This window comes from Methylocystis sp. (genome assembly GCF_046349115.1).
Lineage (GTDB): Bacteria > Pseudomonadota > Alphaproteobacteria > Rhizobiales > Beijerinckiaceae > Methylocystis.
Window position 1 is genome coordinate 1 of record NZ_JAXMCX010000006.1, and the last position, 111,475, is coordinate 111,475.

At 63.8% G+C, this 111,475-nt stretch carries 116 protein-coding genes and 2 tRNA genes (1 of these 118 cut by a window edge); 43 read left to right on the forward strand and 75 right to left on the reverse strand.

The genetic code is table 11. The annotated features are described in order from the left end of the window. The 6 genes from U1E20_RS14305 to U1E20_RS14330 all read left to right on the forward strand — a co-directional run. On the forward strand, positions 1-695 hold a 695-nt coding region (locus U1E20_RS14305), incomplete at its 5' end, for a beta-galactosidase trimerization domain-containing protein (protein WP_409981300.1). 429 nt (positions 696-1,124) lie between these two features. Next, positions 1,125-2,948: a cytochrome C gene (locus U1E20_RS14310; protein WP_409981301.1), complete on the forward strand. Its 1,824-nt coding sequence runs from the start codon at positions 1,125-1,127 to the stop codon at positions 2,946-2,948. A 308-nt stretch (positions 2,949-3,256) separates the two neighbouring features. After that, complete coding sequence (locus U1E20_RS14315) at positions 3,257-3,604, forward strand: GyrI-like domain-containing protein (protein WP_409981442.1); 348 nt, start codon at positions 3,257-3,259, stop codon at positions 3,602-3,604. 289 nt (positions 3,605-3,893) lie between these two features. After that, on the forward strand, positions 3,894-4,703 hold the full coding sequence (locus tag U1E20_RS14320; protein ID WP_409981302.1) for a hypothetical protein: 810 nt from the start codon (positions 3,894-3,896) through the stop codon (positions 4,701-4,703). Further along, positions 4,630-6,159, forward strand: a complete 1,530-nt coding sequence (locus U1E20_RS14325; protein ID WP_409981443.1) for a Y-family DNA polymerase — start codon at positions 4,630-4,632, stop codon at positions 6,157-6,159. The genes U1E20_RS14320 and U1E20_RS14325 overlap by 74 nt, the downstream gene beginning before the upstream one ends. Beyond that, positions 6,156-9,452, forward strand: a complete 3,297-nt coding sequence (locus tag U1E20_RS14330) for an error-prone DNA polymerase (protein ID WP_409981303.1) — start codon at positions 6,156-6,158, stop codon at positions 9,450-9,452. The genes U1E20_RS14325 and U1E20_RS14330 overlap by 4 nt, the downstream gene beginning before the upstream one ends. A gap of 126 nt (positions 9,453-9,578) precedes the next feature. Here U1E20_RS14330 and U1E20_RS14335 read toward each other — a convergent pair whose 3' ends face one another. The 36 genes from U1E20_RS14335 to rpsL all read right to left on the reverse strand — a co-directional run bounded on the left by U1E20_RS14335 (position 9,579) and on the right by rpsL (position 32,549). Beyond that, positions 9,579-9,920: a LapA family protein gene (locus U1E20_RS14335; RefSeq protein ID WP_409981304.1), complete on the reverse strand. Its 342-nt coding sequence runs from the start codon at positions 9,918-9,920 to the stop codon at positions 9,579-9,581. Between the two features lie 115 nt (positions 9,921-10,035). Then, on the reverse strand, positions 10,036-10,326 hold the full coding sequence (gene ihfB, locus U1E20_RS14340) for an integration host factor subunit beta (RefSeq protein WP_409981305.1): 291 nt from the start codon (positions 10,324-10,326) through the stop codon (positions 10,036-10,038). Between the two features lie 53 nt (positions 10,327-10,379). Continuing rightward, a complete protein-coding gene (sppA, locus tag U1E20_RS14345; protein WP_409981306.1) occupies positions 10,380-11,351 on the reverse strand; it encodes a signal peptide peptidase SppA in 972 nt (323 codons plus the stop codon). Between the two features lie 77 nt (positions 11,352-11,428). After that, positions 11,429-11,746, reverse strand: coding sequence for a divalent-cation tolerance protein CutA (cutA, locus tag U1E20_RS14350; protein ID WP_409981307.1), 318 nt, complete (start codon positions 11,744-11,746; stop codon positions 11,429-11,431). A 6-nt stretch (positions 11,747-11,752) separates the two neighbouring features. Beyond that, positions 11,753-13,180, reverse strand: coding sequence for a DegQ family serine endoprotease (locus tag U1E20_RS14355; protein ID WP_409981308.1), 1,428 nt, complete (start codon positions 13,178-13,180; stop codon positions 11,753-11,755). Positions 13,181-13,512: 332 nt separating this feature from the next. Further along, positions 13,513-13,926: a 50S ribosomal protein L17 gene (rplQ, locus tag U1E20_RS14360; RefSeq protein WP_409981309.1), complete on the reverse strand. Its 414-nt coding sequence runs from the start codon at positions 13,924-13,926 to the stop codon at positions 13,513-13,515. Between the two features lie 111 nt (positions 13,927-14,037). After that, the gene (locus U1E20_RS14365) at positions 14,038-15,057 is read right to left on the reverse strand and encodes a DNA-directed RNA polymerase subunit alpha (RefSeq protein WP_409981310.1); all 1,020 of its coding nucleotides are present in this window, start codon (positions 15,055-15,057) and stop codon (positions 14,038-14,040) included. A gap of 79 nt (positions 15,058-15,136) precedes the next feature. After that, positions 15,137-15,526 (reverse strand): 30S ribosomal protein S11, encoded by a 390-nt coding sequence (gene rpsK, locus U1E20_RS14370; protein ID WP_014890740.1) that lies wholly within the window; start codon positions 15,524-15,526, stop codon positions 15,137-15,139. 126 nt (positions 15,527-15,652) lie between these two features. After that, a complete protein-coding gene (gene rpsM / locus U1E20_RS14375) occupies positions 15,653-16,021 on the reverse strand; it encodes a 30S ribosomal protein S13 (protein WP_409981311.1) in 369 nt (122 codons plus the stop codon). Between the two features lie 316 nt (positions 16,022-16,337). Next, positions 16,338-16,934, reverse strand: coding sequence for an adenylate kinase (locus U1E20_RS14380; protein ID WP_409981312.1), 597 nt, complete (start codon positions 16,932-16,934; stop codon positions 16,338-16,340). After that, on the reverse strand, positions 16,931-18,271 hold the full coding sequence (gene secY / locus U1E20_RS14385; protein WP_409981313.1) for a preprotein translocase subunit SecY: 1,341 nt from the start codon (positions 18,269-18,271) through the stop codon (positions 16,931-16,933). Before secY ends, U1E20_RS14380 begins: the two co-directional genes overlap by 4 nt. A 148-nt stretch (positions 18,272-18,419) precedes the next feature. Beyond that, the gene (gene rplO, locus U1E20_RS14390; protein ID WP_409981314.1) at positions 18,420-18,896 is read right to left on the reverse strand and encodes a 50S ribosomal protein L15; all 477 of its coding nucleotides are present in this window, start codon (positions 18,894-18,896) and stop codon (positions 18,420-18,422) included. 10 nt (positions 18,897-18,906) lie between these two features. After that, on the reverse strand, positions 18,907-19,116 hold the full coding sequence (gene rpmD, locus U1E20_RS14395; RefSeq protein ID WP_409981315.1) for a 50S ribosomal protein L30: 210 nt from the start codon (positions 19,114-19,116) through the stop codon (positions 18,907-18,909). 11 nt (positions 19,117-19,127) lie between these two features. After that, the gene (gene rpsE, locus U1E20_RS14400) at positions 19,128-19,700 is read right to left on the reverse strand and encodes a 30S ribosomal protein S5 (RefSeq protein WP_138166889.1); all 573 of its coding nucleotides are present in this window, start codon (positions 19,698-19,700) and stop codon (positions 19,128-19,130) included. Positions 19,701-19,839: 139 nt separating this feature from the next. Beyond that, a complete protein-coding gene (gene rplR, locus U1E20_RS14405; protein WP_409981316.1) occupies positions 19,840-20,202 on the reverse strand; it encodes a 50S ribosomal protein L18 in 363 nt (120 codons plus the stop codon). A gap of 9 nt (positions 20,203-20,211) precedes the next feature. Further along, the gene (rplF, locus tag U1E20_RS14410; RefSeq protein WP_409981317.1) at positions 20,212-20,745 is read right to left on the reverse strand and encodes a 50S ribosomal protein L6; all 534 of its coding nucleotides are present in this window, start codon (positions 20,743-20,745) and stop codon (positions 20,212-20,214) included. 32 nt (positions 20,746-20,777) lie between these two features. After that, entirely contained in the window at positions 20,778-21,176 is a 399-nt protein-coding gene (gene rpsH / locus U1E20_RS14415; RefSeq protein WP_409981318.1) for a 30S ribosomal protein S8, read from the reverse strand. A gap of 12 nt (positions 21,177-21,188) precedes the next feature. Beyond that, complete coding sequence (gene rpsN / locus U1E20_RS14420; protein ID WP_409981319.1) at positions 21,189-21,494, reverse strand: 30S ribosomal protein S14; 306 nt, start codon at positions 21,492-21,494, stop codon at positions 21,189-21,191. Positions 21,495-21,541: 47 nt separating this feature from the next. Beyond that, positions 21,542-22,243: a 50S ribosomal protein L5 gene (gene rplE, locus U1E20_RS14425; RefSeq protein ID WP_409981320.1), complete on the reverse strand. Its 702-nt coding sequence runs from the start codon at positions 22,241-22,243 to the stop codon at positions 21,542-21,544. Further along, positions 22,236-22,553, reverse strand: coding sequence for a 50S ribosomal protein L24 (rplX, locus tag U1E20_RS14430; protein WP_409981321.1), 318 nt, complete (start codon positions 22,551-22,553; stop codon positions 22,236-22,238). Before rplX ends, rplE begins: the two co-directional genes overlap by 8 nt. Then, on the reverse strand, positions 22,553-22,921 hold the full coding sequence (gene rplN, locus U1E20_RS14435) for a 50S ribosomal protein L14 (RefSeq protein ID WP_138166882.1): 369 nt from the start codon (positions 22,919-22,921) through the stop codon (positions 22,553-22,555). The genes rplX and rplN overlap by 1 nt, the downstream gene beginning before the upstream one ends. A gap of 83 nt (positions 22,922-23,004) precedes the next feature. Further along, complete coding sequence (gene rpsQ / locus U1E20_RS14440) at positions 23,005-23,247, reverse strand: 30S ribosomal protein S17 (protein WP_409981322.1); 243 nt, start codon at positions 23,245-23,247, stop codon at positions 23,005-23,007. Between the two features lie 6 nt (positions 23,248-23,253). Continuing rightward, positions 23,254-23,466, reverse strand: a complete 213-nt coding sequence (rpmC, locus tag U1E20_RS14445) for a 50S ribosomal protein L29 (protein ID WP_409981323.1) — start codon at positions 23,464-23,466, stop codon at positions 23,254-23,256. 10 nt (positions 23,467-23,476) lie between these two features. Continuing rightward, positions 23,477-23,890, reverse strand: a complete 414-nt coding sequence (gene rplP, locus U1E20_RS14450) for a 50S ribosomal protein L16 (RefSeq protein ID WP_138166879.1) — start codon at positions 23,888-23,890, stop codon at positions 23,477-23,479. Between the two features lie 24 nt (positions 23,891-23,914). Beyond that, the gene (gene rpsC / locus U1E20_RS14455; RefSeq protein ID WP_409981324.1) at positions 23,915-24,673 is read right to left on the reverse strand and encodes a 30S ribosomal protein S3; all 759 of its coding nucleotides are present in this window, start codon (positions 24,671-24,673) and stop codon (positions 23,915-23,917) included. Positions 24,674-24,685: 12 nt separating this feature from the next. After that, positions 24,686-25,072 carry a 50S ribosomal protein L22 gene (rplV, locus tag U1E20_RS14460; RefSeq protein WP_409981325.1) on the reverse strand — a complete coding sequence of 129 codons (387 nt, stop codon included), beginning with the start codon at positions 25,070-25,072 and terminating at the stop codon, positions 24,686-24,688. Between the two features lie 11 nt (positions 25,073-25,083). Further along, positions 25,084-25,362 (reverse strand): 30S ribosomal protein S19, encoded by a 279-nt coding sequence (gene rpsS / locus U1E20_RS14465; RefSeq protein ID WP_409981326.1) that lies wholly within the window; start codon positions 25,360-25,362, stop codon positions 25,084-25,086. A 3-nt stretch (positions 25,363-25,365) separates the two neighbouring features. Continuing rightward, a complete protein-coding gene (gene rplB / locus U1E20_RS14470; RefSeq protein ID WP_409981327.1) occupies positions 25,366-26,205 on the reverse strand; it encodes a 50S ribosomal protein L2 in 840 nt (279 codons plus the stop codon). Between the two features lie 21 nt (positions 26,206-26,226). Beyond that, entirely contained in the window at positions 26,227-26,523 is a 297-nt protein-coding gene (locus tag U1E20_RS14475) for a 50S ribosomal protein L23 (RefSeq protein ID WP_409981328.1), read from the reverse strand. Next, complete coding sequence (gene rplD / locus U1E20_RS14480; protein WP_409981329.1) at positions 26,520-27,140, reverse strand: 50S ribosomal protein L4; 621 nt, start codon at positions 27,138-27,140, stop codon at positions 26,520-26,522. Before rplD ends, U1E20_RS14475 begins: the two co-directional genes overlap by 4 nt. A 3-nt stretch (positions 27,141-27,143) precedes the next feature. Further along, complete coding sequence (gene rplC / locus U1E20_RS14485; RefSeq protein WP_409981330.1) at positions 27,144-27,872, reverse strand: 50S ribosomal protein L3; 729 nt, start codon at positions 27,870-27,872, stop codon at positions 27,144-27,146. A gap of 57 nt (positions 27,873-27,929) precedes the next feature. Next, positions 27,930-28,238: a 30S ribosomal protein S10 gene (gene rpsJ / locus U1E20_RS14490; RefSeq protein ID WP_014890764.1), complete on the reverse strand. Its 309-nt coding sequence runs from the start codon at positions 28,236-28,238 to the stop codon at positions 27,930-27,932. A 111-nt stretch (positions 28,239-28,349) separates the two neighbouring features. Beyond that, positions 28,350-29,540: an elongation factor Tu gene (gene tuf / locus U1E20_RS14495; RefSeq protein WP_409979613.1), complete on the reverse strand. Its 1,191-nt coding sequence runs from the start codon at positions 29,538-29,540 to the stop codon at positions 28,350-28,352. Positions 29,541-29,586: 46 nt separating this feature from the next. Further along, complete coding sequence (gene fusA, locus U1E20_RS14500) at positions 29,587-31,662, reverse strand: elongation factor G (protein ID WP_409981331.1); 2,076 nt, start codon at positions 31,660-31,662, stop codon at positions 29,587-29,589. Positions 31,663-31,695: 33 nt separating this feature from the next. Further along, positions 31,696-32,166: a 30S ribosomal protein S7 gene (gene rpsG / locus U1E20_RS14505; protein WP_409981332.1), complete on the reverse strand. Its 471-nt coding sequence runs from the start codon at positions 32,164-32,166 to the stop codon at positions 31,696-31,698. An 11-nt stretch (positions 32,167-32,177) separates the two neighbouring features. Beyond that, the gene (gene rpsL / locus U1E20_RS14510; RefSeq protein WP_014890767.1) at positions 32,178-32,549 is read right to left on the reverse strand and encodes a 30S ribosomal protein S12; all 372 of its coding nucleotides are present in this window, start codon (positions 32,547-32,549) and stop codon (positions 32,178-32,180) included. Between the two features lie 529 nt (positions 32,550-33,078). Between rpsL and U1E20_RS14515 the strand changes: the two genes are divergently transcribed. Further along, entirely contained in the window at positions 33,079-34,767 is a 1,689-nt protein-coding gene (locus tag U1E20_RS14515; protein WP_409981333.1) for a hypothetical protein, read from the forward strand. A 130-nt stretch (positions 34,768-34,897) separates the two neighbouring features. Here the strand turns inward: U1E20_RS14515 and U1E20_RS14520 are convergent, their stop codons facing one another. Next, on the reverse strand, positions 34,898-35,509 hold the full coding sequence (locus U1E20_RS14520; protein WP_409981334.1) for a phage tail protein: 612 nt from the start codon (positions 35,507-35,509) through the stop codon (positions 34,898-34,900). Between the two features lie 1,125 nt (positions 35,510-36,634). Here U1E20_RS14520 and U1E20_RS14525 point away from each other — a divergent pair. Beyond that, on the forward strand, positions 36,635-36,874 hold the full coding sequence (locus U1E20_RS14525) for a YdcH family protein (protein ID WP_409981335.1): 240 nt from the start codon (positions 36,635-36,637) through the stop codon (positions 36,872-36,874). 165 nt (positions 36,875-37,039) lie between these two features. Here the strand turns inward: U1E20_RS14525 and U1E20_RS14530 are convergent, their stop codons facing one another. Continuing rightward, positions 37,040-37,465 carry a hypothetical protein gene (locus U1E20_RS14530; protein WP_409981336.1) on the reverse strand — a complete coding sequence of 142 codons (426 nt, stop codon included), beginning with the start codon at positions 37,463-37,465 and terminating at the stop codon, positions 37,040-37,042. A gap of 453 nt (positions 37,466-37,918) precedes the next feature. Here U1E20_RS14530 and U1E20_RS14535 point away from each other — a divergent pair, with 453 nt between their 5' ends. The 7 genes from U1E20_RS14535 to U1E20_RS14565 all read left to right on the forward strand — a co-directional run bounded on the left by U1E20_RS14535 (position 37,919) and on the right by U1E20_RS14565 (position 44,798). Further along, on the forward strand, positions 37,919-38,617 hold the full coding sequence (locus U1E20_RS14535) for a response regulator (protein WP_409981337.1): 699 nt from the start codon (positions 37,919-37,921) through the stop codon (positions 38,615-38,617). Positions 38,618-38,639: 22 nt separating this feature from the next. Next, on the forward strand, positions 38,640-40,544 hold the full coding sequence (locus U1E20_RS14540) for a stimulus-sensing domain-containing protein (RefSeq protein WP_409981338.1): 1,905 nt from the start codon (positions 38,640-38,642) through the stop codon (positions 40,542-40,544). Beyond that, positions 40,541-41,008 (forward strand): HPr kinase/phosphorylase, encoded by a 468-nt coding sequence (locus U1E20_RS14545; RefSeq protein WP_409981339.1) that lies wholly within the window; start codon positions 40,541-40,543, stop codon positions 41,006-41,008. Before U1E20_RS14540 ends, U1E20_RS14545 begins: the two co-directional genes overlap by 4 nt. A 177-nt stretch (positions 41,009-41,185) precedes the next feature. Beyond that, a complete protein-coding gene (locus U1E20_RS14550) occupies positions 41,186-41,587 on the forward strand; it encodes a PTS sugar transporter subunit IIA (RefSeq protein WP_409981340.1) in 402 nt (133 codons plus the stop codon). Beyond that, positions 41,584-41,904: an HPr family phosphocarrier protein gene (locus U1E20_RS14555; protein WP_409981341.1), complete on the forward strand. Its 321-nt coding sequence runs from the start codon at positions 41,584-41,586 to the stop codon at positions 41,902-41,904. Before U1E20_RS14550 ends, U1E20_RS14555 begins: the two co-directional genes overlap by 4 nt. Before the next feature lie 66 nt (positions 41,905-41,970). Next, positions 41,971-43,788 carry a glucan ABC transporter ATP-binding protein/ permease gene (locus tag U1E20_RS14560; protein ID WP_409981342.1) on the forward strand — a complete coding sequence of 606 codons (1,818 nt, stop codon included), beginning with the start codon at positions 41,971-41,973 and terminating at the stop codon, positions 43,786-43,788. A 212-nt stretch (positions 43,789-44,000) separates the two neighbouring features. Further along, positions 44,001-44,798, forward strand: coding sequence for a YfdX family protein (locus tag U1E20_RS14565; RefSeq protein ID WP_409981343.1), 798 nt, complete (start codon positions 44,001-44,003; stop codon positions 44,796-44,798). Positions 44,799-44,812: 14 nt separating this feature from the next. Here the strand turns inward: U1E20_RS14565 and rpsR are convergent, their stop codons facing one another. Both rpsR and rpsF read right to left on the reverse strand, forming a co-directional pair. Then, a complete protein-coding gene (rpsR, locus tag U1E20_RS14570) occupies positions 44,813-45,049 on the reverse strand; it encodes a 30S ribosomal protein S18 (RefSeq protein WP_409981344.1) in 237 nt (78 codons plus the stop codon). Then, the gene (rpsF, locus tag U1E20_RS14575) at positions 45,046-45,486 is read right to left on the reverse strand and encodes a 30S ribosomal protein S6 (protein ID WP_409981345.1); all 441 of its coding nucleotides are present in this window, start codon (positions 45,484-45,486) and stop codon (positions 45,046-45,048) included. The genes rpsR and rpsF overlap by 4 nt, the downstream gene beginning before the upstream one ends. Before the next feature lie 351 nt (positions 45,487-45,837). On the opposite strand from rpsF, the gene U1E20_RS14580 reads away from it, so the two are divergent. Both U1E20_RS14580 and panB read left to right on the forward strand, forming a co-directional pair. Next, complete coding sequence (locus U1E20_RS14580; protein ID WP_409981346.1) at positions 45,838-45,975, forward strand: hypothetical protein; 138 nt, start codon at positions 45,838-45,840, stop codon at positions 45,973-45,975. Positions 45,976-46,047: 72 nt separating this feature from the next. Next, positions 46,048-46,869 carry a 3-methyl-2-oxobutanoate hydroxymethyltransferase gene (panB, locus tag U1E20_RS14585; protein WP_409981347.1) on the forward strand — a complete coding sequence of 274 codons (822 nt, stop codon included), beginning with the start codon at positions 46,048-46,050 and terminating at the stop codon, positions 46,867-46,869. Here panB and U1E20_RS14590 read toward each other — a convergent pair. Then, the gene (locus U1E20_RS14590; RefSeq protein WP_409981348.1) at positions 46,866-48,221 is read right to left on the reverse strand and encodes a UDP-N-acetylglucosamine-peptide N-acetylglucosaminyltransferase; all 1,356 of its coding nucleotides are present in this window, start codon (positions 48,219-48,221) and stop codon (positions 46,866-46,868) included. The genes panB and U1E20_RS14590 overlap by 4 nt on opposite strands. 187 nt (positions 48,222-48,408) lie before the next feature. On the opposite strand from U1E20_RS14590, the gene hemH reads away from it, so the two are divergent. Further along, positions 48,409-49,416 (forward strand): ferrochelatase, encoded by a 1,008-nt coding sequence (hemH, locus tag U1E20_RS14595; RefSeq protein ID WP_409981349.1) that lies wholly within the window; start codon positions 48,409-48,411, stop codon positions 49,414-49,416. Positions 49,417-49,439: 23 nt separating this feature from the next. On the opposite strand, the gene U1E20_RS14600 is transcribed toward hemH, so the two are convergent. Both U1E20_RS14600 and U1E20_RS14605 read right to left on the reverse strand, forming a co-directional pair. After that, positions 49,440-51,719, reverse strand: a complete 2,280-nt coding sequence (locus U1E20_RS14600; RefSeq protein ID WP_409981350.1) for a hypothetical protein — start codon at positions 51,717-51,719, stop codon at positions 49,440-49,442. Between the two features lie 31 nt (positions 51,720-51,750). Further along, positions 51,751-52,302, reverse strand: coding sequence for a TetR/AcrR family transcriptional regulator (locus tag U1E20_RS14605; RefSeq protein WP_409981351.1), 552 nt, complete (start codon positions 52,300-52,302; stop codon positions 51,751-51,753). 137 nt (positions 52,303-52,439) lie between these two features. Here U1E20_RS14605 and U1E20_RS14610 point away from each other — a divergent pair, with 137 nt between their 5' ends. From U1E20_RS14610 to U1E20_RS14635, 6 genes are all read left to right on the forward strand, one after another. Next, the gene (locus U1E20_RS14610; protein ID WP_409981352.1) at positions 52,440-52,889 is read left to right on the forward strand and encodes a copper uptake system-associated protein; all 450 of its coding nucleotides are present in this window, start codon (positions 52,440-52,442) and stop codon (positions 52,887-52,889) included. 167 nt (positions 52,890-53,056) lie between these two features. After that, positions 53,057-53,440: a hypothetical protein gene (locus U1E20_RS14615; protein WP_409981353.1), complete on the forward strand. Its 384-nt coding sequence runs from the start codon at positions 53,057-53,059 to the stop codon at positions 53,438-53,440. A gap of 57 nt (positions 53,441-53,497) precedes the next feature. Further along, entirely contained in the window at positions 53,498-55,864 is a 2,367-nt protein-coding gene (locus tag U1E20_RS14620; RefSeq protein ID WP_409981354.1) for a TonB-dependent receptor family protein, read from the forward strand. 82 nt (positions 55,865-55,946) lie between these two features. Beyond that, positions 55,947-56,660, forward strand: coding sequence for an ABC transporter ATP-binding protein (locus tag U1E20_RS14625; protein ID WP_409981355.1), 714 nt, complete (start codon positions 55,947-55,949; stop codon positions 56,658-56,660). A 154-nt stretch (positions 56,661-56,814) separates the two neighbouring features. After that, positions 56,815-59,283: an FtsX-like permease family protein gene (locus U1E20_RS14630; protein WP_409981356.1), complete on the forward strand. Its 2,469-nt coding sequence runs from the start codon at positions 56,815-56,817 to the stop codon at positions 59,281-59,283. Continuing rightward, positions 59,273-60,376, forward strand: a complete 1,104-nt coding sequence (locus tag U1E20_RS14635; RefSeq protein ID WP_409981357.1) for a lipocalin-like domain-containing protein — start codon at positions 59,273-59,275, stop codon at positions 60,374-60,376. Before U1E20_RS14630 ends, U1E20_RS14635 begins: the two co-directional genes overlap by 11 nt. Positions 60,377-60,418: 42 nt before the next feature. Here U1E20_RS14635 and U1E20_RS14640 read toward each other — a convergent pair whose 3' ends face one another. From U1E20_RS14640 to U1E20_RS14675, 8 genes are all read right to left on the reverse strand, one after another. Continuing rightward, positions 60,419-60,862 carry a MarR family winged helix-turn-helix transcriptional regulator gene (locus U1E20_RS14640; protein ID WP_409981358.1) on the reverse strand — a complete coding sequence of 148 codons (444 nt, stop codon included), beginning with the start codon at positions 60,860-60,862 and terminating at the stop codon, positions 60,419-60,421. Positions 60,863-61,034: 172 nt separating this feature from the next. Then, positions 61,035-62,369: a glycosyltransferase family 4 protein gene (locus tag U1E20_RS14645; RefSeq protein WP_409981359.1), complete on the reverse strand. Its 1,335-nt coding sequence runs from the start codon at positions 62,367-62,369 to the stop codon at positions 61,035-61,037. Next, a complete protein-coding gene (locus U1E20_RS14650) occupies positions 62,336-62,644 on the reverse strand; it encodes a hypothetical protein (RefSeq protein ID WP_409981360.1) in 309 nt (102 codons plus the stop codon). Before U1E20_RS14650 ends, U1E20_RS14645 begins: the two co-directional genes overlap by 34 nt. A gap of 61 nt (positions 62,645-62,705) precedes the next feature. Continuing rightward, positions 62,706-63,692, reverse strand: a complete 987-nt coding sequence (gene hpnA, locus U1E20_RS14655; RefSeq protein ID WP_409981361.1) for a hopanoid-associated sugar epimerase — start codon at positions 63,690-63,692, stop codon at positions 62,706-62,708. A gap of 225 nt (positions 63,693-63,917) precedes the next feature. After that, positions 63,918-64,679: a CDP-alcohol phosphatidyltransferase family protein gene (locus U1E20_RS14660; protein ID WP_409981362.1), complete on the reverse strand. Its 762-nt coding sequence runs from the start codon at positions 64,677-64,679 to the stop codon at positions 63,918-63,920. A 254-nt stretch (positions 64,680-64,933) separates the two neighbouring features. Further along, a complete protein-coding gene (locus U1E20_RS14665; RefSeq protein ID WP_409981363.1) occupies positions 64,934-66,109 on the reverse strand; it encodes a polysaccharide biosynthesis/export family protein in 1,176 nt (391 codons plus the stop codon). A gap of 186 nt (positions 66,110-66,295) precedes the next feature. Continuing rightward, positions 66,296-66,724, reverse strand: coding sequence for a hypothetical protein (locus tag U1E20_RS14670; protein ID WP_409981364.1), 429 nt, complete (start codon positions 66,722-66,724; stop codon positions 66,296-66,298). 78 nt (positions 66,725-66,802) lie between these two features. Beyond that, entirely contained in the window at positions 66,803-67,507 is a 705-nt protein-coding gene (locus U1E20_RS14675; RefSeq protein ID WP_409981365.1) for a hypothetical protein, read from the reverse strand. A gap of 205 nt (positions 67,508-67,712) precedes the next feature. On the opposite strand from U1E20_RS14675, the gene U1E20_RS14680 reads away from it, so the two are divergent. Beyond that, complete coding sequence (locus tag U1E20_RS14680; RefSeq protein ID WP_409981366.1) at positions 67,713-68,462, forward strand: enoyl-CoA hydratase-related protein; 750 nt, start codon at positions 67,713-67,715, stop codon at positions 68,460-68,462. A 119-nt stretch (positions 68,463-68,581) separates the two neighbouring features. Continuing rightward, positions 68,582-69,562 carry a DnaJ C-terminal domain-containing protein gene (locus tag U1E20_RS14685; RefSeq protein WP_409981367.1) on the forward strand — a complete coding sequence of 327 codons (981 nt, stop codon included), beginning with the start codon at positions 68,582-68,584 and terminating at the stop codon, positions 69,560-69,562. A gap of 9 nt (positions 69,563-69,571) precedes the next feature. Here U1E20_RS14685 and U1E20_RS14690 read toward each other — a convergent pair whose 3' ends face one another. Beyond that, the gene (locus tag U1E20_RS14690; RefSeq protein WP_409981368.1) at positions 69,572-70,462 is read right to left on the reverse strand and encodes an anti-sigma factor family protein; all 891 of its coding nucleotides are present in this window, start codon (positions 70,460-70,462) and stop codon (positions 69,572-69,574) included. Positions 70,463-70,467: 5 nt separating this feature from the next. Beyond that, positions 70,468-70,968, reverse strand: coding sequence for an RNA polymerase subunit sigma-70 (locus U1E20_RS14695; protein ID WP_409981369.1), 501 nt, complete (start codon positions 70,966-70,968; stop codon positions 70,468-70,470). Positions 70,969-71,186: 218 nt separating this feature from the next. Here U1E20_RS14695 and fabI point away from each other — a divergent pair, with 218 nt between their 5' ends. The 3 genes from fabI (at position 71,187) to U1E20_RS14710 (ending at position 72,652) form a co-directional block, all read left to right on the forward strand. Further along, entirely contained in the window at positions 71,187-72,047 is an 861-nt protein-coding gene (gene fabI, locus U1E20_RS14700) for an enoyl-ACP reductase FabI (RefSeq protein WP_409981370.1), read from the forward strand. An 87-nt stretch (positions 72,048-72,134) separates the two neighbouring features. After that, a complete protein-coding gene (locus U1E20_RS14705) occupies positions 72,135-72,362 on the forward strand; it encodes a hypothetical protein (RefSeq protein WP_409981371.1) in 228 nt (75 codons plus the stop codon). Next, positions 72,359-72,652, forward strand: coding sequence for a type II toxin-antitoxin system RelE/ParE family toxin (locus tag U1E20_RS14710; protein ID WP_409981372.1), 294 nt, complete (start codon positions 72,359-72,361; stop codon positions 72,650-72,652). The genes U1E20_RS14705 and U1E20_RS14710 overlap by 4 nt, the downstream gene beginning before the upstream one ends. A gap of 72 nt (positions 72,653-72,724) precedes the next feature. Here U1E20_RS14710 and U1E20_RS14715 read toward each other — a convergent pair whose 3' ends face one another. The 8 genes from U1E20_RS14715 to U1E20_RS14750 all read right to left on the reverse strand — a co-directional run bounded on the left by U1E20_RS14715 (position 72,725) and on the right by U1E20_RS14750 (position 79,340). Further along, positions 72,725-73,606 carry a hypothetical protein gene (locus tag U1E20_RS14715; protein WP_409981373.1) on the reverse strand — a complete coding sequence of 294 codons (882 nt, stop codon included), beginning with the start codon at positions 73,604-73,606 and terminating at the stop codon, positions 72,725-72,727. 124 nt (positions 73,607-73,730) lie between these two features. Then, on the reverse strand, positions 73,731-74,018 hold the full coding sequence (locus U1E20_RS14720) for a hypothetical protein (protein WP_409981374.1): 288 nt from the start codon (positions 74,016-74,018) through the stop codon (positions 73,731-73,733). A gap of 52 nt (positions 74,019-74,070) precedes the next feature. Continuing rightward, on the reverse strand, positions 74,071-75,354 hold the full coding sequence (locus U1E20_RS14725; RefSeq protein WP_409981375.1) for a M16 family metallopeptidase: 1,284 nt from the start codon (positions 75,352-75,354) through the stop codon (positions 74,071-74,073). Positions 75,355-75,442: 88 nt separating this feature from the next. Next, on the reverse strand, positions 75,443-76,771 hold the full coding sequence (locus tag U1E20_RS14730) for a M16 family metallopeptidase (protein ID WP_409981376.1): 1,329 nt from the start codon (positions 76,769-76,771) through the stop codon (positions 75,443-75,445). A 65-nt stretch (positions 76,772-76,836) separates the two neighbouring features. Then, positions 76,837-77,568, reverse strand: a complete 732-nt coding sequence (locus U1E20_RS14735; RefSeq protein ID WP_409981377.1) for a hypothetical protein — start codon at positions 77,566-77,568, stop codon at positions 76,837-76,839. Between the two features lie 98 nt (positions 77,569-77,666). After that, positions 77,667-78,191, reverse strand: coding sequence for a signal peptidase II (gene lspA / locus U1E20_RS14740; RefSeq protein WP_409981378.1), 525 nt, complete (start codon positions 78,189-78,191; stop codon positions 77,667-77,669). Positions 78,192-78,489: 298 nt separating this feature from the next. Next, the gene (locus U1E20_RS14745; RefSeq protein WP_409981379.1) at positions 78,490-78,837 is read right to left on the reverse strand and encodes a carboxypeptidase regulatory-like domain-containing protein; all 348 of its coding nucleotides are present in this window, start codon (positions 78,835-78,837) and stop codon (positions 78,490-78,492) included. Further along, positions 78,834-79,340, reverse strand: coding sequence for a hypothetical protein (locus tag U1E20_RS14750; protein WP_409981380.1), 507 nt, complete (start codon positions 79,338-79,340; stop codon positions 78,834-78,836). Before U1E20_RS14750 ends, U1E20_RS14745 begins: the two co-directional genes overlap by 4 nt. 168 nt (positions 79,341-79,508) lie before the next feature. Here U1E20_RS14750 and U1E20_RS14755 point away from each other — a divergent pair, with 168 nt between their 5' ends. The 6 genes from U1E20_RS14755 (at position 79,509) to U1E20_RS14780 (ending at position 86,709) form a co-directional block, all read left to right on the forward strand. Continuing rightward, the gene (locus U1E20_RS14755; RefSeq protein ID WP_409981381.1) at positions 79,509-79,805 is read left to right on the forward strand and encodes a hypothetical protein; all 297 of its coding nucleotides are present in this window, start codon (positions 79,509-79,511) and stop codon (positions 79,803-79,805) included. Continuing rightward, positions 79,802-81,403, forward strand: coding sequence for a RecQ family ATP-dependent DNA helicase (locus tag U1E20_RS14760; protein ID WP_409981382.1), 1,602 nt, complete (start codon positions 79,802-79,804; stop codon positions 81,401-81,403). The genes U1E20_RS14755 and U1E20_RS14760 overlap by 4 nt, the downstream gene beginning before the upstream one ends. Positions 81,404-81,472: 69 nt before the next feature. After that, the gene (locus U1E20_RS14765) at positions 81,473-82,915 is read left to right on the forward strand and encodes an MFS transporter (protein WP_409981383.1); all 1,443 of its coding nucleotides are present in this window, start codon (positions 81,473-81,475) and stop codon (positions 82,913-82,915) included. A gap of 92 nt (positions 82,916-83,007) precedes the next feature. Next, on the forward strand, positions 83,008-85,719 hold the full coding sequence (gene acnA, locus U1E20_RS14770; RefSeq protein ID WP_409981384.1) for an aconitate hydratase AcnA: 2,712 nt from the start codon (positions 83,008-83,010) through the stop codon (positions 85,717-85,719). Positions 85,720-85,869: 150 nt separating this feature from the next. Further along, positions 85,870-86,151: a hypothetical protein gene (locus tag U1E20_RS14775; RefSeq protein WP_409981385.1), complete on the forward strand. Its 282-nt coding sequence runs from the start codon at positions 85,870-85,872 to the stop codon at positions 86,149-86,151. A 318-nt stretch (positions 86,152-86,469) separates the two neighbouring features. Continuing rightward, positions 86,470-86,709, forward strand: coding sequence for a hypothetical protein (locus U1E20_RS14780; RefSeq protein ID WP_409981386.1), 240 nt, complete (start codon positions 86,470-86,472; stop codon positions 86,707-86,709). 79 nt (positions 86,710-86,788) lie between these two features. On the opposite strand, the gene U1E20_RS14785 is transcribed toward U1E20_RS14780, so the two are convergent. From U1E20_RS14785 to U1E20_RS14815, 7 genes are all read right to left on the reverse strand, one after another. Further along, the gene (locus tag U1E20_RS14785) at positions 86,789-87,265 is read right to left on the reverse strand and encodes a hypothetical protein (protein ID WP_409981387.1); all 477 of its coding nucleotides are present in this window, start codon (positions 87,263-87,265) and stop codon (positions 86,789-86,791) included. Between the two features lie 75 nt (positions 87,266-87,340). After that, complete coding sequence (locus U1E20_RS14790; RefSeq protein ID WP_409981444.1) at positions 87,341-88,744, reverse strand: TolC family outer membrane protein; 1,404 nt, start codon at positions 88,742-88,744, stop codon at positions 87,341-87,343. Between the two features lie 9 nt (positions 88,745-88,753). Beyond that, positions 88,754-91,969, reverse strand: coding sequence for an efflux RND transporter permease subunit (locus U1E20_RS14795; protein WP_409981388.1), 3,216 nt, complete (start codon positions 91,967-91,969; stop codon positions 88,754-88,756). An 89-nt stretch (positions 91,970-92,058) separates the two neighbouring features. After that, the gene (locus tag U1E20_RS14800; protein ID WP_409981389.1) at positions 92,059-93,258 is read right to left on the reverse strand and encodes an efflux RND transporter periplasmic adaptor subunit; all 1,200 of its coding nucleotides are present in this window, start codon (positions 93,256-93,258) and stop codon (positions 92,059-92,061) included. Positions 93,259-93,543: 285 nt separating this feature from the next. Continuing rightward, positions 93,544-94,854, reverse strand: coding sequence for a replication-associated recombination protein A (locus tag U1E20_RS14805; RefSeq protein WP_409981390.1), 1,311 nt, complete (start codon positions 94,852-94,854; stop codon positions 93,544-93,546). Positions 94,855-94,962: 108 nt separating this feature from the next. Continuing rightward, complete coding sequence (greA, locus tag U1E20_RS14810) at positions 94,963-95,430, reverse strand: transcription elongation factor GreA (protein WP_409981391.1); 468 nt, start codon at positions 95,428-95,430, stop codon at positions 94,963-94,965. Between the two features lie 201 nt (positions 95,431-95,631). After that, a complete protein-coding gene (locus U1E20_RS14815; RefSeq protein WP_409981392.1) occupies positions 95,632-96,645 on the reverse strand; it encodes an MDR family oxidoreductase in 1,014 nt (337 codons plus the stop codon). A 286-nt stretch (positions 96,646-96,931) separates the two neighbouring features. Here U1E20_RS14815 and U1E20_RS14820 point away from each other — a divergent pair, with 286 nt between their 5' ends. After that, the gene (locus U1E20_RS14820; protein ID WP_409981393.1) at positions 96,932-97,339 is read left to right on the forward strand and encodes a MucR family transcriptional regulator; all 408 of its coding nucleotides are present in this window, start codon (positions 96,932-96,934) and stop codon (positions 97,337-97,339) included. A gap of 109 nt (positions 97,340-97,448) precedes the next feature. Here U1E20_RS14820 and U1E20_RS14825 read toward each other — a convergent pair whose 3' ends face one another. Continuing rightward, positions 97,449-97,817 (reverse strand): TIGR02300 family protein, encoded by a 369-nt coding sequence (locus tag U1E20_RS14825; RefSeq protein WP_409981394.1) that lies wholly within the window; start codon positions 97,815-97,817, stop codon positions 97,449-97,451. Positions 97,818-97,989: 172 nt separating this feature from the next. Between U1E20_RS14825 and U1E20_RS14830 the strand changes: the two genes are divergently transcribed. From U1E20_RS14830 to trpB, 5 genes are all read left to right on the forward strand, one after another. Continuing rightward, positions 97,990-98,063, forward strand: a tRNA-Gly gene (locus U1E20_RS14830). Positions 98,064-98,727: 664 nt separating this feature from the next. After that, positions 98,728-101,871 carry a helicase-related protein gene (locus U1E20_RS14835; protein WP_409981395.1) on the forward strand — a complete coding sequence of 1,048 codons (3,144 nt, stop codon included), beginning with the start codon at positions 98,728-98,730 and terminating at the stop codon, positions 101,869-101,871. A 219-nt stretch (positions 101,872-102,090) separates the two neighbouring features. Beyond that, a complete protein-coding gene (locus U1E20_RS14840; protein WP_409981396.1) occupies positions 102,091-103,503 on the forward strand; it encodes a mannose-1-phosphate guanylyltransferase/mannose-6-phosphate isomerase in 1,413 nt (470 codons plus the stop codon). Positions 103,504-103,721: 218 nt separating this feature from the next. Then, positions 103,722-104,363 (forward strand): phosphoribosylanthranilate isomerase, encoded by a 642-nt coding sequence (locus U1E20_RS14845; RefSeq protein ID WP_409981397.1) that lies wholly within the window; start codon positions 103,722-103,724, stop codon positions 104,361-104,363. A gap of 176 nt (positions 104,364-104,539) precedes the next feature. Then, positions 104,540-105,778, forward strand: coding sequence for a tryptophan synthase subunit beta (gene trpB, locus U1E20_RS14850; protein WP_409981398.1), 1,239 nt, complete (start codon positions 104,540-104,542; stop codon positions 105,776-105,778). A 96-nt stretch (positions 105,779-105,874) separates the two neighbouring features. Here the strand turns inward: trpB and U1E20_RS14855 are convergent, their stop codons facing one another. The 3 genes from U1E20_RS14855 to U1E20_RS14865 all read right to left on the reverse strand — a co-directional run bounded on the left by U1E20_RS14855 (position 105,875) and on the right by U1E20_RS14865 (position 108,463). Beyond that, complete coding sequence (locus U1E20_RS14855; protein ID WP_409981399.1) at positions 105,875-106,813, reverse strand: heparan-alpha-glucosaminide N-acetyltransferase; 939 nt, start codon at positions 106,811-106,813, stop codon at positions 105,875-105,877. Next, positions 106,810-107,790, reverse strand: a complete 981-nt coding sequence (locus U1E20_RS14860) for a hypothetical protein (RefSeq protein WP_409981400.1) — start codon at positions 107,788-107,790, stop codon at positions 106,810-106,812. Before U1E20_RS14860 ends, U1E20_RS14855 begins: the two co-directional genes overlap by 4 nt. A 145-nt stretch (positions 107,791-107,935) precedes the next feature. Next, positions 107,936-108,463, reverse strand: a complete 528-nt coding sequence (locus tag U1E20_RS14865; RefSeq protein ID WP_409981401.1) for a L,D-transpeptidase — start codon at positions 108,461-108,463, stop codon at positions 107,936-107,938. A gap of 148 nt (positions 108,464-108,611) precedes the next feature. Here U1E20_RS14865 and mepA point away from each other — a divergent pair, with 148 nt between their 5' ends. Further along, positions 108,612-109,535 carry a penicillin-insensitive murein endopeptidase gene (mepA, locus tag U1E20_RS14870; RefSeq protein WP_409981402.1) on the forward strand — a complete coding sequence of 308 codons (924 nt, stop codon included), beginning with the start codon at positions 108,612-108,614 and terminating at the stop codon, positions 109,533-109,535. Positions 109,536-109,709: 174 nt separating this feature from the next. Here mepA and msrA read toward each other — a convergent pair whose 3' ends face one another. Beyond that, positions 109,710-110,360 carry a peptide-methionine (S)-S-oxide reductase MsrA gene (gene msrA, locus U1E20_RS14875; RefSeq protein ID WP_409981403.1) on the reverse strand — a complete coding sequence of 217 codons (651 nt, stop codon included), beginning with the start codon at positions 110,358-110,360 and terminating at the stop codon, positions 109,710-109,712. A gap of 32 nt (positions 110,361-110,392) precedes the next feature. Continuing rightward, positions 110,393-110,710, reverse strand: a complete 318-nt coding sequence (locus U1E20_RS14880; protein ID WP_409981404.1) for a hypothetical protein — start codon at positions 110,708-110,710, stop codon at positions 110,393-110,395. A gap of 179 nt (positions 110,711-110,889) precedes the next feature. Here U1E20_RS14880 and U1E20_RS14885 point away from each other — a divergent pair. Then, a tRNA-Ser gene (locus U1E20_RS14885) sits at positions 110,890-110,979 on the forward strand. Positions 110,980-111,129: 150 nt separating this feature from the next. On the opposite strand, the gene U1E20_RS14890 is transcribed toward U1E20_RS14885, so the two are convergent. Further along, positions 111,130-111,475: the 3' portion of a hypothetical protein gene (locus U1E20_RS14890; protein WP_409981405.1), read on the reverse strand. 47 nt of this gene lie beyond the right edge of the window; the window shows 346 of its 393 coding nt (coding positions 48-393); the start codon falls outside the window, past its right edge; its stop codon occupies positions 111,130-111,132.

Here is a 111,475-nt window from a genome sequence, read left to right on the forward strand (position 1 = left end):
TCGACCTCGTGCTGTCGATTTACCGAGGGCTGCGGCGCGCCGGTCTTTCCGTCGACGTGGTTGCGCCAAGCACGGCGGATGTCGCCGAGCGCCGGCTGATCGTCGCGCCCGCGCTCTTTGCGCCATCCGAGGATTTCGCGCAGGCGCTGGCGGAGAGCGGCGCAACGATCCTGCTTGGTCCGCGCATCGGTTCGAAGACCGCCGATTTTCAGATTCCGGCCAATTTGCCGCCGGGTATCCTGCAAAGACTCATCGATATTCGCGTCAGACGAGTCGAGAGCCTTCGTCCCGGCGCGTCGATTAAAATAGCCAGCGAAGGCGTCTTCGTGCGCTGGCGCGAATCATTGGCGCTCGGCGAGAGCGTTCAGCGCGAACTCACATCGGATGATGGCGAGACAGCGCTCGCGCGAAGCGGCAATGTTTTTTATCTTTCGGGCTGGCCCGACGAAGACTTGCTGGCGAACGTCCTGCGCCGCGTTTTTGATGACGCGCAACTCTCGACGCTCGATCTTCCGGAGGATATCCGCGTCCGCGACAATGGCGCGATGCGCTATTTCTTCAACTATGGACCCAATCCAACCGATATTTCGGCGCTCATCGGCGACGAAGCGCTGCTGCTCGGCGAGCGCATTCTCGAACCCTGCGGCGTCGCCGCCTTCAGGCGCGACGATTGCCGGACGGCGGCAAAGCTATGACCGAAAGGCAACCCGTCACGTTGCAGCTATGTGACGGCGTTTGGCTTTTGCGCGCCCTGACGACGCAAGCGACGTGAAGAAGCTCGGGCGCTAAGTTGCGCGCGCGGCTCGACGCCGAAGCGACGCGACGTTAAAGGAGGCGTATCTGCGCCCGTCTCGGCGAGGATCATCGCGCACATCGTCTGGCGCGCATCGAAGCCCGCTTTTCACGACCGTTCGATGACATGGATGCGCTGCAGAATCGCTCATCGCGCGAACCGCGCGGCGCGCCCCGCGATAATTTTGCATCACAATAATCGCGCAACGGACAGGCGCAACCCGCGAGAGCCTGTAGCGTATCGAAAAAAGGGCGCGTCTATGGGCCGCGTCGCGGCGACTGTATAATAGTCCGCGTCACGGCGTCTATGTCGAGTCCACGGGATTTCCAAAATGGCCATGGCGACGGTTCTGATGCGCGCCTTCTCGCGCCTCTCGCTTGCCGCGTGCTTGACGGCGGCGATGCGCGCCTTTTTGGGCGGGCCGGCGTTGGCGCAGACGACGCCAAGCGACGGCGAGTGGCGCGCCGAACAGGCAAAACGCCTGAAGGCGATCGACGCCTATATCGGCCGCAAGCCGGTCGCCTATCGATGGTTTGCGGATTTTCCGTTCGCTCGCAACGAAGGCGTCCCCTTCATCATCCTGAAGCTGTTGCCGAAGCTCGCGCCGGAAGAATGGGGAAGCGCGAATAATTTTCTTGATGTCGTTGGTCTCTTCGTCGACGAACGCGACCCGACCTACCCGATCGCGCGCGGCTTCGGCTGGACCGGACTGGCGCGCGAGGACTTGAACGGCGGCGTCGATTACGCCGCGATGAGTTGCGGCGCCTGCCACATCGGCCGGGTGCGGCTCGACGACGGCGGTCTTCGCTATCTCGACGGCGGCGTGAACGCGCAGTTCAATCTCGTTCAATATCGCGTCAGAGTGATCAATACGATCAAGAAGATTACCGAAGGGGCCACGACCCTCGAGGAAAAGGTTGAACGCGCGACACAGACGATCCTTTCGACGCTCGACATCATCCATGCTCAAGACAAGAATTTCTTTTACAAGAATTACACATTCGCCGGCCGCCGGTTCGACGCCGCCTATGAGGCGCGTCAGATCGAGCTCTTCGAACAGGACGCCGCCGCGATCGTCGGCAAATTTCTCTCCCGAGCCGGCCTCGAATTCTTCTCGCTGCTCGATCTCATCTACAAGAACTACAAAGGCGCCGAGGAGCAGATGGCGCAAGGCTTCGGTGGCATGGTCGACGCGGCCGGCGTCAGCGCGTCGATGGCTTACGTCGGCGCCGAAGCGCGCGGCGAAAGTCCCGACCCGAAGACAGATCTGCCGCCGACGCCGGGAATCGCCGATATCATGGCGGTTTGGGAGCAGAATAAGCGCTTGCCGCGCTGGGCCGCGGATCATGCGCGGCTTGTCGACGGCGGCGGCCAATGGACCGGCGACATTCCGATTCCGATCTTCCGCAGCCTCGCCGCGCAATTGACGCTCGAGCCCGGACCCGACATCGACATTCGCGTCGCGGCCTTCAGCGAGGATGTGCTGCGCGATCTGCCGGCGCCTGCCTATCCCTTCCCCGTCGATCTCGCTCTCGCAAAAAAAGGCGCGGCGCTCTTTGAAGAGAATTGCGCCCCCTGTCATCGACCGAATAACGGCAAGGTCTATGATCTCGGCACGGATATCAGCCGGGCGCGCGCGGTCAACGCCACGATTGCCAAAAATGTCCGCGACAGCTTCACAAAAATTTGTCCGCCAACGAAAATCATCGAGATGCCGCCCTCGGGCGATCGAATCGCGCCCTGCGCCAAATTCGACGGCGCATCGCTCGACGACCGCGCCGACCTCTTCATCGCCGATCCCAAGACGCATGAAGGTTATAACGCGCTGCCGCTCGGCGGCGTCTGGGCGCAGGCGCCCTATCTGCACAATGGCTCAGTTCCTACCCTCTATCATCTTCTCGCGCCGCGCGAGCGCCCCGCGGTCTTCGTGAAAGGCCGGCTCGACTATGACAAGAAACTCGTCGGCTTCTCCTGGGACCCGGCGCAGACCTCCGCGCGCGACAAAGGCTATCGATTCGATACGACATCCTTTCCGGCGCTCTCCAACAAGGGGCACGACAAGAATGTCGTCGAGGACGGCAAGAGTTTGAAGCTCGACTGGTCGGACGACATCGAAGGCGCCATAGCGCTCATCGAATATTTAAAGACGAAGTGAGACTGAAAAGGCCATATGGACAAGATCGATTTCAAGAAGAAGCTTGCGGCGCTCGATAGCGCACCGACGGGAGAGTTCGCGACCGTCGACGCGCCGCTCCTGCAGTTCGTCAAGATCGATGGGATGGGCGATCCAAATCGCGCGCCAGCCTATAAGCGCGCCATCGAATGGCTGTATTCAGTTAGCTACGCGATCAAATTCGCCGCGAAAGCGAAGTTGCTGAAAAATTATGTCGTCCCGCCTCTCGAAAGGCTTTGGCAGGTCGACGATCCCGATGATTTCGTCAAGCGCCGGAAACATCTGTGGCGATGGACGATGATGATCTGGCGCCGGACTTCATCGACCGATCCATCTATGAGGCCGCCCTGGCGAAATCATGCGGCAAACTGGGGGAACCGCCGCCGTCGCTGCGCCTCGAGCCGTTCAACGAAGGACGATGCCTGCAGACGCCGCACATCGGCGGCTATGACGACGAAGGCCAGACCCTCGCCCGGCTTCACAATGAGATCATGCCCGCCAAAGACGCCACTTTCGCGGGGCCGCATCACGAAATTTACTTAAGCGACGCGCGCCGGACGCCGCCGGAAAAGCTGAAAACGATCCTGCGGCAGCCGATCAAGAGCGCCGGGGAGACGAGCATCGTCTCACGCGCCTGACGCCGGCTGCTTCACCGACACCCTGCTGTTCGCGCCAATGAGATCGAGATCAAGCGTTACGCGGCGCGCGATCAAGCGCGGCGCGCGCATCCTGCCCGCGCCTTCAGACGCCGTTAGCTCAGGGCGATCGGGTGAAGGACTTCCTCATCCTGAGGAGCGTGCGAAGCACGCGTCTCGAAGGACGAGGAAGCCCGCGTTCGCGTATTTTTCCTTAGCCTGCCGTTAGCCAGCCCCGCCTTGACTCTCCCACGCCAGGAGTCATTATAGGAACATAACAGGAACACAAAAGATGACCCATCCGCTGGCCTCCCTGCGGAAAAGCCTGGCTTGCGCCTATTCGGCCGCGGCGTCCGAGACGATCACGCTCGGCGCCCCGAGCCTCGATCGGCGTCTTGGCGGGGGCGTTCTCCGCGCCGCGCTGCATGAGGCCTATGCCGAGACCGCCGCCGACGCCCCGGCGGCGACGGGCTTCGCTTTGGCGCTCGCCAGGCGCGCGATGGCGGGGGGCCGCGACAGACCGCTGCTCTGGGTCAGGCAGGAGGCGCTGACCGCCGAATCCGGCGCGCCCTATCCGCCGGGCCTCGCCGACATTGGCGTCGACCCCGCCGCCGTCGCCTTCATTCGCGTGCGCGACGCCAAAGAGGCGCTGCAGGCGGGCGCAGAGGCCGGACGCTGCGCAACTGTGGGCGCGACGCTGATCGAACTCTTCGGCGCAGCGCGCGCCTATGACCTCACCGCGAGCCGGCGCCTCGCTCTGGCGGCGGGCGCCGCCGGCGCGCCGATCTTCATCGTCCGCGCCGGCGCCGTCCCCGCGCCGAGCGCCGCCGCGAGCCGCTGGCGCGTGCGGGCGCTCCCCTCCCGCCCGCGCGCGGCGAATGCGCCGGGGTCGGCGGCCTTTGCGATTTTTCTGCTGCGCCAGCGTGGCGGTGCGGCGGGGCATGCGTGGCAAGAGTGGCGTGTGGAGTGGAGCCGTGACCGTGGCGCCTTCAAGGACAGAACTTTCGACGCAGCGTCGCTATCTCGCTTTGTGGCTTCCCTTCCTGTCGGCGGAGCGCCTGACGAAGGCGCGCCGCAGACAGGAGGACGCAAGTTCGGATGATTCGCCGCTCGTCCTCGTCAAGAAGGAACGCAGCGCGCTGCGTATCGACGCGCTCGATCGCAAGGCGGTCGCGCTCGGCCTGACGCCGGGCATGACGCTCGCCGACGCCAAAGCGCGCGCCCCCCATCTTTCCGTCGCCCAGGCCGACGCTGAGGCCGACGAGCGGCTGATGCTGCGGCTTGCCGCCTTTTGCGAACAATTCACGCCGCTCGTCGCGCTCGATCCGCCTTGCGGCCTTGCGCTGGACGTTACCGGCTGCGCGCATCTTTTCGGCGGCGATGCGGCGATGCGGACCAGCGTCCTGCAGGCGATGGCGCGCCTCTCCCTCACCGGCCGCGCCGCCGTCGCCGGAACGCCCGACGCCGCGCGCGCCCTGGCGCGTTTTGGCGAGACGGCCGTCGCGCCGCCCGGTGAAGATGAAAACTTCGCCCGCCCGCTCTCCATCGCCGCGCTCGAAGCGCCAAGAGAAACGAGCGTCGCGCTCACACGCGCGGGACTCACGACATTGGGCGATCTCGCCGATCGCTCCAGCGCCGCGCTGACGGCGCGTTTTGGCGCCGAGACGATGCGGCGGCTGGCGCGCATTCTGGGACGCGAGGACGCGCGCCTCACGCCCTTGCGGCCCCTGCCGGACTGCATGGTCGAGCGGCGCTTCGCCGAACCTTTTCTCGATCTTTCCGCGATAGAGAATGTTCTGCGCCCGCTGATCGCGGAAGCGATGGACATTCTTGAAAAGCGCGGACAAGGCGGCCGGGCTTTTGAAGCGCGATTTTTTCGCACCGACGGCGCCGTCGCGGCCCTCAATTTCGAAACCGGGGCGCCCTCGCGCAATGTCGAGACGCTGCTGCGGCTCTTTCGCCTGAAGGCCGACTCGCTCGCCGATCCGCTCGATCCGGGCTATGGCTTCGACGTCATCCGCTTTTGCGTCCTCAACGCCGAAACCCTGGGGCAAAGCCAGATCGGTTTCGAGCGGCGGGACGCGCCGGAGAGCGGCTTCGCCGATCTCGTCGATCGCCTCGCGGCGCGTTTCGGCCGCGAACGCGTGCTGCGCTTCGCGGCGCATGACACGCATGATCCCCTGCGCGCCGCCGCCTATGTTCACGCCGCGTCTCCTTCCCGGCCCGATTCCTGGCCGCAGCCCGAGCCGGGCGAACCGCAATTGCGACCGCTGTTTCTGTTCGATCCGCCGCAGCCCATCGAAACTGTGGCGCAGACGCCGGACGGTCCACCGATGCATTTTAAATGGCGCCGCGTGCGCCATTTGATCGCCCGCGCCGAAGGGCCGGAGCGCATCGCCCCGGAATGGTGGCGCGACGCGGCCGGGCGGGAGAGGCGAACTCGCGACTATTACCGGCTGGAGGATCGCGACGGCCGTCGCTTCTGGGTGTTTCGCGAGGGCCTTTATGAAAGCGAGGCCGCCGCGCCGCGCTGGTTCCTGCATGGGCTCTTCGCATGAGCGCGGCTTTCGCCGAACTCGTCGCGGCGACCAATTTCTCCTTCCTGCGCGGCGCGTCGCAGCCTGGAGACATGGCGCTGACGGCGCTGCTGCGCGGCCAGAACGGCATTGGAATCGCCGACCGCAACAGCGTCGCCGGCGTTGTGCGCGCCTATGCGGCGCTGAAGGAGCTGCGGGAAAAATTGCGCGATCCGCCAGCTGGCGACGATGCGGCGCTCGCGCAGCTCGATGCAGGGCGTATCGAAACCTTCAAACTCGCCGTCGGCGCGCGGCTCGTCTTTTCTGACGAGACGCCGGACATCGTCGTCTATCCGCAAAACCGCGACGGCTGGGGAAGGCTCACGCGGCTGCTCACGACGGGGAATCTGCGCGCCAGGAAAGGCGAATGCCATCTTTATGTCGACGATCTCGCGCCGGCCGCGCGCGATCTGCTGCTGATCGTCATGCCGTCGCGCCATCTGGCGCGCCTGCCCTTGACGCTGGCGCGTCTCAATGATTTCGCGCAAGGCGACGTCTGGCTCGGCGCGACCATGCCGCGGCGCGGCGACGACAGGCGGCGCCTTGCAAGACTGAAAGAAATCGCCGCGCGAACCCAGACGCCCTTGCTCGCGACGAATGACGCGCTTTACGCCGATCCCGGCCAGCGCGATCTGCAGGACGTCATGACCTGCATTCGCGAAGGCGTGACGCTGACGCAGGCCGGCCGTCGGCTGGAGGTCAACGCCGAACGCCATTTGAAGACTCCGGAAGAAATGGCGCGTCTCTTTACCGATGCGCCGGAGGCGATCGAGGAGACCCAATGTTTTCTCGCGCGCGTCGATTTCTCGCTCGATCAATTGACATATGAATATCCCGACGAGCCGGTGCCGCCGGGGCGCAATCCCCAGGAATGGCTCGAGGAGCTGACCTGGCGCCACGCGGCGATGCGCTATCCGCAAGGCGCGCCAAAGAAGGTCGAGAAGCTCCTGCATGAGGAGCTGGCGCTCATCAAGACGCTCGATTATGCGCGCTATTTTCTCACCATTCACGACATCGTGCGGATCGCCGAAGACAAGGGGATTCTCTGCCAGGGTCGCGGCTCCGCCGCCAATTCCGCCGTCTGCTATGTGCTCGGCGTCACCTGCGTCGATCCGGCGGAAAACGATCTGCTCTTCGCCAGATTCATTTCGCAGGAGCGCAAGGAGCCGCCCGACATCGACGTCGATTTCGAACATGAGCGGCGCGAGGAAATCATCCAGCATATTTACGAAAAATATGGTCGCGAACGCGCCGGACTCGTCGCGACCGTCATCAGCTACCGGCCGCGCAGCGCCATTCGCGAAGTCGGCAAGGTCTTCGGACTGACCGAGGACGTGACCGCCGCGCTCGCCGGCATGCAATGGGGCAGTTGGGGTTCCGACATTCCGCTGGCCTATATCCGCCAAAGCGGGCTCGATCCCGAAAATCCCACCGTCCGCCGCGCGCTTCATTTCGCCAAGCGGCTGCTCGGCTTTCCGCGCCATCTCTCGCAGCATGTCGGCGGCTTCGTTCTCGCGCGCGGGCGGCTTGACGAGCTGACGCCGATCGCCAACGCCGCGATGCCCGAGCGCACCTTCATCGAATGGGACAAGGACGACATCGACGCGCTCGGCCTGATGAAGGTCGACGTGCTGGCGCTCGGCATGCTCACCTGCATTCGAAAATGTTTCGACTATTTGCGCGCCCATGAAGGAAAGGACATCGGCCTCGCCGACGTGCCGGCCGACGATAGAGCAACCTATGACATGCTGTGCAAAGGCGATTCGATCGGCGTCTTTCAGGTCGAGAGCCGCGCCCAGATGAATATGCTGCCGCGCCTGAAGCCGCGCGAATTCTACGATCTCGTCATTCAGGTGGCGATCGTGCGGCCGGGACCGATCCAGGGCAATATGGTGCATCCCTATCTGCGCCGCCGTTCGGGAAGCGAGCCGGTGATCTATCCTTCGCCGGCGCCGGAGCACGGGCCGGCGGACGAATTGCGCAAGGTGCTCGAAAAGACCAAGGGCGTGCCGCTCTTTCAGGAGCAGGCGATGAAGCTCGCCATGGTCGCGGCGAAATTCTCCGACGTCGAAGCCAATCGTCTGCGCCGCGCCATGGCGACATTCCGCAATCTTGGCACGATCCATCAATTCGAAGCAATGATGGTCGAACGCATGGCGGCGCGCGGCTATGACCGCGAATTCGCGCAAAGCTGTTTCGAACAGATCAAGGGCTTCGGCTCTTATGGCTTTCCCGAAAGCCACGCCGCGTCCTTCGCCAAGCTCGTCTATATTTCCTCCTGGATCAAATGCCATCATCCGGCGATCTTCGCCTGCGCGTTACTCAATTCGCAGCCGATGGGTTTTTACGCGCCGGCGCAGATCGTACGCGACGCGCGCGAACATGGCGTCGACGTGCGCGCCGTCGACGTGAATTTCAGCGAATGGGACAATCGGCTGGAGCGCGCGCAAGATGGCGCTCTCGCGCTGCGTCTCGGCTTTCGGCAGGCGGACGGCGTACATGAGAGCGAAGGCGGACGCATCGCCGACGCGCGGACGAAACCCTATGACAGCGTCGAAGACCTCGCGCGGCGGGCGGCGCTCAACGCCGCGACGATGCGCGCGCTCGCCGACGCCGACGCTTTCCGCTCTTTGCAGAGCGACCGCCGTGACGCGCTCTGGGCGGTGCGGCGTCTCCCCGACGCGAAGCCCCTGCCGCTCTTTGCCGCCGCCGACGCGCGCGAGCTCGCCAGGGAAGAAGATCCGCGGCTGCCGCAAATGTCGCTTGGCGAACATGTCGCCGCCGATTACCAGACGCTGCGCCTGTCGCTGAAGGCGCATCCGATGGCGGTGCTGCGGCCGATGTTCGGGCGCGAGCGGATCAGGACCTGCGCGGAAACGAATGCGCTCGCCGACGGCGTATGGGCGCGCGCGGCGGGCGTCGTGCTGGTGCGTCAGCGCCCCGGCAATGGCGCCGCCATTTTCGTCACGCTCGAAGACGAAACCGGCATCCTCAACATCGTCATCTGGGCGCGGCTCTTCGAGCGCTACCGCCGCGAGACAATGGCGTCACGACTCATGCTGGCGGAAGGGCGGGTGCAGAAAAGCCCGGAGAATGTCATGCATCTGATGGCGCAACGGATCATCGACCGCAGCCACGATCTCAATCGGCTGTCAGAGGCGCATCGACCGGAAATCGTCCTGTCGCGCGCCGATGAATTGATCCGTCCTCAACATCCGCGCAACCGCCATCCGCGCGACGTGCGAATCCTACCGAAATCGCGAGACTTCCATTAAGGCGCCGTCATGATAACTGAATCGGCACCAGGAACCTTGGCGAGCCTGGAGGCTCGCAAGGTTGTGACAAAGCCTGAGTTGGCGAATTTAATTCGCGGCGCCGACGAAATGCGGCGCGAACGGCGCTCAGCCGCTCTTCACCCGCTTGTCGGCCGGCACGCTCGCCAGCGCCTGCTCGCGCAGCTTTTCGATTTCGACGCGGGTCTTGCGCGCCTCGGCGCGCGCCACCTTGGCGGCGCGGCGCACCGGCAGATGCCCGAGCCAGGAGGAGATTCCGCCCGCGAGCACGCCAACCGCCATCGACGCCAGAACGACGAGGAAGATCGGCGCCTCGAAAGAGGGGCCGGATACGTCATTCGGCGCGAAAGGATCGAGGCCGATGCGCACCGATCCGCGATTGGCCATGGCGAAAAACAGTATGACGAGCGCCAGCGGCACGAAAATGATGACGCGCAGGATCGACTTCATGACATTTCCCTCTTGCCGGGCGCCGCGCAACACGCGGGGCAGCCGCGCCTAACAGCCGCCGCACGCCACTGCCGCGCGTCCCGAGACCGAGAGGACGCAGCCGCCTTAGATCGCCTCAGCCCTGATAATCCTCATTGAGGCGCTCGCGCATTTCCTTACCCGTCTTAAAGAAAGGCACGCTCTTTTCCTGCACCGAGACCTGGGCGCCGGTGCGCGGATTGCGGCCGGTGCGCGCATCCCGCTTCTTGACCGAAAAAGCCCCGAAGCCCCGCAGTTCGACGCGATCGCCGCGCGCCAATGCGCTGGTGATCTCGTCGAGGATCGTGCTGACGATCGTCTCGACGTCGCGCTGATAGAGATGGCCGTTCCGCCGCGCGATACGCTGAATGAGTTCCGACTTTATCATGAGCCGATCCAATAGCTTGGCGTCGAAAAATCTGTTCCGCGACGCCCCCCGAGTCAGTTCGCGGCCGAATGCTGCCAAATCGCCAATAGGCCGTCAAGCTCGCTGGTACGTTCAAGCACGATTGTTTTTTCTAAAAATTCGGCGATCGACGCCAAGCCGGCGAAGCGCGCGATTCCGGCCGCGCTCTCAATCAGCCCGAGCCGCTCGAGACTGGATTTCTTCTTCCATTCGCGCACCGGCAAATCCTTGGCGACGCCCTTGTTGGCGACGAGCCAGTCGATGGCCTCGCGCTGACCGCCGATGAGATCAACGAGCTTGAGCGGCACGCCTTGGCGCGCCGTGAAGATGCGACCGTCGGAAACTTTCGCGAGCTCCGCATCGTCGAGATTGCGCCGCTGCCGCACCAGGCCTTTGAACCAGGCGTAGGAGTCGGCGACAAGGCTCGCCACCGCCTCGCGCGCCGCCGGACTCGTTGGCTCGAAGCCGCTCGGCGCGGCCTTGAGCGGCGACGATTTGACCGTCTCGACCTCAACGCCCCAATTGTTCAAGAGCTTCGAGACATTGGGATATTGGAACAGCACGCCGATCGAGCCGACGAGCGAATTGCCCCGCGCGACGATCGTATCCGCCGCCAGCGCGGCGATATAGGCGCCGGAAGCCGCGACCGTGCCGACCACGGCGACGACAGGCTTCTTTTCGGCGACCCGCCGCAACTCGTCATAGAGTCGCTCGGAGCCGGTCGTGGTGCCGCCGGGGCTTTCGATTTCGAGCAGCAACGCCTTGGCCTGACCCGAGACGCCGATCTTCTTGATCAGATCGATCGTATCGTCGTCGCCCAGAATCATGCCCTGCAATTCGAGGCGCGCGATATGCGGCGTGAGCTTGTTGGCCGAATCAGCGCCGCCGAGCCGAACCACGGCGACAAGGCCGGCGACGCCCAAGGCGCCAAGGGCGGCAAGGCGCCACCAGCCGAGCTTCCGGCGCAGCCTGCGGCGGTCAATGAGATAATCGGTAGGAGTCGTCATTAACACATCCGGGTTGGCGGCGCGGCGCGCCATTGCGCTGGAAGGTAATTGCGCGCTGAGCGATTTGGAAGGCCCGCCTATCGGCGCGTGGCCTCGATCGCCCAGGCGAGATAATCCGGATTCGCCTCCGCCACGTCGACGCGCAGGATTTCCGGCGTCTCATAGCTGTGCAGGCGCGCGACCAGTTCGGCGAGCGCGCCATAGTCCTCGGCGCGCGCTTTCATGTGCAGCAAAAATTCCGGCTCCTCGCGCATTTCGCCCTTCCACGCATAGTGGCTTCGAATGGGATGTATTTGAACGCAAGCCGCGAGTTTGGCGGAGAGCGCCGCGCGGGCGAGCGCGCGCGCCTCTTCCTCGTCGTCGACGGTCGTCACGAGGATCGCGAGTCCGCTCATGCGCGCTCAGCCGCCGACCACGGTGGTGAGCACCTGGCCGCCCCGCGCCAGCGTGATTTTCCAATAATAGGAGCGTCCCGACGTAACTTTCTCCAGATCGCGCGTCGTCTCGATCTTCTGATCATTGACGGCGAGAATGACGTCGCCGCGCTGCAAATTGAGCTGCTGCGCGAAAGTGCCGTCGTCGATCTCGGAGACGACGACGCCATTGGTCGCGCCCTGGACAGACATTTCCTCGATCACCGCAGGCGAAATATTGACCACCGTCGCGCCGGCGAAGGGCGACGCGCCTTTGATTTTCACCGCGTCGCGCGCCGGCGTTTCCGGCGCCGGCGTGAGGCGGATTTGCGCCGCGATCTTCTTGCCGCCGCGCAATACGCCGAGCGTCGCCTGACCGCCGAGCGGCTTGGTCGCCAGCCGATAGCCGACCGCCTCGGGGTCGTCGGCGGTCTGGCCGTCGACCGAGACGATCACGTCGCCGCGCTTCAGGCCGGCTTCAGCCGAAGGACCCTTGGGGTCGACGTCGGCGAGCAGCGCGCCGGTCGGGCGATCGAGCCCGAGACCGTCGGCGATCTCCTGCGAAAGCGTTTGCAGGCTTGCGCCCATCCAGGCGCGCCGCACCTGCTTGCCGCCGCCCTTCGCCGCGGCGACGACGCTTTTCACCATATTGGCGGGAATGGCGAAGCCGATGCCGACCGAGCCGCCGGATTTGGAGAAGATCGCGGAATTGATGCCGACGAGACGCCCGTTCATGTCGACCAGCGGTCCGCCGGAATTCCCCGGATTGATCGCGGCGTCGGTCTGGATGAAGAAGCCATAGTCGGAAATGCCGACATGAGTGCGCGCCAGCGCGGAGACGATGCCCTGCGTCACCGTCTGGCCGACGCCAAAGGGATTGCCGATGGCGAGCGTCAGATCTCCAACTTCGAGCGCGTCGGAATCGCCAAGCTCCATCGTCGGAAAATTGGCGCCTTCGGTCAGTTTGAGCACGGCGAGATCGGTGCGCGGATCGCGCAGCAAAATTTTCGCGGGGATTTCGCGCTTGTCGGCGAGCGCTACTTTCACGTCGGTCATGCCTTCAATGACGTGATTATTGGTCACGACGAGACCGCTCTGATCGACGATTACGCCCGAGCCCAGCGACTGGGACATGTTGCGGCCGGGCATGCCGCCGCCGCCGCCAAAGAAGCGCTGGAACACCGGATCGTCGAAAAGCGGATTGGCCGGCAGGCGCTCGACGCGCGAGGCGAAGACATTGACCACCGCCGGCTGCGCCTTCTTCACGATCGGCGCGAAGGACAGCGCGATCTCGGCGCGGCTTCCCGGAACCACGCGCTCTTGCGCCGGCTGCGCCAGAGCGCCTTCGAGAAATGACGCGAGAACTGCGGCGCAGACGAGCGCCGAGAAAAAAACCTGACGTAAAAATAGGCGCATCGGCCGCTCCCAGAGTCGCTTAGGCATTTATAGCCTGAATCGCGACGGCGATAAGGACGCATCAACTCAGCGTGGCGCGCTGGAACCGCCATGCGCGAGATCAATTGCGCGCGAGCTGCAACGGCAGAGCATCGTCAAAATGCCGGCCGGGGCGCCGAGGGCCAGCGGCCCGAGGACCGGCGAGACGGGCAATCGGCGATCGCCAGCTCGCGCCCAGGCGCCAATAAGAAAAAGAGGCGGCCGCCAGAAGCGCCGCCCCTTCGAATCGAATCGCAACAGCATATTCGGCCTGTCCGCGCCACCAGATCGCGCATCGGGCCGGATCATCGCCGTTACGCCGCTTCTTCCTCGCTCTGCACAGGCCCGGAATCCTGGCCCTTGGCGTCGACGTCGCGATCGACGAATTCGATCACCGCCAGCGGGGCGTTGTCGCCATAGCGGAAGCCCGCCTTCAGCACGCGGGTGTAGCCGCCATTGCGGTCCTTGTAGCGCGGGCCGAGCACGTCGAAGAGCTTGCCGACGAGCTTCACGTCCTTGATCTGCGCGATCGCCTGGCGGCGGGCGTGGAGATCGCCGCGCTTGCCGAGCGTCACCAGCTTTTCGACGACCGGACGCAGATCCTTCGCCTTCGGCAGGGTGGTGACGATCTGCTCATGCTTGATCAGCGCCTGCGCCATATTGGCGAACATCGCCTTGCGGTGCTCATGCGTGCGCCCGAAGCGGCGCTTCTTGTGACCGTGATACATGCGGCTCTCCGTTGATTATGCGGCCGCCGTGCCAAGGAACGGCCGTCGATTATCGTGAGTGGTGAGTAACGAGTAGAGTGGCTACTCGCTACTCACCATCTCACTATTCACTCAATAATGCTCCTCGAACCTCTTCGCGAGATCGTCGATGTTTTCCGGCGGCCAGCCGGGCACTTCCATGCCGAGATGCAGGCCCATCTGCGCCAGCACTTCCTTGATCTCGTTGAGCGACTTGCGGCCGAAGTTCGGCGTGCGCAGCATTTCCGCTTCCGATTTCTGAATGAGGTCGCCGATATAAACGATATTGTCGTTCTTCAGACAGTTCGCCGAGCGCACCGAAAGCTCCAGCTCGTCGACCTTCTTCAACAGCGCCGGATTGAAGGCGAGCTGCGGAATCGACGGGGCGGCCTCCTCGCGGCGCGGCTCCTCGAAATTGACGAAGACGTTGAGCTGGTCCTGCAGAATGCGCGCCGAAAAGGCGAGCGCGTCCTCGGGGCTGATCGCGCCATTGGTCTCGACTGTCAGAGTCAGCTTGTCATAGTCGAGCACCTGGCCCTCGCGGGTGTTCTCGACGCGATAGCTGACCTTCTTGACCGGCGAATAGAGGCTGTCGATCGGAATGAGGCCGATCGGCGCGTCTTCCGCGCGGTTGCGATCAGCCGGCGCATAGCCCTTGCCGGTCGCGATGGTGAATTCGATGCGGATTTCGGCGCCCTCGTCGAGCGTGCAGATGACGAGATCGGGATTGAGAATCTGCACGTCGCCGGTCGCCTGGATATCGCCGGCGGTGACGAGGCCCGGTCCGGTCTTCTTGAGCGTCAGGCGCTTTATGCCCTCGCCCTGATATTTGATGGCGATGTCCTTGATGTTGAGGACGATGTCGGTCACGTCCTCGCGCACGCCGGGGATCGACGAGAATTCGTGCAACACGCCGTCGATATGGATCGAGGTGATCGCGGCGCCCTGCAAGGACGACAGCAGGATACGACGAAGGGCGTTGCCGAGCGTCACGCCGAAGCCGCGCTCCAGCGGCTCGGCGACGGCCGTCGCCACGCGCTTCGGATCGTCTCCGGCCGTGACGTCGAGCTTGTTCGGCTTGATGAGTTCCTGCCAGTTCTTCTGGATGCTCACTTGGAGGCCTTTCCTTGAAGCTCCTGAATGCGGCGTCGGGGCGCGCCGCGCGAAATCAAATCAGACAATCCGGAGACCCTTAGACGCGGCGGCGCTTGCGCGGCCGGCAGCCATTGTGGGGAATGGGCGTCACGTCGCGGATCGAGGTGACGGTGAACCCCGCCGCCTGCAGCGCCCGCAGCGCCGATTCGCGGCCGGAGCCGGGGCCGGAAACCTCGACTTCAAGCGTGCGCACGCCATGCTCGCCGGCCTTGCGGGCGGCGTCTTCGGCGGCCATCTGCGCGGCGTAGGGCGTCGATTTGCGCGAACCCTTGAAGCCCATCGAGCCGGCGGAGGACCAGGACACGGTGTTGCCCTGCGCATCGGTGATGGTGATCATGGTGTTGTTGAAGGTCGAATTCACATGCGCGACGCCGGAAACGATATTCTTGCGCTCGCGGCGACGAACGCGCGTTGTGTCCTTGGCCATGGTTCAGTTTGCCTTTCGATATCGACGCCGCCGTAATGCCAGCGGCTCCACCTGATGGGGAGTCGGCAGATCGGCAGTCGGCAATCGAAGTCCGACTGCCGAAGCCCGACTGCCGAAGCCCCGGAATTACTTCTTCTTGCCGGCGATCGGCTTCGCCTTGCCCTTGCGGGTGCGGGCGTTGGTGTGGGTGCGCTGGCCGCGCACGGGCAGCTGGCGGCGATGACGCAGGCCGCGATAGCAGCCAAGGTCCATCAGTCGCTTGATGTTGATCGCGACCTCGCGGCGCAGATCGCCCTCGACCATATAGTCGCGGTCGATGGTCTCGCGAATTTGCAGGACTTCCGCGTCGGTGAGCTGCGCCACGCGCCGCTCGGACGGGATGCTCACCTTCTCGCAAATCTCCGCCGCCTTCTTGGGGCCGATCCCGTGGATATATTGGAGCGCGATGACGACGCGCTTATTGGTCGGAATATTGACGCCTGCAATACGGGCCACTTGTCTCTCCATGTGAGAGGAGCCTTAGGCTCCGGGATGGCGTCCGCGTCCGGTGGAGCCCGGCCCTTGCGAACGGTTGCGAACCGTTTTCATACGAAAACAGGCCCCGCCCCCCGATCCGGGAGCCGGAGCCGACTGTCCAACAACGTGAAGACCGCTTATTTAGGTGGGATGAGCCAAAGGGTCAAGCGGATTCACGTAATTACTCGCGCGCGTCGAAAAAAAGTGGACGCCGGCTTTTCGCGTAAGCCGCGCTCTATGGCCTTGGAAGGGCCTATGTGGTCGCCTTTCGGCGTTCAGGTCCGATGCAGCTGATCTAGGCGCGTCCAACCGCCGCGCCCAGCGCCCGATCAATCGCCGCCGTCACCTCGTCGATCGGCGCCATGCCGTCGATCCTGGTCAATTGGCTGCGCCCCGCGTAATGGGCGGAAACCGGCGCGGTCTGGGCGCGATAGGCCTCGACCCGCGTCTTGAAGCTCTCGGGATTGTCGTCGGCGCGCGCCTCGCCGCCCGCGGCGACGGTCTCGTTCACCCGCTTGCGCATTCTCTCGACGAGCGCGCCCTCGTCGACGGCGAGTTCGAGCACGGCGTCGAGCGCGAGGCCCCTGCGGTCGAGAAGCTTCTGCAGCGCCTCGGCCTGGGCCACGGTGCGCGGAAAACCGTCGAGAACGAACCCGTTGGCGCAGTCCAGCGAATTCAGCCGCTCGTCGATCAGGCCGATCACGACGTCGTCCGGCACCAGCCTGCCGGCGTCCATGATCTCCTTGGCCTTGAGGCCGAGCGGCGTTTTCGCCGCGACCGCGGCGCGCAGCATGTCGCCGGTCGACAGTTGCGGCACACCGTGCCGTTCGACCAAACGCGCCGCCTGCGTTCCCTTGCCGGCCCCGGGCGGGCCGAGCAGCACCAGCCTCATCGGGCGCGTTTCCCGCCGCGAAGCTTGGCCTTGCGGATCAGCCCTTCATATTGCTGCGCCTGCATATGGCCGTGAATTTGCGACACCGTATCCATAGTGACGCTGACCACGATGAGCAGCGAGGTGCCGCCGAAATAGAAGGGCAGATTGGCGTAGGCGATCAGCCCTTCCGGGATGAGGCAGATGATGGCGAGATAGGCGGCGCCGAGCACGGTGACGCGCATCAAGACGTCGTCAATGAATTTCGCCGTGCGCTCGCCGGGCCGGATGCCAGGCAGGAAGCCGCCATGCTTCTTGAGATTGTCCGCCGTCTCGACCGGATTGAACACGATCGCGGTATAGAAGAAGGCGAAGAAGACGATCAGTCCGACATAGGCAAGCATATACAGCGGCCGGCCATGGCCGAAATAGGCGGAAATCGTCGCGAAAATGCTTTCGCTGCCGGTCGACTGGTAGAAATTCGCCACCGTCGTCGGCAGCAGCAGCAATGACGACGCGAAGATCGGCGGAATGACGCCGGACGTGTTGAGCTTCAGCGGCAGGAAGGACGTCTGCCCCTCATAGACCCGATTGCCGTGCTGGCGCTTGGGATAGGTGATCAGCAGGCGCCGCTGGGCGCGCTCCATGAAGACGATGAAGGCGACGACGGCGAGCGACATGACGATCACGCCGATGATCAGCCCGGTCGAGATCGCGCCCTGGCGTCCCAATTCCAAGGTCGACACGATCGCCGAGGGGAAGGCGGCGACGATACCGGCGAAAATGATCAGCGAGGAGCCATTGCCGATGCCCCGCGACGTGATCTGCTCGCCAAGCCACATCAGGAACATCGTGCCGCCGACGAGCGTCACGACCGTGGTGACGCGGAAGAAAAGGCCAGGATCGGTGACGACGCCCGGCTGGCCCTCGAGCCCGATCGCCATGGCGTAGGCCTGGAAGGTCGCGAGCGCGACGGTGAGGTAGCGCGTATATTGGTTGAGGACCTTGCGGCCCTGCTCGCCCTCTTTCTTCAGCGTTTCAAGCGTCGGGATGACTGACGTGAGCAGCTGAATGATGATCGAGGCCGAAATATACGGCATGATGTTCAGCGCGAAAATCGCGCGGCGCTGCACCGCGCCGCCCGCGAACATATTGAAGAGTTCGAGCATGCCCTTCGACTGGCCGAAGAAGCTCTTGGCGAAGGCTTCGGGGTCGATGCCGGGCAGCGGCACGTAAGTGCCGAGGCGGTAGACGATCAGCGCGCCCAGCGTGAACCAGATGCGCTTCTTCAACTCCTCCGATTTGCTGAAGGCGGAGAGATTGACGTTGGCCGCGAGCTGCTCGGCTGCCGATGCCATGTAGGAACTCCCCTGTCGCGCCGCCGTCCATGCGACGCATTTTGTTGGGCGGAGGGCAAGCGCTTCGCCGAGGCGCGCCCGGCTCCGCTCTGAGCGCTTGATATAAAACGGCGCGGCCGCTCACGCGAGAGCGGTCGCGTATTTTGCTTTATTGCGCCGCCGGCTCGCCGGCGAGAAGCTTCACCGAGCCTCCGGCGCCCTCAATCGCGGCGACGGCGGATTTCGAGGCCGCCGCGACCTCGAAGGCGAGCTTCGCCTTCAACTCGCCCTGGCCGAGGATTTTCACCCCGTCGCGCGGTTTGGCGACGACGCCCGCCGCCAGCAGCGCATCGAGCGTCACCGGGGCGTTGGCGTCGAGCTTGCCGGCGTCGACCGCCTGCTGGATTCGCCCGAGATTGACTTCATTGTAGTCGATCGAGAACGGATTATAGAACCCGCGCTTGGGCAGGCGACGATGCAACGGCATCTGGCCGCCCTCGAAGCCCTTGATGGCGACGCCGGTGCGCGCCTTCTGGCCCTTGACGCCGCGACCGCCGGTCTTGCCCTTGCCGGAGCCGATGCCGCGGCCGACGCGCATGCGGTCCTTGCTCGCGCCCGGATTGTCGGTAATTTCGTTGAGTTTCATGGCCGCGTCCTCACTTCCCGTCGACGGTCTTGCCGTCGACGATTTTGACGAGATGCGCGACCTTGGCGATCATGCCGCGCACGGCCGGCGTGTCTTCCAGCGCGCGGCGGCGGCCGATGCGCGTCAGGCCGAGGCCAAGAAGCGTGCGGCGCTGACGCTCGGGACGACCGATCGGACTGCCAGTCTGCTCGACGACGATCTGCTGCTTGCTCTGCGTCATGGGTCGTCTCCTTACGCGTCGACGGCGTCGGCGTCGACGCCCTGACGGCGCGACTGCAGCACCGAGACTTTGAGCGAGCGGCGCGCCGCGACCGAGCGCGGCGAATCCTCATGGCCAAGCGCATTGAAGGTCGCGCGGATCATGTTGTAGGGGTTCGAGGAGCCCTGGCTCTTCGCCACCACGTCATGCATGCCGAGCGTCTCGAACACGGCGCGCATCGGGCCGCCGGCGATGATGCCGGTGCCCGCCGGCGCCGCGCGCAGAATGACGCGGCCCGCGCCATGGCGGCCGTGAACGTCATGATGCAGCGTGCGGCCTTCGCGCAGCGGCACGCGGATCAGCGCGCGCTTCGCCGCTTCGGTCGCCTTGCGGATCGCCTCTGGCACTTCGCGCGCCTTGCCATGTCCATAGCCGACGCGGCCCTTCTGGTCGCCGACGACGACAAGCGCGGCGAAGCCGAAACGCCGGCCGCCCTTGACCACCTTGGCGACGCGATTGATGTGGACCAGGCGGTCCACAAATTCGCTGTCGCGCTCCTCACGATCACGATCGCGGCCGCGACCGCCTTCTCCTTCACGCGCCATTTTCTCTTCCGTCACTTACGCGGCGCTCGCACGCCGCTCGCTTCGTTTATTGCCGATCCTTCGGATCGGCGCCCGGCGCATGAGCGCCGACGCGCATTCGCGCTTTTGGCGCGCGCCCTAGAGCGGCGCGCGCCGCTTCTTAAAACTCCAACCCGCCCTCGCGGGCGCCGTCGGCCAGCGCCTTGACACGGCCGTGATACATGTAAGCGCCGCGGTCGAACACGACCTGCTTGACGCCCTTGGCGACGGCGCGTTCGGCAAGCAGCTTGCCGACGATCTTCGCCGCCTCGACATTCGCGCCGGTCTTTAAGGCTTCGCGATTGTCCTTTTCCATCGACGAGGCGGCGACAACCGTCGCGCCCTTTTCATCGTCGATGATCTGGGCGTAGATCTGCTTCGACGAGCGAAACACCGATAGACGCAGCCGCCCATTGGCGCGTTCACGGATCGCCCGGCGCACGCGCGCCTTGCGACGCTGTTCGACTTTGACATCCCTGGCCATGGCGGGTCCTTACTTCTTCTTGCCTTCCTTGCGGAAGATGAATTCATTGGCGTATTTGACGCCCTTGCCCTTATAGGGCTCGGGGCCGCGCAGGGCGCGAATTTCGGCGGCGACTTGGCCGACCTGCTGCTTGTCCATCCCGCTGACGGTGATTTCCGTCGGCTTCGGCGTCACGATCGCGATGCCGGCCGGGATCGGAAAATTCACGTCATGCGAATAGCCGAGCGCGAGTTGCAAGGTCTTGCCCTGCACCGCGGCGCGATAGCCGACGCCGGTGATTTCGAGCTTCTTTTCAAAGCCGGACGTCACGCCGACGACGAGATTGTTGATCCGGGCGCGCGCCGTGCCCCAAAAGGCGCGGGCGCGCTTGGTTTCGTTGCGCGGGTCGACCTTGAGGGCGTTGTCCTGCTGGACGACGGAAACCTCGTCGGGAACCAGGAACTCCAGCTGGCCCTTCGCGCCCTTCACCTGCACGAGCTGACCGTCCACCTTGGCGGTGACGCCGGCGGGAACGACGACAGGCTTCTTGCCGATACGAGACATTGTTGCAAATCCTGTTTGATGAGGCGCAAGGTCTAGAAGACCTTGCACAGCACCTCGCCGCCGACATTGTTTTCGCGCGCCGAATGATCGGCCATCACGCCCTTTGGCGTCGACACGATGGTGACGCCGAGGCCGTTCGCCACGCGCGGCACCGCGCCGACCGCCGCATAGACGCGCCGACCCGGCCGCGACACGCGTTCGATCTGCTTGATCACCGGCTCGCCGTCGAAATATTTCAGCTCGATCTCGAACTCGGTGCGGCCATTGCCGAAGTCGGTGCTGCTATAGCCGCGGATATAGCCCTCTTCCTTCAGCACGTCGAGCACATGGGCGCGCAGCTTCGAGCCCGGCGAGGACACTTTGTCCTTGCGGCGCATCTGCGCGTTGCGAATGCGGGTGAGGAGATCGCCCAAGGGATCGTTGATCGCCATTTATTCGTCTCCTTACCAGCTCGACTTCACAAGGCCGGGCACGAGGCCGCGGGAGCCGAGTTCGCGCAGCGCGATGCGCGACATTTTCAATTTGCGATAAAAGGCGCGCGGACGGCCCGACACTTCGCAGCGATTGCGCACCCGCACCTGCGCGGAATTGCGCGGCAGCTCGGCGAGCTTGAGACGCGCCTCGAACTGCTCTTCGACGCTCAGCGACTTGTCCTTCGCGACCGCCTTCAGCCGGGCGCGCCGACCCGCATAGGATTTGACGAGCTTTTGCTTCCGCTTGTTGTTCTCAATCGCGCTTTTCTTCGCCATTGCCAGTTTCGCCTTTCGGTATCCGCGTTTGAGGAGCCGTTACGCCCTCACTGCCGGAACGGGAAATTGAACGCCTTCAACAAGGCGCGGGCCTCTTCGTCGGTCTTGGCCGTCGTGCAGACGATCACGTCCATGCCGAGAATCGACTCGGCCTTGTCGTAGTCGATCTCCGGAAACACGATGTGCTCCTTGATGCCGAGCGCGTAATTGCCGCGTCCGTCGAAGGACTTCGGATTCAATCCGCGGAAGTCGCGCACGCGCGGCAGAGCGACGGTGATCAGCCGGTCGAGGAATTCATACATGCGCGTCTTGCGCAACGTCACCTTCGCGCCGATCGGCATGTTCTCGCGCAGCTTGAAGGTTGAAATCGCCTTGCGGGCGCGGGTGACAACCGGCTTCTGCCCGGCGATGAGGCCGAGATCCGCCGCGGCCGCCGCCGCCTTCTTGCTGTCATTGACCGATTCGCCGACGCCCATATTGAGCACGATTTTCTCGATCGTCGGCACTTCAAGCGCGTTCTTATAGCCGAACTGCTTGGTGAGCGCCTCGCGCACGACCTCGTCATAGTGCTTCTTCATGCGCGGCTTGTAGCCGGGCTCGAGCGCCGCGGGCTTCGCCGGCTTTTCCTTGGCGTCGGCCTTCTCGGCGGATTTGGCGGCCTTCTTCGGCTCCTTGGCCGCCGCGCCTTCCGCGGCGGGCTTTTGAGCCTTGGCGGGCTTTTCGGCCTTCGGCTTCTTTTCCTCAGCCATCGATCAATTCTCCGGAACGCTTGGCGACGCGGACCTTGCGGCCGTCGTCGAGAATCTTGAAGCCGACGCGCGTCGCCTTGCCGTCCTTGGGATCGGCGAGCGAGAGATTCGACAGATCGATCGGCGCGGCCTTGTTGACGATGCCGGCTTCGCGATCCTTGGTCTGGCGCTGATGGCGCTTGACCATGTTGACGCCGTCGACGACGGCGCGGCCTTCGTCGGGAATCACGCGCAGCACTTCGCCGCTGCGGCCCTTGTCGCGGCCGGCGAGAACGACGACCTTGTCGCCCTTCTTGATCTTGGCGGCCATTACAAAACCTCCGGAGCGAGCGAGATGATCTTCATGTGATTCTTGGCGCGCAGCTCGCGCGGCACCGGTCCGAAGATGCGGGTGCCGATCGGCTCCTTCTGATTGTTGATCAGAACGGCGGCGTTCGAATCGAAGCGAATCACCGAGCCGTCGGAGCGCTTGATGTCCTTCGAGGTGCGCACGACGACCGCCTTGAGCACGTCGCCCTTCTTGACGCGGCCGCGCGGGATCGCCTCCTTGATCGACACGACGATGATGTCGCCGACTCCGGCGTATTTACGCTTGGAGCCGCCCAGCACCTTGATGCACATCACGCGGCGCGCGCCGGAATTGTCGGCAACGTCGAGATTGGTTTGCATCTGAATCATGGCTTACCCGCCTTTCGTTCCGGTCTGGTTTCGGCATGCCCGCGGTGGAGCGGCCGACTTCGTCCGGAGGGTTGTTCGTTCGACTACGCCTTGGCCGCCTCTTCGACGACGCGCCAGCGCTTCAATTTCGAAATCGGCGCGGTCTCTTCGATCGTCACCGCATCGCCCACCTTGAACGCGCCATTCTCGTCATGGGCGTGATAGTTCTTCGTGCGGCGCACCGTCTTCTGGAACAGCGGATGGGTGAAACGGCGCTCGACCTTCACTACCACCGTCTTGTTCTGCTTGTCGCTGACGACGACGCCCTGGAGAATTCGCTTCGGCATGGCGCTTTAACCTTGCTCCTTGACGCGCTTCTGCGCGGCGATGGTTTTGGCGCGGGCGATGTCGCGACGAACGACGCGCACGCGTGAGGTGTTCTCGAGCTGGCCGGTCGCCCGCTGAAAGCGCAGATTGAACTGCTCCTTCTTGAGCTTCAGCACTTCGTCATTGAGCTGATCTTCGGTCATCGCCTTGATGTCGGAGAGGCGCTGCTTGGATTTCATCACGTCCCCCTTATTCAGCGATGCGTTCGATGAAGCGCGTCTTGATCGGCAGCTTCGCGGCGGCGAGCGTCAAGGCTTCGCGCGCCAGCGGCGCCGGCACGCCGTCGATCTCGAACATGATGCGGCCGGGCGCGACGCGCACCGCCCAGAATTCCGGCGCGCCCTTGCCCTTGCCCATGCGCACTTCGGTCGGCTTCTTGGAGACCGGCACGTCCGGGAAGATACGGATCCAGACGCGGCCGGCGCGCTTCATATGGCGCGTCATGGCGCGGCGCGCAGCTTCGATCTGGCGCGCGGTGATGCGCTCCGGCTCGAGCGCCTTCAGGCCGAACTGACCGAAGTCCAGCGAATAGCCCGCCTTGGAGGCGCCCCGGATGCGGCCCTTGAAGGCCTTGCGGAACTTGGTGCGTTTGGGTTGCAGCATGATAGCGCTCTTTGATCTTGATCGTTACGCCGCGTCGCGCGGTTCGCGCGGCTCGCGACGACGGCGTTCGCCGCCGCGATCGCGATCGCGGTCATGATGATCGCCGCCGCCGGCGGCCTGTTCGGCCGCCTTCTTGTCCTGCGCCATCGGATCGTGTTCGAGGATTTCGCCCTTGAAGATCCAGACCTTGATGCCGCAGGCGCCATAGGCGGTATGCGCGGTCGCCGTGCCGTAATCAACGTCGGCGCGCAGCGTATGCAGGGGCACGCGGCCCTCGCGATACCATTCGAGACGCGCGATTTCGGCGCCGCCGAGACGGCCCGAGCAATTGATGCGAATGCCCTGCGCGCCGAGACGAATCGCCGACTGCACGGCGCGTTTCATCGCGCGGCGGAAGGCGACGCGGCGCTCGAGCTGCTGGGCGATCGACTCGGCGACGAGCGCGGCCTCGGTCTCGGGCTTGCGCACTTCGACGATGTTGATCACCACTTCGCTGCCGGTGAGCTTGCCGACGAGCTTGCGGATTTTGTCGATGTCCGCGCCCTTCTTGCCGATGACGACGCCGGGACGCGCCGAATGGATCGTCACGCGGCACTTCTTGTGCGGGCGCTCGATGACGATTTTCGACACCGCCGCCTGCTTCAAGGTTTTCGCCACCGCCTCGCGGATCGCCATGTCCTCGTGCAGCAGCTTGGCGTATTCGCCCTTATTGGCGAACCAGCGCGAATCCCAGGTGCGGTTGACGCCCAGTCGCAGCCCGATCGGATTAACCTTCTGACCCATGGTCTCTATCCTTTAGGCGTTGGCTTGCGCTTCGACTTCGCGCACGATGATCGTCAGATTGGCGAAGGGCTTCTCGACCCGGCTCGCCCGGCCGCGGGCGCGGGCATGGAAACGCTTCATCACCAGCGCCTTGCCGACATAGGCCTGTGCGACGACGAGATCGTCGACATCGAGGCCGTGATTGTTCTCGGCGTTGGCGATTGCGCTTTCCAGCGTCTTCTTCACCTCATGCGCGATCCGCTTTCTGGAGAACTCCAGATCGGCGAGCGCGCGATCGACCTTTTTGCCGCGGATCAGCTGCGCAAGCAGATTGAGCTTTTGCGGCGACACGCGCAGCATGCGCGCGACGGCCTTCGCTTCGTTGTCCGCAAGACGGGGCGGATTGGCTTCCTTCGACATTGTAGCCTCTCTTAGCCTCTCTTGGCCTTCTTATCGGCCGCGTGGCCGTGGAAGGTGCGGGTCGGAGCGAACTCGCCGAATTTATGCCCGATCATGTCTTCCGACACCGACACGGGAATATGCTTCTGGCCGTTGTGCACGCCGAAGGTCAGTCCCACGAATTGCGGGAGGATCGTGGAGCGGCGGCTCCAGATTTTGATCACTTCGGAACGGCCCGAGGCGCGCGAGGCCTCGGCCTTCTTGAGAAGATAGCCGTCGACGAACGGGCCCTTCCAGATCGAGCGCGTCATGGGTTAGCCCTTCTTCTTGCGATTGTGCCGCGAGGACACAATGAAACGGTCGGTGGACTTATTGGTGCGGGTCTTCTTGCCCTTGGTCGGCTTGCCCCAGGGGGTGACCGGATGACGGCCGCCCGAGGTGCGGCCTTCGCCGCCGCCATGCGGATGGTCGATCGGATTCATGGTGACGCCGCGGTTATGCGGGCGGCGGCCGAGCCAACGCGAACGGCCGGCCTTGCCGATCGACGTGTTCATATGATCGGGATTGGACACGGCGCCGATGGTGGCGAAGCACTGGCCGTGCACGAGGCGCTGCTCGCCGGAATTGAGCCGGACGATCACATAGCCCTGGTCGCGGCCGACGATCTGCGCATAGGTTCCCGCCGAACGGGCGATGGCGCCGCCCTTGCCGATTTTCATCTCGACATTGTGCACGATCGCGCCGACCGGGATATTGGCGATCGGCATGGCGTTGCCGGGCTTCACGTCGACTTGATTGCCGGCGATCACCTCGTCGCCGACGGTGAGTCGCTGCGGCGCGAGAATGTAAGCAAGCTCATCATCGGCGTAACGGATTAGGGCGATGAACGCGGTGCGGTTCGGATCATATTCGAGCCGTTCGACCTTGCCGGGAATGTCGAGCTTGCGCCGCTTAAAATCGACGAGGCGATAGGCCTGCTTATGGCCGCCGCCGCGAAAACGCACGGTGACCCGGCCGGCGTTGTTGCGCCCGCCTTTCGAGGTCTTGCCCTCGGTCAGCGTCTTGACCGGCTTGCCCTTGTAGAGCTCGCTGCGGTCGACGATGACGAGCTGGCGAAGGCTCGGCGTGACCGGCTTGAATGTCTTCAGCGCCATAGTTTTATCCCCACGCCTTCCTTACAGTCCGGTCGTCACGTCGATCTTGTGGCCCTCGGCGAGGGTCACGACCGCCTTCTTGGCGTCGCTCTGCTGGCCGCGCTGGCCGCGAAACGTCTTGATCTTGCCCTTGCGCACCAGCGTATTGACGCTTTCGACCTTGACCTCGAAGAGGCCTTCGACCGCCGCCTTGATCTGCGGCTTGGTCGCGGTCCTGGCGACGTTGAAGACGACCTTGTTGCTCTCCGAGGCGAGCGTCGCCTTCTCGGTGATGACCGGCGATACGATCACGTCGTAATGGCGAACGTCCTTGCTCATTTCAGTCGCGCCTCCAGCGCGTCCACGGCGGCGCGGGTCAGGACCAGCTTTTCGCGGCGGAGAATGTCGTAAACATTGACGCCTTCGACGGGCAGAACGTCGATCTTCGGGATGTTGCGGGCGGCGAGCGCGAAATTACTCTGCGGCGCGCCGCCGACGATGATGATCGCATTCTCGAGACCGGTCTTGGCGAAGCCCGACGCGAGAGTCTTCGTCTTCGGCTCGGCGAGTTCCGCCGTCTCCCAAACGATGATGCCGCCGTCCTTCGCCTTCGCCGACAGAGCGTGCTTCAGCGCGAGCTGGCGCACCTTCTTCGGCAGATCATGCGCATGGCTGCGCACCAGCGGGCCGAAGGCGCGTCCGCCGCCGCGGAACTGCGGCGCGCGCGCCGAGCCGTGACGGGCGCCGCCGGTGCCCTTCTGCTTATGCAGCTTCTTGCTGGTGCGCGCGATGTCGGCGCGATTCTTCACCGCGTGGGTGCCGGCGCGCCGCTTGGCGAGCTGCCAGCGGATCATGCGGAAGATGAGGTCCTTGCGCGGCTCAAGGCCGAAGACCTCATCGGAGAGTTCGATCGAACCGGCCGCCTGGCCGTCGAACGACGTGACGTCGATCTTCACGGCTCAGTCCTCCTTCTTCTCTTCTTGCGGCGCGGCGGCTTCGGCCTCCCCATCGCCATTCAGCCGGAACTTGCCCGGCTGCGGCGCATCCTTGGGAAGCGCGCGCTTCACCGCGTCGCGAACGAAAATCCAGCCGCCGGCGGTGCCCGGCACCGCGCCTTCAACGAGCAGCAGGCCGCGATCCGGGTCCGTCCGCACCACCCGCAGATTTTGCGTGGTGACCCGCTCGACGCCCATATGGCCAGCCATTTTCTTGTTCTTGAACGTCTTGCCGGGGTCTTGACGGCCGCCGGTCGAACCATGCGAACGATGCGAAATCGAGACGCCATGCGAGGCGCGCAGACCGCCGAAGCCCCAACGCTTCATCGGACCCGCGAAGCCCTTGCCGGTCGACGTTCCGGTCACGTCGACGAACTGGCCGACGACGAAATGGTCCGCGGTGATCTCGGCGCCGATCGGCAGCAGCTCTTCTTCCTTCACCCGGAATTCGGCGAGCTTCAGCTTCGGTTCCACCTTCGCCGCCGCGAAACGCGCGCGTTCGGCTTTGGAGACATTCTTCACCTTTGCGCGGCCGATGCCGAGTTGAACGGCGGTGTAGCCGTTCTTTTCCATGGTCCGCTGCGCGACGACCTGACAACCGTCGAGCTTTAAGACCGTGACCGGCACATGCTCGCCCGCCTCCGTGAAGACGCGGGTCATTCCGACCTTTTGCGCGATGACGCCCGACCGCATGATCCAATCCTTCGCAAAGCGCGCTCGCTACATTTGAGGAGCGCCGCCTGAATTCCCTTAGAGCTTGATCTCGACGTCGACGCCCGCCGCGAGATCGAGCTTCATTAGCGCGTCCACCGTCTGCGGGGTGGGATCGACGATGTCCAGAACGCGCTTATGCGTCCTGATCTCGAACTGTTCGCGCGACTTCTTGTCGATGTGAGGCGAACGGTTCACCGTGAATTTTTCGATGCGCGTCGGCAGCGGAATCGGACCGCGGACCTGAGCGCCGGTGCGCTTGGCCGTCGAGACGATTTCCTTCGTCGACGTGTCGAGAATCCGGTGATCGAACGCCTTGAGGCGAATCCGGATGTTTTGACCGTTCATTGTCTCGTCCTTTGGGACCGCGAGCGGTTCTGCTCGCCTTCATGCGCCGCGCGAGATACGCGCGGCTTTGTTCATTAAGAGCGAGCGCTTGGCCCGCGGCCCAGATTCGCTTTACTCGATGATGCTGGCGACGACGCCGGCGCCGACCGTCCTGCCGCCTTCGCGGATGGCGAAGCGCAGCTTCTCCTCCATGGCGATCGGCACGATCAGCACGACGTCCATCGTCACATTGTCGCCCGGCATCACCATCTCCACCCCGTCGGGAAGCGTGACGATTCCGGTCACGTCCGTCGTGCGGAAATAGAATTGCGGGCGGTAGTTGGTGAAGAACGGCGTATGGCGGCCGCCCTCTTCCTTGGTGAGGATGTAGGCCTCGGCCTTGAACTTGGTATGCGGCTTCACCGAACCCGGCTTGCACAGAACCTGGCCGCGCTCCACGTCCTCGCGCTTGGTGCCGCGCAGCAGGCAGCCGACATTGTCGCCCGCCTCGCCCTGATCGAGCAATTTGCGGAACATTTCGACGCCGGTGACCGTCGTCTTGGTGGTCGGACGGATGCCGACGATCTCGACTTCCTCGCCGACCTTGATCACCCCGCGCTCGATGCGCCCGGTCACCACCGTGCCGCGGCCCGAAATCGAGAACACGTCCTCGACCGGCATCAGGAAGGGCTGATCCTTGGGACGCTCGGGCTGCGGAATATAGCGATCGACTTCCGCCATCAGCTTCAAAATCGCGTCATGGCCGAGCTCGGGATTCTTGCCCTCGAGGGCGCACAGCGCCGACCCCTTGACGATCGGAATGTCGTCGCCGGGGAACTCATATTTGCTGAGCAGCTCGCGCACTTCGAGTTCGACGAGTTCGAGAAGCTCGGGATCGTCGACCATGTCGACCTTGTTCAGAAACACCACCAGCGCCGGCACGCCGACCTGACGGGCGAGCAGGATGTGCTCGCGGGTCTGCGGCATCGGGCCGTCGGCGGCCGAGACCACCAGGATCGCGCCGTCCATCTGCGCCGCGCCGGTGATCATGTTCTTCACATAGTCGGCGTGGCCGGGGCAGTCGACATGGGCGTAGTGGCGGTCCTTGGTCTCATATTCGACATGCGCCGTCGAAATGGTGATGCCGCGCGCCTTCTCTTCCGGCGCCTTGTCGATCTGGTCATAGGCCGTAAAGGTCGCGCCGCCCGTCTCCGCCAGCACCTTGGTGATCGCCGCCGTCAAGGACGTCTTGCCATGATCGACGTGTCCGATCGTCCCAATGTTGCAGTGCGGCTTCGTGCGTGAAAACTTTTCCTTGGCCATCGCCGTGCTCCTTTAAAGAGTTCCTGTCGACCCGTTGCGTTCGAGATCAGGCGTATTTCGCCTGGACCTTCTTCGACTCCGCTTCGGGCACTTGTTCGTAGTGATCGAATTGCATCGTGTAGCTGGCGCGTCCCTGGGTGAAGGAGCGCAGCTGGTTGACGTAGCCGAACATATTGGCGAGCGGCACCATGGCGTTGATCACCACGGCGTTGGCGCGCATGTCCTGGCCCTGAATCTGTCCGCGACGCGAATTCAGATCGCCGATCACCGAGCCGGTATATTCTTCCGGCGTCACCACCTCGACCTTCATGATCGGCTCGAGCAGCACCGAGCCGCCCTTCTGCAGCGCTTCGCGAGTCGCCGCGCGCGAGGCGATTTCGAAGGCGAGAACCGACGAGTCGACATCATGGAAGGCGCCGTCGATCAGCGTCGCCTTCAGATCGACGACCGGGAAGCCGGCGAGCACGCCCGATGTCGTCACCGACGCGATGCCCTTGTCGACGCCGGGGATATATTCCTTCGGCACCGCGCCGCCGACGATCTGGCTTTCGAACTCATTGCCCTTGCCGGCTTCATTGGGCTCGAAGATGATCTTGACCCGCGCGAACTGGCCGGTGCCGCCGGTCTGCTTCTTGTGGGTGTAGTCGATTTCCTGCTTGCGGCCGAGACGCTCGCGATAGGCGACCTGCGGCGCGCCGATATTGGCGTCGACCTTATAGGTGCGCTTCAAAATATCGACCTTGATGTCGAGATGGAGTTCGCCCATGCCCTTGAGGATGGTCTGGCCGCTCTCCTGATCGGTCGAAACCCGGAAGGAGGGGTCCTCCGCCGCGAGCTTCTGCAGCGCGATGCCGAGCTTTTCCTGATCGGCCTTCGACTTCGGCTCGATGGCGATCTCGATGACCGGATCGGGGAACTCCATGCGCTCCAGAATGACAGGCTTCTGCTGATCGCAGAGCGTGTCGCCGGTACGCGTGTCCTTGAGGCCCGCGAGCGCGACAATGTCGCCGGCGTAAGCCTCCTTGATGTCCTCGCGGTTATTGGCGTGCATCAGCAGCATGCGGCCGATGCGCTCCTTCTTCTCCTTCGTCGAATTGAGCACGGTCGTGCCCGATTCGATCTTGCCCGAATAGACGCGGGCGAAGGTGATCGTGCCGACGAAGGGGTCGTCCATGATCTTGAAGGCGAGCATCGAGAAGGGCTCGGCGTCGGAGGGCTTGCGCACCATCTCCTCGCCGGTGTCCATGTCGGAGCCCTTGATCGCCTCGCGATCGATTGGCGACGGCAGATAATGCACGACGGCGTCGAGCAGCGGCTGCACGCCCTTGTTCTTGAAGGCCGAGCCGCAGAAGATCGGAATGAAGGCGATTTTGCGCACGGCGATGCGGATCAGCCTGTGCAGCGTCTCCTCGTCAGGCTCCTGGCCGTCGAGATAGGCGGCCATGGCGTCGTCGTCCATTTCGACCGCGGCCTCGACCAGCGCGGTGCGATAGTCCTTCGCCTTATCGAGAAGATCGGCGGGAATGTCTTCATCGTGATATTTCGCGCCGAGTCCCTCGTCTTCCCAGACGACGGCCTTCATGCGGACGAGATCGATGATTCCCTTGAAATTGCTCTCGGCGCCGATCGGCAATTGCGCGCAGACCGGACGGCCGCCGACGCGGGTCTTGATTTCCTCGACGCAGCGATCGAAGTCGGCGCCGATCTTGTCCATTTTGTTGACGAAGACGATGCGCGGCACATTGTATTTGTCGGCCTGACGCCAGACGGTCTCGGTCTGCGGCTCGACGCCCTGATTGCCGTCGAGAACGCATACCGCGCCGTCGAGAACGCGCAGCGAGCGCTCGACTTCGATCGTGAAGTCGACGTGGCCGGGCGTGTCGATGATGTTGAGGCGCTTGCCGTTCCAGAAGGTCGTCGTCGCGGCGGACGTAATCGTGATGCCGCGCTCCTGCTCCTGCTCCATCCAGTCCATCGTCGCGGCGCCTTCATGCACCTCGCCGATCTTATGGCTCTTGCCGGAATAATAGAGGATGCGCTCCGTCGTCGTCGTCTTGCCCGCATCGATATGGGCCATGATGCCGAAGTTACGGTAGTCCTCGATCGGATGAGAGCGGGCCATGACGATTGTCCTCGTGAAAGCTCGTGCTGCGCCTTACCAGCGGTAATGCGAGAAGGCGCGGTTGGCCTCCGCCATGCGATGGGTGTCTTCGCGCTTCTTCACCGCGGCGCCGCGGTTGTTGGAAGCGTCGAGCAGCTCGGCCGACAGCCGGTCGACCATGGTCTTGTCGTTGCGGGCGCGGGCCGCGGTGATGATCCAGCGGATGGCGAGCGCCTGACGGCGTTCGTTGCGCACCTCGACCGGCACCTGATAGGTGGCGCCGCCGACGCGCCGCGAGCGCACTTCGATCGCCGGCGCGACATTTTCGAGCGCCTGCTTGAACACCGCGAGCGGATCGCTCTTGGCTTTCGACTCGACCTGATCGAGCGCGCCATAGACGATCTGCTCGGCGACCGACTTCTTGCCGTCGTACATGATCGAGTTCATGAATTTCGCGAGCACGACGTCGCCAAATTTGGCGTCTTCGATAACTTCGCGCTTTTCGGCCCGGTGGCGACGAGACATCGAACGGCTCCTTACTTCGGACGCTTCGCGCCGTATTTCGAACGGCGCTGCTTGCGGTCCTTGACGCCCTGGGTGTCCAGCACGCCGCGCAGAATGTGATAGCGCACGCCGGGAAGGTCCTTGACGCGGCCGCCGCGGATCATCACCACCGAGTGCTCCTGAAGATTGTGGCCCTCGCCCGGAATATAGCCGATGACCTCGAAGCCATTGGTGAGCCGCACCTTGGCGACCTTGCGCAGCGCCGAATTCGGCTTCTTCGGCGTCGTCGTATAGACGCGTGTGCACACGCCGCGCTTCTGCGGGCAGGACTGCAGATGGCGAGCCTTCTCGCGATAGGTCGGCGCTTGGCGCGGCTTGCGGATCAACTGGCTGATCGTCGGCATTCAATAGGTCCTTCGCGGATTGCGAATGGCGGATGTCATGGTCCCGGCGCGCATGGCCTTAAGGCGATCCTTAAGACATGCGCAAACGAGCGAAGCGCCGATGGCCGTAAGGGCCAAGGCGCTTCTAACGCAGAGGATCCCGGAGACCGGGATCGTGCCTTCCTGTCCATCGCTCTCGCGACGGAATGATTACCAATTACGCTTGGCGTTCACAGGCAAGGCGACAGCGTTTAAGTTCGAAGGATCGTGAGCGAGGTGCTCGCGACGGCGTGAACTTACGGCCTGTCGAAAGTGCGCGGAACCTAATGGCGAAGGTCGGGGGCGTCAAGGGAAGAATGCCGCGCCGCTTCCAAAAAGTTTAAGTTCTTGTTCGAACCGCCAAGGCCGCATAGCATTCGCCCCAACCACGACGCCTCCCGCTTCTTTTATCAGGCGGGACATCCGGGGGGATGTCGCCTCCGTTCGAATGCCTTCCTGCGGCCCGCCTAGCCGGAATGACATCGTGAAACCCGTCGTTCGATTCTCATGCGTGATTGACAACCAACCCGTTTTTCTTGCGCAAGCGATGAATTGGGCGCGAAGCCTGATCGAAATCGCCAACGTGCCGCCCGACGATATCGTGGTGCATTACACACAGGGGCTGGGCCAGGATTGCGCGGCGCGCTTTTCGCCGCTCGGCGTCAGAACGGCCGAAGCCCAGGCGGTTTCGCTGCGGCGCCCGCATCTCAACAAAATCGCGCAATTGCGGTCGGCGTTCCTGCGCGACGCCGATCTGGCGGCGCTCTGCGACTGCGACACGCTCTTTGTCGCCGATCCGCGACCCTATTTCGCCAAGAATATGGTCGCCGCCGCGGTCGTGGACGGGCCGAACCCGCCGATCGAAATCTGGGACGTCCTGCTCCGACGCGCCGGGCTGACGCGTCGACGACCCGACATCGCCGTCGGTTCGGCCGCCGGCATGACGATTTTCGAGAACAGGAACGGCGGCCTCTACTTGCTGCCCGGCGCGCGGCTTGGCGAACTCGACGCGCCATGGCGCAAATGGGCGCAGTGGCTCGAGGCTCAGGCGGATATTCTTGGCCATTACGCGTTTCACATCGACCAGATCGCCTTCGCGCTGAGCTGCCTGGAGCTGGAGATTGAACCGGAACTGCTGCCGAAAGCCCTGAACTTTCCTACCCATCTGCCGGCGTCCGCCATTGGCGACGGCGCGCCGATCATGCTGCACTACCATCGCCAGGCGGACGACAGCGGCATGCTTCAGCCGCTGGGCCAGCCCACCGTCGATCGAGCGGTCGCCTTCGTCAACGCGAGCCTGGCCATGCCCGCGACGATACGCCGGAAGCGGCGGCTGTTGCTGCATGTCGGATTGCCCAAGACCGGCACCAGCGCGCTGCAGCGATGGTGCTACGCGAATTCCAGCCGGTTCCTCGAGCAGAATATCCGCTACCCGACGCCCAGCGCCGACACGGAGATGCCGAAACACCAGTTCATGGTTTCCGACCTGATGACTGGCGATCTTTCCCGTACCGCCCTGGCGGTCGCCGAGGGCAACGAAGAAGGCGCCATCCTCACCACCGAGGGCTTGACCAACCACCTCTATGATTTTCGTCCAATCGGGCTGGAGAAAATCCGCGACCTTTTCGAAGCGTTTCATCTGACGGCGTTTCTGGTTCGCCGGAAACCGGAAGACTGGCTGAGATCCTATCACAAGCAGTGCGCGATCAATCCGCGGATTGCCGAATACAACTATGGAACGGGCCTCGATCTCGACGCCTTCCGCGAATTGCCCCGCGTTCGCAGGCTGATGAATGTCGCCAACCTCGCCGAGGACTGCGCCGCAGCGTTCGGCGCGAAGGAGGTCGTCACGATCGATTATGATTCCGATTGGCTGGCGCGTTTTCTGAGCCTTTGCGGCTACACGCCGACTGAAAAGGTCGAACTGGAGGTCGCCAACGGGAGCGCGCCCGGCTGGCTGTTCGAGGCGGTCCTGCGGATCAACCGCCAGCCCTTCAACGACAACGCCCGCATCGCTTGGCTCGGCACGCTGCAGCGCTTCTCCAGCTCGCCGCATGTCGGTCTAAGGAAGCATGAAGCGACAGCGACCGCCCGCGATCTGTGGCGGGAGCTCGATCCGACCCTGATCGACAGGATCGCATCGCCGGACGCCCGCTGGGCGGGCTACCGGGAACTGGTGAGCGAACTGAGCCGGCGCTAGAGCGGGCTGCGTTTAGGCGGATTCGCCTATACGCAGATTACGTGATCGATTCCAAAAGTTTAGAGCGCGCTCTGTGCGAAAAACCGGTTCCCACTTTTTCGCAGCGCGCTCTGGAGCGCCCCGGCTTCGGTCAGTTGCGTGAGGGAAAGACGCCCTGCAGCGCGATGCACCACATCATGGTGAGATAGGGCCCCCTTTGGGCCACCGGCTGGCTGCCCCCGGTGGGTTGGGTCATGTCGGCGGCCATGACGCGGTTGGGCGGACCGTCGTGATATGGATTGTTGTCGCCGACTTGCCCGGCAAGAAACCGGCCTTGTGGGCCGCCCTTGTCGCCGGTGACGTTGGTCGCCTGCACGCCGTGATTATGCGCCGGCATCTGGCTGATCGTCAGGGTGAAGCTCTCCTGGCCGCCGACCTGACCCTCGACATAGGGGGAAAGCCCCGGCCCGGTTCCCTGGTGGATCGGCGCCCGGCCGCGCAGGTCGGGCAGAGCGAAATTGGTCTGGCCGTTGCCGCCATAGGTCGTGCCGAGCAGGGAAAACAGCGCCGTGTTCTGCGAGATGGAGAGAAGCTGGCCGTCCGCCTGCGCCCATCCGCGAGGACAGAAATTCGCGCCGGTGAGCATCAGCTGGCCGAGAAAGGGGTCGGAGGACTGTGCCGCAGCCGGTGACATCGATGCGAAAGTCGCGACGACCGACAGTGAAGCGGCGATCGGGAAAGCTGCGAAGAGTCTGCGCGCCATATTGTTTCCTTCCGGCTATCGTTATTGCTGCAATGAGCCAAATTTGCATTAGATTTGGCGAAGTTACAAGGGGCTACGCAACAAAATTGCGGATGTAATCATGCCGGTTCTGTCAATAAATCGACATCCGCGTTTTTTATTCATGTCCTTTCCGAAGCGACCGCGGCAAATTGCTAGCGCGGTTGAAGAATGACCACTGCCTATCCGATTATTGCCGATACCCGTTTCAAGGGTGATTTCTGGGCGATCCTGTCGGCCGGCGAATTTTAATGCGTCAACTCCGGCTGTTCGCAACCAAGCGAGCCCGGGGGTTCGCGGTCCAGGAGGCGCACCCCTGAAACGCGAGCCTCTGGACTCGCCAAAGCTCCCACAACAAGTTCTTACGCCGAAGGTTATTGGGGCGGGATGGGCATTTGGCGACAACACCCGCCAATTCGCACGAGCAGAAAGATGCGAAGATCAACAAGCTAAGTTTTCGCGGTGACGTCTTCGCGGACAGATCCAGGAGCGCGTGACGCCTAGCGCCGCCCACGCGGCGATGACGACGCTGACCTCGCGCGGCTGCTTCTCCAGCCACGTCTGAAGTTCTCTGCGATTGGTGAACTTCAATTCGCCGTCTGAAATGTCGTTCATCGAAAACTCCGCGCCTCACAAGATGAGCGGGTTGCGCGCGCCCCGCAAGGGCGCCGTCAGGCGCACGCCGCGCCGCCCGAAATCTATCAGGCGACGCCACAATTAAACTGAATCGATTGGGCGCGAGCCCCCTCTCCCCGTTTACGGGGAGAGGGCTGGGGCGAGGGGCCGGGGGATAGGAACAGGAATGCCGACGATGACAAAGAATCCGTTGGCGTTTCGAGCGTTCCGCGAAATGCCCCAAGCCCCTCACCCTGACCCTCTCCCCGCAGGCGGGGAGAGGGAAGTCGCGCCCAACTTGGCTCACTTAAATTTCCGAATGCCGTCTGAGCAGCGTGAACAATGTCGGTCTTTGCTCTGGATGCCCGCTTTCGCGGGCATGACAGCGCGGCGGGCGCGCGCCGCAAATCGTCGCAGGCGGGCTCCTGCAGTTTGAGGCCGCCGTGAAAGCCGGTAAGTTCACGCTGAAAAAACAACGGAGGAACCCATCGCATGAGCCATGTCGCGCATGAATTGCACGAAGAATTTCCCGAGCAGGCCGAGGCGATTCATGCGCTGAAGGCCGGCAATGCGCATTTCGCCCGCATCGCCGAGGAATATCACGAACTCAACCGCGCCATTCACCGCATGGAGACCAATGTCGAGCCGGCGGATGATTCGATCATCGAGGATTTGAAGAAGAAGCGGCTCGTTCTGAAGGACGAGATCGCCGGCTTCCTGGCGACGGTTTAAGGCCCCCTCCCCAGCCCTCCCCCGCTTCGCGGGAGAGGGGGCGGGATGCGCGTTTCATCGCCGGATTGGGCCCTTGGAATATTCGGCGGACGCGCCGTTCATGCCCTCTCCCGCGTAGCGGGGGAGGTGGCGAGCGCAGCGAGCCGGAGGGGGCGCAGCGCCTCGCTACCGATATTGCGCCGGGGCCTGCGGATTATTGGCGGGGTTGCTGTCGTGCTTGGTGAGCCGCGTCACCAGCGGGCCGCCGACCAGCGGCGCAATTTCCGCCTCCAGCGCGTCGGCGATGTCTTTCGCATAGACTTCCTCGCCGCCGACATGGATCGAGAAAGCCTTGCTGTGCTTTTCGATTTTCGCCGGGTCTTCGATCACCGCCTTGGTCCATTTGTAGAGCGGAAAATCCTGTTGGCCCTCGCGCTCCGCCGCCGCGACATAGTCGCTAAAAGCGTCGAGCTGGTTGCGCAGCCTGGCATTGTGCTTAGCAAGAATATCGCTCAAGGGCTGAAGCACGGGATTCTTCGGGTCCTTGCGGGCGAGGCGCGCCGCCTCGTCGGCGAGATTGACCCGAACCTGATATGACCAGTCTTCGCTCATCGATCCGCTCCCGTAAGGGCTAAAGCCGCGCCCATTCTTCTTCAATTCGGCCTTGGGCCGAAAAAACATAAGAAAGATCGGCCTGAATTCGAGACTTTCCGAGTCCCGGCCGTCTCTCTTTCCACACGCCTATCTCATTGTCGCCATTCTGATTAACAGCGCGCGCCTTGGAACAAGGTGATTTTTTCAGCGATCCGTGTATAAAGAACGAGCGGCGCCGGAGCTGGGCCGCCTTTAAACCGGACGTTGGCCACATTTCAGCCGCCTTGGCCCCGGACTTTGTTGGCGTCGACAGCGCGCCTTCCGAAAGTCCCGCCGTCGAGTCGAGAGAATGTCGAGCGTTTCGCCAGCGTCGCGCCCTTGCAGGCCTGAGGGGGCCGCTTTCGCGCAAACGCAGTCCTGTCGCGCCGGCCCGGACGTTAAAATCGCGGCCGCAAATAGCAAAGGTTGAAGATGCCGACCATCGCTCTCGTCGACGACGACCGCAACATTCTCACCTCCGTCTCCATCGCCTTGGAGGGCGAGGGCTATCGGGTCCAGACCTATACCGACGGCGCCCAGGCGCTCGACGGCCTGCGCGCCAATCCGCCTGATCTCGCGATTTTCGATATTAAGATGCCGCGCATGGACGGCATGGAGCTTCTGCGCCGACTACGGCAGAAGTCGGACCTGCCGGTGATCTTTCTCACCTCCAAGGACGAGGAGATCGACGAACTCTTCGGCCTCAAGATGGGGGCGGACGACTTCATTCACAAGCCGTTTTCGCAGCGTCTCTTGGTCGAGCGGGTGAAGGCGATTTTGCGGCGCGCCAATCCCAAGGAGGCCGCCGCCCAGAAGGAAACCGAGGCCAAGGTTCTGGAGCGCGGCGCGCTGGTGATGGACCCCGAGCGCCACACCTGCACCTGGCGCGGCGATCCGGTCGTGCTGACGGTGACCGAATTCCTGATTTTGCAATCGCTGGCGCAGCGTCCCGGCGTGGTGAAGAGCCGCAATGCGCTGATGGACGCGGCCTATGACGACCAAGTCTATGTCGACGACCGCACGATCGACAGCCACATCAAGCGTCTACGCAAGAAATTCAAGGTCGTCGACAATGATTTCGAAATGATCGAAACGCTTTACGGCGTGGGCTATCGGTTCAAGGAAGCCTGAGTTCTCGCCGAGGGTGCGCGAGATGGACGCAAGTATCGAGGGCGCGGGCGAGTCGAGCGCCGCCGACGACAGGGTCGCGGAGACGCCCTGCCGGCCGGCCGGCCCGAGTCCGGCGCGCGCCGCGGCGACCCGGGCGCGGCTGTGGCGGACGTTTTCGCGGCGCCTGACGCGCGCGTTGCGCACCGTTCAATCGCATCTGTCGTCCTCGCTGACCCGCCGCATCGTGGTTCTCAATCTTGGCGGACTGGTCGCGCTGCTCGCCGGCTTTCTCTATCTCAACCAGTTCCGCGAAGGTCTGATCGACGCGCGGGTGCAGAGCCTGCAGACTCAAGGCGAGATCATCGCCGCCGCGGTGGCGGCCTCGGCGACGGTCGACACCGACGCGATTTCGATCGACCCGGAAAAACTCTTAAAGCTCGCGCCGGGCGAAAGCGCCAGCGGCGCCGAAGGCGGCTCGCCGCTGGAGTTTTCGCTCAATCCCGAACGCGTCGGTCCGCTGCTGCGCCGCCTCGTGTCGCCAACGCGGCTGCGAGCGCGCATCTACGACCACGACGGCTTTTTGCTGCTCGATTCGCGCTCGGTCTCGGGCCGCTCGAACATCTTGCGCTTCGAACTGCCGCCGCCGAGCGACCCGCCCGCCACGCTCGACGCTTCGTCCTTCCTCGAAAGGGCGCTTAACTTTATCCAGCGCCTGTCGCATCGGCCGGAGCTGCCGCTCTACGAAGACATCGGCATGGGCAATGGCAAGGCCTATCCCGAGGTTGGCAGCGCGCTCGGCGGGCGCATCCATTCGGTGGTTCGCGCCAACGCCAAAGGCGAATCGATCATTTCCGTCGCCGTTCCGATTCAGCGCTTTCGCTCGGTGCGCGGCGCGCTGCTGCTCTCCACGATGAGCGGCGACATCGACGCGATCATCGTCGCCGAACGTTGGGGCATCATCCGCATCTTCCTGGTCTCGGCCGGGGTGATGCTGCTGATTTCGCTGTTCTTCACCAATACCATCACCGAGCCGATGCGACGCCTCGCCGAGGCTGCCGAGCGGGTGCGGCGCGGCGCAAGGTCGCGTCAGGAGATTCCGGATTTTTCGGACCGGCCCGATGAAATCGGCCATCTCTCCGGCGCGCTGTGCGACATGACCAAGGCGCTTTACAACCGCATCGACGCAATCGAGCATTTCGCCGCCGACGTGGCGCATGAACTCAAGAATCCACTGACCTCGCTGCGCAGCGCCGTCGAAACTTTGCCGATCGCCAAGACCGATTCATCGCGCGACCGGTTGCTCGCCATCATCAAACATGACGTCGGCCGGCTCGACCGTTTGATCAGCGATATTTCCGACGCCTCAAGACTCGACGCCGAGCTGGCGCGCGCCGACATGGGCGTCGTCGACCTTTCCGCCGCTCTGACCACTGTCATCGACGTGGCGCGCGCGATCGACCGGGGCGACGGCGTCACGATCGAGCTGACGAACCGCCCTTCTCCGCATGATCCGTCGCGCGGCCACTGGCGCGTTCTCGGCAATGATTCGCGTCTCGGCCAGGTGCTCAATAATCTGATCGACAACGCCAGGTCGTTCTCGAAACCCGGCGGGACCGTGCGCGTGCGGCTGTGGCCGGAACGGGCCAATGGACCCGGCGGTCAGCAGCTCGAGGGCTATGAGATCATCGTCGACGACGACGGTCCCGGCATTCCCGACGGCGCCTTCGACCGCATTTTCGAGCGCTTCTACACGGATCGGCCGGAACAGGGATTTGGCCAGAATTCCGGACTGGGGCTGTCGATCTCGCGCCAGATCATCGAGGCGCATGGCGGCCGCATCCGCGCCCTCAACCGCACCCGCGCGCGTCCGCAGGGCACTGACGGGCCCCGCGCCGGCGATATCGTGCTCGGCGCCCGCTTCGTCGTCTGGCTGCCGGCGGCGCGATGACGCCGCCGCCGCAAAGGCCAGCGTATCTCCACGCCAACGCCCTCGTCCTCGGCGAATTCGGCCTGCTGCTCCGCGGCCCCGCCGGCGCCGGCAAGAGCACGCTGACCCTTAAGCTCGTCGCCGACTGGCGCGCGCGCGGCGTCTTCGCGGCGCTGGTCGGCGACGACCGGGTGGCGCTTGAAGCCAGCCACGGCCGGTTGATCGCAAGGCCCCATCCATCGATCCGCGGAATGATCGAGGCGCGCGGCCTGGGGGTGTTGCGCGTCGATTCCGAGCCGGCCTGCGTGGTCCGAGCGGTGATCGATCTGCTTGCCCTCGACCAGTCGCCGGAGCGGTTTCCGGACGCTGACCAAAGCCGAACCGAGTTGAGCGGCGTCATATTGCCGCGCATCTTCGAAAATGCGGCGCGCGTCGGCGCCGTAACGCGAATCGGGGCCTATATTCAGGCCCTTGCGACAAATTGAAGGAGCCGTGCTGTTTTCGCTTGCCTATTTCGCGGCGTTGCACAAAATGTCGCCCCTGTTGAGCGGGGCGATGATGGCTGACGCAACGGCTCGAAATCGGCCGTTCGCCCGATGTGGCCGACGCGTTTTTATGAGATGTCGGCGCGCAAGAGACATCTTCATGAGTGGTAGGGTCGTATGATCGGAATGGTCTTGGTGACCCACGGCCACCTTGCCACTGAGTTTCGCGCGGCGCTCGAACACGTCGTCGGACCTCAAAAGCAGATTGCGGCGATCTCGATCGGGCCCGAGGACGACATGGAGCGCCGGCGCGCCGACATTATCGAGGCGATCCGCGAAGCCGACACCGGCGAAGGCGTGGTGCTGCTGACCGACATGTTCGGCGGCACGCCCTCCAATCTCGCCATCTCGGTCATGGACGGCGGAAAAGTCGAAGTGCTCGCGGGAGTCAATTTGCCGATGCTGATCAAGCTCGCCTCGGTTCGCGATACGCAGCCTCTGGAGCAGGCGGTGCTGCAGGCGCAGGACGCCGGACGCAAATATGTTTACATCGCCAGCAAAGTGCTCAGCGCAAAATGAATGATCTCGTGAGCGATAAATTGCATCGGGCTGCGGCCGAAGAAGAATCGATGTCGCGGGAGATCGCGATCATCAACAAGAAGGGGCTGCACGCCCGCGCCACCGCCAAATTCGTGCAGTGCTGCGAAAAATTCGACGCGGTCATCACCGTTTCTCGCGGCGAAGAAACCGTGGGCGGCAGTTCGATCATGGGCATTTTGACGCTCGGCGCCGGCCAAGGCTCGACCATCACCGTCACCGCCACCGGGCCGCAGGCGAAGGCCGCCCTCGACGCGCTGGAGGCGCTCGTCGCCAATCGCTTCGGCGAAGAAGAATAGAACGCGTCCGCCCTCGTCGCGACCTACGCTTATTGCCGAAGCTTCTCCTGCCAGCAGGCGAGTAAAATGTCAGTCTTGACCGTTTACGCTCGGGTGCTGGGGCTTTTGCGGCCGCAGGCGCGGCTCGCCCTGATTCTCGTCGTCGCCAATCTCGCGCTCGCCGTCGCCGCCTTCGCCGAGCCGATGCTGTTTGGCCGCATCATCGACCGCATGACTCGCGCTCAGGCGCCCGGCGAAACCTTGACCTGGGGCGATCTGCTGCCGCTGGTTTCCGCCTGGGCGGCCTTTGGCCTGTTTTCGATCGGCGGCGCCATTCTCGTCGGTCTGAACGCCGATCGGCTCGCGCATCGCCGCCGCTTGGCGGTGATGTCGGATTATTTCGACCATGTGCTGAGTCTGCCGCTGAGCTTTCACACCAATGTCCATTCCGGACGTCTGCTGAAGACCATGCTCGACGGCGCCAACGCCATGTGGGGGCTGTGGCTGTCGTTCTTTCGCGAGAACTGCGCTTCCTTCGTCACGCTCTTCGTGCTGCTGCCGGCGACGCTTTTCGTCAATTGGCGGCTCGGTTCGCTGCTCATGGCGCTTGTCGTGATCTTTTATTTGGCGACGAGCTTCGTCCTGCGCCGCACCGAAGATCTGCAGGGACAGGTCGAGCGCTACAATTCCTCGCTCGCCGAACACGCCTCGGATACGCTCGGCAACATTCCCGTGGTGCAGAGCTTCACCCGCATCGAAAGCGAGTCGCAAGCGCTCAACCGCATCATCGACGACGTGCTCGCGGCGCAATTGCCGGTGCTTTCCTGGTGGGCCTTCGTGGTCGTCGCGAGCCGCGCCTCGGCGACGCTGACTCTTCTCGCGATTTTCCTGCTCGGCGTCTGGCTGCATTTGCGCGACCTCGCAACGATCGGCGAGATCGTCGCCTTCATGAGCTTCGCGACCATGCTGATCGCAAGGCTCGAACAGGTCGTCGGCTTCGTCAATGTGCTGTTTATGCAATCGGCGAAAATCTCGGAATTCTTCGCGGTCCTCGACACGCGGCCGAGCGTCGCCGACCGGCCCTACGCGCGCGACGCCGAACGTCTGACCGGCGCGGTCGAATTCGACAACGTCGCCTTCTCCTACGACGGCCGGCGGCTGGCGGTGCGCGACGTGTCCTTCACGGCGCAACCTGGAGAGACGATCGCGCTCGTCGGCGCGACCGGCTCGGGAAAATCGACGACGCTCGGTCTCCTGCATCGGGCCTTCGATCCGGACAGCGGCGTCGTCAAGATCGACGGCGTCGACATTCGCGAATTCACTTTAAGCTCGCTTCGCCGCAACATCGGCGTGGTTTTTCAGGAGCCGATGCTGTTCGCGCGGTCGATCGAGGACAATCTTCGCATCGGCAATCCCGACGCGACGGAAGAGGACATCGCGCAAGCGCTTGAATTGGCGCAGGCGACGGAATTCGTCTCAAGCCAGAGCGACGGGCGCGCGACGCGCGTCGGCGAACGCGGCCGTTCGCTTTCGGGTGGCGAGCGCCAACGGCTGTCGATCGCGCGGGCGCTGCTGAAAGACCCGCCGATCATGGTGTTCGACGAGGCGACAAGCGCGCTCGACGCGACGACCGAGCGCCTCATCCAGAAGGCGCTGGAAGCGGCGATGAAGGGACGCACCACCTTCGTCATCGCCCATCGCCTCGCAACCGTGCGCAACGCCGACCGCATTCTGGTCTTCGATCAGGGGGAAATCGTCGAGAGCGGGAGCTTCGACGAATTGGTGGCGAGGGGCGGCCGTTTCGCCACCCTCGCGGCGGCGCAATTCATGGCGGAACCGACGGTTTCGACGACCCCGCTCGACGGGGTTTACGAAGCGACCGCGGCGCAGGCGAGTGCGGGGTGAGAAGGCACGGTTTGCGCGCCTAGCGCAGTGATGGAATTCCCTCGCCGCAGCAATCCAACGTCCGCATCGCGCATGACGCGCGCCGCGGCAAGTCGCCGCAATCGAAAACGCGCACAGAAACAAATGAGAAAGACCGCAGCAATCGAAACTCAATAGGCTCCGCTCTCGTCTAGACGGCGCTCGCGCTCATACTGTGCGGTGGAGGATTGCAAATGAGACTAAATTTCTCGAAAGGCTTGATCGCATTTGCGTCATTTCTCGCGGTCTCGGCCGCTATTTCCACTTTCGCGCGCGCCCAACAGCCCGGCGCGCCGGCGGGCGAGACAGCGAAAGGCGCCGGCGATTTGGGGCCGGCGCCGAAGGAGGTCGTGGAACGCGCGCTGATGCAACTGTCGCGGGAGGGCTTCTCCGCCGTCCAGGCGATACGGGCGGCGAGGCTCGCGCTGTTCAATGGCAATCCAGAAGTTGTCGCGCCGCTGTTGGACAACGCCGAAGCCTCTCTGCGATCGGCGGAGAAGGATGCGACGCTTTTCGCCGTCAAAGTCAGCGAGACGGTCAACGTGAAGAGTGGGGAAACCTCGACGCAGAGTCAGAAGCTCGACCTGATTCCAATCGATGCGACGATCGCGCTCGCCGACAACTATGTTCCGACGAATGAAAAGAGCGCGCATATCGCTAAGGCAAACGCGCACATCAAGGTGGGCGAACAGGTGGCGGCCATGGAGGAGCTGCGCCTCGCCCAAGTCGATCTCAAATACACGCGCGTGCTCATGCCGATCGAAGCGACGAAGAAACATGTCGATGATGCGATGCGGCTCCTCGGCGAGCGCAAATATTACGAAACCAATCTGGCGCTAAAGGCGGTGGAGGACGGGCTGACGGTCGAAACGACGACCTTGGTCCCGCCGGGCAAGAACGCCGCCGACTCGCAAAAGCCCGACGCGGTTCAGAACCCGCCCCATAAAAACAAAACGGCCGCGCCCCTTTCAAGGCGCGGCCGCAGGCTGTGATAAAGCGATCTTCTTTAGCGGATCACATAAGGCAGCAGGCCGAGAAAGCGGGCGCGCTTGATCGCCTGGGCGAGCTCGCGCTGCTTCTTGGCCGAAACGGCGGTGATGCGCGAGGGCACGATCTTGCCGCGCTCACTGATGTAGCGGGACAAGAGACGCGTATCCTTGTAGTCGATCTTCGGCGCATTCGAACCGGAGAAGGGGCAGGACTTGCGGCGGCGAAAGAAGGGACGGCGGGGCGCTGAGCTCATTCTTCCTCTCCTCCTTCAACCTTGCTTTCTTCGCGGCGCGGACGACGTTCGCCGCGCTCGCCTCTGTCGCCGCGATCGCCGCGCGGACCGCGGCGCTCGCCACGATCATCGTCTTCGCGCTTGCGGAGCTGCGCCGAGGGGCCTTCCTCCAGCGCGTCGACGCGCAGCGTCAGCACGCGCAGAATGTCTTCATTGATGCTCTGCTGGCGCTCCATCTCGGCGATCGCCGCCGGCGGCGCGTCGATGTTCATCAGGGTGAAATGCGCCTTGCGGTTCTTCTTGATCCGATAGGCGAGCGATTTGACGCCCCAATATTCGGTCTTGCCGACCGTGCCGCCGAGCGACGCGATGACGGTTTTGAACTGCCCGGTCAGAGCCTCCACCTGCTGGGGAGAAACGTCCTGACGGGCGAGATAGACATGCTCGTAAAGAGCCATGGAGTTTTCGCCTTTCCGTTGCCGCGAGCCGTTCCGGCGCCAAGCCCTTCGAGCGTTTCTTGGGGACATGCCCCGGAAAGGCTCGAACAGGAAAGTTCGAAGGCGGAGACACGGGAAGACGGGGATCGAGCCCCTCGCTCTTAATTTCCGCATATTCTTATCCGAAAACCGCTACGCACTTTTCGGGAATATGCGCTTTGAGCGCTTCCGTTCAGCCCCCGGCCGGGAACCTCGCGATGGGCGCTTTATACCGGGCTTTAAGCAGGATGCAAGAGCATGACGCCGCTCGGCTTGCCGCAAGGCGGACCCACCACTATGGTCCCGCCGTCGGGCCGCTCCAGGAGAGATGAGATGACGCGGAAATTCAGACTGTTCGCGCTGCTCGCCGCCCTCTCCGCGCTGCTCACGGCTTGCGACAAATGCGGCGGCTTCCAGGAGCTTCGCGCGCCCGGCGTGCCGCACGCCTGCAAGGACGGCGCGCCGCGCTGATCATTGTTTCCAGCGAACGCAGGCGGTTTGATATAAATACTCGCCCTGACGAGAGGCGCGCCGGAGCCCCCTTTGCCGAACGCCAGCACCTTCCTCGACTTGAAGCGCCGGGGCGAGAAAATCGTCGTCGTCACAGCCTATGACGCGCCGACCGCGCGCATCGAAGTCGAGGCGGGGGTCGACATCATCCTCGTCGGCGACAGCGTCGGCGTGAATATTCTCGGCTATGCCCATGAGCGCGAAGTGACGCTCGCCGACATGGCCCATCATATCGCGGCCGTCCGTCGCGGCGCGCCGCAGGTCTACATCATCGGCGATTTGCCCTATGCGAGCTACGATACGATCGAGCAGGCGATCAAAAGTTCGCGTATCCTGCAGGAGGCGGGCGCCGATTGCGTGAAATTCGAAGGCGCCGCCCCCGAACTCGTCCGCGCGCTGACGGCGGCGGGTTTCGACGTCTGCTGTCATCTTGGGCTCGAATCGCAGCATCATGACGTGAAGCGTCGCCAGGGCAAGACGGCGGAGACCGCCGCCAAGCTCTATGACGACGCGCTGGCGCTCGACGCCGCCGGGCAGAAATTTATTGTGCTGGAGCTGGTGCCGCAGGAGCTAGCGGCGCGGATCACGCAGGCGGTCAAGGCGCCGACGATCGGCATCGGCGCCGGCGCGGCGACCGACGGTCAGGTGCTCGTCGTCAATGATCTCGCCGGGATTACGATGCGCGAATTCAAGCACAACCGTCGCTACGGCGCCGTCGGCGCGGCGCTAAGCGAGGCGGTTTCGGCCTATGCGCGCGACGTGCGCGCCGGACGCTTTCCGGAAGAAGCGCACGCGTTCCATATGGCCGACGAGGAACGCGCCGCTTTCGAGCGCGGGCGCGACGGCGAGGCTTAAGCCGCGCCGATGACGGCGGGCGGCGCGCCGGTGAGACGCCGGCTCCACATGGTTTCGAACAATGATTCCAGCGCGCGCGTGTAAGCCTTGACGTCGAAGAGCGCCGTCGTCAGGCGATTGGCGGCGAGCTTCGCCCGTAGTTCGGCGCAGCGCGGGGGATCGTGCGCCAAGACCAGCGCGGTGTCGAAATATGCGTCAAAATCCTGCGCAATCAGCTCCGGCAGCCCGATCGCATGGAGCAGGCTGCCGGCGACGCGGGAGGGAAAAGTGTCGCCCGCGCAGGTCACGATCGGCACCCCGGCCCAGAGCGCGTCGCTCGCCGTAGTATGAGATCCGAAAGGCGCCGTATCGAGCGCGAGATCGGCGAGTTGCAGGCGCGCCAGATGTTCGGCCTGCGGCAAATGCGGCGCGAACACAAGCCGCCGCGCGTCGATGCCGCGACTGCGTATTTCATTGCGCAGATTGCCTTCTGCCAGTATCGCCGCCGACAGCCACAGCACCGCGCCCGGCGTCGCCTCGAGCAGCCGCGCCCAGAGATCGAAGATAAAGGGCGTGAGCTTATAGGCCTGATTGAAGCAGCAATAGACGAAGCCCTGCGCCGGCAGGCCGGCGGCGCCCCGCGACGGCGCGGCGCGCGGCGGCGCGCCCCGCCCGTGCGGTTGATAGGCGTTCGGCAGATAGGCGAAGGCTTCCGAATAGGCCGACGACGAGGACGGCGGCGTCACATAGCGATCGGTTACAATGTAATCGCACACGCCGGCTCCGAGCGTGCCGGGATACCCAAGATAGTTGACCTGAACAGGCGCCGGTCGCAGCATCATCACGCCGGTGCGCGCGCCCCGAGTGAACCCCTTGAGGTCGATGAGAATGTCGACGCCGTCCGCATGGATGCGGCGCGCCGCCTCGACGTCGGTCAGCGCCGAAATGTCGATGAAAGCGTCAAAGGCGGCGCGCAACCGCGTCCGCATCGCGCCCTCCAAGCCGCAATAGCTGTAAGCGCGGATTTCGAAACGCGATCGATCATGGGCCTCGAGCGTCTCGACCAGAAGATGCGCGGTCGCATGGTCATGAAAGTCGTTTGAGAGATAGCCGACGCAAATCCTGCCGCGGGGAGAGAGATCGAAGCGCATATCGAGGCGCGCGCGCAGCGGCGCCGCCGCCAAACGGCGCGCCGCGGTCCAGCTCTCGGAACAGGTGCGCTGTTCGCTGGCGGTGATCCCCGGCTCCGAAAGCAATATGAAGGGGGGCGTCGGCGGGCCGTCCGGCGTGGCGAGCGCCGCGCGAATTTGCGGGGCGGCGCTGGCGAAATCGTCCCACTCGCACATGGCGCGGCTGCGAGATATGGATTTCATGGCGCCCTTTCGCGAGGGGCCGATCCGCTCATATCCGGCCGATGCGCTCTAAGCGATTTCCGTGCCGTATAACAATTGCCATTGCGCCAGTTGCGCCATTAGGTCGAATTGTCAGCATTGTCGCCGCCGCTAGAAGATGGCCCGCGCCGCGCCGCCGTCGGGGCGACCGGTCCCCACGAGGCCCATCATGACGTCAGCCACACCCCCGAGAGAAGCGCCGATCGGCCTGCTCCTCGTCAATCTCGGCACCCCCGGAGCGCCGGATGTCGCCGGAGTGCGGCGCTATCTCGCGCAATTTCTCTCCGACCGCCGAGTCGTCGACCTGCCGCGCGCGCTGTGGCTGCCGATTCTTTATGGCGTCGTGCTCAACACGCGTCCACAGCGTTCGGCGAAGCTTTATCAATCAATCTGGAACCGCGACACGGACGAAGGTCCGCTGAAGACGATTACGCGCCTCCAGGCCGAGAAGCTGCAGAAGCGGATCGGTTCGCCGCGCCTCATCGTCGATTACGCTTTACGCTACGGCGCGCCTTCGATCGCGACACAGATTGCGGCGCTGATCGCGAAAGGCTGCGAGCGGATCGCGCTTCTGCCGCTCTATCCGCAATATGCCTCGTCGACCACCGGCTCCGCCGCCGACGCCGCTTTCGACGCGCTGCGCGAAATGCGCAAGCAGCCGGCGCTGCGCATCGGAGCGCCCTATTACGACGACCCTGCCTATATCGACGCGCTCGCGGCCAGCATCAGAAGTGCGCTCGCCACGCTCGATTTCGAACCGGAAATTATCGTCGCGTCCTTTCACGGCCTGCCGCAGGCGCAAATCGATCGTGGCGATCCCTATCGCGCTCATTGCGAAGCGACCTGGGGGTTGCTGTGTGCAAAACTCGGGATGAGTCCGGATCGGCTTCGCCTCGCCTTTCAGTCGCGCTTCGGGCGGGCGCGATGGATCGGGCCCTATACGTCGGATGTCGTGGCGGAGCTTGCCGGCGCCGGCGTCAAACGCATCGCTATCGTCGCGCCGGGATTTTCCGCTGATTGTCTGGAAACGATCGAAGAGCTCGGCGTCGAAATCCGCGATCTTTTTCTTAAGAATGGCGGCGAGAAATACGCCCGCCTGCCCTGTCTCAACGACAGCGAAGAAGGCTTGGCGCTCATCGAGACTCTGGCGAAGCGAGAGTTGGCGGGGTGGATGTAACGCGCGAGCGCATTACCGCTTTACTATCGTTGCGATAATTCCGTGATCAGCCCGCGCAAAGGCTGAAACTCGAAGCGCACCTCATGGCGCCCTTCCGGCACCACGACGGCGCGAAACATCACATTGGCGCGCAGAATCGGCGCCTCGACGCCGTCGACGCGCGCGAACCACCAGGGATGCCAGACGTCATTCAAGATCAGCCAGCCGCCGCCCGGTGGCGCATCAGCCTCGACGACGACGCGGTCATTTTCATATGAGCGGATTTTCGCGGTCGCCGGCGGCGCGTCCTTGCGCGTATGGCAGATCGGCGGCGTCTCGAGCAGCGCCGTCTCGCGATAATCGACCTCCGGCCATTCGCCGCTCTGGATCATCTGCGCGAAATTCACATGCATGGCGCAGGTCACGACCATGACCCGCGGCATGGCGTGTGGATTTTCGTAGATGTGAACGCCGCCGATGCGCGTGAGTTCGATAAAGTCGCCGGGCCTGTAATTCTCGTCGATCTCCTCGATCGGGACGCCGGTCGCGATGAATCGCAGGCCAAGCATGTCCGACAATATTGAGCGATAGGACGGATAGAGCTTCGAGAATTCGCGCTGCTCGGGAAGCGCCAGATGATCGCCGGCGCCGGTCGCGTCTTCGAATATCTTGAGCCGAATCGGATTATAGCCGAGATCGTGATCGAGGCCGTGAATGAGCGAAGCGTTCGGCCAGTGAAAATCGATCGCCGCAAGCTCCACGCGGTCACGCCGATCCGGCGCGGACGTTTCCTTGAGCTTCTCGCGCAAAAAAGCGATCACCGGATTCTTGCCGTGGCTCTTCAACACGTCGAATTGCTCGGGCGGCAAGCCGGTCGATTCATTCGCTCCGATCCCGATCGCGAGATCGGCGCTCATCAGCGCGGCGACCGCCACGGGCACATAGGCGCCGCGCAACAACCGTTCGCGGGTCGCGAGAATGAGCGCGATCGCGAGCGCGGCGAAGAGCGCGCTTGTCGCGAGCGGCCAGAACGCCTGAACCAGATGGCCTTTTGAAACTGCGACAAGCAGCGCCGCCGCGAAGAGCGCGGCGACGGCGCCGATCAGCCAAGCGGCGCGCGGCGCGACGACGCCCCGCTCGATCAGCGTGAAGCCATATCCCGAGAGTATCGGAAGCGTCATGCCGAGCAGGAATGTGGCGTCGGCCGGCCGGCGCCAAAGGTCGACGCCGGGCAGGCGATAGAAAAGCGCGAAGGCCGGCGTGTAGCGGCCAATCGCGTAGAGCGCGAAAAACAGCGTCGCGGCGGCGAAGAAGCGAATTTCCCTGCTTTGGAAGAAACGCCGGCTCATCGCCGCGATCAGCGCGACGACGGTCAATTCGCCCAGATAGACATTCGTCATGTTGCGCGCGAGGAACAGATCTGGTTCGCCGACCGGCGGGCCCCAGAACTCCTTCAGCGGTCCGTCGGTTCCAAACATATTGGCGGAAATCAGCGTCATGAAGGAACCGGGCGGCAGCGAGCCTTTGAGCGCGCCGTCAAGATCGATCTCGGGACGATTCGAATGGGCGGCGAGCTCCAGCGTGAAGGCGAGTGGAACGGCGATGAGCGTCAGGCCGACCAGGGCGCCGGCGGCGAGCGGCGCGACCGCGCTGAGTTTGGGCAAATCATCGGTCGTGATGCGATAGGCGGCATAGGCGGATAGCATCAGGACGCCAAGAAAGGCGACCTGATCGCGTCCCAGCACCAGGAAAGCGGCGACGGCGCCCGCCGCCGCGCCATAGAGCGCCGAGCGTTGATCGAGCGCGCGCGCCAGCAGCCACAGCGTGACCGCCAGCCATGACAGGCTCATGATCTGCCCGACATGCTGGAGGCGCCACGCCGCCGAGCCGCCGAAAGCGAAAGCGAGCGCGGCGAGCAATCCGCCAGCGGCGCTCCAGCCGCGATCGTAAAAATAAGCGATCAGCGCGAGGCCGCCCATCGCCAGCAGCGCGAAGACGATCGCATCGGCGAGCGCGAAGGAAGGTTCGGAAACGAAGGCCGCCGCGAGCAGAAAGAACGGCGAGAAGATCAGCGATTGCGGATCGGCGATCTGCGGCATGCCGGCAAAGACATTCGGCGTCCAGAAGGGGGATTGGCCGCTGTGCAGGGCATGGGCGAGAAAGGCGAATTGCGGATAGAAATGCGCCTTGGCGTCCCAGGGGATGGTGACGCGGCCGGAAAGCCAAGGGAAGGCGAGCGCCAGCGCGCAGACGAGGAAAACCGCCGCGGCCAGAACATAGGGCTGGCCTTCGGCGTCGCCCGTGTTTTCTGCGATTCGTTGCATCGCCACGCTTCTATCGGTTTCCCGCCCAGGCTTAAAGCCGCGCCTCAGGCGCGCGGCTGAGGCCAAAACGCGCGGCGAGCGTGTCGAGATCGACGCTCGCGCGCCGCTTGTCGTCGGTTTCGAGCAACAGGCGCAACCCCATGCCGCGCAACATGTCGACGAAGGCGATGATGTCGGGGTCGTCGGCCGTCCGGCCGAAGAGCGGCGCGAGCTGCTCGGCGACGCCGGCCGCATGCGCGGCGAGCGTCGCGCGAATGTCCGACTGGTCGCTCGCCTGCGCCACGACGCTGAGGAAGAAGCGCATCCTGTTGCGATCGAACATGAGCGCGCGCACCGCCTCGACCGGATCCGCCTCGCTTCCCGTCGGGCCGCGTTTGGGCTTATGCGCCTGCGCATGGGACGCTTCGAGCGTCGCGGCGAGCAAATCCGTCTTGCGCGGAAAATAATAGGTCAGATGCGACTGGCGCAATCCGGCCGCGGCGGCGACGCGGGTCTGGGTCAGCGCGGAGACGCCTTCCTTCCTCAAGATTTTCAGCGCAGCGTCGAGAATGCGCTGACGCGCACTTTTTTCAACCTTCGCCATTCGAGCTCATTTGAAACGTCGCCGCGCCAGCGTCCTACCAAAAAACCGGCGTCGCGGAAACGGCATCGGAGTCCTTGCGCCCCGCTTTATTGGTAATATACCAATACCACGGAAACGCGCTGACTCTGGAGAGATAGATGACACGCATTCTGATCATGACGATCGCCGTCGCGACGTGCCTGAGCGCGCGCGCCGACGACGGGTCCGAGGCGGCCCGCCGCCTGCTGTTCGAGACCTTCGACAAGCCCGAGACCCGCCTCTTCGTTGACGCCGTGGTCGTCGAGGGAGACGCCGCGATCGCCGACTGGCGTCAGGGCGATCTCGGCGGCCGGGCGTTTCTCACCCGCAAGAACGACGCGTGGACCATCGCGCTTTGTGGCGGCGACGCACTGAAGGACAGCGCCGCGCTGGAAAGGCTGGGCGTTTCGAAACCGCACGCCGAGGCGCTGTCCAGAAGGCTCGCTGCCGAGGAAAAACGCCTTTCGCCAGATGTCGTCGAATATTTCTCGCGGTTCGACGGCGTCGCCGCCGTCGAAGCGGATGGAAGCCATTCGCCGCTCGATCCGCATCACAAGCCCATCCCTTAGACCCGCGCGCTGTTGCGCTTGAGCAACAGCTTCGGAAAATGCGCGCGCCTGCCCGCCGCCAGCGGTTGCGCGCCAATTTTTGGTATATTACCAATATTCGGGCTCGGCGCTTCGCCGCCAATGTCTCGCGCCCAGGACGCGAGGCGCAGCCTGGGAATCTCAAAAGTATGGCGGCCGGTTCGAGAACGCCTCGCTTCACGGGACTTTTGCGCATCGGGGCGCCGTGGATCGCGCTGCTGTTCGCCGCCGCGACGATTTTCTCGGCGGCGCCGGCGCGCGCGAGGCATGCGCCGGATGTGACCGCCGCGCATTGTCTGCAACAATCCGCGCCTTCGCCGATGAAGCATGATTGCGGCGACGACTGCTGCCCGCTTTGCGGCCATAGCCAAAAAGAGTCGGTCCTCTCCTTCATTCTCACGACGTCAATCGCCGTCGCCTATGCGGCGCCGCGCGCGGCGAGCTTCGCGTTTCGCGCCTTTCGATCGCCTTCGATCGAAAACGTCCCCGAACGCGCCTGGGCGCCGCCGCGGGCGCCGCCGCGCTTCTCCTGATCGCGTCATTCTTCCCCACAACGATCGCGCGGCGAGACGCCGCTCAGGAGAGATTCCATGTTTCGGACCGGCTTGCTGCGCGGCGCATCCGCCGCGGCTTTAATTCTTACGCTCGCGGATTCAGGCGCCCTCGCGCAACAGGGCCTGCCGACCATCGACATCGGCGGCGCCAGGCCGCGCGTCATCGGTCGCGGCGGCGGTCGAGCCCCGTCGACGGGGACGGCCCCGGCCGCCGCACCGACGCAAACCGGCGGAGGCAGTGGCGGCGGCGGATCGCTGACCGTGCCGTCGGTCGCCGAGCAGCGCCGCGAACTGATGCGCAACGTCGGCTCGGTCGCCTTCGTCGACGCCAATACGCCCGCGATTCAAACCCGCTACGTTCACGATTTGCGCGATGCGCTCAAGGACGTTCCCGGCGTCTATGTCGAAAGCCGCTACGGACAGGAATTGCGTCTGTCGATCCGCGGCTCCAATCTGACCCGCGACTTTCATCTTCGCGGATTGGAGCTGCTGCAGGACGGCATTCCGATGAATTACGCCGACGGCGCCGGCGACATGTATCAGATCGACCCCAAATATTTCCGCGCCATCGAAGTGCTGAAAGGCGGCAACGCCCTCGCCTATGGTTCGTCGACGCTCGGCGGCGCGATCAATTTCATCTCGCCCACCGCCTATACCGCGCTTGCGCCAAACATCGTGGCGATCGACGGCGGCAGTTACGGAACCGTGCGCGGACAGGCGCAAATGTCGCGCATCATCGGCAATTTCGATTTTCTCATCAACGGAACCTTCACCCACGCCGACAATTTCAGAAAACATTCGACGACGGATTACACCCAGCTTAACGGCAATCTCGGCTGGCGTTTCTCCAACGATCTCGAATCGCGATTCTATTTCGGCGTCTATGACACTTGGCAATTGCTGCCGGGGCAACTCAATGAGTTCAACGCGCGCAACTCTCCGCAGCTGTCGCTGCCGCCGTTTCCCGCAGGCTTTGGCTCCGACGGCTTTGGCGCCAATCAGGCCCGCAACGTCAAGAATTGGCGCATTTCAAACAAGACCACGATTCAAAGCGAATTCGGCCGCATCGATCTCAACAGCTGGTATATTCACAATTATCTCTACCATCCGATTTTCGTTGTCATCGAACAGGAAGGCGGAACCTGGGGATTCGCCCCGCGCCTCACCTCGAATTTCATCGTCGACGGCCATCCCAATGAACTCATTCTCGGCGGTCGCGCCTGGGGCGGCTCTTCGAGCGACAAATGGTACGACAATTATAATGGCATGACGCTCAATCCCTATGGCGCGATTCCGGCGAATTTCGCCAATGCGATGTTTTCCTTTCCGCCCTTTACGTTCAACGGTCTCGCGCAATTCGGCGCGGCGAATTCCTGCTTCGGCTTCTGCGGCCTGTTCATCAATCCGGGACTGGATCCGCGCATCCGCAATAACCGAATGACGGCGATGAACTTCGAAGCCTATTTCGAGAATCGCCTGCACATTACCCCGGAACTCATCTTCATGTTCGGCGCCAAGCTCTTCGCCGATACGCGGCGCTATACGGTTCTCGGCGGCATTCCGTTCGAGCCGCTTCCGGGACAGGCCGATAAAGTCTACCAGGGCACGGTCCCAAAGGTCGGACTGATGTTCGAACCGGCGCAGGACATTCAGTTCTTCGCCGACATGACCGGAAGCCGCGACGTGCCGGATTTCATCGATTTGACGCAGGGCGTGTTTCCGCCGCCGCGCGACGGCGTGCCGTTCACGCCGCTCGCCGCGCAAAAGGCCTGGACCGGCGAACTCGGCGCGCGCGGCAAATGGGATCGCTATGCCTGGGACGTCACCTTCTATCATTCGGAACTGCAGGACGAACTGCTGAAGTTCACGGCCAATCCCGGACTGGGCGTTCCGGCGACGACCTTCAACGCCAAGCGCACCATGCATCAAGGCGTCGAATTCGCCGCGAGCGCGGAACTGCTGCGCGATATATTCGCGTCCGACTCCGACGACTCGCTGAAGCTGTCGCAGGTCTGGACCTGGAATGATTTCCGCTTCGTCGGCGATCGCGACTTCGGCGACAATCCGCTTGCCGGCATTCCGCGCCACGTGTTGCGCACGACGCTTTCCTACTGGCGCCCCGCCGACGGCCTTTACTTCGCGCCGCAGATCGACTGGGTCCCGCAAGGCGCCTATGTCGACTATGCCCATACGCTGCAGGCGCCGGGCTATGTGCTGCTCGGCGTTCAGACCGGCATGAAGCTGCCCTACGGCCTGTCCTTCTATGTCGAGGGGCGCAATCTCACCAATCGCCATTACATCAGCGACGTGACGACGATCGTCGACGCGCGCGGCCTCAATCCGATCGTCTTCTATCCGGGAACCGGTCGAGCGGTCTATGGCGGCCTGCGCCTCGCCTTTTAGAGGCGTTTGGGCGATCGGCGCGCCCGGCCATATATAGGCTTGGCGCGCCGGCCGCCTTCGCCGGTCTAGCAAGGCGCATGGCTTGTCGATTCACCCGACGCCGCAACATCTCGAAGCCGCGCCGAAAGCTGCGCCGATATTGCGCGTCGAGGGACTGCGCAAATCCTATTCGACGCCGCAGGGCGCCATTCCGGTGCTGCGCGGCGTCGACTTCACGCTCGCCGCCGGCGCCAGCCTGGCGCTGACCGGAGAATCGGGCAGCGGCAAGAGCACGCTGCTTCACCTAGTCGGCGCGCTCGACGACGCCGATTCCGGCGTGATCATTCTCGACGGCGTCGAAGTGACGCTTCTGTCCGAACATGCTCGGGCCACTATCCGACGAGAGAAAATCGGAACCGTCTTCCAGCAGTTCAATTTGATTCCGAGCCTGACCGTCGCCGAGAACTTGGGCTTTCAGGCGCGTCTCGCCGGCCGCTACGACGCAGCGTGGCAGGAGGAGCTGACTCACCGTCTGGGCTTGGCGGAACTCTGCGCGCGCTATCCGGAAGAGCTTTCGGGCGGACAGCAGCAGCGCGTCGCGATTGGCCGCGCGCTCGCGGTGCGCCCGAAGCTTCTGCTCGCTGACGAACCCACCGGCAATCTCGACGAAGCGACGGGCGATAAGGTCATGTCGCTCGCGCTCGATCTCGTCGCCGCGACCGGCTGCGCCTTTCTGATGGCGACGCACAGCGCGCGACTCGCCGCCCGGCTGCAGCGGCGCGTGCGGCTCGACGCCGGCGTTCTGGCGGCGCGATGACACGAATTCCATTCGCTTGGATCTTGTCATTCCCGGCAGGCAGCAGGCCTGACCGGGAATCCAGGGCCACTCCAAGAACGTTGGCATTGCTCTGGATTCCCGATCGCGCTTTGCGCGTCGGGAATGACATCCGAGCCGTTCAAACGGTTGTCGTATGAGAGAGACTCTCTGGACGCTTGCCGCGCTTTTAAGCCATTGGCGGCGACGCCCGGGGAATCTCCTAACGCTTGTCGCCGGCCTCGCCATCGCGACGGCGCTGTGGAGCGGCGTGCAGGCGCTCAACGCTCAGGCGCGCATGAGCTACGACGCCGCGACGACGGCGATTTCGGGCGGCGGCGCGCGCACGCTCGTCGCCGCGCGCGGCGGGCTGTTCAATCAGGATCTCTTCGTGAAGCTGCGTCGCGCCGGCGTCGCAGTTTCACCGGTCCTCGAAGGCGCGGCGCGGATCGGCGAAAAGAACATTCGCATCATCGGCCTCGAGCCGGTGTCGCTGCCGCGTGGTTCGCCGATCGCGCATCAGCGAAAGCGCGCGGATGTGCTTGAAGATTTCTTTTCGGGCGAGGGCCGCGCCTTCGCCGCGCCGCGGACTCTGCGGCGGCTCGATCTTTCCGAAGGCGCGCGGCCGCAAACCGAGCGCGGACGCCGATTGCCGCCGCTTTCGGCGCTCACCGAAGCGCCGCCCGGCGCGATCGTCGTCGACATCGGCGTCGCCCAGAATCTGCTCGATCGACCCGGCAAAATCTCGCGTCTCATCATCGCCGATGACGGGGCGATGGATGAGGAGGGTCTGAAACGCATCGCCGGCGATGCGCTTCGGCTGGTCGCGGCGGACGACGACAGCGAGCTTTCTCGCCTCACCGACAGTTTTCATCTCAATCTCACCGCCTTTGGCTTCCTCGCTTTCCTCGTCGGCCTGTTCATCGTCCATGCCGCCTATGGCCTCGCCTTCGAGCAGCGTTTGCCGACCCTGCGCACATTGCGCGCGCTCGGCGTGGCGCCGCCGCATCTCGTCGTCGCGATGGCATGCGAGGTCGCCGTCCTGACCTTGGTCGCGGGCGGCGCGGGCGTCATCGGCGGCTATGCGATCGCGCAGGCGCTGCTGCCGGATGTCGCGCAAAGTCTCGAGAGCCTCTACGGCGCGCAGATTTCGGAAAACCTGTCGCCCGATTCGCGCTGGCTGCTCTCCGGACTCGTCATGGCTGGAGCGGGCGCCGTTCTCGCGGCGGCGAGCGGCTTTGCAAAAACCTTGCGGCTACCGCCGCTCTCGGTCGCGCGGCCGATCGCCTGGCGGGGCGAGCATCACCGCTATTTGCGCCGGCAGGCGGCGTTCGCGATCCTCGCCCTTGGCGCGGCGGCCTACGCCTATGGCTTCGGCGACGGGTTCGCATCCGGATTCGCGATCATCGGCTTTTCGCTCCTTGCCGCCGCGCTGTTCCTGCCGGTCGCGCTCGCGGGCGCCCTGGCGTTGGGCGAATCTTTTGCGCGCCGGCCGCTGGCGCGCTGGTTTTTCGCCGACGGGCGACAGGAAATTTCCGGCCTGTCGCTGGCGCTGATGGCGCTGCTCGTCGCGCTCGCCGCCAATATCGGCGTCGGCGGCATGGTCGAGGGTTTTCGCCAGACCTTCATCCGCTGGCTCGATGCGCGCCTTGCCGCCGAAATCTACTTCGAAGCGGCGACGCCCGCCGATGCGCGCGATATTGAATCATGGGCGCGCGCGCAAAAGGACATTTCGGCGATTCTGCCGCTCTGGCGCGCGAAGACGCGCATCGGCGGATGGCCAGTCGAGATCGTCGGCATGACGCCGCATGAAACCTATGCGGCGCATTTTCCCTTGTTGGAAGCGGCGCCCGACGTGTGGAGCGCTCTGCATGCCGAGGACGCCGTCCTGGTCAGCGAGCAATTGGCGCGCCGGCTCGGCGTCGGGCTCGGCGCCACGCTCGACATTCCAACCTCGACGCAGGATTGGCGCGCGCGCATCGTCGCGATCTTCCCCGATTACGGCAATCCAAAGGGCCAGCTGCGCGTCGATCACGAAAAGTTGAAGCGCTATTTCGACGACGCTTCCGGCGTGCATTACGGATTGCGCATCGCGCCCGAGGCGACGGCGCGCGTCATCGACAATATGCAACGGCGCTTCGATGGCAAGCTCGCGCGCATCATCGATCAATCCGAACTTAAATCGCTGTCGACAGAAGTCTTCGAACGCACCTTCGCCGTGACGGCGGCGTTGAACACGCTGACGCTGATCGTCTCCGGCGTCGCGCTTTTCGCGAGCCTGCTGACGCTGAGCGACATGCGGCGGGCGCGCGTCGCGCCGGTGTGGGCGCTGGGCGCGACGCGCCGCAAACTCGCGGCGCTCGAATTGATGCGGGTCTTGGCCTTCGCCGCCGTCGCCGCTCTGTTCGCGACGCCGCTCGGCCTGTTCATGACCTGGTGCCTCGTCGCCATCGTCAATGTCGCCGCCTTTGGATGGCGACTGCCGTTTCAGATGTTTCCGGCGCAATGGCTCATGGTTTTTCTCATCGCTCTATGCGCGGCGTCTCTTGCCGCGCTCGTTCCCGTTCTAAGGCTCGCGCGCGTCGCGCCGACCGAACTGCTCAAAGTCTTCTCCAATGAACGCTGATCCATCGACAAATTCGCGCGAGCGCGGTCGCTCAGGGATTTCGAGGCGATCGGCGCTGCTTCTCGCGCTCGCGTCGACCAGCGCTTTGGCGCAAGACCTGCGCGGGCTTGGGGCGAACGCGCCGGGCTTCGCCTTTCCGCAGCCGGGAACGCCGCTCGTCTTTCCCAAAGACCATGGCGCGCATCCCGATTTTCGCACCGAATGGTGGTATCTCACTGCAAATCTAACGAGCGCCGACGGCGCCTCTTACGGCGTCCAATGGACGCTGTTTCGCTTCGCGATGGCGCCGAATGCGGCGCGCGCCGGCTGGGACGACCGCAATCTATGGATGGCCCATGCCGCGGCGACGAGCGCCAGCGAACATCTCTTCGCGCAAAAATTCGCCCGCGGCGGAATCGGCCAGGCTGGCGTCGAGGCCTCGCCTTTTCGCGCTTTTATCGACGACTGGCGTCTCGAAACGCGCGACGATTCCGCCGGCGCCGGGATCGAGCGCCTGCGCGTTTCAGCCGGCGACGGAAATTTCGCCTATGCGCTCGATCTCGCCGCCACGGGGCCGATCGTTTTGCAGGGCGAGGGCGGCTACAGCCGCAAATCCGACGCCGGACAGGCCTCCTATTATTACAGCCAGCCGTTCTTTATGGCGGAGGGTTCTCTCTCCATCCATGGCCGCAAAACGCAAGTCTCCGGCCGCGCCTGGATGGATCGCGAATGGTCGAGCCAGCCGCTGGGCGTCGATCAGAAAGGCTGGGACTGGTTTGCGCTGCATTTTTGCGGCGGCGCCAGGCTGATGCTGTATCGGATGCACAGCGTCACGGCGCCTTTTCTTTTCGGCAATTGGATTGGCGTCGATGGCGCGACGTCGCCGCTCCGGCGCGAAGACATCGCCATCGAACCTTTGGAGACGATGCGCATCGCCGATCGCGACATGCCAATTCGCTGGCGTATTCGAATCGGCCGTCGCGGCGTCGATATAGAAACCCAGCCGCTTAATCCGAGAAGCTGGATGGGAACCGAACCCGCCTATTGGGAGGGACCGATCCGCTTCAGCGGTTCGCATGGGGGAGAAGGCTATCTCGAAATGACCGGCTATTAAATCTGCTCCATTCGGATGATATTGCCCGAGCGGAGCGACATCTTATGGCTCCGTGGCCGTACGAAAGAGATTCGCAAAGACTCCTTTCGATTCGCGCAGCTTCTTCAGATGCACGGCGGCGAGCTCGAACAGCCGCCGCTCGCCCGCGCGGGTGATGACGACGAGCGATCGGCGACGATCGTTCGGATCGGTCTTTCGCTTGACGAGCTTCGCCTGCGTCAGGCGCGATACGAGCTCGGCGGCGCTGTGGTCGCGGATCATCAGCTGTTCAGCGAGTTCGCCGACGCTAATGTGTTTCGCGCCTTGGTAGGTGCGAACCACCAGAAGCGCCTGATACCATTGCATGGTGACGCCATGGTCGGCGGAGACCTGTTCGCTGAACGCCAGAAATCTGCGCAGCACGTAACGAAAATTGGCGAGCGCCGCTAAGTCTTCCTCGCTTGGCGGCTTGCGCGCGGCTTCGGGAGCCGAATCCCACAGACTCACGTGAAAGTCCTTTTTCCGAATAGTCCTGTCCCGACGGCGGGTTTTGAGTATTGAAACGATGCTTGCGCCAGGCCGACCGATCAGTTGGACTACTATGGGGCGCGCCGCGAAAAAATGGAACCCGGCTTTTGCGCATTGAGCGCGCTCTACACGCTTTTGTCCGACCGCCGCTTTATAGTCGCACGATGAACTCGTCAATCTTTGCAAAGAATTCCTCTGCGCCGGCGACGGTTCCTGTGTTGCGTTCGAGCGCGGCGCGACGACGCGGAGAGTTCGGCGTGGCGTAATCGCGCACGGCCTGCAGCCATCCCAGCCCGTCGAGCGGATCGATGTAATCGATCGCGTCGCCGCCGACTTCACGGAAGGCCTCGATGTCCGAGGCGACGACCGGCGTTCCCGCGGCGAGAGCTTCCGCGACCGGCAGACCGAAGCCTTCGGCGAAGGAGGGCATCAACAGCGCCCTCGCCCCCGCGAGCAATCGGCGCAATCCCGGCGTCGACAGCCCCCCGGCCTCTATGACATGCGGACGCAGGACGACGCTGCGCTCGAGCATTTCGACGACGGCGTCATTGAGCCAGCCGCGCTTGCCGACGATGACGAGTTTTGGCGGCGCGGGATCTCTCGCCAAAGCGCGCCATGCGTTTAGCAGCGTCAAATGGTTCTTTCGCGGCTCGATCGTGCCGCAGACCACGAAATAATTGACGCCGCCGAACGCCTCGGGCGGCTCGGCAGGCGACAGGAAGCTGGGCGAAACCGGCAGCCGCGCGACGCAAATCGGAAGTTCCGGCCTTCCCTTTTCCGTTGCATATTGGCGCAGTCGCCTGGCCAGCGCCTGCGATCCGACGACGGCGCCGGCGCCATAGCGGCAAATATTGCTGACGCGCCTTGGATGCAGCAGCGCTTCCCTAGCGCGAAAAAACTCCGGCGCCTCGATCGGAAGCAGGTCGTGGACGAAGAAGACCGGCTTTACATCCGGCCGCGTCGCCAGCCAGCGCATATACCAGCTTCGATCGACGAGAAATTGCGTGACGTTGAAGTAAATCGCGTCCGCGGGCGCCTGACGCAGCGGCCGGCCGAGATGCGGGGCCCAACGGCGCATCGCCCGCCAGTTGCGCTCGAGGTACAAGAGATTCGGCGTCTTTCTCGCCCGCGTCGGCGAAGCGCCTGAAAATCCCTTTGATCCGAGCGCCTCGACGACCCTGCGATAGACGTCGTCCGCCTCGGCGTCGCCGTCTTCGCGCCACAGCGTTTCGACGCCCTCGATCGTCTCGAGCGCGAGGTCGGGATCGGCAAGCCGGGGCCCGATCGCCGTGCAAATCAGCGCTCCGCGCGCGCTATTATCGCGCGCGAGGAAATGGCGAGCGAGCGCGAAGTCGACGCGATCGATCCCGTTCGGCGCCGCATTGAGCGCGCGGGTAACGATCCGCGTCACGTCATAAATGACGGGCCGGCGCGTCGCTTCGGACGGCTGAGTCAATGTCGGCACTTCGTCTTGTCGCGACGACATCGCCAGGCCTCGATCGCATCATTGGCTTCTCGCACGGCCCGCTCCATCTCCCTTTCAAGACATTCCCGATAGCCAAACACCATTCGCCTGTAGAGCTGCACGTCTTCGTCGCAAGCGGCCATCGCCAATGCGGAGACGGACGTCTCGACGCAGGCGGGACGCGAGGGCGGCGCGCAATAGCTAAAGCCGCGAACGTCCTGCGCGGCGAGGAGCGGCTGCGTCAGGAGAACGACCGCAAGCGCCGCGCCTCGCAAGCTATTCGCCAAAGCCCGCATGGCGCCCGCTCCAATTCCAAATCACGCCGCACTGGGCGATTCCGCCGAAACGCCGCGCATTCTAGCCGCGCCGTCCGGCGAACCAGCGCACGGCGTCGGCGACGGCGTCGGCGGTCGGCCGCGTATCGTAGCCGAGGGCGCGGCGCGCCTTGGAATCGTCGAAGAACATCCGCTTCGCCGAAAGTCGCAGACTTTCGCGATTGAGAAACGGCTCCGAGCCGGAAAAGCGCGCGACAATTTCATTGGCGTAAGCGAGCGGCATGAGCGGCCAGCGCGGCAATTTCGTCCGCGGCGGCGGTCGCCCGGTGACGCGGGAAATTTCGATGAGCAGGTCCCGCAAGGTTAGATTCTCGCCGCCGAGAATATAGCGCTCGCCGATTTTGCCAACATCCAGCGCGGCGATATGGCCCTGCGCGACATCCTCTACATGAACGATATTCAGCCCGGTATCGACGAAAGCGGGCATGCCGCCGCGCATCGCTTCGCAGACGATCCTGCCGGTGGGCGTCGGTCGCACGTCGCCCGCGCCGAGCGGCGCCGACGGGCAAACAATGACCGCAGGCAGACCTTCTTCGGCGACCATTCGTTCGACCAGCCGCTCCGACCGGATTTTGCTGAGCTTATAGGCGCCGACGGCGCGTTCGGGCGAGAGCCGGTCGGATTCAGTGCAGGGCGCCGAGTCGGGATCGAGAGTCGCGACGCTGCTCGTATGGACCACGCGCGCGACGCCCGCGCGCAGAGCTTCGCGCATGACGATTTCCGTGCCGGCGACATTGACGCGCATCACCGGTTCAGGATCGGGCGCCCAGAGGCGATAATCGGCGGCAAGGTGAAAAAGCGCCGAGACGCCGACCATCGCGCGTCGGACGCTTTCGCGGTCGGTCACGTCGCCTTCGAGGACCTCGCAATCTGCGGGAATATTGTCGCGCGGGCTCGTTCGACGCACCAGCACGCGCACGCCGGCTCCTTCCGCGCGCAATCGCTTGACGACGGCCCCGCCGATGAATCCGCTTGCTCCGGTGACGAGAACCGTTCCGCTGGAAACCATGCCCATTCCTGAATCAGCGCCGGAGTTCTCGACGAGACCCCAGAACCGGTTCGCCCCCTATGCAGCGGAAGCGACGGAGCGCGTCATGTGATGAAGAACGGCGCCGCTTGGGGTTGAGTTGGGCCGTAGAATCGTCCGCGGCCGTTAGATCACGCTGCGTTTGGGCGGGATCGTCCAAATGCGGAACGGCGTGATCGATTCCAAGAGCTTCGAGCGCCTTTTTCGTCAGCCGCGCCCTAGGCCGGTGGCCGATTCCATCAGACGAGGCTCGTCGATGTCCAATATCGCCGGCTCGTCGCCCGCCGGCTCCGGCGGGAGCGATTGGATTTTTTCGCGCTCCTCGCGCTGCAGCCGCGTCAGGTCCTTGTGGATGACGAAGACGAAGCCCAGGAAGGTGAGCGTGGAAAGGCCGCCAATGACGATGTCGAGCACCGTGAAACCATAGGCCTGCGCCGTCGCGATGCTGGGTCCGAACCAGGCGGCGAAAAGCGCCCAGCACGCGACCAGAATGCGAAATTCCGTCGCGCCCATGCCGCCGTAAGAAAGTCGATGCACGCTCTCGGTCACCACTCTCAGATAGGTGTAGGAGCTCATCAGCAGGTAAAGCGAGAGCGCCAGCAGCGCGGACGCGATCGTGAAATAGGGCGACACGCCGAGGCCGACGATGATTAAAGTCTGGGCAATGAGATCCGAAGAATGATCAATGAAGTAGCCATAATGCGGGCGCTCGATCGAACGGAAGCGCGCCAAAGTGCCATCGAGCGAATCGCCAAACCAATTGAGAAAAAGACCAAACACGACGCCGATGAGAAAAATGTCGGACCAGAGGCAGGCGACGAAGCTGATCAGAGTGAGAACGGCGCCGCACAATCCTATCGCCGTCAGGTGGTCCGGGATCGCCCAGTCCGGCAGGCGCTTGACCAAAGCGAACAGCGCCGCGCGCTCCTTGACGGCTAGGAAACTCTCGTTGATCCGCTGTTTGGCCATAACAAGTCCCTCAAAAAGCGTTCAACCCGTCAATGCCCGCGCAACCCGATGACGATGCTCAAGCTTCGACCCTGTGACATATGAAGCAGGCAAAACCATGACATTTCGCGAGCTTACTCCCCATCATGATCGGATCGCGATCCATACGACCCGCCGAGTTCCGGTTTGCAGTGGCGTCAGGCGTCGCCCTCTCGACGGTCGCTAGCCGGTCCGGCGCGGCCGATTCGGATACAGCACAAGCCAACCTCTATGCCTCACTTAAGATAGCGGCTGACCAAGGCGCCCTGAACCGCCGGCTGACTGACCGTCTGAAAGAGCTGCACAACCCTGGTGATGTCGACGAGCGGCGCGTTGCTGACGTAGAGGATGTCCTTGTCGCGAATCGAGAAGCGCCGCGCCGCGAACAGGGCCGCAGGCTCGCGCAGATTGAGGTGGTAGGCGACGGGCACCGGGCCGCGTTCGAGCAGGCTCGGCGCGACATTGGGAAATTCGCGGACGAGGCTCGCCGGCTCATAGCGCAACACGAACACGCCGTCGGGGTCGGCCTGAGAATCCGTCAGGCCGCCCGCCCTGCCGATTGCTTCCTCAAGCGTGAGGCCGCGCGCGTCAAAGGGCAGGACGGCGTTCGCACCGGTCGCGCCCATGACCGTAAAGGTCGGCGGCGTGCGCTCGATGGTCAAAATGTCCCCCGCCCGGAGATAAATGTCCTCGCGAGGATTGGCGAGCAGCGCCTGAATGGGCGCTCGCGCGGTGCGGTCGCCGCGAGTCAGGGTCACGAAGGTTTCGTGAACCGGCGAACGATAGCCTCCCGCCGACGCGATCACGTCCATGACCCGGTCGCCGTGCAGGCTGAGAGGGACGCGGGCGCCATTGGCGACTTCGCCGGTCACCGTAACGGTGTTGGTGATATTGCGGGTGATATTGACGACGGCCTGAGGCTCGATCGCCTTGCCGCGAAGCCGCTCGACGATCGCGTTTTCGACTTCCTGCTGGGTGCGCCCGGCGACCTGGATACGGCCTGCGTAAGGCACGGTGACCGAACCGTCTCGTCCGACGACCTGATCCGGAATCGCCGCCGATCGGGAACCGGGGCTCATCCGATCGCCGGACGCCGAAAACAATCCGCCCGAAGCCGCCTCCCAAACCGTTATTTGGATCGAGTCGCCGACGCCGATGGTTTGACCCCCGGCCGGCCGGTAATCGCCGAAAAAGCCGCGCAATGTTGGCGGCGCCCGTCGGGCGAGGCTGGCGAGGGAGTTTTGATCGATCTCGACAAGCGCGTAGCTCGGCTCGCCGCCGGTCAGACTCGGCCTCACGTCCTCGACGATGTCCTTGCCGCTCGGACCGGCCGCGGGAAAGATCGCGCAGCCTGCGGTCGGCAATCCGAGAGCAAGTGCAAGGCAGAGCCGGAGGGGTGTGGCGATCGTCAAAGTCGCTCCAAATCGCGCCCTCGGCGCCTAGTTTCGAATCCTGCGCAGGGAGACACGCTATTGTAACTGTACAGGCGAAGGCAATATGCCGGCGTTATGGCGGAAATACCACCGATTTCTGAAGGATGCTAAAAAAATTACTAAAGCCCGTGGGGGGCTAATCCGTCCAGGAGAATCGGTCCATTTTCAATTAGTTTGGCCGTAGATCCGCAGCGACAGCGCGCGAACGCGCGCCTCGGGCAGGCGCTCGAAATCCGCCTCGCTATGGCGGACCGCTTCCGACCCGCGAAAGGCGAAAACGCCGTCGGCGGTCACCACCAGATCATTGTATCGAAGCGTCGGGTCGTCGAGGGCGCCTGCAAAGCGCGCCACCGGGAGCGCCGCGTCGATGCGCGCCGGCTGTCGCGCGCGAAACTCCGACGCGGCGCGCGCTGCGAAGGTCTGGTAGCGTTGTCTCGCCGCTTCGACTCTCAGCGCCCAGGCCGAGCGGGCGTCGGATTCGGCGGCGCTCGCGTCGGCGCCCGAAATCGCGAGGGAGCCGGCGCGCGCGCTGTCGCCCGCCCCGCCGGCGCCAAGTAGAATTCCAATAAGCGCCGTCGTCACGGTTACGCGCATGGAATAACAATGCGCGCGCCTTAATAAGGTTCCCCGCGCTCACGCCCGAAGGCGCATTTGAGCTTTCGCGAAGACTTGTTATTTTTTCTGATTGGACGCCGCGGCCGCCGAAGCGGCGGCGATGCTGCGACCGTCCTTCAATAATTTTCCGAAAAGGCCCAAAACCGCCACCAGCGCGAGGCCGATAACGGCGACGTCGATCGCCGGCAAATGGTCGTGCAGACTCTCCGGAACGCCGAGCGCTATCGCCGCGAAAGGCCAGAACGCCACGAGGATACGGAACTCCGTCACGCCCAGACCGATGTAAGCCATTTGCTGAACGTGCCGGGTGGCGGCGCGGATATAGGCGTAGGACGAAAACAGCAGGTAACAGACGAGCACCGCCGCCGCGGCGCGCAGCGTCAGGAACGGCGAGAAGCCATAGGCGATAATCAGCGTGATGTGCGAGAAGAGCTCGGCGACGTGATGCGCCATTCCCGCGCCTGGACTTTCGTCGCCGCGCGACCGCGCCAGCGGAAGATCCGCCGTGAGCCCGTACCAATTGACCGCCATCGCCGGCGGCACGACCCAGACCAATTCAGGCCATGCATCGCAGCCGACCAGCGCCGCAGCCGCGAGAGCCGCGCCGCCCGCGCCGATCAGCGACAGATGCGCCGGCGCGATCCAGCGCGGCGCGCCTTCAGCCAAGCGCTTCGTGAGCCGCTGCTCGGCCGCGTAGACGAAGCTCTGGCCGCGAGCCGGCGGATGGTCGAGATGGCGATTGGCGTCTTCGCGGAGGTTCATGACGGACATGTCCCTGCTGCTCAAAGTCGGATTGGAGCGCCGCGCTCCAGCCCCTGCAGACTTCATAACGCCGAAATCTAGCCGCTTGTAGGGCGCACGCAAGTCGCCGATGATCGTTTCGCATTCTTCCAAGGTAGAACCCACGCGACGCGCCCGCGCCGGCCGTCCGCCGCTTGTCCTCGCTCCAATCCGACGCGGAGGCTCGATGTCCGAAAAGATCATTGTTTCCAGAGATTACGGCGTCCTTCGGCTACTGATGAATCGTCCAGAAAAGAAGAACGCCCTCGACCGCGAAATGTATCGGGCGCTGATCGCGGCGCTCGACGCGGCGGCCGGCGACGACGCCGTGCGCGCCGTCGTCTTCGCCGGCGCCGGCGGAAATTTCACCTCCGGCAATGATCTTGCCGATTTTCGCGACTTCGCGGCGAGCGCCGAAACCTTTCCGGCGCTGACTTTCATTCGTGCGGCGGCGAGTTTCGACAAGCCGCTCGTCGCCGCCGTGACCGGCGACGCGGTCGGCGTCGGCGCCACCCTGCTCTTTCATTGTGACCTCGTCTATGCGAGCCCTGACGCCCGCTTCAAAATGCCGTTCATCGACCTCGCGCTGCCGCCGGAAGGCGGCGCGAGCCTCTTGGTTCCGATGCGCTTCGGCATGGCGCGGGCGTCCCAATATCTGCTGCTCGGCGAGGGCTTCGACGGCGAGGCGGCGCTGCGGCTCGGCCTCGTCAACCAGCTCGCGCCGGCTGAAGCGGCGCTCGACGTCGCGATGGCGGCGGCGCGTCGCCTGGCGGAGAAGCCGGCCGAGGCGCTTCGCGCCGCCCGTCGGCTGATGCGCGGCGACCCAAAGGAGATTCTGGCGCGGATCGACGCGGAAGCGGCGCTCTTCGCGAAAGCGCTGACCTCGCCGGAAGCCCGCGAGCGTTTTGCGGCTTTTTTCGCCTCGCGCCCGCGTTAGCCGCGCCGCGCCGCGACCTTCGCCGCTTGCGTTGCGGCCGGGCTTCTCCCAAATAGTAAGGCGGACATACGCGTCTGCGCCGCGACGGGCGGACGCTTTCATGGGCTCACTGGAAAATTATGCGCGATCCATACGACGTTCTCGGCGTGGCCAAAACGGCGAGCCCCGCCGAAATCAAGAAGGCCTATCGCCAGCTCGCCAAGAAATTCCATCCCGACCGCAACAAGGACGACGCGAAAGCCAAGGAGCGCTTCGCCGAAATCAATTCGGCCTATGAAATCGTCGGGGATGAGACGAAGAAGGCGCAATTCGACAAGGGCGAGATCGGTCCGGACGGCAAGCCCCGCTTCACCGGCTTCGAAGGTTTCGGCGCAGGCGCCGGCGCGGGTCCCGGCGGCTTCACCCGCGGCTGGCGCACGGGCGGCGGCGCGCCCGGCGGCGATCAGCATTACGAATTTCATTTCGGCAATGAAGCGCCGGGCGGGCGCGCAGGCTTCGATCCTTCCGACCTCTTCGCCGACCTCTTCGGTGCCGGCGGCCGGCGGCGCGGCGCGGCGCAGCCGACGCGCGGCGACGACGTCGTCGCCACCGCCACCGCGCCGCTCGAAACCGTCGCCCATGGCGGATCGGCGCGGGTCATTCTGCCGAGCGGGCGCACGCTCGAAGTGAAAATCCCCGCGGGAATCGAGGACGGCCAGCAGATTCGCCTGCGCGGCCAGGGCCAGCCCGGCGCCATGGGCGGCGAACCCGGCGACGCCATCGTCACCGTGAAAGTCGCGCCGCATCCCTATTTCAAGCTGGACGGCCGCGATTTGCGGCTCGACCTGCCGGTGACCGTTTATGAGGCCGCCCTCGGCGGACGCATCGAAACGCCGACCCTCGACGGCAAGGTGGAGCTGACGATTCCCCCGCACTCCAACGGCGGGCGGGTGCTGCGGCTGCGCGGCAAGGGACTGCCCGCGGCGGAGGGCAAGATCGCCGGCGATCTCTATGTTTCGTTGAAAATCATGCTGCCGGAACAGGCGTCCGGCGATCTCGACGCGCGAATGCGCGAATGGCGGGACGCCCAGCCTTACGATCCGCGCGCCAAAATGGCGTGACTGGCGTCTTTATTTCGCCTCGGGCGGCGGCGCGACGACCGCGGCCGCCGCCGCTTCCGCCGCCGCCTGCATGGCGTCCGGCGGCAAAACGCCGACGAGCACAAAGGCGAATCCGCCGGCGCGCCATTCGATGACCGAAATCGCCTGCCCGCGCTGACCCAAAGCCGCGGCGCTGGCGTCGGCGCGCTCAAAATAAAGCCCGACGCGCCCGCCGTCGTCGCGCTCATAGACGAGAAATCCAGCCGGGGCGGCGACGCCCGGCGCGACGCGTCCGCCAAGCAGCCGCAGGCCGACGGCGCTCAAATCCGGCGCGCGCGAAACGCCGACGCGCTCCTGCAGCCATGCGAGAAGCTCGCCGCGCCGGCCAGCGTCGATCTCGACAGGCCGCGCGTCCAGCGCATAAGTGGCGTAGGTCAGCCCGGCGCGCGCCGCATAGCTCGTCGCGGCCACGGTCAGCGTCGGGCGCTGCGCCGGCGGCCGGCTCGCCAGAAAGAGCAGCCCCGCAACCGCGACGGCCGCGCCGGCGAAGAGCGTGAGCAGCGTCGAGGCGAGCGCCTGGCGCCGGCGGCTGGCGCGGATGTCGTCGAGCTTACGCGCAGGCCGCGGCGCCGCGCCGGGGCGTCCCCAATGGATGGCGCCGGTTTCGATCGGGCCCTGGCCGGCGGGCGGCGCCGGCGGACGCGCCGCCGCCTCGCGCAGCGACAGCGGCGGCGGCTCCAGCGCCACCGGCTCGAAAGCGGCGCGCAGCGCCGCATTCTGGCGCCGCCAGCCCTCAACCAGCGCCGCGTCCTCTGGATGCTGCAGCAGATGGTCCTCGACCTTGCGCCGGCGTTCGGGATCGAGCTCGCCGTCGACCAGCGCATGGAGATCGGCTTCTTCGATCAGCGCCGAAGGCGTCATCGCGGCTACTTCACGACCCGCAGATGGGAGGCCGCGCGACGGCCGCCCTCGAGCGGCGCGACCGGGCGCAGCCCCTCGGCGCCGAGCGCGGCGCGGGCGCGCATCAGCCGCCCCAGCGCGATTTCTCGCGTCGCGCCGACGATTCGCGCCGCGGCGTCATAGCCGAAGCCCTCGAGCGAAACGAGCAGCAGCACCGCGCGCTCGTCGAATCCAAGACTCGCCAGCCCGTGAACGATCGGCGGATGGCGCGACGCCGGACCGGGCGCGCCCGCGAGCTTTTTTTCGGCGAGCGCGACAAGCGTCGCATAGGTTTCGATTCGCGCCTCGCCGAGATCGGCCGGCCGCAACTCGCGGGCGCGAATCCGTGCGCCGATCGATTGCAGCGCGCTGAGGAGAAGGTCGTCGGCGACTGCCTGGCCCGCGCCGGCGCAGAGCGCGCGGGCGTAGCGCCTGAGCGCCGGAGTCGCGCCGCCCAGCCCCGCGATGATATCGGACCTTCTGCCCATGCGGCGCGCTCCGCTCGCTCTTGTCGCTTGTTTGCGCGGCCAGTGACGTTTCCTATCAAATGATAGGGCAAAGCCGCGCGATTGGCTATGCTCGCCGGGAATCGCGCGCGCTTTTTCGCCGGCCCGGACGCCTTTGGGGCGAGGGTTTCCTTTGCGCCAAAACCACGCTAAACGGCGAGCGCCGTCGACGAGATTCCACGCCCAGGAAATAGACACGCATGACACAGCAAGCCGCGCCCGCCGCCCTATTCGCTGGACTGCTTAAAGGGAAAAAGGGGCTCATTCTGGGCGTCGCCAACAATCGCTCGATCGCCTGGGGCATCGCCAAAGCCTGCGCCGACGCCGGCGCCGAACTCGCGCTCACCTATCAGATCGAGGCGCTGGAAAAGCGCGTGCGTCCGCTCGCGGCGGAAATCGGCGCGCAGGTCGTCGGCCGCTGCGACGTCGCCGAGCCGGAGACGATGGACGCAGTCTTCGCCGAAATCGAGAAGCTTTGGGGCAAAATCGATTTCGTCGTGCACTGCCTCGCCTATTCCGACAAGGATCAGCTCGACGGGCGCTATGTCGAAACGACGCTGGAAAACTTCCAGATGTCGCTCAACATTTCCTGCTATTCCTTCACCGCTCTGGCGCAGCGCGCCGAAAAGCTGATGACCGACGGCGGCTCGCTCTTAACGCTCACCTATTACGGCGCCGAGAAATGGATGCCGCATTACAATGTCATGGGCGTCGCCAAAGCGGCTCTGGAAGCCTCGGTGCGCTATCTCGCCGCCGATCTCGGCGTGAAGAACATTCGCGTCAACGCGATTTCGGCCGGGCCGATCAAGACCATGGCGGCGTCCGGCATCGGCGACTTCCGCTACATCCTGCGCTGGAACGAATATAATTCGCCGCTGCGCCGCGTCGTGACGATCGAGGAAGTCGGCGAGACCGCGGTCTATCTGCTGTCGCCGCTCGCGCGCGGCGTCTCCGGCGAAGTGCTGCATGTCGACGCCGGCTATCATGTCGTCGGCATGATGAACCCCGCCGCCGCGCCGAAAATGGCCGATCTGCTGGCGCTGCTGCCGGCGGAAAAGTAGCCGCCGCGTCATGCCCGCGCTTGTCGCGGGCGTCCATCGCGAGCAGAAAATCCTTCCGGGACTCGAATAAACAGCTAAAATCGGCCGATGACCAAACTGCTTGAACAGGCCTTCGAAGCGGCCAGTACTCTCCCGCCCGCCATGCAGGACGACATGGCGCGCATCATCATGGCGATGACGGGATACGAGCGACCGGTGGTCCAGCTCACCGCCGAAGAAGAAGCCTCGTTCGACGAATCTCTCGCGCAGGCCGAGCGCGGCGAATTTGCGACGGATGATGACGTTCGGGCCATCTGGACGAAACATGGGCTGTGAAGCTTCGCTACACGCTCCGGGCCGCCGCTGAACTCGACGAGATTCTTTCTTTTATTGAAGAGCGTTCGCCACATGGCGCGCGCAGCGTCAAAGCGCGAATTCAAGCGATGGCGGCTCTTCTCATGGAGCATCCGCAAGCGGGCCACCTGACCAGCAAAAGCGGCGTTCGGCGCATGGTCGTCTATCCCTACCCTTATCTGATTTTCTATCGCGCCACCGAAACCGAAGTTGTCATTCACGGCATACGCCACGGCGCCCGCTGCAAGTCGTCCCCGAAGCCCCGTGATTGAGTGGCGGTATTTGCTGGCGCCGTGCATCGCAGGAGTTGCAGCAGCGGCAAAAGCAAGCCCGCCAGGATGACGCTATCCGTCGGTGTCACTTTCGGCGATTGATTTCAGATTAAGAGAAGGTCTATATTGATCCTGTAGCGCAATAACGTCAGATAGCATTCGTTCAAATTCATCTTTTTTGATATGCCTTCTTCTAAAATCTGCATTTGTTTGATAAAATATAAAAAATGGTAAGAACAATATTGTGCACGCACCCACAAACATTAGAAATACCATGAACAAAGCCGCTGGAATATTCTGCGTTTCGATTAACTGATCTGAAATATCTTGATCTGTATATGGAAGAAGCCGAATTGGAACGATTTCGTCGGACGAAAGTACAGAAATGGTCGAGGACAATCCAAATGAGATGTCCGACGTCGTCCAAATAAAAACAGTCACGCTCTCCGCAGGGTCAATCTTATCTATAAGGATATATTTGGATTTTTGGAGAGCGTAAGCCCCAGTCTCAGGAACAACGATAAAACCAATGGCGAACATTGACTTAACTTTTACATTGGACACAGACTTATTGCTCTGATTTTTTATCCTGACAACCTGCAGCGATTTTGCAGGAGCAATGAGCCAACTTATCATATCTGCCAGTTTTTCTTTGCGTAAATCGAAGATGCGTGCCTTTTGCACTTCAAAATTTGTCATTTTATCCTGTGTTGCCACAAAGGCAGAACGTATTGCATCCGGCAAGTATATCTGGTCGTTGGGTGTCGCGTAATCGAAGGCACTCCCGAATTTGACGGGAAGTTGTGCCGCGACGACAGCCAGTGGTGGGCTCTTAAACCCCTCCATTAGCGAAGAAGCCCCAAATCCAAGGATGGCAATAATCACGCCCGAGGCAACGGTCGAAGCGACTCCAGTCCAAAATGCGCCGGAGCTTTGCAGTGGGCTGTTCGTCATTATTCCCTTAAGAAACTCTCGCGTAAGGCTCAATTCTGGACTTGTACCTCTTCAGGCTTTCCGGAAAGAAGTTTGGGGGCTTTACGCGAGCTTGGAGCCGTGGCCAGCTTGGGGCCGGCGATGATCACCAGCCGTGGAGCCGACATAGACTGTCAGCCGGCCAATTTTTTTTCGCCGACGGCAGTCTTAACGGCTCTCCCGTCGGCGCCGCTTCGACCAATTCGAGCCATTCAATCTGGCCGTCCGGCTGTTGACGAACGAGCCAGACATTCCCTGCTTCGTCGGAAAGATAGCCGGTGACGGCGACGCCCGCCGCGAGCGCGTCGCTCACCGCGGCATGAGCGGCTTCCGCGCCCGCCTTGGCAAGTTCATCGATCGTCAATGCCGAAACATGCCGTCCCATGGCGTTCAACGTACCATCAATCCGTCGCGCCGCCAATTCGGCGCGCTCTCGCCTAATGCGCTCACACCCCCGCGGGCTTCCCCACCACCGTCACCAGCAGGTCGCCGTCGCCCAAAAGCCGCTGCGCGGCGCGCTTGCAATCTTCCATCGTCACCGCGGCGATCTTGCCGTTGCGCTCGTCCAAGAAACTCGGCGCGAATCCGTCGAGCTGCAGATTGACCAGCTGGCTCGCGATCTTGGTCGACGTGTCGAAGCGCAGCGCATAGGAGCCGATGAGGAATTTCTTGGCCTTGTCCAATTCGTCCTCGGTCGGCCCGCCGGCCGCGAATTGCCTGAACTCCTCCTCGATCACGCCGATCGCTTCGCCGGCGCGCTCGTTCTTGGTCGCGGCGGCGCCGATCAGCATCGGGCAATGGTCATATTCGTTGAGATGCGAATAGACCGAATAGGCCATGCCGCGTTTCTCGCGCACTTCGCGAAACAGCCGCGACGTGAAAGTGCCGCCGCCCAAAATGTGATTGGCGACGACGATGGCGTAATAATCCGGATCATGCTTGGTGATCGACGGGCGCCCGAAACGGATCGTCGATTGCGGCACGTCGAGATCGATGATCTGGCGCATGCCGACATTGGCGACCGTAATATCCGCGACCGGCGCGAGATCGTTTTGCAACGCAAGTCCGCCGAAACTCGCGTCGATCAGTTCGGAAAGCGTCGCCGCGTCGATCGCGCCGACGACGCCGATCTTAAGGTCGCGCCGCGCGAACAGCCGCTCGCGCAAGGCGATGAGGTCTTCGCGCGACAGCGTGTCAATCGAGGCGATATCGCCACGCACCGGGCGCCCATAGGGATGATTCGGGAAGGCCGCTTCTCGGAAGGATTTCGCCGCCAACGAATCCGGCTCATTGGCGTCGCGCTTCAATTCGGCGGCGAGCTGGCTGCGCACGCGGGCGACGTCGCCGGCCTCGAGCCGCGCGTCGTTGAGCGCGAGTTTTAGAAGGCCGAAGGCCTTGTCGACATTTCGCGTGAGCGTCTGCAGATGGCCGGAAATCGTGTCGCGATCGGCGCCGAAGCCGAGATGGATCGCAAGTTCGTCGATGGCGCGATGGAAGCCGCGCGCGTCATAGGGGCCGGCGCCTTCGTCGAGCGTCGCGGCGAGCAGCGTCGCGAGGCCGGGCTTTTCCGCCGGGTCCTGCGCCGCGCCGCCACGGATCGCGAATTCGAGCGCGACGAGCGGCACGGCGTGGCTTTCGACGAGCCAGGCCTCGATGCCGCCAGGCGTCGTGATCCGCTGCACATGTTCGGCGCGGGAGGCGATGGTGACGGTGGGCGCGTGAGCGGTCATTTCTTTTCCTAATCATGATCGGCAGTCGGGCTTCGGCAGTCGAATTGGGCGTCGGCCGACTGCCGACCGCTTCATGCCGATCGCCGTCTCAAGCCGGCAGCAAATAGCCGGTGACGGCCCTGCGCCTGTCGAGCCATTTGCGCGCGGCGTTCTGCACGTCGGCGGCGGTCACCTGCTCCATGCGATCGGGCCAGGCGACGATGTCCGCGATGGCGAGTCCGGTGGCCAGCGACTCGCCATACCAGCGCGCCAGCGAGGACTGACTGTCCTGAGCATAGATCGCGTCGGCGATCAGGCGGGTCTTGGCGCGCTGCAGGTGCTCGGCGTCGATCGGCTCTTCCGCGAAACGCCACAGCACGCGACCGATCGCCTCGTCGAGCTCTTCGAGCGAGACCTCCGGCGCAGGCGTGGCGTAGACCCACAGCCGCGTGTCGTCGACGGCGGAGCCCATGTAATAAGCGCCGGCGCCGACCGCGACCTTCTCCTCGACGACCAACGTCTCATAAAGGGCGCTCGTCGGTCCGCCGCCGAGCATATAGGCGAGCGTTTCCAGCGCCTCGGCTTCGCCGGGTTCGGCGGTGGTGTAGGAGGGCACCAGAAACACCTGCTCATGCGCGGGCTGTTCGACCTTGTCGTCGCGCAGCGTCACCAAGCGGTGGGCGCGGTGCGGCGGCTCCTGGGTGCGGGCGCGGCGCGGGGCCGTGGATCGCGCCGGGATTTTGCCGTAGCTGTCCTTGGCGAGACGCTCGACCTCGTCCGCCTCGACGTCGCCCGCAACGATGAGAATGGCGTTCTCCGGCGTATAGAAGCGTTCGTAATAGGCGAGCGCATGGGCGCGATCGAGCCCTTCGATCTCGTGATTCCAGCCGATGATCGGCGTGCCATAGGGGTGACGGGCGAAGAGCGCCGCCTGCACCGCTTCGTCGAGCTGCGCCGCCGGATCGCTGTCGGTGCGCATCCGGCGCTCCTCGAGCACCACCTCGCGTTCGGGATCCACGACCTCGTCGGTCAAGACCAGATTGCGCATGCGGTCGGCCTCGAAACCCATCAGAGTCGCGAGATGCTCCTTGCCGATGCGCTGGAAATAGGCGGTGTAATCATAGCTGGTGAAGGCGTTCTCCTGGCCGCCGAGTTCGGCGACAAGATTGGAGAATTCGCCCTGCGGATGATTTTTCGTGCCCTTGAACATCAGATGTTCAAGGAAATGGGCGATGCCCGACTGGCCCAGCGGATCGTCGGCTGCGCCGTTCTTGTACCAGACCATATGGGTGACGACAGGCGTTCGCGAGTCGGGAATGACGACGACTTCCATGCCGTTGTCGAGCAAGAAGCTCGAAATGCTTGCCCGCGCGGGCTGCGGCGCAGCTGCGCCGGGCGCGAGCGAAGCGACGGCGGACGCCTTCGTCTCAAATGACATAAACGGCCTTTCCCGCGGCCGCAGCCGCGCAATCAGGAGAGCGATCCCCTAATATAGGCCGAAATTTACTTCGTGTCGTCAGAACCCCGAACGAAACGCGGCATTTGGAACCAAGAACCCGATTCGCTGGACGAAGTCTGCTGGGCCGCCGAGCTGGCGGTCGAATCCGAAGAGTTCCAGCCCATGAGCTTACGCACGCTGGAAAAAGCGCCCTGTTCCTCGGGCCGCAGCTTTTCTTCGCCGGCCGCGCTGGCGGTCTTGTCGCCGCCGCGTCCCCAGGTCAGCGGGTTCCACCACGAACTTTTCTTTGCTGATTCGGTCTCGGCAAGCTTGTTCAAATCCTGCGTCGGCCGGCGGTAGCCGGGCGGCGGCTCGGTCAGCATGATCCGATTCGGCTCCTGGATCGCCGGCGCCGCCGCTGGCTCCTGGGCGCCCGACGCGTAGGACATGACGCGCGCAAACACCCCCGGGCGCGGCGTTTCCGCCGGCGCATTCGGCACGCGTGCGTAGCGATTGACGTTGCGGCGGCGCTCGGCCGAGAGTTCGGCGGGCCAGTCGCCGCCACGCGCGGCGCGTTCGCGCGGCGCCGGGAGTTCGCCCATGCTCGGGGGCAGAACCAGCTTCGGCCGCTCGCTGTAATCGATCTTGCCGGCGCCCTCATCGGAAGAGGCGCCGACCATCTCCATCATCGCCGTCCAGGTGGATTTGTCGTCGCCGGCCAGAGCGGGCGCGGACTGGATCGCGGCGAGGCCGGCGAGAGCGCAGAAGGCGCCGAGCTGCGACTGAGCAAGCTTCATCTATCGGACTCCGTGGGGCTCCGGTTCATTAGCGCTACATGGCCGCGAATTATTGGCGATTTGGTGGCGAAGGCTCGGTTTGAGCGCGGCCGGCGCGTTCAGCCCGCCGCGCGGCGCTCTTGGGGCAGGAAAAATCCTTCAAAAACCAGCAGCGCCACGCCCATGGTGATGAAGACGTCGGCGAGATTGAACACGTAATTGGCGAGCGGCCCGACCGGCAGGCTGGTGTGGAGATAGAAGAAGTCGGCGACCGCCCCGCGCGTCATCCGGTCGGCGGCGTTGCCGAGCGCGCCGCCGATGATGAGCCCGAGCGCCAGCGCCGTCGCGCGGCTTCCTGTGCGGACCATCCAGACCGCCAGGCCGGCGATGATCGCGCCCTGGACGGTCAGCAGGACGAGCCGCGCCGCGGTCTCATGGGCCGGAAACAGCGAATAGGAGACGCCGAAATTCCAGGACAGAACAATGTCGAGAAAGGGCGTCAGGCTGATCGGCGGCCGGGCGGCGACGTCGAAAATATGCAGCATCCAGAATTTATGCGCCTGATCGACCGCCAAAGCGGCGAGCGCCGCCGCAAGCCCCAAGGCGCGGGGCGGAAGGGCGGCGAGTTTCGTTTTTAAGGGCAAGCGCGGCGTCTCCGAAGGGGCGCAGCAATAAGGCCACGTGGCGAAAAAGCAAGTCCGCCGCCGACTACGGCTGCGGGCGCGCAGTGCAACGTATGAATCGCCGCGCGGTTCTCCTCGGGAAAGCTAATCGTAAGATAACAAGTAGCGAAACGAGGGTGCCGACTTCACTCGCCGTTCATGGTATCACTACTCACAATTTTTCGTCTTTCTGTTTAAGGAACAATATAATATAATGTGTTAATAACATTTATTTGACCAATAATTAATGATACTTCTGTGTACTAAATTATTTTAGGTATCAATCCTGGATCAGGAATCGAGGGACATTTACCGTTCCGCCCGCCGCGGTCGGTTTGCCTTCAACCTTAAATTTGGCAGAATCCGTTTCGCTTGAAGGTATCACTTGAGCTTGGTAGTAGCCGGCAGGGAGATTATATAGCGACCATTTCCCACTCTCATCGGTAAACACGAAGGTCGTTCCCTTCGGGCCAGTTACTTGAACTGGAACGCCAGATAAGGGTTTTTTCGATGCGTCGACGACTGTGCCCGTGGCCGAGGGTGCAGGGGCAGCCCCTTGAGCATTCCCCGATGTTGCGCTACCCACCATCAACGCAAAGATCACAGCGTTACAAGGCAATCTTGTCATGGCCCGAGCCTCAACTTGAATTGGGGATTTGACAAATTGGCACCGATAATGGCCGGCTTGGTCTTTGCTCCTCCGAGCGCAAAAGCGTACGCCGTGTAGGACTGCCACGAATTTGGCGCCGGAATTACCACTTTGACCGGCGAAGGAGGAATTGTTCGCGTGACCAACAAGGAACCGGAGGTGACGCCAACGACAATTGCAACAGGAGTTTCACCTATGCTGTAGTCATCCAGAGTAACTTCGCCATCAAAATTCACCAACATCGGGCCACGTTTTCCAATCAAATCGTACCCAAAGTAACCGAGAACAAGACCCAAAAAACACATTCCAATAGCGGGCGAGTTAGTCTTTAATTTGCCCAAAAGCGGGACATCGATTTCTGTCACGGTCCCCTTATTCGTATCAAGATATACCTTCTGTGTAAATAGATAAACGCCTCCGACCACGATTGCCACAGCACCGAGGGCGAACAACACTAAAGCGCCAATTAGGTCCTCCGACATCGGCAATTCTCCAGAAATCAATCGTCATTTAAACCACGCGATTAAATTTTAGTCGTCAGACGACACAGGATCAGTGTATCGCATTAGGACGACTGAGGAAATATCAATTTTTGGGCCAAGTTTCGTGATTTTCTCAGTAAAGCTTTCGTTCTTGAGTTCTTCCAAGCCATGATACTCGCGTCCTTCCTCGCCTCCCTTTCCGCCGACGAGCCGCCGGCTCTGCCGCCGCCGCTCCGGGCGCTCTGGTTCGACGCCAGGGGCGATTGGAGCGCGGCGCATAAATGTGTCGACGACAAATCCGATCCCGGCGGCGTGTGGGATCACGCCTATCTCCATCGCAAGGAGGGCGATCTCTCCAACGCCGCCTACTGGTATCGCCGCGCGCAGCGGGAGCCGCATCGAGGCGCGCTCGACGACGAATGGCGCGAGATCGCCAAGGCGCTGCTGTCGCAAGCGGCGCCATGAACGGGGGACTGACCGCTGGATTGGCCGAAGCGCGGGAATTGCTGCGCAGCAAATTCGGCTTTTCGGACTTTCTGCCGGGACAGGCGGAGGTCGTTGAGGCGATCTTCGCGGGCCGCGACGCGATCGCCATCATGCCGACGGGCTCGGGCAAATCGCTCCTCTATCAGCTCCCCGCCGCCGCGCCGGGAGGCGGGCTTGTCGTCGTCTGCTCGCCGCTGATCGCGCTGATGCGCGACCAGCTGCGCGCCCTCGACGACAAGGGCGTCGCGGCGGTCGCCCTGCATTCGATGCAGGAGGACGAAGAAGCGGCGGCGGCGATCGACGCCGTCCGTTCCGGCCGGGCCCGCCTGGTTTATGCCTCGCCCGAGCGTCTCGCCCAGGAGGGAACGCAGCAATTGCTGCGCAGCATTCGCATCCGTCTGTTCGCGGTCGACGAGGCGCATTGCGTCTCGCATTGGGGCCATGAGTTTCGTCCCGAATATCGGACGCTCGGCGCAATCGCGCGAAAGCTCGGCGCGCCGCCGATTCTCGCCGTCACCGCGACGGCCGGTCCGCGCACAAGCGACGACATCGCCCGCACGCTGTTTTCGCGCCCGCCGCAGATTTTCCAGCGCTCCTTCGCGCGGCCCAATCTCTCGCTCGACTTTGCGCGAAAGCGCCCCGGCCTGCGCCAGATCGTCGATTTTGCGCAAAAAGGCCGCAGCAAAGAAAACGGCATCATCTATTGCAATTCGCGCAACAGGACCGACGCCCTCGCCCGCGAACTCTCCCGATTGGGCTTCGACGCTCTGCCCTATCATGCCGGTCTCGACGCCCATACGCGCTCGGAAATTCAGGACGCCTTCTTCGCGCGCCAGGGCGCCGTGATGGTCGCGACCATCGCCTTCGGCATGGGCGTCGACAAGCCGGATGTGCGCTTCATCATCCACGCCGATCTGCCGACCTCGGTCGAGGGCTATTATCAGGAGATCGGCCGGGCCGGACGCGACGGCGCCCCGGCGCGCGCGCTGACGCTGTTCTCGCCGGCGGAACTTGCCCTGCGCTGGCGCATTCCAGAAACGGCGCGGGAGGACGAGGCGGCGGCGGGCGATTACGCCAGACGGCAGGCGATGGCTCGGCTCGCCGCGGCGCCGGGCTGCCGCTTTCAGCGGCTCCTCGAAGAATTCGGCGAGGACAGCACGCCGTGCGGCAGATGCGACCATTGTCGCGGCGGACCGCTGGCCTGGCCCCGCCGGCTGGCGTCGCTGGCGCTCGGCTGGCGCGCCGGGCTCGCAAGCCGCTTGGCGGCGCGCGGCGAACACCTGGAAGGCGAGGCGGATGATCCTCCGGTCGCGACGACTCCGGCGCCGGCGCCTGAGCCCGCGTCGATCAGGAAGGAGGATAGGCCGCTGACCGTCGATGATTCGCGGCTGCTGCGGGCGCTGGAAGCCGAGCGACTCGCCATGGCCAAAAGGCGCGGCGTGGCCCCGAGAATTGTCGCGTCGGAACAGGCGCTGCGCGCCCTCGCGCGTGAAAAGCCGGACAGCGCCGACGATCCGCTGCTCAGCGGGGTTGAAGACGCGGCGGCGCTGCTGCGGATCATCAGCAGGGAGCATTGAGACGGCGAGGGTTTCGTTTTGCGGCGCCACATTGTATAGGCTCTCTGTTCCCTCCCCCCTTCAAAGGTCATGTCCGCCGATCCGCCGACAAACGCCTCCGAACTGCGACAGGTCATGTTCGGGCTCGGCCTTGCGATGCTGCTCTCGGCCCTCGACCAGACGATCGTGGTCACCGCCATGCCGACGATTGCGTCGGACCTCGGCGATCCTCAGGACCTGCCCTGGATCGTGACCGCCTATCTCATCGCCGCGACGGTGGTGACGCCGCTCTACGGCAAATTCGCCGATGTCTATGGGCGCCGGCGCGTCATTCTGGTCGGCGTCGCGACCTTCGTGATCGGCTCGGTCGCTTGCGCCCTCGCCCCCAGCATGGCGGTGCTGGCGGCGGCGCGGGTGATCCAGGGCCTGGGCGGCGGTGGCCTGATCTCGCTCGGCCAGACCATCGTCGCCGATCTGGTTTCGCCGAGAGAACGCGGCCGTTACCAGTCCTATTTCGCCGCGGTGTTCGTCACCTCAAGCATTGCCGGACCGGCGCTCGGCGGTTTTTTTGCGCAATATTGGCATTGGTCGCTGATCTTCTGGATCAATCTGCCGCTCGGCGTCGCGGCGCTCCTCATTGTCAATTCGCGGCTGAAACGCCTGCCGGAACGACGCCATCCCCATCGCGTCGACTATCTCGGCGCGGCGCTGCTGATCGCCGCCTCGGGGATTCTGGTTCTGGCGCTCGGCTGGGGCGGCGTTCGCTATCCGTGGCGCTCGGCTCCGATTCTTGGGCTCCTCGGCGCCTCGGCGCTGGCCTGGACGCTCTTCGCCTGGCGCACCGCGCGCGCCGAGGAGCCGCTCATTCCCTTGCGGATTCTGGGGTTGCGGATCGTGCGCGACGCGATCCTGTCGAGTTCTTTCGGGCTCGGCGGCTTCGTCGGGCTCTCGGTGGTGATGCCGATATTCTATGAAGTCTGCGGCGGCATGAACGCGAGCGATTCGGGGCTGACGCTCATCCCGCTGATGCTTGGCACGGTCATCGGCGCGACCGCGTCGGGGCGGCTGATGGCGCATCTCAACCATTACAAGGCGGCGCCGCTCATCGGTCTCGGCGCCGGCTGTCTCGCCGCGCTCGGCGCGGCGGCGATGATGGGCGCCGGCGCGCGCGGCGCGCTGCTGCCGCTCAACGCCCTGCTCACCGTCACGACATTCGGCATCGGCGCGATGCTGCCGGTCGCCACCGTTTCGGTGCAGAACGCGGTCGATTCCCGCGATCTCGGAACGGCGACGGCGTCGATGCAATTTTTCCGACAGCTCGCCGCCGGCGCGATCGTCGCGCTTTTCGCCGCCTTGGCGATTGGCGGCGGCCGCGCCCAATTGCTCGAGGAGATGAAGACCAGCGCCGACGGCGCCGCTCTGCTTTCAAGCTTTCGCCTGGTCTTTCTCGCGCTCGCTATTTGTCTCGGCCTGTCCTTCATCTTCCTCGCGCGCATGGAGGAACGGCCGCTGCGCGGCGAACGGCGGGGGTGACGGGCGCGATTGCCGCGGCGCCTTTTCATTTGCCCCCCTGGCATGGAATTTTCTAGAAAGATCCCGCCTTTCAGCGCCGCAAGGACCCTTCCATGGCTTCTCTCGATAGTTTCAACGCCTGCCAGACTCTCGTCGTCGGAGACCGGTCCTATCGATATTTTTCTCTAAAGGCCGCTGAGGCAAACGGGCTGGGCGGCGTTTCCCGCCTGCCTTTTTCGCTCAAGGTCGTTCTGGAAAATCTGCTGCGCAATGAGGACGGCCGTTCGGTCGCCAAGGAGTCGATCGAAAGTTTCGCCAAATGGCTCGAGGAAAAGGGCAGGACCGAGCGCGAAATCGCCTTCCGGCCGGCGCGCGTGCTGATGCAGGACTTCACCGGCGTGCCGGCGGTCGTCGATCTCGCGGCGATGCGCGACGCGGTCGTCGCGCTCGGCGGATCGGCGCAAAAGATCAATCCGCTGGTGCCGGTCGATCTCGTCATCGATCATTCGGTGATCGTCGACAGTTTCGGCTCGCCGCTGGCCTTCGCCCGCAATGTCGAACTGGAATATGAGCGCAATGGCGAGCGCTATCGCTTCCTGAAATGGGGCCAGTCGGCCTTCGACAATTTCCGCGTCGTGCCGCCGGGCACCGGCATCTGCCATCAGGTCAATCTCGAATATCTCGGTCAGACCGTCTGGACGCGCGCCGAGCAAATCGATGGCGAGACGGTCGAATTCGCCTATCCCGACACGCTGGTCGGCACCGATTCGCACACCACGATGATCAACGGCCTTGCCGTTCTCGGCTGGGGCGTCGGCGGCATCGAGGCGGAGGCCGCGATGCTCGGCCAGCCGCTGTCGATGCTCGCTCCCGAGGTGATCGGCTTCAAGCTCGTCGGCGCGCCGAAGGAGGGCGTGACGGCGACCGATCTGGTTCTGACCGTCACCCAGATGCTGCGCAAAAAGGGCGTGGTCGGAAAATTCGTCGAATTCTTCGGCGACGGCCTCAATCATATGAGCCTCGCCGATCGCGCGACGATCGCCAATATGGCGCCCGAATATGGCGCGACCTGCGGCTTCTTCCCGATCGACCAGGAGACGCTCGCCTATCTCCATATGTCGGGCCGCGCCGACGACCGTATCGCGCTGATCGAGGCCTATGCCCGGGCGCAAGGCATGATGCGCGAGCCTGGGGCGCCTGATCCGGAATTCACCGATACGCTGACCCTCGACCTCTCCGAGGTGACGCCCTCTCTCGCCGGTCCGAAACGGCCTGAGAGCCGCGCGGCGCTCTCGGAAGTCGGCTCGGCCTTTCTCGGCGCGCTCGCGACCGAATATAAGAAAGAAGACGGGCTCGGCCAGCGATACGCAGTCGAGGACGCGTGTTTCGACCTCGGCCATGGCGACGTGGTCATCGCCGCCATCACCTCCTGCACCAATACGTCCAACCCCAGCGTGCTGATCGGCGCCGGACTGCTGGCGCGCAACGCCATCGCCCGCGGCCTAAAAACCAAGCCCTGGGTGAAGACTTCCCTCGCCCCCGGCAGTCAGGTCGTCGCGCAATATCTGGCGAAGTCCGGCCTGCAGAAATATCTCGACGAGCTCGGCTTCAATCTCGTCGGCTTCGGCTGCACGACCTGCATCGGCAATTCCGGGCCGCTGCCGCCAGCGATCTCGAAAACCATCAACGCCCATGACCTTGTCGCGGCGTCGGTGCTGTCGGGAAACCGCAATTTCGAAGGCCGGGTCAATCCGGACGTCCAGGCCAATTACCTCGCCTCGCCGCCGCTCGTCGTCGCCTATGCGCTCGCGGGAACCATCGCCACCGACCTCACGAAGGAGCCTCTCGGCCATGACGGCGACGGCGCGCCGGTCTATCTGCGCGACATCTGGCCGGCGAACGCGGAGATCGCGGCCTTCGTCCGCGAGCAGGTGACGCGCGATCTGTTTCGCGAGACCTACGCCAATGTGTTTACCGGCGACGAACATTGGCGGGCGGTCGAAGCGCCGGGCGGCGAAACCTACGGCTGGGACGACCAGTCCACCTATGTGCGCAACCCGCCTTACTTCGTGGGGCTGAAACACGCGCCGAAACCGGTCGAGGACATCGTCGGCGCACGCATCCTCGCCCTCTTTGGCGACAAGATCACCACCGATCACATCTCGCCCGCGGGCTCGATCAAGGCGGCGTCGCCCGCCGGCAAATGGCTGATCGAGCATGGCGTCGCGCCTGCCGATTTCAATCAATACGGCACGCGGCGCGGCAATCATGAAGTGATGATGCGCGGCACCTTCGCCAATATCCGCATCAAGAATCACATCATGCGCGACGAGCGGGGGCTGACTCCCGAAGGCGGGCTGACCAGGCATTATCCGGGCGGCGAAATCATGTCGATCTATGACGCCGCCATGCGCTACGGCGAAGAGGGCGCGCCGCTCGTGGTTTTCGCCGGCGCCGAATATGGCAATGGCTCGTCGCGCGACTGGGCCGCGAAGGGCGCCATGCTGCTGGGGGTGCGCGCGGTGATCGCCAGGAGCTTCGAGCGCATCCACCGATCCAATCTCGTCGGCATGGGGGTGCTGCCGCTCACCTTCGCGGAGGCAACGGGCTGGGACACGCTCGGCCTCAAAGGCGAGGAGACCGTGACGATTCACGGCTTGCGCGAAGGACTTGCGCCGCGCCAGACCCTTATCGCCTCGATCACTTTTCCGGATGGGTCCGCCAAGACCGCGCCGCTGCTCGCGCGCATCGATACTCTGGACGAGTTAGAATACTTCAAAAACGGCGGCATTCTCCCTTATGTGTTGCGACAACTCGCCCCTTAATTCTCGCAAAAAATCGATTGACTCGCTCATGTTCCTCGGACAGCGTGATCGAGCTTTGCGTTGCATTCGGGCCGCTGCGGTTGGAATGCGTTCAACGCAGCGCTCTACAAAAAACAAAAAGTCACGACGCGAAGAAGAGGAAATCTGCATATGAACAAATACGCCCTTACGGCGGTCGCCGCTCTGTTCCTTGCGACGACTGCGCCGTCGTTTGCTTTCGACGCCGCCGTCGGCCAGCGCGCGCCGAGCCAGGCGACGCGCGTCAGCTGCGACACGCATGCCGAGGACGAACAAGCGGTTTGCGCGAGCAAGTGCGAGGACGCCTATCTGAAGGACCAGCAGTCCATCACCGCCGACATGTCACAGGTGAAGGCGAACAGGAAAGCCTGCGACACGAAATGCGGCTGCCCGCAGAACTCAGGCAACCTGTAAAAAATCGCTTTGAATTGAGCACAAGAGGCGCGCGGGACGCCGCGCGCCTATTTTGTCCAGCGCTGACAGGCGAGCGACAGGCCGTCGCCATTCTCGCCCATGATACTGGAAACAAATGATATTTTCGCAGACGTCGCCGTCCCGTGACGCAGCGGCGCGATCTGTCGCGCAATCGACGCGCAATTGACATGTACCGCCACTTACGACATCGTCCCGCCGCTCGTTGCGTTATGTGAGGCCGTTGCTGTTACAAGGCGGGAGGGGTCCAACGCAGGCGAAGTCTAGACGCCCGATGGGCTAGTTAAGGAAGCAAACAAAATGAGGAAATACGCCATTGTGACGGCGGCGGCTCTTGTCGTCGGGATGATCAGCCCGGCGTTCGCGGATTGCGACGTCCGCAAGGCCGACGAAGACAAGCAGGCCAAATGCGCTGAAAAGTGCGACGACGAATATATCTCGCGCAAGATGAACTACGGCGCCAACCAGGACGAAGTTCGCTCCAATAAAAAGGCCTGCGACGCCGCCTGCGGCTGCCCGCAGAACTCCAAGGACCTGTAAGCCGCGGCTCCAGGCCAAAAGTCGAATAATCTTTGGGGCGCGCAAACATTGCGCGCCCATAGTTTTTTGAGGACCCATTCTACTCCGAGTAGACGTTGCCGTCAGGCCCCTTCCAGCCTTTGGGGTCTTCATAGAAGCGGTATTCTTCGTCAAAGGTCACTGTCGCGCCGGGCGCCACATATTGCTTGCCCTTCGGATCGACGCTGCGCGGCGCCGTCACATAATGTTTCCCCGACGAGCAGCCCTCCGGAACGGCGCCGGCGTCGTCCGGCTTGCATTCGAGATTGGCGCCTTCCGGAAATTCGACGCGCGCGTTGAAGAAAATCTCGAAGCCTTTCTCGCCGGTGGCGTGCATTTCGAGGCGTTCGCTCATCGTCTGCTTGAATTCGAGGATTTTGCCGGGCTTGTCGAAACGCTGCTTGAGCAGATTTTCAAAAATCTGCCGCGCATGCGCCTCGGTCGGATCGCAGCCGAACATGCAATAGGCGTTGGCCGGCGTCACCGAAAGCGACGCCAGCGCCGCTGCGACGACAAGCGTGATGAAAGCGCCTCGCATTTTTCCTCTCCCTCAAGTTTTTATGAATTCGCCGCGCCGTTATAGCATCTTGCCGCGCCGGCGCCGCGCATCCGCTTAACGCCCGTCAGGCGTCATCGGGTTGAGCCAGAGGTCCTTGACCTGATCGAAATGGAGCGCCGGATCATAGCCATCCGCCGCCAGGCCGAGCCGGTCCGACGACAGCCGTCCGAGAGAGGAAAGCAGGGCGTAGGAGGCGACGACGCGGTCGCGCTGCGCGACGATGAGACCAAGGCGCGCATAGAGCAGTTCCTGTTGCGCATTGAGGATTTCGAGCGTCGTTCGCTGGCCGGCCTTGGCTTCCTCCCGCACGCCATAGAGCGCGCGCTCGGCGGCCGCGATCTGGGTTTGCGCCGAGGCGATCTGGGTTTTCGCCGCCTGCAACGCGCCCCAATAGGCGCGCACCAGCGAAAGAACCTCGGCGCGGGCGACATCGGCGGTGAGCCGACGCTGGCCGGCTGTCTCCTTGGCCTGCCGGACGCGCGAAGAGGTAAGGCCGCCTTCATAGATCGGCACGTTGAGATGTCCGAGGATTTTGGCGCCGACATTGCGGTTGCCGATGCCGACAAGATCGGTTTGCGTGAAAATATCGCCGACGATCGAAAATTTCGGCATGAACTCCGATTCGAGCGCCTTGATGTCGAGATCGGCGGCGTCGGCGTCGTGCAGCGCGGCAAGAATGAAGGGATGTTCGGTTTGCGCGATGCGCTCCGCTTCCTCGCGTGACTTCGGTAGCAGACGATCGACCGGCGCGCCGGGCGAAAGCATCGTCGGCTCGACGCCGATGATCTTGCGATAGACGCCGATGCTCGCGTCGAGCGCGGCGCGCGCCGCGCCGGCCAGTGATTTTCCGCCAGCGAGCCGCGCCTCGGCCTGCGCAACGTCGGTCTGGGTGATCTGCCCGTATTGATAGCGCTCGCGCGTCTGGCGCAATTGCTCGGTCAGGACGGCGACATTGCTCTCCTGAAGTTTGAGCGACGCGGTGTCGCGCAGCACGTCCATATAGGCGGTGACCGAGTCGAACAGGATGCGCTGCTCGGTCAGGCGCAGCCGCTCGCGTCCGGCGAAGACGCCAGATTCCGCCGCCAGCGTTTGGTTTTGCGTCTTGAAGCCGTCGAAGATCGGTTGCTCGAACGTCAGCGTGGCGGCGCGCGGCACATTCTTGCCGTTCTGAATGCTCTTCGAATAGTCGGATTGGGTGGGGTCGCCCAAATAGACGTCGTGTTGCTGCGTGATCAATCGATTGCGCTGCACGCCGAGATAGCCGTCGCCTGAAACGCGCGGCCGCATGCCGGCGAGCGCCTGCGGCACCTTCTCATCGATCGCGCGCAATTCGGCTCTGCTGGCGTTGAGCTGCGGATTGGCGTTATAGGCGCGGCGCATCGCGCCGATCAATGTTTCCGCGCGCGCCGTCGCTCCCCCGGCAAGGAGGCAGAACATGACCGAGGCGACGCCGCGCATCTTCACCGGTCAGCCTCCGCTTTGTTCCAGGGAAGTTGATTTTGGCGAACGACAAAAGAACGCGTAAAGCGCCGGCAGGACGACAAGCGTAAGAAGCGTCGCGCTGATCAGGCCGCCGATCACCACTGTCGCGATCGGCTTTTGGACTTCGGCGCCGGTGCCGGTCGCGAGCGCCATCGGCAGGAAGCCAAGCGACGCGACGAGCGCCGTCATCACCACCGGCCGCAGTCGCGTCATCGCGCCCTTATAGATCGCCGGACGTTCAGGCATGCCGCCCGCGATCAATTGCGAAATATAGGTGCGCATCACCAGACCGTTCAGCACGGCCACGCCGGAGAGCGCGATGAATCCGACGGCGGCCGAAACCGACATCGGCATGCCGCGCAGCCACAGCGCGGCGACGCCGCCGGACAGCGCCAGCGGCACCGCGGTGAACACCAGCAGCGCGTCGCGCGTGGAGCCGAGCGCCGAATAGAGCAGGAGAAAGATTAGGAAAAAGCAGACCGGCACGACGATCGTCAGGCGGGCGCGCGCCGCTTCGAGATTTTCGAACTGGCCGCCCCAGGCGATCCAGTAGCCGGGCGGCAATTTCACTTTCGCCTCGATTTTCGCCCTTGCGTCAGTGACGACCGAGGCGATGTCGCGCCCGCGCACATTCGCCGAAACCACCACTCGGCGATGGCCGTTCTCGCGCGAAATCTGATTCTGTCCGTCGACGATTGAAAATTTCGCCACCTGTTTGAGCAGCACGACAGGACTCGCGCCGGCCGCCGTGGGAAGCGCGACCGGAATCGACTCCAACGCCTGCGCGTCCTCGCGCAAATTGTCCCGCAGCCGAACGACGATCGGGAAGCGGCGATCGCCTTCAAACACCACGCCCGCCCTCTGCCCGCCGATCGCCGCGCCGATCACATCCTGCACCGCCCCGACGCTTAAGCCGAGGCGCGCGATCGCGGCCTTGTCGACCGCGATATCGAGGATCGGCAGGCCGACGACCTGTTCGACCTTAACGTCGCTCGCGCCTTTGACCGAATTGAGAATGCCGGCGATCTGATTGGCCGCTTTCAGCATGACGTTGAAATCGTCTCCGAACACTTTCACGGCGATATCGCCGCGCACGCCGGCGAGGAGTTCATTGAAGCGCAATTGGATGGGCTGCGAGAATTCATAGGCGTTGCCCGGCAGCTGCGTCAGCCGCGCCTCCATCTTTTGGATCAGCGCGGCCTTTGCAAGATGCGGGTCGGGCCATTCCTCGCGCGGCTTCAACATAATGAAAGTATCGGTCAGATTCGGCGGCATCGGATCGGTGGCGATCTCGGCGGTGCCGGTCTTGGAGAAGACGTAATCGACTTCGGGGAAACTGCGCAGCGCGCGTTCGATGTCGAATTGCATCCCCTGCGCCTGAGTGAGCGATGCGCTGGGGATTCTGTTCGCCTGCATGGCGAGGTTTTTCTCGTCGAGCGTCGGAACGAATTCTTCGCCGAGCGTCAGATAGAGCAGCGCCGCGAAGACGAAGGCGCCGGCGCCGATCGCGATGGGCTTCAACGGCGCCGCCATCGCCCATTTCAACATCGGCTCATAGGCGCGTTTGAGCGCGGCGACGACGACATTTTCCGATTCGCGCACGCGTCCCGAGAGCGCGATGGCGATCATCGCCGGAAAGAAGGTCAGCGAAAGAACGAACTCGCATCCAAGCGCCATGATGACGGTCATCGCCATCGGATGGAACATTTTCCCCTCGACCCCGGAAAAGGTCAGGATCGGCACATAGACGAGAATGATGATCGCCTGTCCATAGACTGTCGGCCGCCGCATCTCGACCGCCGAGTCGATGACCGTCGTCAGACGCTCTTCAAGCGTCAGCGCGCGGCCCAGGGCGTTCTGACGCTGCGACAGCCGGCGCAAGCAATTCTCGGTGACGATGATCGCGCCGTCGGCGATCAGCCCGAAATCGAGCGCGCCGAGACTCATCAGATTGGCGCTGATCTTGCCGACATACATGCCGACGCCGAGCAATAGCATGGTCAGCGGTATGACCATCGCCGTCACCAGCGCCGCGCGGAAATTGTCGAGCATGACGAAGAGCACGAGGATGACGAGCGCGGCGCCCTCCACGAGATTAAGCGCGACAGTTTTGATCGTCGCGTTGACGAGGAGGGTCCGGTTCAAAATCGTCCGCACCTCGACGCCCGGCGGCAACATGCGGCGGATTTCGTCCATCCTGGCGTTGACGGCGCTCGATACTTCTCGACTGTTGGCGCCGATCAGCATCAGCGCCGTGCCGATGACGACCTCCTCGCCATTCATGCTGGCGCTGCCCATGCGCAATTCGCGGCCGACGCCCACTTCGGCGATGTCCGCGACGCGCACCGGCGTGCCGTTTCGCGTCGAGACGACGACCTTGGCGATGTCGTCCATCGACTCCAGCCGGCCGGGGCTGCGCACGACGAGCCCCTCGCCATTGCGTTCGACATAGCCGGCGCCGCGGCTGATATTGTTGCGCTCGATAATGCCGGCGAGATCGGCGAAGGACAGGCCGAGGGCGAAGATTTTCGCCGGGTCGGGCTGGACGTGATATTCCTTGACGTAGCCGCCGAGCGAGTCGACGCCGGCGACGCCGGGCACGGTGCGCAATTGCGGCCGGATGATCCAATCCTGCACGGTTCGTAGATAGGCGGTCCGTTCGAGCGGCGTATGCAGCCTCTGCCCTTCCGGCGTCAGATAATCGCCGTTGCGCTGCCAGCCGGGCTCGCCGTCGCGCGCCGGCTTTTCGCCGGTCCGCGGCGCATAGTCGACCGACCACATGTAAATTTCGGACAGGCCTGTCGCGACCGGGCCCATATGCGACTCGACGCCGGGCGGAAAAGTCTCCTTGGCGATCGCCATGCGTTCGCCGACCTGCTGACGCGCGAAATAGATGTCGACATTGTCGGCGAAGACGGCCGTCACCTGGCCGAAGCCGTTGCGAGAAAGCGAGCGGGTATATTCCAGTCCCGGTATGCCGGCGATGGCGTTCTCGACCGGATAGGTGACCTGCTTTTCGATTTCGAAGGCGGAAAGCGCCGGCGCGAAGGCGTTGATCTGCACCTGGTTGTTGGTGATGTCGGGAACAGCGTCGATCGGCAGTCGCGTCAGCGACCAGACGCCGAGCGGCACGGTGAGCGCCGTCAGCAAGACGATGAGCCAACGGCTTCGGACCGAGAGGGCGATGAGATTCTTCAGCATCGGCCGCCGCTAGCGCGCAGGGCTACGGTTTGGGGCGCGCGGTCGCAGCGTCGTCCGTAAGGCCGGTTGAGGAGAGCCGCCGGTCCGCATCATTCCTCCGGGATATTCTGCTTGCCGAGCTCCGCCTTCAGCAGAAAGACATTTGAGACGGCGATCTCTTCGCCCGGCTTCAAGCCAGAGACGACTTCGACCGAATCATCGTCGCCCCGGCCAAGCTCGACTTCGCGCTTGGCGAAGCCCTCGGCGGTTCGAACAAAGACATTGGCCTTGCCGTCGATCATCATGACGGCGGAACGCGGGATCTTAACCTTTACCCGCGCTTGCTTGAGCGAGATTTCAGCTTCCAGCAGGCTGCCGGGCCGCAATGCGAAATCCGGATTGGGAAAGCGCGCGCGAACGTTTCCGGTGCGCGTTTCCTTCGTGATCATGGCATTCACGTAAGTGATCTTGCCCTCGAAGACGCGCCCTTCGGCGTTTTGAATCTTAACCTCTTGCCCGTCGCGAAGAAGACCGAGATCGGCGGCGGGCACCGCGATCTCCGCCTCGACGACGGATAGATCGGAGATGACATAGAGTTCCTTCGATTGGCCTTCGCCGCCGACCGGCTGGCCGATGTTGACCATGCGCTCGATGATTCGCCCGGAGATCGGAGCGCGAATCTCCTTGCGGCGAAGGTCGGCGATCGGCTGCGAGGGCAAGGCGGCGATCTCCTGCTCGCTCATGTCGAGCGCGGCGAGTTTTTGGCGCGCGAGATCGAGCTTGACTTTGGCTTCCATGAAGACCGCTTTGGCTTTCAGGAATAGCTGCTCGGCGGTGATCTTCTTTTCGAAAAGTCCCTTCTCGCGCTGAAAGAGCACATTTTGAAGATCGAAATTCGCCAGCGCGGCGAGATATTCGCTCTTTGCCTCCGCCACTTCGCGCGAGTCGATGATCGCAATGGTTTCGCCGCGCGTGGCATTGTCGCCAAGCCGCTTGCGCAGCTCTTCGACGACTCCCGCGACTTTCGCGGCGACCCGCGCGATCTTGTCAGGATCAGGCGTAACGGCGGCGGGCGCCGTGAGCTGACGAGAAATGTCGCCGGGCCCGACCGCCTTCACTAAGATTTTCGACGCGTCGATCTGAGCCGGAGAAAGTCGGACTTCTCCTTCGGCGGGCGCCTGCTCGGTCGCCTGGCTCTGTTGATCGGGCGCGATCCCCGCCTTGATCGCGCGGAAGAGAGTCGGCGCCGCGGCGCCGACGGCAAGGCTCGCGATGAGGGCGAGCGCGAGAACGGACCGTTTACGGGTCATAAGCGACGTGAATCGGCTCCGTGACGAAAAATCTTCCTGGGGTAGCATTGGCGCGCCGCTCGAGCTATTGGCCGCCGGCGCGAATATGGGGGATATCGCGCGTCGGACGTTCATTCCTTAAATGAGTTGCCCGCCACGGTCCATGCAAGGGCGCGCGGCTCTTTCGCACATGCCTCGGTTATTAAAAAGAAAAACCCAGCCAAAAGGCGGCGCCGCGAACACTTTCGCATGACATGTCGGCGACAGCGGAAAAACCCGATTTCGCCGCGATTTTGAAGCGCGGTTTTACGCTTCGCCGCGCTCCTTGCGCAAGCGCTCCCAATAGTCGAGGCGCTTGGCGATCTCGCGCTCGAATCCGCGCTCGACCGGCTTGTAGAATTTCTGTCGCGGCAGCGAATCGGGCCAATAGTTCTGACCCGAGAAGGCCTCGGGCGAATCATGGTCATAGTCGTAGCCGGCGCCATAGCCTTCTTCGCGCATCAATTTCGTCGGCGCGTTGAGAATGATTTTGGGCGGCGTCAGCGAGCCCTTCTCCTCGGCGACGCGCTGCGCGCGCTTATAGGCGACATAGGCGGCGTTGGATTTGGGCGCGGTCGCCACATAGATCACGGCCTGCGCCAAAGCGAGTTCGCCCTCGGGACTGCCAAGAAAATCGTAGGCGTCCTTCGCGGCGTTGGCGACGACGAGCGCCTGCGGATCGGCGAGGCCGATGTCTTCGACCGCCATCCGCACGATGCGCCGCGCGAGAAACAGCGGGGCTTCGCCGGCGGCGAGCATGCGGGCGAGATAATAGAGCGCGGCGTCAGGGTCGGAGCCGCGCACGCATTTATGCAGCGCGCTGATGAGATTGTAATGGCCTTCCTGGGCCTTGTCGTAAATCGGCGCGCGACGCTGCACGATTTCGACCAGTCCCGCGCGATCGAAGATTTCGCCCTTCTTCGCGGCGCGCCAGATTTCCTCGGCGAGCGTCAGCACGGCGCGGCCGTCGCCGTCCGCCATCCCGACGAGCGCCGCGCGCGCATCCGCGTCGAGCGGCAACGGCTTGCCCTCGGCCTGTTCGGCGCGGTTGAGCAGCTGTTCTATCGCCGCTTCGTCGAGCGCCTTGAAGATCATCACCCGCGCGCGCGACAGCAGCGCCGCATTGAGTTCGAACGAAGGGTTTTCCGTCGTCGCGCCGATCAGCGTGATCGTGCCGTCCTCCATAACGGGGAGAAAGGAATCCTGCTGGGCGCGGTTGAAGCGATGGATCTCGTCGACGAACAGCAAAGTGCCCTGGCCGGCGGCGCGTCGGGCGCGCGCCGTCTCGAACGTTTTCTTCAACTCGGCGACGCCGGAGAAGATCGCCGAAATCTGCACGAAGGCGAGCCTGGTTTCATGCGCGAGCAGCCGCGCGACCGTGGTCTTGCCGGTGCCGGGCGGCCCCCAGAAAATCAGCGACCCAAGCGCGCCGGCGCGGATGAGCCGCGTCAGGGCGCCGTCTGGGCCGAGCAGATGATCTTGGCCGGCGACTTCATTGAGACGGGTCGGCCGCAGCCGGTCGGCGAGCGGACGCGGCGCGGCGTCTTCGAGTTTCGCGGCCTGGAACAGATCGGACATCGTTACTGATTAGCACAGCGTAGCGGCGCGCCTCAGAGAATCCAGCCTAGCGCCCTGCCGCAGCATGACGATTGAGCGATTGAATTTGGCTCGGTGTGTTCGATCGCCCTAACCGATCTCCACGATCCGCGCGCTGTGATGGATGACCTCGGCCTTGTCGCCGACGGACTTGCCCATCAGCGCCTTGGCGAGCGGCGCGACATAGGGAATGAGACCCTTCGCCGGTTCGGCTTCGTCTTCGCCGACCAGTCGGAAGCTGCGGCGTTCGCCGTCTTCAAGCTCGACGACGACGCGATGTCCAAACCGAACCGCCGAATGATCGGCGATCGGCCGAATCTCCTCGGCGCTCGCCCGGCGCGCCGTCCAATAGCGTTGATCGCGCTGCGCCAGCGCCAGCGCGTGATTGTCTTCGGCCGCCGTGGCGCGTTCGATCTCCTTGTGCAGGCGCGCCAGCTCGGCTTCGATCTGCTGAAGGCCTTCCGGCGTCACCAGATTGCGATGCGGGCTGATCGGCCGGTCGGGCAGATCCTCGCGCGGATTGTCGTCGTCCTGTTCCTTGGTGAAAGCCGAGCTCATGCGGGTGTAACCTAGTGGGCCGCGTCGGCGCGGCGCGCATCGTCAACAAAAATAATCGGCCCAAGCGGGCCGTTCGCCGGCATTAGAGCCGAGACGCGCCCGCTTGTCGAGAAATTGACGTAACGATGCGACGATTCGCGCGATTTTGAAACAGCTTAGCTTCTCGCCGCATTGGGACGCTCCGCGTTCGAGCGAATCAGGTCAATCCGGCGCTTCTCGCGGAAGGTTCAGCCCCATGTCGATGACCACCCGACCGCGGATCCTGCCGGCGACGATCGAGCGGGCGCGCTCCAGCGCCGCATCGAAGGGAATGATTTCGCTCATCGCGTCGATCGCCGCCGGATCGAGATATTGCGCAATTCGCGCCCAGGCCGCGCGCCGCAGAGCGATTCGCGGGCGCACGCTTTCGACGCCGAGCATTGCAACGCCGCGCAGGATGAAAGGCGCGAGATTGGCCTGAAACTCCATGCCGCCGACATTGCCGCAAGCGGCGATGGCGCCGTCGAATTGCGTCTGGGCGAGAAGATTGGCGAGGGCGACGCCGCCGACAGTATCGATCCCCGCAGCGAAGCGCTGAGTCTGAAGCGGCCGTCCGGCGGCGGCAAATTCATCGCGGCCGATGATTTCGGCCGCGCCGAGCCAACTCAAATAATCCGCTTCTTCGCTGCGGCCGGTGACCGCGGCGACTCGCCAGCCGGCTTTGGCGAGCAGCGCGACGGCGAATGAGCCGACGCCGCCCGCCGCGCCGGTGACCGCTACGAGCCCATCCTCCGGCCGCGCGCCGTGACGCTCGAGCGCCATGACGCAGAACATGGCGGTCAGCCCGGCCGTGCCGACCGCCATCGCCCGCGCCGGCGTCAGCGGCGGCGGCAGTTTCACCAGCCAATCCCCGAAAAGTCGCGCCTTTTGCGCGAAGCCCCCGTAATGGGCTTCGCCCAGTCCGCACGCCGTCGCGATCGCGATGTCGCCCGGCGCAAAGTCGGGATGCGTCGATCGGGTCACCCGGCCGGCGAGGTCGACGCCCGGAATCATCGGGAAGCGGCGCACCACCGGCCCCTTGCCGGTGACGGCGAGACCGTCCTTGTAGTTGATCGCCGAATAGGCGACCTCCATATCGACGTCGCCGTCCATCAGGTCGCGTTCGCGCATGACGACAAAGTCGGCGTGATGGCCGCCTTCGTCTTTGTCGATGCGAATGGCCCTGAACTCGCTCACGGCGACCTCTCCCGCGCGTTCTTGCGCCCAAAGCGGCGCCTTCCATCGGTGAAAAGTCTTAAAAAGGAAAACATGGGCCGGTCGCGGGCGTAAAGCCCGAAGATCGCCGCCGATCAACTATCAAGAAATAGGTCATGGCAATAGTGCATAATGTTTCTTGATGAAGTCGCAGCATTCTGTTAGGCACTCTCCAAGTAACGGGGCAGCCGCGATTCTGTGCAGCGAAGCATTGACAAAGGGCGGCGGGGGGCAGCGTCCATCTCAAAGGGAAGTGGTGAGCAATCCAATGACTCAAACCAACAACATTGAACTCGCAGCCGACATCGTCTCCGCTTATGTCAGCAACAATTCGGTCCCCGCCGGAGATTTGCCCGGACTGATCAGCGAAGTTTACAACGCCCTGCTGCGCGTGGGCACGGGCTCTCCGGCCGCGCCCGCCGAGCCGCCGAAACCGGCCATCGCCGTCAAGCGGTCGGTGACCAATGATTACATCATCTGCCTTGAGGACGGTAAGAAGTTCAAGTCGCTCAAGCGCCATTTGCGCACGCAATACGGACTGTCGCCCGAAGACTATCGCGAGAAGTGGGGACTTCCCGCCGACTATCCGATGGTTGCGCCCAATTACGCGAAGGCCCGCTCCACGCTCGCCAAACAAATGGGTCTCGGCCAGCAGCGCCGCCGTCGCGGCAAATAAAAGGCGGCCGAAACGGCCGCCCTCGTCAATCGACTCTTGCAAATCGCCCTGATTGACTCCGCCGCTCGGGCCGCGGCTTCGGCTGTTTGCGAGCGCGGCGAGTCGAGTCTCAGCTCTCCTCGTCGCTCTCGATGTCGCCGTCGATCAATCCGGAAACGTCGTCGTCGCCCTCTTCCTCTTCGAGGAAAGTGTCGTCTTCCGCATCGTCTCCTTCGATCTCGACCTCATCCTCGACGTCGAGCGGTTCCGCGGCGGCCTCGGTTTCCTCGACTTCTTCGAGCGACACCGTGTCAGCGTTTTCCTTTTCGATTTCGCTCTCTTCTTCTTCGTCCGCCGCGCGCGCCGCCGTTCGCGTCAACGCCGCGACCTGATAGATCGCGCCGCATTTCGGACAGGCGATCGGATTTTTGTTCATGTCATAAAATTTCGTCCCGCAGGACTGACATTGGCGTTTGGCGCCGAGTTCGGGTTTTGCCACGGTCGAATGGTCCTCGAGAAGCGGCGTGGGAACGCCCCGCCTTATTGGAGAGACTATGTGGGCGCTCCGGTTAGTGGCGTCCCGCGCCGCTGTCAAATGGGAAATGTAAGAAAAGCATCACCCGCGCGCCCATTGCCAAGCGGCGCGCGGATTGGCATAGAATCGTCGCCACGCGGGTGTAGCTCAATGGTAGAGCAGCAGCCTTCCAAGCTGAATACGAGGGTTCGATTCCCTTCACCCGCTCCAGCCTCGCCAATATTTTTTCGCACGATCGGGTCGCGCGCGCTGGTCACGCGCCTCCGACGGCAACTGTCGTCGCACCACTGCGGCGCGCCGCGACGGCTTGGCGACCGGCCCGTTTACCAATCGCGCCCGGGCGCCCAGCCGATGAAGGCGTCTCGACGTTGCAATCTGGGCGGCGCGGCCGCCGCGTTGCATCGATCCGCCGTCCCAAACAAGGACGCAACATTAAGAGTTTCTGTCGATTAGCGCCGCTTTCACGCCGCGCCGCCGGGATCGACGCGCTGAAAGCTCGCGGAAATCGGCCGGAACGCTATGCCAACCGCGATCCAACGCTGATTCGTGCGTGTTGCGTTCCCGCTTGATCCCAAAGCTTAACAGGAAGGCCTTGAACCGCCGAATCTTCGCCGTTGACAGAACCGGCGAAAAGAGTCCCTCGGCGATCTTTTCAAGATGAGCTTCCCTAACCGGTGTGGCGCGCCTGAAATGCAATTTCTGGTGTTATTGATCAGGTCAGTGTCCATATATTGTCGGAACAGACCATGACTCGGCGAGAGTCAGCGATTCGGGCGCGATTCGTTCGCAGGCTGTTCAGAAAGTAAAGTCGCGCGCCGCGCCAAGTTTCGATATGAAACGAAGGCGCTCCACGCGCCTCAGGCAGCAAAGAAAAATGACATTCGCGCCGTCCGTCCCGGCGACCCGCGCCGCCCCCCGCGCCAGACCGTTCGACAGGGGCGTCGCGGCGGTGCTCGGCCCCACCAACACCGGCAAGACTCATCACGCCATCGAGAGGATGCTGTCCTTTTCTTCCGGCGTCATCGGGCTGCCGCTGCGCCTGCTCGCCCGCGAAGTCTATACTCGCGTCGCCGAACGCGTCGGCGCCGACAATGTCGCGCTGGTCACCGGCGAGGAGAAGATCAAGCCGCGCGCGGCGAGCTACTGGGTGGCGACGGTCGAAGCGATGCCGCGCGACGTCGAGGCGGATTTCCTCGCCATCGATGAAATACAGCTCGCCGCCGATCTCGATCGCGGCCATATTTTCACCGACCGGCTGCTCAACTGGCGCGGGCGCCAGGAGACGCTACTCATCGGCGCGGCGACGATGGCGCCGCTTATTTCGGATCTCTTTCCCGGCGCGCCGATCTACACGCGCCCGCGGCTGTCGGAACTGTCATTCGCCGGCGACAGGAAAATCTCGAGGTTGCCGCCGCGCAGCGCCGTGGTCGCCTTTTCCGCCGAAGAAGTCTATGCGATCGCCGAACTGATCAAGCGTCAGCGCGGCGGGGCGGCCGTGGTGCTCGGCGCGCTCTCGCCGCGCACCCGCAACGCGCAGGTCGAACTCTATCAGAGCGGCGACGTCGACTATATCGTCGCGACCGACGCGATCGGCATGGGCCTCAATCTCGACGTGGACCATGTCGCCTTCGCCGCCGACCGCAAATTCGACGGGTTGAGACACCGGCGGCTGACGCCCGCCGAATTCGGACAGATCGCCGGCCGGGCGGGCCGCCATATGAGCGACGGCTTTTTCGGAGCGACGGGACGTTGTCCGCCTTTCGAGGAGGAATTGATCTCGTCCCTGGAGGATCATCGTTTCGATCCGGTGAAAACATTGCAGTGGAGAAACAGCGCGCTCGATTTTTCGTCGATTGACGCTTTGCTCCATTCTCTCGATCGGACGCCGGCGCATCCCGATCTCATTCGCGCGCGGGTCGCGGATGATCAAAGGGCGCTTGAAGCCGCGAGCCGCGACGAAATCGCGCAGCGCAACGCCAAGACGCCGGCCGATGTGGGGCGGCTCTGGGAGGCGTGTCAAATTCCCGATTACCGCAAGACGTCGCCTGCGGCGCATGCCGAGCTGGCGCTGGCCGTATTCGCCTTCATCGCCCGGCGGGGCAAAATCCCCGAGGATTGGATGGCGCGGCAAATCGAGGCGGTCGACCGGGTCGATGGCGACATCGCCACGCTGTCGAATCGTCTGGCGCAAGTGCGCACCGCGAGTTTTATCGCCAATCGTTCCGGCTGGCTCGACGACTCCGAGCATTGGCAGAGCGTCGCGCGTCGGGTAGAGGACAGCATATCCGACGCGTTGCATGACCGACTGACGCAGCGATTCGTCGATCGCCGCACCAGCGTGCTGATGCGCCGCCTAAGAGAGAATGCGATGCTTGAAGCCGAAATCAACGCCGCCGGCGACGTGATGGTCGAAGGCCAGCACGTCGGAAGCCTTCAGGGATTTCGCTTCACGCCCGATCCCGGCGCGGCGGGCGAAGCGGCGAAGGCGCTGAACGCCGCGGCGCAGAAGGCGCTCGCCGGCGAATTCGAAGCGCGCGCGACGCGCGTGTTCGACGCGGTCGACGACGCCTTCGCGCTCGGCAATGACGGACTCATCCGCTGGCTCGGCGAACCCGTAGCTAAAATCGCCGCCGGCCCCAGCGCGCTCGCGCCGACGACTCGGGTGCTCGCTGACGAACAGCTCACCGGCGCGGCGTTGGATAAGGTGAAACAGCGTCTCGATCTTTGGATGGCGCAGCATGTCAAGAAGCTGCTCGGGCCGCTCGAACAGCTCGAAAAGGGCGATGGCCTGGAGGGAGTTACGCGCGGCGTCGCCTTCCAGATCGCGGAAGAACTCGGCGTGCTCGATCGCGCCCGCGTCGCCAAGGAAATCAAGGGATTCTCGCAGGACGACCGCGGCGCGTTGCGCAAGCTCGGCGTGCGCTTTGGCGCCTATCACCTTTACCTGCCGGCGCTGCTCAAGCCGGCGCCGCGCGCCCTGTCGGCGCTGCTCTGGGCGCTGCATCACGGCGGGCTCGAGAATGTGAAGGGTCTTGAAGAAGTGCCGCATCTCGCGGCCTCGGGACGAACCTCCTTCGCCGCCGACGCTTCGATCCACAAGGCCTTCTACCGCGCCGCCGGCTTTCGCGTCTGCGGCGAGCGCGTTGTCCGCGTCGATATTCTCGAACGCCTCGCCGATCTCATCCGACCGGCGATCGCCTATCGTCCCGGGCTGACCGCGGGCGCGCCGCCGCCCGGCGCCGCCGATTCCGACGGCTTCGTCGTCACCGTCGCGATGACCTCGCTGACCGGCTGTTCCGGCGAAGCGTTCTCCTCGATCCTCAAGTCCCTGGGCTATGCAGCGACGCAGCGCCCCGGACCGGCGATCACCGTCGCGCTGATCCCAGCGGCGCCGATGGAGCCGGTGACGCCGAACGCCGAGGCCGCTGCGCCGGAAGCGGCGACCGAGGCCGTTCCTTCCGAGGCGCCCGCCGAAACGCCGATTGTGGCAGCGGAAGGCGCGCCCGAGCCGGAAGCGGCGTCGGCTGTGGAGGCGCCAGCCGAGGCGACCGCCTCCGAGGAGGAAGAGCCGCCGACCGAGGCGCAGGCCTCTCTCCCAGCAGAAGAGCCTGCGGCGGGGCAGCCTGCGCAAAACGCTGCGGCGGCGGAAGCGCAAGTCGAGGCTGAACCGGCCGAGGCCGCGCCGGCCGCGCAAGAAACCATCGAAGTGTGGCGTCCGCAGCGCCATGCCCATACGGGCCCGCGCAGTCGCGAGGCCGGCGTGAGACGCCCGCCGCGCGAACAGGGCGCGGAAGACAAGCTGCCGCCGCGCCGCGACCAGCGGCCGCGCGCCGATGCGCCGGGCAAGGATGCGCGTCCCGCCGGAAAGCCGCGCTTCGAGGGCCGGCCGCCGCGCGACGACGCCCGCCCGCGTCGAGCCTTCGCGCCGCCGGAGCGCCGCGAACGCCAGCCTGACCCCGATTCGCCCTTCGCCAAGCTCGCGGCGCTCAAGGCCGAGCTTGAGAAGAAGGGCAAGTAGCGGGTTCAGCGCCGCCGCCCTCGGCTTCGCCATCGTATTGCCAATAGTGGGGCGGACAACTATTGCTTCCCGGGGGGCGGGCGCGGCCTAGAGCGCGCTGCGAAGCAGAGAAATCCGGTATTTCGCGTAAGAGCGCGCTCTAAGCTTTGAGACCGATCGCGTCATCCGCCTTTGGCTGGTTTCGCCTGAAGGCGGCGCGATCTAGTGCTAGAGGGGCTGATGAAGAAGATTTTGCCCGTTATTATGTGCGGCGGATCGGGAACGCGAGTATGGCCCGAGTCCCGCGAGACGCTGCCCAAGCAGTTCATTCCGCTGGTCGGCGAGCGCTCGACCTTCCAGACGACGATGGCGATGCTGGCTGACCCGGCTTTCGAGCGGCCGATCGTCGTCTCGAATTTCGACTATCGCTTCCTCGTCGCAGATCAGCTGCGCGAGATCGGCGCGCAGGCCGACGTCATATTGGAGCCCTCGCGCCGCGACTCCGGACCGGCGGTCGCCGTCGCGGCGGGCCTCGCCGCGCGCCGCGCGCCCGACACGGTCGTTGTCGTGCTCGCCGCCGATCATGTGGTTCGCGACACGGCGGGCCTCGTCGATCTCTGCAAGCGGGCCGCCGTCGCCGCCGCCGAAGGCTATATCGTGACGCTCGGGGTCAAGCCTGACGGTCCGGCGACCGGCTATGGTTATCTGCGCCCCGGCGAGCCGCTCGCCACCTGCTGCGAAGTCTACAAGCTCGACGCCTTCGTCGAAAAGCCGGACCGCGCGACCGCGCAGGAATATGTCGACGCCGGCTATTTCTGGAACAGCGGCAACTTCATCTTCCGCGCCGATGTGATGCAGTCGGAAATCGCGCAATTCGAGCCCGGCATTTTCTCCGCCGCCGAGGCGGCGATCGAAATGGCCCGCCAGGACCTCGGCTTCATGATTTTGAACGCCGAAGCCTTCGCCCATGCGCCGAAGAAATCGATCGATTACGCGGTGATGGAGAAGACTGAAAAGGCGGCGCTGATCCCGGCCGACATCGGCTGGTCGGACGTCGGCACCTGGCGCGCCGTGTGGGAATTGTCGGAGCGCGACGAATGCGGCAATTCGGTGCGCGGACATGGCGTCGTGATGGATGCGCGCAACGTCCATGTGCGCTCCGAGGACACGCTGACCACCGTCGTCGGCGTCGACGACATCATCGTGGTGACGACGCAGGACGCGGTGCTGGTGCTCAGCCATGAGCATGGCGATCAGGTCAAGCAGCTCGTCGATCAGCTGCGCAGCGAGAACCGGCGCGAAGCCGGCGAGCACAAGCGCATCTTCCGGCCCTGGGGCTATTATCAAGGGATCGACGAAGGCCAGCGCTATCAGGTGAAGCGCATCGTGGTGAAGCCGGGCCAGCGCCTGTCGCTGCAAAAGCATTTTCACCGCGCCGAACATTGGATCGTGGTGCGCGGCACGGCGGAAGTCGGCCGCGACGACGAGATGCATCTCGTGCACGAGAATGAGTCGATCTATCTGCCGATCGGCTGCCGGCACCGCCTGACCAATCCCGGCAAGATCGATCTGGAGCTGATCGAAGTGCAGACCGGCTCCTATCTCGGCGAGGACGACATCGTCCGCTTCGAGGACGCGTATAATCGAGGGTGATCACGGCGTTCACGACGAAGCGTTCGGGCCGAAACCCCTGGCCCCTCACCTCACCTCTCCCCGCAAGCGGGGAGAGGGCCGGCCAGCGTCTCGCCCTTGCGGCAAGGCGATCGCGTTCGCCAAGGTTTCAGTTTAAGCAGCGGCGCCGACCGCTTCTTCTCCCCGCTTGCGGGGAGAAGTGAGATGAGGGGCTGGGGGTCGTCGCGCAGCGGTTCGATATGTCCGATCCCCTCATTAAAATCTGCGGTCTTTCCTCGCCCGATACTCTCGCTGCGGCGATCGAGGCCGGCGCGGATATGGCGGGCTTCGTCTTTTTCGAGAAAAGCCCGCGCCATATCGATCTTGAAACCGCGCGCACGCTCGGCCTTCTCGCTCAGGCGCGCATCGGCAAGGTGGCGCTCACCGTCGACGCCGACGACGCCGCGCTTGACGACATCATCGACGCGCTCGCGCCCGATTATCTGCAGCTTCATGGCAAGGAAACGCCGGCGCGCGTCGCGCAAGTGAAGGCGCGCTTCGGCCTGCCGGTCATAAAGGCCGCGGGCGTCGCGACGGCCGCCGACGTCGAGGCGGCGCGGGTCTATGAAGGCGTCGCCGACGTCATCCTCTTTGACGCCAAGCCCGCGCCGAACGCCGCCGTCCCCGGCGGCGCCGGGATTGCCTTCGACTGGACTCTGCTGCGCAGCGTCGCCGCCAAACAATGGATGCTCTCGGGCGGGCTCGATCCCGACAATGTCGCCGAGGCGATACGCCTGACCGGCGCCCGCGCGGTGGACGTATCGTCGGGCGTCGAACGCGAACGCGGCGTCAAGGACGCGGAAAAGATCGCCGCCTTTGTCAAAGCCGCGCGGCTTTCATAGCGCCGCGCGAGGCGCTAATAAGTTTCCGAGAATGGAGGGCCCGAGCATCCGTTCTCCCGTTTACGGGAGAAGGTGTCGTCGCGAAGCGGCGACGGATGATGGCCCTCGCCCGACCCTGCTTCGCAGGGCCACCCTCTCCCGCAAGCGGGAGAGGGAGCGCCCATGGAACACGCCCCGTGAATAAGCCGCTGCCCAATTCCTTCCGCGCCGGTCCTGACGAAAACGGCCGCTTCGGCATTTTCGGCGGGCGTTTCGTCGCCGAAACGCTGATGCCGCTCGTGCTCGACCTCGAGGCGGCTTACGAGAAGGCAAAACACGATCCGGCCTTTCACGAAGAACTCGCCGGCCTTCATAAGCATTACGTCGGGCGCCCGAGCCCGCTCTATTTCGCCGAGCGCATCACCGATTTTGTGCGCGAGCGCGCCGGCGAGGACAAAGGCGCCAAGGTCTATTTCAAACGCGACGAACTCAACCACACCGGCGCGCATAAGATCAACAATGTGCTCGGCCAGATTCTGCTCGCGCGGCGCATGGGCAAGAAGCGCATCATCGCGGAGACCGGCGCCGGCCAGCATGGCGTCGCCACCGCCACCGCCTGCGCGCGCTTCGGACTCGATTGCGTCGTCTATATGGGCGCGGTCGACGTCGAGCGGCAGAAGCCGAATGTCTTCCGCATGAAGATGCTGGGCGCCGAGGTGCGGCCGGTGCAAAGCGGCGCGCGCACGTTGAAAGACGCGATGAATGAAGCGCTGCGCGACTGGGTGACCAATGTCGCCAACACCTTTTATTGCATCGGCACGGCGGCGGGGCCGCATCCCTATCCGGCGATGGTGCGCGACTTTCAATCGATCATCGGCAATGAAACCCGCGTGCAAATGCAGGAGATGGAAGGGCGGCTTCCGGATTCGCTCGTCGCTTGCATCGGCGGCGGCTCCAACGCGATCGGTCTCTTCCATCCGTTTCTCGACGACGCCAGCGTCGAGATTTACGGGGTCGAGGCGGCGGGCCATGGCGTCGACGTGCCGAACGGCCATGCCGCCTCGCTCACCGGCGGGCGTCCGGGCGTGCTGCATGGCAACCGCACCTATCTCTTGATGGACGACGACGGCCAGATTCTCGAAGGCCATTCGATTTCGGCGGGCCTCGATTACCCCGGCATCGGCCCGGAGCATTCATGGCTGCATGAGATCGGCCGGGTGAAATATCTCAACGCCACCGACAGAGAGGCGCTCAACGCCTTTCAGCTCTGCTCGAAATTGGAAGGCATTATCCCGGCGCTGGAGCCGTCGCATGCGCTGGCGAAAGTGTTCGAACTCGCGGCGCAAAAGCCGCGCGATCATCTGATGGTGATGAACATGTGCGGCCGCGGCGACAAGGATATTTTTACCGTCGCCGAGCATTTGGGTGGGATGTAAAGCCTGCGTCATCACGAAGAGCAAAGCGACGAAGCGATGCAGAGCCGATTCGTGACTCTGGATTGCTTCGCTTCGCTCGCAACGACGACCTTACGTCTATGGTCCGGTCTTTGACACGCACCGCTTCGCGATCTCGTTGAGCCGTCGCCCTCGTTCAGCCTCGTCCTTCACGCCGGCGAGCGCCTTGCTGCTGATCGCTTCGCGCGCCGTGCATTCGCAGGCGTCGTGGCACAGCTTGCCTTCGCCGCCCTCTTCGAAACAGCGCGCCTCGCATGAGGCGACGAAATCCGTCGTGTCGATGGCAGGCGGCGCGAGATAGGCGAGGCCGAGAAACAGCGCGAAGAGCGCTGGCTGATGCACGAGATAGATGGGGAGGCTGTGGCGGCCAAGGAAGGTTAGCCATGCCCTCTTCCCATTTACGGGGAGAGGGCCGCCCCTCACCCCTGCCCTCTCCCCGTAAACGGGGAGAGGGAGTTTGGCCGCAGCGACCCCAAGCAGCAGCGCGCCCGCCCAGGGAAAGAGCGGACGCCAGTCCTGGGTGAAAGGTTCGCTGGTCGACAAGCCGATCCATTGCAGCCAATCGGCGTTGAAGATGGGCGAGGCGAGAAACTCCGCGCCGACAAGGAAAAAAGCGCCGCCCGCGAGCGCCGCCGGCCAGGGCGCGAGAAGAAAGGGAACCGCGATCAGGCTGGCGAGCGCGATGCAATGCAGAATGCCAAAGAACACGAAAGCCTTGGGAAAGGCGACATAGGTGCCCGCCGTCACCAGCGCCGCCGCCGCGACGATGATCGCGAAACGGCGCCAGAAGGCTGGCCAGCGCATGTGATCGCGATGCGCCAGCACCAGCGCGACGCCGGCGATGAACAGAAAAGCGAAGGCGATCGAGTGACCGAAAATCTTGACCGGCGCCGACCAGGGAAGATTGGCCGGCGCATAGCCGAAATGCGCCAGATCCCAGATGAGGTGAAAAACGACCATCGCCAGGACGGCGAGGCCGCGCGCGGCGTCGAGCGCCTGCCAGCGGGTTTGGCTCATCGGCGCGCGGAGGCCGGCGGCGCGCCGAGAAATTTGCTGAACGCCATGTCCGGCGCCGAGAGATTATGGCGCGACGGCAGATGGCGGCCGACCCAGACTTCCGTGGCGCTGGCGCCCGGGAAGCGAATGACCGGCGCCTCCTCCCAGCCCTTGCCGCGCTTGCTGCGCCAGGCGACGATCGCCGCGTCGCTCATCGTTTCCATGGCGTACATTGACCGCAGCGCTGCGAAGGGCAGCCCGTTCGGCATCGCCTGATCGAAGGAGACGTCGAGCGTCAGGCGATCCTGGTCGACGCTTCTAATCGTGACGCGCCCCTCGCCGCCGCGCTGAAATTTGAGAATGACGCTGCGGTTTTGCGGCTCAAAGACGATTTCCTCGAGATCGACGATCGGCCGCTCCTGGGTCTCGACCGGTCCGACGAGGAAGGACGAGCCATAGGCCGTCCAGCGCATGTCGTCGAAGGGCAGCGGCCGCGCCCGCCAATAGCCGTCGGGCGGATAGAGCACCATGATCTCCTCGGCGCGCTCGCGGTGCCACATCCAGAACTGGATGAGATGGAGGCCGCGCTCCACGGTGTCGCCGACGCGCACAGGCACGTCATTCGGGCGCCAGAAGGAGGGAAAAGTATAGCCGGTCAGCCAGAAATCCGGCGTCTCCCAGAACGTCTTACGGCGCGCCCGCGAAAACGCCTTGGGATCGATGGCAAGATCGCAGCTCGACCAGTCCGGCGCCCAGCGGTCCGAGGCGATGGTGTTGATATAGGAGGGATGCACCGCCTGGATTTGCAGGCTGCGCAGTCGCGGCGAGATGAAATCGAGCTCGATATTGTCCTTTTCGGCGCAGAGCTCCGGCACCGAATTATTCTCCACCCGCACCTGCAGCTCTTCGGCCGTTTCGGGAAGCTCCGCGAAGGCCGGGCCAGCCAAAGCCAAGCCGCCGGCGCCCAGAAGGAAGCGGCGTCGATCGAATGCCGTCATCTAGCGAAAGTCCTGTCGCCTTTGAGATATTTAACGCGCGCGAGAGGCGCGCGCTTAAAATCTTTCGCTTGTCCCAAAGGCGAAAACAAGGAGCGGCACGCCTTGGTTGGCGCGCCGCCTCCTTTAAAAAACGCGCGCCCCGCGTTCAGTTGCTGAAGTCGAAGAACGAGGGAAGCGGATTGCCATAAGCTTGTCGGGGTCGCGGCGCCGAATGGCCCGCCGCGCCGCGCCGGGCGCTGCCGTAATAATGGCCGCGCGGCGGTGCGCCGCTGATCGAAATCCTGCCGCCTTCATTCTGCACCATTTGATAGAGCATCGCCGCATGGCCGGGCGACAGGCGCACGCAGCCATGCGAGGCCGGGCGGCCGAGCATGCCGGTTTCATAGGACCCATGGATCGCGTAGCCGCCGCGAAAGAAAATCGAATGCGGCATCGGCGACATATGATATTTGCGCGAGTAATGCATCGGCTGCATGCCGGTCGGCGCGAAGGAGCCGCGCGGCGTGGAATAGCCGGCGCGGGCGGTCGACACCGGCCAGGAATAGCTGCCCGATGAAGACTGGACATGCATGGTCTGGGTTGAAAGATTAATATGAATATGGGTGGTGGCGTTGGCCGCGCCCATGGCGGCGAAAAGCAAACTAATTGCGGGGGCGATGACGGGAAAACGCATGACGGACTCCTGACGCAACGCATAAGCGACTAGGCCGGCATACTTGCTCTGGCTTGGCGCTGCATCAAACTAAATGAAGCGTTAAGGTTTCGCGGCAAGGATAAAGGCGCAAAGCTTTGCGCCTATCGAGATTGGGGGCGAGACGCCCATGACGGATTGGACATTGCGGGCGCTTCGAGCCGCGCTGTTGGGCTTGGCGGCCTTTGCCGGGGGCGCTTACGCGCAGGACAAGGGCACGCTCGATCCCAAGCCCCTGCCGCCGCTCGCCAATCCGTCCAGTCCCGGCACGCCGGCGCGGGAACTCTTCGGCCGCGCCGAGGAAGGGGCGCCGCTTCGTCCGGACCCGATCGGCTTCTATTCGCGCGGCTGTCTCGCTGGCGGCGAGCCGCTGCCGATCAACGGCCCGCATTGGCAGGTCATGCGCCTGTCGCGCAACCGCAATTGGGGGCATCCCAATCTCATCGCCTTCCTGAAGCAATACACGGCGAAAGCGGCGAAGGAATCGGGCTGGCCGGGCCTCCTCATTGGCGACATGTCGCAGCCGCGCGGCGGGCCGATGCTCTCGGGCCACGCCTCGCATCAGATCGGCCTCGACGCCGATATCTGGCTCGCGCCGATGCCCAATCGCGAACTCACCCGCGAAGAGCGCGAGGACATGATGTCGACGGACGTCGTGCGCGATGACCGTCTCGATGTCCGCCCCGATGTCTGGAGCGACGGCCATGTCGCGGTGATCCGCGCCGCGGCGATGGACCCCGGCGTGCAGCGGATTTTCGTCAACGCCGCGATCAAGCGCGCGCTCTGCCGGGTCGCGCAGGGCGAGAGCTGGATGCGCAAGGTGCGCCCGATGTGGGGCCATAATTACCACTTCCACATCCGGCTTTTCTGCCCGAACGGCTCGAATTGCCGCGACCAGGACCCGACGCCCGCCGGCGACGGCTGCGACGCCTCGCTGGCCTGGTGGTTCAGGGACGAGATCATTCATCCAAAAGGGGGGCCGTCGAAGAGCTGGCCGCCGATGACGATGGCCGGACTGCCCGCCGCCTGCCGCGAGGTTTTGCGCGCGAAATAAGCGTCAGACGAAATCCGTTTGATCTGCTCGGCTGTCATTCCAGACGCGCGCAACGCGCGCGATCTGGAATCCAGAGCAAAACCGGCGTTCTTGGATTGTCCCTGGATTCCCGGTCAAGCCTTCGGCCTGCCGGGAATGACGCAGCCCGAGCGAACCGATCAGCCGGAATTCGGATCAGAAAGAGGACTCGCCGAGCGGGCAGGCGACGCCGGTGCCGCCGAGACCGCAATAGCCGCCGGGGTTCTTGGCGAGATATTGCTGGTGATATTCTTCGGCGTAATAGAACGGCGGGCAATCGGCGATTTCCGTCGTGATCACGCCGAGCCCGGCCTTCGTCAATACGCGTTGATACATGGCGCGCGACTCATTCGCGACGGCAAGTTGTTCAGGCGTCGAGACATAGATCGCCGAGCGATATTGCGTGCCATGGTCATTGCCCTGGCGCATGCCCTGGGTCGGATCATGGCCCTCCCAGAAGAGGCGCAAGAGCTGCTCGAAAGTGATGGCCGGCGGCTGATAGACGACGTGAACCACTTCGGCATGGCCGGTGCGGCCGCTGCAGACATCCTCATAGGTCGGATTTTTGGTCATGCCGCCGGCATAGCCGACCGCCGTCACATAGACGCCCTCGCCGGCCTGCCAGAATTTGCGCTCGGCGCCCCAGAAACAGCCCATGCCGAAGAGGACCTGCTGCGACCCCAGCGGAAACGGCGGATCGAGCGGGCGGCCATTGACGAAATGGCGTGTCCCGTGCGGCACGGGCGTTTCGCGGTCGGGAATCGGTCGAAGCAGCTTGGAAAGAAAGAGTTCGTCGAAGATCGCCATGGCGCCGATATAGTGCGGGTCCCGGACTTAAACTAGCGGCGGGCGTAATAGAGCGGCGCTTGGCGGCGATGGCTGAGCAGGATGAGCAGCGCGCCGACGCCGCCGAAGGCGACGCTGACCGGCGCCGTCATCAGCGTGGTCAGGACCGGGTCCCAGAGAAACCCCGAGACATTTTCGACGCTCGCCTGGATCGACTGATAGAGGCCGGGAAAGACCGACGACGCGCCCCGGTTGATGCTTGTCACCATCAGCCGCCCGGCGGCGATCGAGCGGGTGCCGTCGACGATGAGGGCGATGAAGCCGCCGGCGAGCAGCAGCAGGCCGATCAGTCTGGTGAGAAGTCGCAGCATGGTCTCTTCGTTGGCTTGGCGCTTGGGCGTGAATCGGCGCAAGCAAGAATAGGCGCCGCCGCCGCGCCTGTCCATGCGCCGTCTCGATGCGCCGTCTCCATGCGCCGCCCGCCGGCCGTTTTGCGTTCGATGCGCGGCGATTGCGTTTAGGGCGCGCGTGAATATATTGCGCGCTTCGCGGAGGGGTGGCCGAGTGGTTGAAGGCGCACGCCTGGAAAGTGTGTATGCGGGAAACCGTATCGCGGGTTCGAATCCCGCCCCCTCCGCCACTTTCTATTGATGTTATAAACTACTGTATCTTCAATTATTTGTGACGGCAGCTTGGTGAAGCGTCCGCCACGTGGCCGACATATGTATCCCGCGAACTAGCCCAAAGGAGCCGGGCAGATGTTCCTTCTCAACGGCCGCGGCGTTGGTTCTCAGCGACAACGGCCGTTGATCGACGCAGAGATTTTGTGGGCGCTCTTGTCCAGGACGTAAAGGCTTATCACTCCGGTTTGGCGGTCGATATTCCCGCCCTGGTCCTTCCCGGCATTCTTGAAGACATAGAACCTTTGATCCTTCTGAATTAGCGAAAAGGCTGTCCCGAGATTGCCGACACCAGTTAGCGTCACAACCTTGCCTTTGATCTCGACCGAGAACGGCTCGATCGGCGTTTCGGTCTTCTGACTCCCTTGCTGAAGACTTCCCTCACATTGGAAAGTTATCGGGGCGTCTTCGGCAACGACGAGTCGAGATGAGAGAATCAGAATAGCCGCGCTCGCC

Coding starts and splice junctions, on each gene's coding strand:
- U1E20_RS14310 (WP_409981301.1), top strand. CDS start 1,125: ATGGCCATGGCGACGGTTCTGATGCGCGCCTTCTCGCGCCTCTCGCTT.
- U1E20_RS14315 (WP_409981442.1), top strand. CDS start 3,257: ATGGACGATGATGATCTGGCGCCGGACTTCATCGACCGATCCATCTAT.
- U1E20_RS14320 (WP_409981302.1), top strand. CDS start 3,894: ATGACCCATCCGCTGGCCTCCCTGCGGAAAAGCCTGGCTTGCGCCTAT.
- U1E20_RS14330 (WP_409981303.1), top strand. CDS start 6,156: ATGAGCGCGGCTTTCGCCGAACTCGTCGCGGCGACCAATTTCTCCTTC.
- U1E20_RS14335 (WP_409981304.1), bottom strand. CDS start 9,920: ATGAAGTCGATCCTGCGCGTCATCATTTTCGTGCCGCTGGCGCTCGTC.
- ihfB (WP_409981305.1), bottom strand. CDS start 10,326: ATGATAAAGTCGGAACTCATTCAGCGTATCGCGCGGCGGAACGGCCAT.
- sppA (WP_409981306.1), bottom strand. CDS start 11,351: ATGACGACTCCTACCGATTATCTCATTGACCGCCGCAGGCTGCGCCGG.
- cutA (WP_409981307.1), bottom strand. CDS start 11,746: ATGAGCGGACTCGCGATCCTCGTGACGACCGTCGACGACGAGGAAGAG.
- U1E20_RS14355 (WP_409981308.1), bottom strand. CDS start 13,180: ATGCGCCTATTTTTACGTCAGGTTTTTTTCTCGGCGCTCGTCTGCGCC.
- rplQ (WP_409981309.1), bottom strand. CDS start 13,926: ATGTATCACGGTCACAAGAAGCGCCGCTTCGGGCGCACGCATGAGCAC.
- rpsK (WP_014890740.1), bottom strand. CDS start 15,526: ATGGCCAAGGACACAACGCGCGTTCGTCGCCGCGAGCGCAAGAATATC.
- U1E20_RS14380 (WP_409981312.1), bottom strand. CDS start 16,934: ATGAGGCTGGTGCTGCTCGGCCCGCCCGGGGCCGGCAAGGGAACGCAG.
- secY (WP_409981313.1), bottom strand. CDS start 18,271: ATGGCATCGGCAGCCGAGCAGCTCGCGGCCAACGTCAATCTCTCCGCC.
- rplO (WP_409981314.1), bottom strand. CDS start 18,896: ATGAAACTCAACGAAATTACCGACAATCCGGGCGCGAGCAAGGACCGC.
- rpmD (WP_409981315.1), bottom strand. CDS start 19,116: ATGACGCAGAGCAAGCAGCAGATCGTCGTCGAGCAGACTGGCAGTCCG.
- rpsE (WP_138166889.1), bottom strand. CDS start 19,700: ATGGCGCGTGAAGGAGAAGGCGGTCGCGGCCGCGATCGTGATCGTGAG.
- rplR (WP_409981316.1), bottom strand. CDS start 20,202: ATGGCCAGGGATGTCAAAGTCGAACAGCGTCGCAAGGCGCGCGTGCGC.
- rplF (WP_409981317.1), bottom strand. CDS start 20,745: ATGTCTCGTATCGGCAAGAAGCCTGTCGTCGTTCCCGCCGGCGTCACC.
- rpsH (WP_409981318.1), bottom strand. CDS start 21,176: ATGGCGATCAACGATCCCTTGGGCGATCTCCTCACCCGCATTCGCAAC.
- rpsN (WP_409981319.1), bottom strand. CDS start 21,494: ATGGCGAAGAAAAGCGCGATTGAGAACAACAAGCGGAAGCAAAAGCTC.
- rplE (WP_409981320.1), bottom strand. CDS start 22,243: ATGGCTGAGGAAAAGAAGCCGAAGGCCGAAAAGCCCGCCAAGGCTCAA.
- rplX (WP_409981321.1), bottom strand. CDS start 22,553: ATGGCCGCCAAGATCAAGAAGGGCGACAAGGTCGTCGTTCTCGCCGGC.
- rplN (WP_138166882.1), bottom strand. CDS start 22,921: ATGATTCAGATGCAAACCAATCTCGACGTTGCCGACAATTCCGGCGCG.
- rpsQ (WP_409981322.1), bottom strand. CDS start 23,247: ATGCCGAAGCGAATTCTCCAGGGCGTCGTCGTCAGCGACAAGCAGAAC.
- rpmC (WP_409981323.1), bottom strand. CDS start 23,466: ATGAAATCCAAGCAGCGCCTCTCCGACATCAAGGCGATGACCGAAGAT.
- rplP (WP_138166879.1), bottom strand. CDS start 23,890: ATGCTGCAACCCAAACGCACCAAGTTCCGCAAGGCCTTCAAGGGCCGC.
- rpsC (WP_409981324.1), bottom strand. CDS start 24,673: ATGGGTCAGAAGGTTAATCCGATCGGGCTGCGACTGGGCGTCAACCGC.
- rplV (WP_409981325.1), bottom strand. CDS start 25,072: ATGTCGAAGGAAGCCAATCCGCCCCGTCTTGCGGACAACGAAGCGAAG.
- rpsS (WP_409981326.1), bottom strand. CDS start 25,362: ATGACGCGCTCGATCTGGAAGGGCCCGTTCGTCGACGGCTATCTTCTC.
- rplB (WP_409981327.1), bottom strand. CDS start 26,205: ATGGCGCTGAAGACATTCAAGCCGGTCACGCCGAGCCTTCGCCAGCTC.
- U1E20_RS14475 (WP_409981328.1), bottom strand. CDS start 26,523: ATGAGCAAGGACGTTCGCCATTACGACGTGATCGTATCGCCGGTCATC.
- rplC (WP_409981330.1), bottom strand. CDS start 27,872: ATGCGGTCGGGCGTCATCGCGCAAAAGGTCGGAATGACCCGCGTCTTC.
- rpsJ (WP_014890764.1), bottom strand. CDS start 28,238: ATGAACGGTCAAAACATCCGGATTCGCCTCAAGGCGTTCGATCACCGG.
- tuf (WP_409979613.1), bottom strand. CDS start 29,540: ATGGCCAAGGAAAAGTTTTCACGCACGAAGCCGCACTGCAACATTGGG.
- fusA (WP_409981331.1), bottom strand. CDS start 31,662: ATGGCCCGCTCTCATCCGATCGAGGACTACCGTAACTTCGGCATCATG.
- rpsG (WP_409981332.1), bottom strand. CDS start 32,166: ATGTCTCGTCGCCACCGGGCCGAAAAGCGCGAAGTTATCGAAGACGCC.
- rpsL (WP_014890767.1), bottom strand. CDS start 32,549: ATGCCGACGATCAGCCAGTTGATCCGCAAGCCGCGCCAAGCGCCGACC.
- U1E20_RS14520 (WP_409981334.1), bottom strand. CDS start 35,509: ATGGCGCGCAGACTCTTCGCAGCTTTCCCGATCGCCGCTTCACTGTCG.
- U1E20_RS14525 (WP_409981335.1), top strand. CDS start 36,635: ATGAGCCATGTCGCGCATGAATTGCACGAAGAATTTCCCGAGCAGGCC.
- U1E20_RS14530 (WP_409981336.1), bottom strand. CDS start 37,465: ATGAGCGAAGACTGGTCATATCAGGTTCGGGTCAATCTCGCCGACGAG.
- U1E20_RS14535 (WP_409981337.1), top strand. CDS start 37,919: ATGCCGACCATCGCTCTCGTCGACGACGACCGCAACATTCTCACCTCC.
- U1E20_RS14540 (WP_409981338.1), top strand. CDS start 38,640: ATGGACGCAAGTATCGAGGGCGCGGGCGAGTCGAGCGCCGCCGACGAC.
- U1E20_RS14545 (WP_409981339.1), top strand. CDS start 40,541: ATGACGCCGCCGCCGCAAAGGCCAGCGTATCTCCACGCCAACGCCCTC.
- U1E20_RS14550 (WP_409981340.1), top strand. CDS start 41,186: ATGATCGGAATGGTCTTGGTGACCCACGGCCACCTTGCCACTGAGTTT.
- U1E20_RS14555 (WP_409981341.1), top strand. CDS start 41,584: ATGAATGATCTCGTGAGCGATAAATTGCATCGGGCTGCGGCCGAAGAA.
- U1E20_RS14560 (WP_409981342.1), top strand. CDS start 41,971: ATGTCAGTCTTGACCGTTTACGCTCGGGTGCTGGGGCTTTTGCGGCCG.
- U1E20_RS14565 (WP_409981343.1), top strand. CDS start 44,001: ATGAGACTAAATTTCTCGAAAGGCTTGATCGCATTTGCGTCATTTCTC.
- rpsR (WP_409981344.1), bottom strand. CDS start 45,049: ATGAGCTCAGCGCCCCGCCGTCCCTTCTTTCGCCGCCGCAAGTCCTGC.
- rpsF (WP_409981345.1), bottom strand. CDS start 45,486: ATGGCTCTTTACGAGCATGTCTATCTCGCCCGTCAGGACGTTTCTCCC.
- U1E20_RS14580 (WP_409981346.1), top strand. CDS start 45,838: ATGACGCGGAAATTCAGACTGTTCGCGCTGCTCGCCGCCCTCTCCGCG.
- U1E20_RS14590 (WP_409981348.1), bottom strand. CDS start 48,221: ATGAAATCCATATCTCGCAGCCGCGCCATGTGCGAGTGGGACGATTTC.
- hemH (WP_409981349.1), top strand. CDS start 48,409: ATGACGTCAGCCACACCCCCGAGAGAAGCGCCGATCGGCCTGCTCCTC.
- U1E20_RS14600 (WP_409981350.1), bottom strand. CDS start 51,719: ATGCAACGAATCGCAGAAAACACGGGCGACGCCGAAGGCCAGCCCTAT.
- U1E20_RS14605 (WP_409981351.1), bottom strand. CDS start 52,302: ATGGCGAAGGTTGAAAAAAGTGCGCGTCAGCGCATTCTCGACGCTGCG.
- U1E20_RS14610 (WP_409981352.1), top strand. CDS start 52,440: ATGACACGCATTCTGATCATGACGATCGCCGTCGCGACGTGCCTGAGC.
- U1E20_RS14615 (WP_409981353.1), top strand. CDS start 53,057: ATGGCGGCCGGTTCGAGAACGCCTCGCTTCACGGGACTTTTGCGCATC.
- U1E20_RS14620 (WP_409981354.1), top strand. CDS start 53,498: ATGTTTCGGACCGGCTTGCTGCGCGGCGCATCCGCCGCGGCTTTAATT.
- U1E20_RS14630 (WP_409981356.1), top strand. CDS start 56,815: ATGAGAGAGACTCTCTGGACGCTTGCCGCGCTTTTAAGCCATTGGCGG.
- U1E20_RS14635 (WP_409981357.1), top strand. CDS start 59,273: ATGAACGCTGATCCATCGACAAATTCGCGCGAGCGCGGTCGCTCAGGG.
- U1E20_RS14645 (WP_409981359.1), bottom strand. CDS start 62,369: ATGTCGTCGCGACAAGACGAAGTGCCGACATTGACTCAGCCGTCCGAA.
- U1E20_RS14650 (WP_409981360.1), bottom strand. CDS start 62,644: ATGCGGGCTTTGGCGAATAGCTTGCGAGGCGCGGCGCTTGCGGTCGTT.
- hpnA (WP_409981361.1), bottom strand. CDS start 63,692: ATGGTTTCCAGCGGAACGGTTCTCGTCACCGGAGCAAGCGGATTCATC.
- U1E20_RS14660 (WP_409981362.1), bottom strand. CDS start 64,679: ATGGCCAAACAGCGGATCAACGAGAGTTTCCTAGCCGTCAAGGAGCGC.
- U1E20_RS14670 (WP_409981364.1), bottom strand. CDS start 66,724: ATGCGCGTAACCGTGACGACGGCGCTTATTGGAATTCTACTTGGCGCC.
- U1E20_RS14675 (WP_409981365.1), bottom strand. CDS start 67,507: ATGAACCTCCGCGAAGACGCCAATCGCCATCTCGACCATCCGCCGGCT.
- U1E20_RS14680 (WP_409981366.1), top strand. CDS start 67,713: ATGTCCGAAAAGATCATTGTTTCCAGAGATTACGGCGTCCTTCGGCTA.
- U1E20_RS14685 (WP_409981367.1), top strand. CDS start 68,582: ATGCGCGATCCATACGACGTTCTCGGCGTGGCCAAAACGGCGAGCCCC.
- U1E20_RS14690 (WP_409981368.1), bottom strand. CDS start 70,462: ATGACGCCTTCGGCGCTGATCGAAGAAGCCGATCTCCATGCGCTGGTC.
- U1E20_RS14695 (WP_409981369.1), bottom strand. CDS start 70,968: ATGGGCAGAAGGTCCGATATCATCGCGGGGCTGGGCGGCGCGACTCCG.
- fabI (WP_409981370.1), top strand. CDS start 71,187: ATGACACAGCAAGCCGCGCCCGCCGCCCTATTCGCTGGACTGCTTAAA.
- U1E20_RS14705 (WP_409981371.1), top strand. CDS start 72,135: ATGACCAAACTGCTTGAACAGGCCTTCGAAGCGGCCAGTACTCTCCCG.
- U1E20_RS14715 (WP_409981373.1), bottom strand. CDS start 73,606: ATGACGAACAGCCCACTGCAAAGCTCCGGCGCATTTTGGACTGGAGTC.
- U1E20_RS14725 (WP_409981375.1), bottom strand. CDS start 75,354: ATGACCGCTCACGCGCCCACCGTCACCATCGCCTCCCGCGCCGAACAT.
- U1E20_RS14730 (WP_409981376.1), bottom strand. CDS start 76,771: ATGTCATTTGAGACGAAGGCGTCCGCCGTCGCTTCGCTCGCGCCCGGC.
- U1E20_RS14735 (WP_409981377.1), bottom strand. CDS start 77,568: ATGAAGCTTGCTCAGTCGCAGCTCGGCGCCTTCTGCGCTCTCGCCGGC.
- U1E20_RS14745 (WP_409981379.1), bottom strand. CDS start 78,837: ATGACAAGATTGCCTTGTAACGCTGTGATCTTTGCGTTGATGGTGGGT.
- U1E20_RS14750 (WP_409981380.1), bottom strand. CDS start 79,340: ATGTCGGAGGACCTAATTGGCGCTTTAGTGTTGTTCGCCCTCGGTGCT.
- U1E20_RS14755 (WP_409981381.1), top strand. CDS start 79,509: ATGATACTCGCGTCCTTCCTCGCCTCCCTTTCCGCCGACGAGCCGCCG.
- U1E20_RS14760 (WP_409981382.1), top strand. CDS start 79,802: ATGAACGGGGGACTGACCGCTGGATTGGCCGAAGCGCGGGAATTGCTG.
- U1E20_RS14765 (WP_409981383.1), top strand. CDS start 81,473: ATGTCCGCCGATCCGCCGACAAACGCCTCCGAACTGCGACAGGTCATG.
- acnA (WP_409981384.1), top strand. CDS start 83,008: ATGGCTTCTCTCGATAGTTTCAACGCCTGCCAGACTCTCGTCGTCGGA.
- U1E20_RS14775 (WP_409981385.1), top strand. CDS start 85,870: ATGAACAAATACGCCCTTACGGCGGTCGCCGCTCTGTTCCTTGCGACG.
- U1E20_RS14780 (WP_409981386.1), top strand. CDS start 86,470: ATGAGGAAATACGCCATTGTGACGGCGGCGGCTCTTGTCGTCGGGATG.
- U1E20_RS14785 (WP_409981387.1), bottom strand. CDS start 87,265: ATGCGAGGCGCTTTCATCACGCTTGTCGTCGCAGCGGCGCTGGCGTCG.
- U1E20_RS14790 (WP_409981444.1), bottom strand. CDS start 88,744: ATGCGCGGCGTCGCCTCGGTCATGTTCTGCCTCCTTGCCGGGGGAGCG.
- U1E20_RS14795 (WP_409981388.1), bottom strand. CDS start 91,969: ATGCTGAAGAATCTCATCGCCCTCTCGGTCCGAAGCCGTTGGCTCATC.
- U1E20_RS14800 (WP_409981389.1), bottom strand. CDS start 93,258: ATGACCCGTAAACGGTCCGTTCTCGCGCTCGCCCTCATCGCGAGCCTT.
- U1E20_RS14805 (WP_409981390.1), bottom strand. CDS start 94,854: ATGTCCGATCTGTTCCAGGCCGCGAAACTCGAAGACGCCGCGCCGCGT.
- greA (WP_409981391.1), bottom strand. CDS start 95,430: ATGAGCTCGGCTTTCACCAAGGAACAGGACGACGACAATCCGCGCGAG.
- U1E20_RS14820 (WP_409981393.1), top strand. CDS start 96,932: ATGACTCAAACCAACAACATTGAACTCGCAGCCGACATCGTCTCCGCT.
- U1E20_RS14835 (WP_409981395.1), top strand. CDS start 98,728: ATGACATTCGCGCCGTCCGTCCCGGCGACCCGCGCCGCCCCCCGCGCC.
- U1E20_RS14840 (WP_409981396.1), top strand. CDS start 102,091: ATGAAGAAGATTTTGCCCGTTATTATGTGCGGCGGATCGGGAACGCGA.
- U1E20_RS14845 (WP_409981397.1), top strand. CDS start 103,722: ATGTCCGATCCCCTCATTAAAATCTGCGGTCTTTCCTCGCCCGATACT.
- U1E20_RS14855 (WP_409981399.1), bottom strand. CDS start 106,813: ATGAGCCAAACCCGCTGGCAGGCGCTCGACGCCGCGCGCGGCCTCGCC.
- U1E20_RS14860 (WP_409981400.1), bottom strand. CDS start 107,790: ATGACGGCATTCGATCGACGCCGCTTCCTTCTGGGCGCCGGCGGCTTG.
- U1E20_RS14865 (WP_409981401.1), bottom strand. CDS start 108,463: ATGCGTTTTCCCGTCATCGCCCCCGCAATTAGTTTGCTTTTCGCCGCC.
- mepA (WP_409981402.1), top strand. CDS start 108,612: ATGACGGATTGGACATTGCGGGCGCTTCGAGCCGCGCTGTTGGGCTTG.
- msrA (WP_409981403.1), bottom strand. CDS start 110,360: ATGGCGATCTTCGACGAACTCTTTCTTTCCAAGCTGCTTCGACCGATT.
- U1E20_RS14880 (WP_409981404.1), bottom strand. CDS start 110,710: ATGCTGCGACTTCTCACCAGACTGATCGGCCTGCTGCTGCTCGCCGGC.